General features: G+C 59.2%; 89 protein-coding genes, 1 tRNA gene and 5 pseudogenes (2 of these 95 running past the window's edge). 47 read left to right on the top strand and 48 right to left on the bottom strand.

Annotated features, from left to right (window positions below):
- The 7 genes and pseudogenes from ACLI1Q_RS11270 to ACLI1Q_RS11240 form a co-directional block, all read left to right on the top strand.
- On the top strand, window positions 1-224 hold the final stretch of the coding sequence (locus ACLI1Q_RS11270) for a three-helix bundle dimerization domain-containing protein (RefSeq protein WP_411697001.1). 364 nt of this gene lie to the left of the window's left edge; 224 of the gene's 588 nt are visible here — the last part of the coding sequence; its start codon lies off the left edge, out of view; the stop codon is at window positions 222-224.
- Between the two features lie 143 nt (window positions 225-367).
- Window positions 368-2,320, top strand: coding sequence for a glycosyltransferase (locus tag ACLI1Q_RS11265; RefSeq protein ID WP_239269297.1), 1,953 nt, complete (start codon window positions 368-370; stop codon window positions 2,318-2,320).
- Window positions 2,310-2,825, top strand: coding sequence for a phosphatase PAP2 family protein (locus tag ACLI1Q_RS11260; protein ID WP_239269296.1), 516 nt, complete (start codon window positions 2,310-2,312; stop codon window positions 2,823-2,825). The genes ACLI1Q_RS11265 and ACLI1Q_RS11260 overlap by 11 nt, the downstream gene beginning before the upstream one ends.
- Window positions 2,818-3,798 (top strand): decaprenyl-phosphate phosphoribosyltransferase, encoded by a 981-nt coding sequence (locus tag ACLI1Q_RS11255; protein ID WP_023024308.1) that lies wholly within the window; start codon window positions 2,818-2,820, stop codon window positions 3,796-3,798. The genes ACLI1Q_RS11260 and ACLI1Q_RS11255 overlap by 8 nt, the downstream gene beginning before the upstream one ends.
- Before the next feature lie 62 nt (window positions 3,799-3,860).
- Window positions 3,861-5,555, top strand: coding sequence for a hypothetical protein (locus ACLI1Q_RS11250; protein ID WP_411697000.1), 1,695 nt, complete (start codon window positions 3,861-3,863; stop codon window positions 5,553-5,555).
- 139 nt (window positions 5,556-5,694) lie between these two features.
- Window positions 5,695-6,729, top strand: a complete 1,035-nt coding sequence (locus ACLI1Q_RS11245) for an alpha/beta hydrolase (RefSeq protein ID WP_284772114.1) — start codon at window positions 5,695-5,697, stop codon at window positions 6,727-6,729.
- Window positions 6,730-6,968: 239 nt separating this feature from the next.
- Window positions 6,969-7,214, top strand: a pseudogene (locus ACLI1Q_RS11240) (transposase); the annotation flags it as partial.
- 130 nt (window positions 7,215-7,344) lie between these two features.
- Here ACLI1Q_RS11240 and ACLI1Q_RS11235 read toward each other — a convergent pair.
- On the bottom strand, window positions 7,345-8,169 hold the full coding sequence (locus tag ACLI1Q_RS11235; RefSeq protein WP_239269293.1) for a GDSL-type esterase/lipase family protein: 825 nt from the start codon (window positions 8,167-8,169) through the stop codon (window positions 7,345-7,347).
- A 307-nt stretch (window positions 8,170-8,476) separates the two neighbouring features.
- Between ACLI1Q_RS11235 and ACLI1Q_RS11230 the strand changes: the two genes are divergently transcribed.
- The 6 genes from ACLI1Q_RS11230 (at window position 8,477) to ACLI1Q_RS11205 (ending at window position 20,085) form a co-directional block, all read left to right on the top strand.
- Window positions 8,477-10,426: an alpha/beta hydrolase-fold protein gene (locus tag ACLI1Q_RS11230; RefSeq protein WP_239269292.1), complete on the top strand. Its 1,950-nt coding sequence runs from the start codon at window positions 8,477-8,479 to the stop codon at window positions 10,424-10,426.
- Window positions 10,427-10,428: 2 nt separating this feature from the next.
- The gene (locus ACLI1Q_RS11225) at window positions 10,429-10,944 is read left to right on the top strand and encodes a DUF732 domain-containing protein (protein ID WP_239269291.1); all 516 of its coding nucleotides are present in this window, start codon (window positions 10,429-10,431) and stop codon (window positions 10,942-10,944) included.
- A gap of 33 nt (window positions 10,945-10,977) precedes the next feature.
- On the top strand, window positions 10,978-11,898 hold the full coding sequence (locus tag ACLI1Q_RS11220; protein WP_239269290.1) for a cutinase family protein: 921 nt from the start codon (window positions 10,978-10,980) through the stop codon (window positions 11,896-11,898).
- Between the two features lie 59 nt (window positions 11,899-11,957).
- Complete coding sequence (locus ACLI1Q_RS11215) at window positions 11,958-13,703, top strand: FadD32-like long-chain-fatty-acid--AMP ligase (protein ID WP_239269289.1); 1,746 nt, start codon at window positions 11,958-11,960, stop codon at window positions 13,701-13,703.
- Window positions 13,704-13,793: 90 nt separating this feature from the next.
- The gene (locus ACLI1Q_RS11210; RefSeq protein ID WP_239275397.1) at window positions 13,794-18,554 is read left to right on the top strand and encodes a type I polyketide synthase; all 4,761 of its coding nucleotides are present in this window, start codon (window positions 13,794-13,796) and stop codon (window positions 18,552-18,554) included.
- The gene (locus ACLI1Q_RS11205; RefSeq protein ID WP_239269287.1) at window positions 18,529-20,085 is read left to right on the top strand and encodes an acyl-CoA carboxylase subunit beta; all 1,557 of its coding nucleotides are present in this window, start codon (window positions 18,529-18,531) and stop codon (window positions 20,083-20,085) included. The genes ACLI1Q_RS11210 and ACLI1Q_RS11205 overlap by 26 nt, the downstream gene beginning before the upstream one ends.
- A 254-nt stretch (window positions 20,086-20,339) precedes the next feature.
- On the opposite strand, the gene ACLI1Q_RS11200 is transcribed toward ACLI1Q_RS11205, so the two are convergent.
- The 6 genes from ACLI1Q_RS11200 to trmB all read right to left on the bottom strand — a co-directional run bounded on the left by ACLI1Q_RS11200 (window position 20,340) and on the right by trmB (window position 26,874).
- Window positions 20,340-21,734: a lipase family protein gene (locus tag ACLI1Q_RS11200; protein ID WP_239269286.1), complete on the bottom strand. Its 1,395-nt coding sequence runs from the start codon at window positions 21,732-21,734 to the stop codon at window positions 20,340-20,342.
- Window positions 21,735-21,971: 237 nt separating this feature from the next.
- Window positions 21,972-22,310, bottom strand: a complete 339-nt coding sequence (locus ACLI1Q_RS11195; protein ID WP_284772119.1) for a DUF3054 domain-containing protein — start codon at window positions 22,308-22,310, stop codon at window positions 21,972-21,974.
- Window positions 22,307-23,335 carry a YbhN family protein gene (locus tag ACLI1Q_RS11190; RefSeq protein WP_284772120.1) on the bottom strand — a complete coding sequence of 343 codons (1,029 nt, stop codon included), beginning with the start codon at window positions 23,333-23,335 and terminating at the stop codon, window positions 22,307-22,309. The genes ACLI1Q_RS11195 and ACLI1Q_RS11190 overlap by 4 nt, the downstream gene beginning before the upstream one ends.
- Window positions 23,336-25,489: an MMPL family transporter gene (locus ACLI1Q_RS11185; RefSeq protein ID WP_284772121.1), complete on the bottom strand. Its 2,154-nt coding sequence runs from the start codon at window positions 25,487-25,489 to the stop codon at window positions 23,336-23,338. It lies immediately after the preceding gene.
- A gap of 14 nt (window positions 25,490-25,503) precedes the next feature.
- Window positions 25,504-26,097: an NYN domain-containing protein gene (locus ACLI1Q_RS11180; protein WP_005285198.1), complete on the bottom strand. Its 594-nt coding sequence runs from the start codon at window positions 26,095-26,097 to the stop codon at window positions 25,504-25,506.
- Window positions 26,098-26,874 (bottom strand): tRNA (guanosine(46)-N7)-methyltransferase TrmB, encoded by a 777-nt coding sequence (gene trmB, locus ACLI1Q_RS11175; protein WP_284849691.1) that lies wholly within the window; start codon window positions 26,872-26,874, stop codon window positions 26,098-26,100.
- Window positions 26,875-27,236: 362 nt separating this feature from the next.
- Between trmB and ACLI1Q_RS11170 the strand changes: the two genes are divergently transcribed.
- A complete protein-coding gene (locus tag ACLI1Q_RS11170; protein WP_239269280.1) occupies window positions 27,237-29,063 on the top strand; it encodes a phosphoenolpyruvate carboxykinase (GTP) in 1,827 nt (608 codons plus the stop codon).
- Between the two features lie 456 nt (window positions 29,064-29,519).
- Here ACLI1Q_RS11170 and ACLI1Q_RS11165 read toward each other — a convergent pair.
- From ACLI1Q_RS11165 to ACLI1Q_RS11155, 3 genes and pseudogenes are all read right to left on the bottom strand, one after another.
- A pseudogene (locus ACLI1Q_RS11165) lies at window positions 29,520-29,762 on the bottom strand (CopG family transcriptional regulator); the annotation flags it as partial.
- Window positions 29,763-29,872: 110 nt separating this feature from the next.
- Window positions 29,873-30,574, bottom strand: a complete 702-nt coding sequence (locus tag ACLI1Q_RS11160) for a CPBP family intramembrane glutamic endopeptidase (RefSeq protein ID WP_239275401.1) — start codon at window positions 30,572-30,574, stop codon at window positions 29,873-29,875.
- Window positions 30,575-30,620: 46 nt separating this feature from the next.
- Window positions 30,621-31,367 (bottom strand): class I SAM-dependent methyltransferase, encoded by a 747-nt coding sequence (locus ACLI1Q_RS11155; RefSeq protein ID WP_239269278.1) that lies wholly within the window; start codon window positions 31,365-31,367, stop codon window positions 30,621-30,623.
- A 24-nt stretch (window positions 31,368-31,391) separates the two neighbouring features.
- Between ACLI1Q_RS11155 and ACLI1Q_RS11150 the strand changes: the two genes are divergently transcribed.
- Window positions 31,392-32,501: a glycosyltransferase family 4 protein gene (locus ACLI1Q_RS11150; protein WP_411696999.1), complete on the top strand. Its 1,110-nt coding sequence runs from the start codon at window positions 31,392-31,394 to the stop codon at window positions 32,499-32,501.
- Here ACLI1Q_RS11150 and ACLI1Q_RS11145 read toward each other — a convergent pair.
- Both ACLI1Q_RS11145 and ACLI1Q_RS11140 read right to left on the bottom strand, forming a co-directional pair.
- Window positions 32,395-33,876, bottom strand: coding sequence for a hypothetical protein (locus ACLI1Q_RS11145; RefSeq protein ID WP_239269276.1), 1,482 nt, complete (start codon window positions 33,874-33,876; stop codon window positions 32,395-32,397). The two genes, ACLI1Q_RS11150 and ACLI1Q_RS11145, sit on opposite strands and share 107 nt — an antisense overlap.
- A complete protein-coding gene (locus ACLI1Q_RS11140) occupies window positions 33,857-35,047 on the bottom strand; it encodes a DUF3068 domain-containing protein (protein WP_239269275.1) in 1,191 nt (396 codons plus the stop codon). Before ACLI1Q_RS11140 ends, ACLI1Q_RS11145 begins: the two co-directional genes overlap by 20 nt.
- Before the next feature lie 50 nt (window positions 35,048-35,097).
- Between ACLI1Q_RS11140 and ACLI1Q_RS11135 the strand changes: the two genes are divergently transcribed.
- Window positions 35,098-36,243: an acyltransferase family protein gene (locus ACLI1Q_RS11135; RefSeq protein ID WP_023024225.1), complete on the top strand. Its 1,146-nt coding sequence runs from the start codon at window positions 35,098-35,100 to the stop codon at window positions 36,241-36,243.
- Here the strand turns inward: ACLI1Q_RS11135 and ACLI1Q_RS11130 are convergent.
- The 3 genes from ACLI1Q_RS11130 to ACLI1Q_RS11120 are packed head-to-tail and all read right to left on the bottom strand — an operon-like array spanning window position 36,137 to window position 40,054.
- The gene (locus ACLI1Q_RS11130) at window positions 36,137-39,313 is read right to left on the bottom strand and encodes an alpha-(1->3)-arabinofuranosyltransferase family protein (RefSeq protein WP_239269274.1); all 3,177 of its coding nucleotides are present in this window, start codon (window positions 39,311-39,313) and stop codon (window positions 36,137-36,139) included. The genes ACLI1Q_RS11135 and ACLI1Q_RS11130 overlap by 107 nt on opposite strands.
- A gap of 14 nt (window positions 39,314-39,327) precedes the next feature.
- Window positions 39,328-39,525, bottom strand: a complete 198-nt coding sequence (locus ACLI1Q_RS11125) for a DUF2613 domain-containing protein (RefSeq protein ID WP_023024221.1) — start codon at window positions 39,523-39,525, stop codon at window positions 39,328-39,330.
- Between the two features lie 22 nt (window positions 39,526-39,547).
- Window positions 39,548-40,054: a universal stress protein gene (locus tag ACLI1Q_RS11120; protein ID WP_239269273.1), complete on the bottom strand. Its 507-nt coding sequence runs from the start codon at window positions 40,052-40,054 to the stop codon at window positions 39,548-39,550.
- Window positions 40,055-40,112: 58 nt separating this feature from the next.
- Here ACLI1Q_RS11120 and ACLI1Q_RS11115 point away from each other — a divergent pair, with 58 nt between their 5' ends.
- The 4 genes from ACLI1Q_RS11115 (at window position 40,113) to ACLI1Q_RS11100 (ending at window position 45,324) form a co-directional block, all read left to right on the top strand.
- Window positions 40,113-41,240 carry a glycoside hydrolase family 3 N-terminal domain-containing protein gene (locus ACLI1Q_RS11115; RefSeq protein WP_284849690.1) on the top strand — a complete coding sequence of 376 codons (1,128 nt, stop codon included), beginning with the start codon at window positions 40,113-40,115 and terminating at the stop codon, window positions 41,238-41,240.
- 34 nt (window positions 41,241-41,274) lie between these two features.
- Complete coding sequence (locus tag ACLI1Q_RS11110) at window positions 41,275-42,963, top strand: VanW family protein (RefSeq protein WP_239269271.1); 1,689 nt, start codon at window positions 41,275-41,277, stop codon at window positions 42,961-42,963.
- Between the two features lie 1,104 nt (window positions 42,964-44,067).
- Entirely contained in the window at window positions 44,068-44,511 is a 444-nt protein-coding gene (locus ACLI1Q_RS11105) for a hypothetical protein (RefSeq protein WP_239269270.1), read from the top strand.
- A gap of 363 nt (window positions 44,512-44,874) precedes the next feature.
- Window positions 44,875-45,324 (top strand): hypothetical protein, encoded by a 450-nt coding sequence (locus tag ACLI1Q_RS11100; RefSeq protein ID WP_023024210.1) that lies wholly within the window; start codon window positions 44,875-44,877, stop codon window positions 45,322-45,324.
- Between the two features lie 590 nt (window positions 45,325-45,914).
- Here ACLI1Q_RS11100 and ACLI1Q_RS11095 read toward each other — a convergent pair.
- From ACLI1Q_RS11095 to ACLI1Q_RS11075, 5 genes and pseudogenes are all read right to left on the bottom strand, one after another.
- The gene (locus tag ACLI1Q_RS11095; protein ID WP_411696998.1) at window positions 45,915-46,595 is read right to left on the bottom strand and encodes a hypothetical protein; all 681 of its coding nucleotides are present in this window, start codon (window positions 46,593-46,595) and stop codon (window positions 45,915-45,917) included.
- A 250-nt stretch (window positions 46,596-46,845) separates the two neighbouring features.
- Window positions 46,846-46,959, bottom strand: a complete 114-nt coding sequence (locus ACLI1Q_RS11090; RefSeq protein ID WP_349819740.1) for a helix-turn-helix domain-containing protein — start codon at window positions 46,957-46,959, stop codon at window positions 46,846-46,848.
- A 100-nt stretch (window positions 46,960-47,059) separates the two neighbouring features.
- Window positions 47,060-47,422, bottom strand: coding sequence for a hypothetical protein (locus ACLI1Q_RS11085; RefSeq protein ID WP_411696997.1), 363 nt, complete (start codon window positions 47,420-47,422; stop codon window positions 47,060-47,062).
- Between the two features lie 172 nt (window positions 47,423-47,594).
- Window positions 47,595-48,419 carry an IS3 family transposase gene (locus ACLI1Q_RS11080; protein ID WP_411696996.1) on the bottom strand — a complete coding sequence of 275 codons (825 nt, stop codon included), beginning with the start codon at window positions 48,417-48,419 and terminating at the stop codon, window positions 47,595-47,597.
- Window positions 48,420-48,496: 77 nt separating this feature from the next.
- Window positions 48,497-48,854: pseudogene (locus ACLI1Q_RS11075) on the bottom strand (transposase).
- Between the two features lie 19 nt (window positions 48,855-48,873).
- On the opposite strand from ACLI1Q_RS11075, the pseudogene ACLI1Q_RS11070 reads away from it, so the two are divergent.
- Window positions 48,874-49,547, top strand: a pseudogene (locus tag ACLI1Q_RS11070) (integrase core domain-containing protein); the annotation flags it as partial.
- A gap of 96 nt (window positions 49,548-49,643) precedes the next feature.
- On the opposite strand, the gene ACLI1Q_RS11065 reads toward ACLI1Q_RS11070, so the two are convergent.
- A tRNA-Gly gene (locus ACLI1Q_RS11065) sits at window positions 49,644-49,717 on the bottom strand.
- 63 nt (window positions 49,718-49,780) lie between these two features.
- Here ACLI1Q_RS11065 and dcd point away from each other — a divergent pair.
- Window positions 49,781-50,350 carry a dCTP deaminase gene (dcd, locus tag ACLI1Q_RS11060; RefSeq protein ID WP_023018083.1) on the top strand — a complete coding sequence of 190 codons (570 nt, stop codon included), beginning with the start codon at window positions 49,781-49,783 and terminating at the stop codon, window positions 50,348-50,350.
- 42 nt (window positions 50,351-50,392) lie between these two features.
- Complete coding sequence (locus tag ACLI1Q_RS11055; protein ID WP_239269268.1) at window positions 50,393-51,709, top strand: UDP-glucose dehydrogenase family protein; 1,317 nt, start codon at window positions 50,393-50,395, stop codon at window positions 51,707-51,709.
- On the opposite strand, the pseudogene ACLI1Q_RS11050 reads toward ACLI1Q_RS11055, so the two are convergent.
- From ACLI1Q_RS11050 to ACLI1Q_RS11010, 9 genes and pseudogenes are all read right to left on the bottom strand, one after another.
- Window positions 51,706-52,833 (bottom strand): annotated as a pseudogene (locus tag ACLI1Q_RS11050) (YibE/F family protein). The gene ACLI1Q_RS11055 and the pseudogene ACLI1Q_RS11050 sit on opposite strands and share 4 nt — an antisense overlap.
- Window positions 52,834-53,089: 256 nt before the next feature.
- Entirely contained in the window at window positions 53,090-54,319 is a 1,230-nt protein-coding gene (locus ACLI1Q_RS11045; protein WP_239275407.1) for a pyridoxal phosphate-dependent aminotransferase, read from the bottom strand.
- 55 nt (window positions 54,320-54,374) lie between these two features.
- Complete coding sequence (locus ACLI1Q_RS11040; protein WP_239275409.1) at window positions 54,375-55,025, bottom strand: DUF1707 domain-containing protein; 651 nt, start codon at window positions 55,023-55,025, stop codon at window positions 54,375-54,377.
- A gap of 75 nt (window positions 55,026-55,100) precedes the next feature.
- Window positions 55,101-56,408: a cation:proton antiporter gene (locus tag ACLI1Q_RS11035; RefSeq protein ID WP_239269265.1), complete on the bottom strand. Its 1,308-nt coding sequence runs from the start codon at window positions 56,406-56,408 to the stop codon at window positions 55,101-55,103.
- 34 nt (window positions 56,409-56,442) lie between these two features.
- The gene (locus tag ACLI1Q_RS11030) at window positions 56,443-59,313 is read right to left on the bottom strand and encodes a (Fe-S)-binding protein (RefSeq protein WP_411696995.1); all 2,871 of its coding nucleotides are present in this window, start codon (window positions 59,311-59,313) and stop codon (window positions 56,443-56,445) included.
- A 106-nt stretch (window positions 59,314-59,419) separates the two neighbouring features.
- Window positions 59,420-60,319 (bottom strand): oxygenase MpaB family protein, encoded by a 900-nt coding sequence (locus tag ACLI1Q_RS11025; protein ID WP_239269263.1) that lies wholly within the window; start codon window positions 60,317-60,319, stop codon window positions 59,420-59,422.
- Window positions 60,319-61,125 carry an NAD(P)-binding protein gene (locus ACLI1Q_RS11020; RefSeq protein WP_239269262.1) on the bottom strand — a complete coding sequence of 269 codons (807 nt, stop codon included), beginning with the start codon at window positions 61,123-61,125 and terminating at the stop codon, window positions 60,319-60,321. Before ACLI1Q_RS11020 ends, ACLI1Q_RS11025 begins: the two co-directional genes overlap by 1 nt.
- A 167-nt stretch (window positions 61,126-61,292) precedes the next feature.
- Entirely contained in the window at window positions 61,293-62,879 is a 1,587-nt protein-coding gene (locus ACLI1Q_RS11015) for a succinic semialdehyde dehydrogenase (protein WP_239269261.1), read from the bottom strand.
- 78 nt (window positions 62,880-62,957) lie between these two features.
- Window positions 62,958-64,034: an oxygenase MpaB family protein gene (locus tag ACLI1Q_RS11010; RefSeq protein WP_239269260.1), complete on the bottom strand. Its 1,077-nt coding sequence runs from the start codon at window positions 64,032-64,034 to the stop codon at window positions 62,958-62,960.
- Between the two features lie 410 nt (window positions 64,035-64,444).
- Here ACLI1Q_RS11010 and ACLI1Q_RS11005 point away from each other — a divergent pair, with 410 nt between their 5' ends.
- From ACLI1Q_RS11005 to ACLI1Q_RS10995, 3 genes are all read left to right on the top strand, one after another.
- On the top strand, window positions 64,445-65,023 hold the full coding sequence (locus ACLI1Q_RS11005; RefSeq protein WP_200288567.1) for a DUF6230 family protein: 579 nt from the start codon (window positions 64,445-64,447) through the stop codon (window positions 65,021-65,023).
- The gene (locus ACLI1Q_RS11000; protein WP_239269258.1) at window positions 65,013-65,780 is read left to right on the top strand and encodes a DUF6114 domain-containing protein; all 768 of its coding nucleotides are present in this window, start codon (window positions 65,013-65,015) and stop codon (window positions 65,778-65,780) included. Before ACLI1Q_RS11005 ends, ACLI1Q_RS11000 begins: the two co-directional genes overlap by 11 nt.
- A 98-nt stretch (window positions 65,781-65,878) precedes the next feature.
- On the top strand, window positions 65,879-66,406 hold the full coding sequence (locus ACLI1Q_RS10995) for a hypothetical protein (RefSeq protein ID WP_239269257.1): 528 nt from the start codon (window positions 65,879-65,881) through the stop codon (window positions 66,404-66,406).
- Window positions 66,407-66,426: 20 nt separating this feature from the next.
- Here the strand turns inward: ACLI1Q_RS10995 and ACLI1Q_RS10990 are convergent, their stop codons facing one another.
- From ACLI1Q_RS10990 to ACLI1Q_RS10980, 3 genes are all read right to left on the bottom strand, one after another.
- Entirely contained in the window at window positions 66,427-68,391 is a 1,965-nt protein-coding gene (locus ACLI1Q_RS10990) for an ABC transporter ATP-binding protein (protein ID WP_239269256.1), read from the bottom strand.
- Window positions 68,391-70,133 (bottom strand): ABC transporter ATP-binding protein, encoded by a 1,743-nt coding sequence (locus tag ACLI1Q_RS10985; RefSeq protein WP_239269255.1) that lies wholly within the window; start codon window positions 70,131-70,133, stop codon window positions 68,391-68,393. The genes ACLI1Q_RS10990 and ACLI1Q_RS10985 overlap by 1 nt, the downstream gene beginning before the upstream one ends.
- Before the next feature lie 110 nt (window positions 70,134-70,243).
- Window positions 70,244-70,660, bottom strand: coding sequence for a methylenetetrahydrofolate--tRNA-(uracil-5-)-methyltransferase (locus ACLI1Q_RS10980; RefSeq protein WP_239269254.1), 417 nt, complete (start codon window positions 70,658-70,660; stop codon window positions 70,244-70,246).
- A gap of 173 nt (window positions 70,661-70,833) precedes the next feature.
- On the opposite strand from ACLI1Q_RS10980, the gene ACLI1Q_RS10975 reads away from it, so the two are divergent.
- From ACLI1Q_RS10975 to ACLI1Q_RS10965, 3 genes are read left to right on the top strand one after another with little or no spacing between them, the layout of a single operon-like run.
- Window positions 70,834-71,619: a phosphoadenylyl-sulfate reductase gene (locus tag ACLI1Q_RS10975; protein WP_284771655.1), complete on the top strand. Its 786-nt coding sequence runs from the start codon at window positions 70,834-70,836 to the stop codon at window positions 71,617-71,619.
- Window positions 71,619-72,518, top strand: a complete 900-nt coding sequence (gene cysD, locus ACLI1Q_RS10970) for a sulfate adenylyltransferase subunit CysD (RefSeq protein ID WP_284771656.1) — start codon at window positions 71,619-71,621, stop codon at window positions 72,516-72,518. The genes ACLI1Q_RS10975 and cysD overlap by 1 nt, the downstream gene beginning before the upstream one ends.
- A complete protein-coding gene (locus tag ACLI1Q_RS10965) occupies window positions 72,518-73,801 on the top strand; it encodes a sulfate adenylyltransferase subunit 1 (protein WP_284849534.1) in 1,284 nt (427 codons plus the stop codon). Before cysD ends, ACLI1Q_RS10965 begins: the two co-directional genes overlap by 1 nt.
- Window positions 73,802-73,941: 140 nt before the next feature.
- Here the strand turns inward: ACLI1Q_RS10965 and ACLI1Q_RS10960 are convergent, their stop codons facing one another.
- Window positions 73,942-74,571 (bottom strand): hypothetical protein, encoded by a 630-nt coding sequence (locus ACLI1Q_RS10960; RefSeq protein ID WP_284771658.1) that lies wholly within the window; start codon window positions 74,569-74,571, stop codon window positions 73,942-73,944.
- A 206-nt stretch (window positions 74,572-74,777) separates the two neighbouring features.
- Window positions 74,778-75,416: a hypothetical protein gene (locus ACLI1Q_RS10955; protein ID WP_411696994.1), complete on the bottom strand. Its 639-nt coding sequence runs from the start codon at window positions 75,414-75,416 to the stop codon at window positions 74,778-74,780.
- A gap of 216 nt (window positions 75,417-75,632) precedes the next feature.
- On the opposite strand from ACLI1Q_RS10955, the gene ACLI1Q_RS10950 reads away from it, so the two are divergent.
- Window positions 75,633-76,223 carry a nucleosidase gene (locus ACLI1Q_RS10950; RefSeq protein WP_284771660.1) on the top strand — a complete coding sequence of 197 codons (591 nt, stop codon included), beginning with the start codon at window positions 75,633-75,635 and terminating at the stop codon, window positions 76,221-76,223.
- Window positions 76,224-76,290: 67 nt separating this feature from the next.
- Here ACLI1Q_RS10950 and ACLI1Q_RS10945 read toward each other — a convergent pair whose 3' ends face one another.
- The 6 genes from ACLI1Q_RS10945 to ACLI1Q_RS10920 form a co-directional block, all read right to left on the bottom strand.
- Entirely contained in the window at window positions 76,291-77,751 is a 1,461-nt protein-coding gene (locus ACLI1Q_RS10945; RefSeq protein ID WP_284771661.1) for an AI-2E family transporter, read from the bottom strand.
- Window positions 77,752-77,894: 143 nt separating this feature from the next.
- The gene (locus ACLI1Q_RS10940; protein WP_411696993.1) at window positions 77,895-81,335 is read right to left on the bottom strand and encodes a bifunctional proline dehydrogenase/L-glutamate gamma-semialdehyde dehydrogenase; all 3,441 of its coding nucleotides are present in this window, start codon (window positions 81,333-81,335) and stop codon (window positions 77,895-77,897) included.
- A 602-nt stretch (window positions 81,336-81,937) separates the two neighbouring features.
- Window positions 81,938-82,612 (bottom strand): response regulator transcription factor, encoded by a 675-nt coding sequence (locus ACLI1Q_RS10935; protein ID WP_284771663.1) that lies wholly within the window; start codon window positions 82,610-82,612, stop codon window positions 81,938-81,940.
- Window positions 82,597-82,752: a hypothetical protein gene (locus ACLI1Q_RS10930; RefSeq protein WP_284771664.1), complete on the bottom strand. Its 156-nt coding sequence runs from the start codon at window positions 82,750-82,752 to the stop codon at window positions 82,597-82,599. The genes ACLI1Q_RS10935 and ACLI1Q_RS10930 overlap by 16 nt, the downstream gene beginning before the upstream one ends.
- A 91-nt stretch (window positions 82,753-82,843) precedes the next feature.
- A complete protein-coding gene (locus ACLI1Q_RS10925; protein ID WP_284771665.1) occupies window positions 82,844-84,022 on the bottom strand; it encodes a sensor histidine kinase in 1,179 nt (392 codons plus the stop codon).
- 205 nt (window positions 84,023-84,227) lie between these two features.
- Window positions 84,228-84,413: a hypothetical protein gene (locus ACLI1Q_RS10920; RefSeq protein WP_023024121.1), complete on the bottom strand. Its 186-nt coding sequence runs from the start codon at window positions 84,411-84,413 to the stop codon at window positions 84,228-84,230.
- 460 nt (window positions 84,414-84,873) lie between these two features.
- Here ACLI1Q_RS10920 and dnaK point away from each other — a divergent pair, with 460 nt between their 5' ends.
- The 5 genes from dnaK to ACLI1Q_RS10895 all read left to right on the top strand — a co-directional run bounded on the left by dnaK (window position 84,874) and on the right by ACLI1Q_RS10895 (window position 91,174).
- The gene (dnaK, locus tag ACLI1Q_RS10915) at window positions 84,874-86,736 is read left to right on the top strand and encodes a molecular chaperone DnaK (RefSeq protein WP_284849532.1); all 1,863 of its coding nucleotides are present in this window, start codon (window positions 84,874-84,876) and stop codon (window positions 86,734-86,736) included.
- Window positions 86,736-87,458 (top strand): nucleotide exchange factor GrpE, encoded by a 723-nt coding sequence (gene grpE / locus ACLI1Q_RS10910; protein WP_284849531.1) that lies wholly within the window; start codon window positions 86,736-86,738, stop codon window positions 87,456-87,458. The genes dnaK and grpE overlap by 1 nt, the downstream gene beginning before the upstream one ends.
- 99 nt (window positions 87,459-87,557) lie before the next feature.
- Window positions 87,558-88,763, top strand: coding sequence for a molecular chaperone DnaJ (gene dnaJ / locus ACLI1Q_RS10905; protein ID WP_284771668.1), 1,206 nt, complete (start codon window positions 87,558-87,560; stop codon window positions 88,761-88,763).
- A 20-nt stretch (window positions 88,764-88,783) separates the two neighbouring features.
- A complete protein-coding gene (locus ACLI1Q_RS10900; protein ID WP_284771669.1) occupies window positions 88,784-89,320 on the top strand; it encodes a heat shock protein transcriptional repressor HspR in 537 nt (178 codons plus the stop codon).
- Window positions 89,321-89,653: 333 nt separating this feature from the next.
- Entirely contained in the window at window positions 89,654-91,174 is a 1,521-nt protein-coding gene (locus ACLI1Q_RS10895; protein ID WP_284771670.1) for an aldehyde dehydrogenase family protein, read from the top strand.
- A gap of 14 nt (window positions 91,175-91,188) precedes the next feature.
- Here the strand turns inward: ACLI1Q_RS10895 and ACLI1Q_RS10890 are convergent, their stop codons facing one another.
- Together ACLI1Q_RS10890 and ACLI1Q_RS10885 are read right to left on the bottom strand one after the other, a co-directional pair.
- A complete protein-coding gene (locus ACLI1Q_RS10890) occupies window positions 91,189-92,367 on the bottom strand; it encodes an alpha/beta hydrolase (protein ID WP_284771671.1) in 1,179 nt (392 codons plus the stop codon).
- The gene (locus ACLI1Q_RS10885; RefSeq protein ID WP_284849529.1) at window positions 92,364-92,627 is read right to left on the bottom strand and encodes a hypothetical protein; all 264 of its coding nucleotides are present in this window, start codon (window positions 92,625-92,627) and stop codon (window positions 92,364-92,366) included. Before ACLI1Q_RS10885 ends, ACLI1Q_RS10890 begins: the two co-directional genes overlap by 4 nt.
- A gap of 92 nt (window positions 92,628-92,719) precedes the next feature.
- Here ACLI1Q_RS10885 and ACLI1Q_RS10880 point away from each other — a divergent pair, with 92 nt between their 5' ends.
- Complete coding sequence (locus ACLI1Q_RS10880; protein WP_411696992.1) at window positions 92,720-93,535, top strand: carbon-nitrogen hydrolase family protein; 816 nt, start codon at window positions 92,720-92,722, stop codon at window positions 93,533-93,535.
- Here the strand turns inward: ACLI1Q_RS10880 and ACLI1Q_RS10875 are convergent.
- Both ACLI1Q_RS10875 and ACLI1Q_RS10870 read right to left on the bottom strand, forming a co-directional pair.
- Window positions 93,532-94,764, bottom strand: a complete 1,233-nt coding sequence (locus ACLI1Q_RS10875; RefSeq protein ID WP_284849527.1) for an FAD-binding oxidoreductase — start codon at window positions 94,762-94,764, stop codon at window positions 93,532-93,534. The two genes, ACLI1Q_RS10880 and ACLI1Q_RS10875, sit on opposite strands and share 4 nt — an antisense overlap.
- Window positions 94,765-94,821: 57 nt before the next feature.
- Window positions 94,822-96,072: an NAD(P)-binding domain-containing protein gene (locus tag ACLI1Q_RS10870; protein WP_284849526.1), complete on the bottom strand. Its 1,251-nt coding sequence runs from the start codon at window positions 96,070-96,072 to the stop codon at window positions 94,822-94,824.
- Between the two features lie 132 nt (window positions 96,073-96,204).
- On the opposite strand from ACLI1Q_RS10870, the gene ACLI1Q_RS10865 reads away from it, so the two are divergent.
- The 8 genes from ACLI1Q_RS10865 (at window position 96,205) to fbaA (ending at window position 107,065) form a co-directional block, all read left to right on the top strand.
- The gene (locus ACLI1Q_RS10865) at window positions 96,205-97,581 is read left to right on the top strand and encodes a sodium/glutamate symporter (protein WP_239270000.1); all 1,377 of its coding nucleotides are present in this window, start codon (window positions 96,205-96,207) and stop codon (window positions 97,579-97,581) included.
- 373 nt (window positions 97,582-97,954) lie between these two features.
- On the top strand, window positions 97,955-100,510 hold the full coding sequence (gene clpB / locus ACLI1Q_RS10860) for an ATP-dependent chaperone ClpB (RefSeq protein WP_023024094.1): 2,556 nt from the start codon (window positions 97,955-97,957) through the stop codon (window positions 100,508-100,510).
- 44 nt (window positions 100,511-100,554) lie between these two features.
- Window positions 100,555-101,412: a sulfurtransferase gene (locus ACLI1Q_RS10855; protein ID WP_239269999.1), complete on the top strand. Its 858-nt coding sequence runs from the start codon at window positions 100,555-100,557 to the stop codon at window positions 101,410-101,412.
- Window positions 101,413-101,482: 70 nt separating this feature from the next.
- On the top strand, window positions 101,483-103,195 hold the full coding sequence (locus ACLI1Q_RS10850) for a hypothetical protein (RefSeq protein ID WP_411696991.1): 1,713 nt from the start codon (window positions 101,483-101,485) through the stop codon (window positions 103,193-103,195).
- An 86-nt stretch (window positions 103,196-103,281) separates the two neighbouring features.
- On the top strand, window positions 103,282-103,836 hold the full coding sequence (gene pyrE, locus ACLI1Q_RS10845; RefSeq protein WP_239269997.1) for an orotate phosphoribosyltransferase: 555 nt from the start codon (window positions 103,282-103,284) through the stop codon (window positions 103,834-103,836).
- Between the two features lie 4 nt (window positions 103,837-103,840).
- A complete protein-coding gene (locus ACLI1Q_RS10840; protein WP_239270013.1) occupies window positions 103,841-104,587 on the top strand; it encodes a TrmH family RNA methyltransferase in 747 nt (248 codons plus the stop codon).
- Between the two features lie 53 nt (window positions 104,588-104,640).
- A complete protein-coding gene (locus tag ACLI1Q_RS10835) occupies window positions 104,641-105,846 on the top strand; it encodes a glycoside hydrolase family 76 protein (RefSeq protein ID WP_239269996.1) in 1,206 nt (401 codons plus the stop codon).
- A gap of 184 nt (window positions 105,847-106,030) precedes the next feature.
- The gene (gene fbaA / locus ACLI1Q_RS10830) at window positions 106,031-107,065 is read left to right on the top strand and encodes a class II fructose-bisphosphate aldolase (RefSeq protein WP_239269995.1); all 1,035 of its coding nucleotides are present in this window, start codon (window positions 106,031-106,033) and stop codon (window positions 107,063-107,065) included.
- 348 nt (window positions 107,066-107,413) lie between these two features.
- Here the strand turns inward: fbaA and ACLI1Q_RS10825 are convergent, their stop codons facing one another.
- A complete protein-coding gene (locus ACLI1Q_RS10825; protein WP_239269994.1) occupies window positions 107,414-108,472 on the bottom strand; it encodes an HNH endonuclease signature motif containing protein in 1,059 nt (352 codons plus the stop codon).
- A 178-nt stretch (window positions 108,473-108,650) separates the two neighbouring features.
- Between ACLI1Q_RS10825 and ACLI1Q_RS10820 the strand changes: the two genes are divergently transcribed.
- Complete coding sequence (locus ACLI1Q_RS10820; protein WP_411697150.1) at window positions 108,651-109,865, top strand: FUSC family protein; 1,215 nt, start codon at window positions 108,651-108,653, stop codon at window positions 109,863-109,865.
- Window positions 109,866-109,957: 92 nt separating this feature from the next.
- On the opposite strand, the gene ACLI1Q_RS10815 is transcribed toward ACLI1Q_RS10820, so the two are convergent.
- On the bottom strand, window positions 109,958-110,773 hold the full coding sequence (locus ACLI1Q_RS10815) for a hypothetical protein (protein ID WP_239269993.1): 816 nt from the start codon (window positions 110,771-110,773) through the stop codon (window positions 109,958-109,960).
- A gap of 88 nt (window positions 110,774-110,861) precedes the next feature.
- Here ACLI1Q_RS10815 and ACLI1Q_RS10810 point away from each other — a divergent pair, with 88 nt between their 5' ends.
- A complete protein-coding gene (locus tag ACLI1Q_RS10810) occupies window positions 110,862-112,154 on the top strand; it encodes an adenylosuccinate synthase (protein ID WP_239269992.1) in 1,293 nt (430 codons plus the stop codon).
- A 136-nt stretch (window positions 112,155-112,290) separates the two neighbouring features.
- Here ACLI1Q_RS10810 and ACLI1Q_RS10805 read toward each other — a convergent pair whose 3' ends face one another.
- Window positions 112,291-112,737: a hypothetical protein gene (locus ACLI1Q_RS10805; RefSeq protein ID WP_239269991.1), complete on the bottom strand. Its 447-nt coding sequence runs from the start codon at window positions 112,735-112,737 to the stop codon at window positions 112,291-112,293.
- Window positions 112,738-114,593: 1,856 nt separating this feature from the next.
- Here ACLI1Q_RS10805 and ACLI1Q_RS10800 point away from each other — a divergent pair.
- On the top strand, window positions 114,594-115,343 hold the 5' end (the start) of the coding sequence (locus tag ACLI1Q_RS10800; protein ID WP_411697149.1) for a VaFE repeat-containing surface-anchored protein. The gene runs 2,196 nt beyond the window's last position; the window shows 750 of its 2,946 coding nt (coding positions 1-750); its start codon is at window positions 114,594-114,596; the stop codon falls past the right edge of the window.

The raw sequence follows: 115,343 nt of genomic DNA, 5'->3' as shown, positions 1-115,343 counted from the left end.
AGTACCTCGAAGAGGTGCGGACCGTGGCCATGCCGGACTACATCGTGTACCTGGGCCGCGAGGTCGAGCGCGATGAGGCCGGCAAGGACATCAAGATCTGGGACATTGTCCCGGCTGAGACCGTTGAGCAGGCCCGCGAGCTTGCCGATGACCTAGAAGCCCGCGTCTACTACATGCTGAACAAGGTGGGCATCGACCCGGTAACCGAGCGCGTGAGCGCATAAGGGGAGGCACCATAAGCCCTGGGCCGAGGAGGAATTCCTCGGCCCTTCTTTTATTGTCCGCGTGTAAACCCGAGCAGTCGCGCGAAAGCAACTACGCTAGGTCGCTGACTACTGTTTAAACCGTTTGGAGAATCGAAGCAATCGTGACTGCCAACAACACCTCGGCTTATGAGCCCCTGCAGCGAATCTTGCTGCCCAAGCGCGGCGAACCCTTTGATGTACGCATGCTCTACCTCATCGAGGCGGAGCAAAACCGCGAGCGCTTGAGCTGGACAAACCGGACCGCCGTGACCATCCCGGCCGGCGAGGAAGCCTCCTTTGAAACCTACTTCAACGCCTTCCCGGCCTCCTACTGGCGCCGCTGGTCGCAATTGCGCTCGGTGGTTCTAAGCCTGGAGATCGAGGGTCAAGCCAACGTTTCTTTGTATCGGTCCAAGCAGGATGGCCAGCGCATTTCCGTGGCCAACCACCTCGTTGGCACGGGCCACCACGAGTTTGAGCTGCCGCTCAAAAACTTCGAGGACGGCGGCTGGCTGTGGTTCGATATCACCGCGGAAAAGGAAACCACCTTGGCGGATGCTGCCTGGTGCTCCCCGCAGGCCCCAGCGGCGCAAACGCTTCCCGATGGCACCGAGATCGCCCCTTCCGAAAAGCGCGTCGCCGTCGGTATTCCCACCTTCAACCGCCCCACCGATGCCGTCGCCGCCCTGCAAGCCCTGGCAGAAGATCCCGTGGTGGATGAGATCATTGACTTCGTCCTCATGCCGGACCAAGGCAACCAGCACCCGGCCGATGAGCCCGGATACGACGAGGCGGTAGCGCACTTTGGCGATCGCTTCCGCGAATTCCGTCAGGGCAACCTCGGCGGTTCCGGTGGCTATTCCCGCATCATGTACGAGGCGCTGGAGAATACGGATTCGCCCTTCATCTTGTATATGGACGATGACATTGCCATCGAGCCGGACTCCGTGCTGCGCGCGGTGCAGGCAGCACGCTATGCGGAAAAGCCGATCATCGTCGGCGGGCAGATGCTCAACCTGCAGGAGCGCTCCCAGCTGCGCACCACCGGTGAGCAGGTCAACCGCTCCGATTTCATGTGGGGCGCCGCGCCGCATGCCGTGTATGACCACGACTTTGCCAAGTACCCGCTGCGCGCCATTGGCACGCCAGAAACCCATGTGGATCCAAAGAAGTACGATTCTCGCGCGCTGCACCGCCGCGTGGACGTGGAATATAACGGCTGGTGGATGTGTCTCTTCCCGCGCGTGGTGGCAGAGACCAACGGCCAGCCACTGCCGCTGTTTATCAAGTGGGACGATACCGAGTACTCCCTGCGCGCTGCCCGCAATGGCTTCCCCACGGTGACCTGGCCGGGCGCGGCCATCTGGCACATGGCCTGGGCGGATAAGGACGATGCCATTGACTGGCAGGCCTATTTCCACCTGCGCAACCGCTTGATCGTGGCCTCGCTGTACCACGATGGCGCAGTATCTGGCATTACCAAGTCCATCTTTAAGTCCACGCTCAAGCACACCATGTGCATGGAATACTCCACCATGGCCATCCAAATTGAGGCCATGAAGGACTTCCTGGCGGGACCGGACCACCTCTTCGATATCTTGGATACCTCGCTGCCACGCATCGCGGAGATCCGCAAGAACTACTCGGATGCGGTCATCATCGAATCCGCAGACCAGCTGCCGGCGCCGACCGGCGCGCCGGGCGTTCCCACCCGCAATGTGGGCGGGCGCTTGGCCAAGGTCAAGAAGCTGCCGTGGGCAGTAAAGGGGCTTAAGCACCTGCTGAGCAAGGAGGATCCCGCGCATCAAGCGGCGCCGCAGCTGAACCTCACCCCGGAAGAGGCGCGCTGGTTTACCCTTTCCCGCGTTGACTCCGCCACCGTTTCCACGGCCGGCGGCACGGGCGTGGCCTTCCGCAAGCGCGACCGCGATTTGGCCAAGGAGCTTATCGTTGAAACCCGCAGCCTGCTGAAAGAAATTGAAGAGAACTTCGATGATCTGCGGGCACAATACCGCGCCGCGTTGCCAGAACTGACCGCGCGGTCTTCCTGGAAGAAGGTTTTTGATGCCCAATAAGCTTTCCATCGCAGAATCCCACGTCTTGGAGTCCATCCAGGACGCCGCCTTTGACGTGCCGGGAGTGCTGCCCGCCGCCCGCGGTTTAAGTCACTTGGGCGAGCACGCCCTGGGCTGGATGGGTGGCGCGGCACTTGGGGCCAGTTTGGACAAGCAGCGCCGGGAGGAGTGGATTCGGATCGGTGCCGCGGCGTTTACCGCGCACGCGGCAAGCGTGGTGCTCAAGCGCATCGTGCGGCGCAAGCGGCCCGATTATTCCTACGTGCGCGTTGGGGTCAAAACCCCCTCGCGCCTATCCTTCCCGTCCTCGCATGCTACCTCCACCACGGCCTTTTTGGTGGGCCTGTCCCGCCTGACGGGGTCCAAGGCACCGCTTGTGGGAGTGCCGGTGATGATGGCATCGCGTATGGTGCTCGGGGTGCACTATCCAACCGATACCGTTGCGGGCGCAGCCATTGGCGCTGCTACCGCGCGGGCAATGACGAAGGGAAAGACGCATGAGTGAGGACGGCAACCAGCACTTTCTCCATTCGGAGCCGCATACGTCTGGCGTCGATACCGGCCGTAAGCGCAAGCCGCCGAAGAATTTGGCCGATGGCATGGTCAAGGCCCTGCGCCCGAAGCAATGGGTAAAAAACATTCTCGTGCTGGCCGCGCCCGCTGCGGCCGGTGCGGACTCGCTCTTTCACGGGCGCGTGCTTGTCGATGTCCTCCTAGCCTTCATCGTCTTCTGCCTCGGCGCTTCTTCCATCTACCTGATTAATGACGCCAAGGATTGGCGCGAGGACCAGGAGCACCCGACCAAGCGCTTCCGCCCGATCGCCTCGGGCGTGCTGCCCATCAAGGTGGCCTATGTCATGGCCGTGGTGCTCGTAGGCCTGTCCATCGGGCTGTCTTTCTTGGCCACCGCGGGACTAGAGCTAGCCATCGTCATGGCGGTTTATATCGCCCTGCAGCTGGGCTATTGCTTTGGCTGGAAGCACATTCCGGTCATCGATATTGCGCTGGTGTCCTCCGGATTCATGCTGCGCACCATGGCCGGCGGCGTGGCGGCCGATATTGAGCTTTCGCAGTGGTTCTTGCTGGTTGCTGCCTTTGGCTCGCTGTTTATGGCCTCCGGTAAGCGCTATGCCGAAATCCTGCTGGTGGAAAAGACCGGCGCGAAGATCCGCAAATCCTTGCAGGGCTATACGCCGACCTACCTGCGCTTTGTCTGGACGCTAGCGGCCACCGCCGTGGTGGTCTTCTATTCTCTGTGGGGCTTTGAGCTGGCTAATGCCGCAACCTCTGGTGGCGTCTGGTACCAGATTTCCATGGTGCCGTTTACCATCGCCATCCTGCGCTATGCCGCCGATGTGGACCGCGGCCAGGGCGGGGCGCCGGAAGAAATCGCGTTGGGGGACCGCACCCTGCAGATCCTCGCCATCGCTTGGCTGGCCTGCATCGCCATGGCCGTCTACATCATGCCATTGGTCTAAGCAGCGGTGGCATAGACGTGTTGAACTAGAAGATCTTGAGGGAACTGATATACTCACCCGACGTGGTTAACACCGGTAACAAGAGAATCGTACGTTGGAGCGTACCCGCCTCGGTTCTTATTATCGGTGTTTTTTCTTTGTGGGGTGGCTTTGCCCGCCGCTGGATCGCCGATGATGGACTCATCGTCCTGCGCACCGTCCGCAACTTAGAGGCCGGCAACGGGCCTGTGTTCAATGTGGGCGAGCGCGTCGAGGCCAATACCTCCACGGTCTGGCAATACCTCATCTTTGTGGCGCGGTGGGTAAGCGGTGCTGAGCTCGAAACGATCGCCATCTACCTCGGGCTTATCCTGGCGGTTGCGGCGATGGTGGTGGGCACGTGGGCATCGGCAAGCATGCACAAGGGAATTGTTCTTCCCGCTGGTGCCTTGGTGTATCTGGCCCTGCCACCGGCACGGGACTTTTTTACCTCCGGCTTGGAATGGAGCCTGTGTCTTTTCTACTTGGCCGTCTTGTGGTGGATGCTGATTTCATGGGCGCGACCGCGACAAGAATTGCCGCCCGAGCCTCTCGTGTATGGGTTGGCATTCTGGGCGGGGCTGTCCTGGCTCATTCGCCCTGAGCTCGCCCTGTATGGCGGCTTGGTTGGCGTTGTACTCATAGTGAGCACGCGTTCGTGGAAGGTTATCGCTGCCGCCTTGCCCCTGCCCCTGGGGTATCAAGTCTTCCGCATGGGCTACTACGGCCTGCTTACGCCTCATACCGCCGTTGCGAAATCCGCGGCCGGTTCCGCGTGGGGCAAAGGGTTTGCGTATCTGGGTGACTTTATGGCGCCCTACGCGCTGTACCTCCCACTCATCGTGCTGGCAGTGGCGGCGCTATGGAACGCCAATTTTCGCCCGCCGGCGCTGCGCTCGCTGCAGACTGTGGTTTATATCTTCCTGGGCGCTGCGCTTTTGCATGCCCTGTATGTTGTGCACGTGGGCGGCGATTTTATGCATGGACGCATGTTGCTGCTTCCGCTTTTTGCTGCGCTCCTGCCCATCTTCGTAGTTAATCTACGAACCTGGTGGGCTGCCGTATTCTCTGCGGTGTGGGCTCTCGTTATTGTCGTGCATGGCCACCCGGTAGACCGCGCTGCGTACGCGGGGAAGTTTACTGTTGTGGATGAGCGGGACTATTGGACCGATATCACCAACCGGCAGGAACCACCTCGCCGGGTCGAGGATTTCCTGGGTATGGATGTGATGAATGACTACGAAAAAGCGGTGCAGGACTTGGCAGCCGGCGATGCCATGACCTTCCGCTATAGCAAGGAAGGGGGCCAACCATCGTGGACGACGGTGCCCGCGGATCCGGAACGCTCCGATCCTCCCACTGTGTATTTTGTTAACCTCGGTCTTACTTCTATGAATGCCCCGCTTGAGGTGCGCGTGCTCGATGAAATTGGGCTCAGTAATCCCCTAGCAGCGCGCCAGCCCCGCATCGAGGGCGGGCGCATTGGCCATGATAAGAGCCTTGGTGTGGCGTGGCAGATTGCCGATTCTGCAGTGGATATTGACTCCCTATTGCTGGGGCAGGATAAAGATTCCGCGTGGCAAGCACGCACTGCGCTTAATGATGCCAATTTCCAGAAACTCTTTGCCACCTATAGGCAACCGCTAACCTGGGGCCGATTCTTAGAAAATATTAAATTTTCCCTGACAGAGGGAAGAACCCTAACCTTTTCCTCCGATCCGGGGGATTACCTGCAATGATGGTTGATAATGAGGCAAAAAGCCTGTGAGTGAACTACACTGCCTTTCAGTGAGGTTTTCGCTGAGGGGTGTTAACGATTCACAGGTTCCCAGCGATAAAGCCAAAGAACAATAATTGAGTACTTTGTGGAGGAGAAAGATGACTGCATCTTTGAGGGGACGCGTCCTATCGGTCATCATGGCGGTGGCCGTAGCGCTTGGCCTCGCCGTAGTGGCAGGCGGCACGCAGCAGGCACACGCGGGAAACCGCGATTGGCTGCGTCCGGATAATACTGGCACCTGTGAATGGGACCCAGTTGGATTTTGGGTTCAGCGCTGTGATGTCTGGTCCCCGTCCATGAACCGTAATATCCCGGTACAGATCCAGCCCGCAAAGAATGGCGGCAACGCTGGTTTCTACCTATTGGATGGCATGCGCGCTACCTACGCAACCAGCGGCTGGGTTAGCCCGCATAGCGAGGTTAATGCCGCAAAGACCTACTCGGACAGCAACCTCACCCTCGTGATGCCGGCAGGTGGCGAGTCTTCTTTCTATGCCGACTGGCAGGCACCGGGCAAGTATGATCCGAACGATCCGGTTAACTACAAGTGGGAGACCTTCCTTACCCAGGAGCTTCCTGCCTACCTCGAGCAGAACTTTGGCGTGGCCCGCAACAACAATGCGATCGCTGGCCTCTCCATGGGTGCCGGTTCCGCCATGACTTTGGCTGCTAAGCACACTGACCAGTTCAAGCAGGTACTGTCCTACTCTGGTTACTTGACTATGACGGTTCCAGGTGCCCAGACTGTCCTTCGTTTGGCCATGCTGGATGTAGGCGGGTTCAATGTCAACGCCATGTACGGTTCCCTATTTAACCCAAGGCGTTTCCAGAATGACCCGCTCATGCTGATTCCGCAGCTGCGCGATGGTGGTACCGATGTTTATATTTCAGCCGCATCCGGTATGCCGGGTCAATTGGATAAGGAAACCCTCCCACCGAAGTTCCAAGCACCGGGTGTCGCACTGGAGGTTGGTTCTCAGCTGACCACCCGCGCTTGGGAAGGCGCCGCTCGACTGCAGGGTCTGAACCCAACGGTGAGCTACCCGGCCGAGGGCTTGCATAACTGGTACCAATGGGACTACCAGCTCAATGCTTCCAAGCCACGCGTTCTCAACGCTTTGAATGCCTGGTAAGGCTCACTAACGGACTATCCCCGCGCCGTTTGAACTGCTCCCCAGTAGTTGGACTGAGAAATCAGCTACCAACTAGTGGGGAGCATTTTTCTTTGGGACTATGAAGTTCGCTAAGTGAAACGCAGCGCGAGCAAAGGGTGGAGCGTTTCGAACAGGGCAGGGGCACCAAGCCGGAGGGGCTTACTGAAGGAGACAAACAGCGTCGCAAAAACGAACTGTTGCCGGCCGAAAATGCCTAGCTGAAAAATACAGATGAAGGCTTCCAATACCAGCATTCAACCTGGCGGACATTGATCCACGACAACGGCGGCGTTCAGTCGATGTCGCGTACAGCCAACTGCTACGACAACGCAGTAATAGAGAACGCTTTCGGTCACCTGAAAAGCGAGATATACCACGGAGAAGACTTCAACACCGTCGAGGAGTTCACCCAGGCGATCGAAGATTACATCCAGTGGTACAACACCGAACGCACCCAACAATGACTTAAGGGCCTGACCCCGATGTAATATCGGAATCAGGCCCTTGCGCCCCTAGCCACCTAGAAGCGAATCAGTCCAACTCTTGGGGACTAGTTCATGGCGCTTTCGGTGGTGTTGCGGGTTCGTGCTTTGGTTAGTGGTTTTGGAGTTCTCGGGTGATGATTTGGGTCATTCCGTCGTGTCCTACGTCTGTTGGGTGTAGTGGCATGACGGATGGGGCGGTTGGGGTCTGCACGAGTGTGGCCCATCGTTGGTTGGTGTCTGGTTGGCAGGGGTCGTGGGTCTTTGCTTGGTCGTGGAGGTTGATGAAGTTGACTCCGAGGTCGTGTGCTGCGCGTCCGATTTCGCGGTTGAATTCGTCTTCTGCGGTTGTTGCGCCCGGGATAGTTACTGGGAGCTGCAGCTGGTCGTGGTTGACTACGCACAGGGTGTCGTTGACGGTCATTGGGACGTAGTTGACCATGGTGATGCGGGCGTTGGGTGCGGCTTTGCGGATTTTGTTGAATTGGAAGTCTAGTAGTCCGCGGTAGGTGGAGGCTTTGGGAACGTCGGGGAGGGTGGCGTTGGCTAGGGCGTCGAAGTAGGTGCCTTGTTGGAGGCCGCCGTACATGAATACTACTTCTTTGGTGTCGTGGCCGATGTTGCCTTGTTTGATGGCGTCGTCGACGTGTTGGTTGACCCAGACGCTGGTTCCGTTGCAGGAGTAGTCGGCGAGGTTGTGGTCGAGGTTGTTGGCGGTTTGGTGCGCCCAGTTGTGCTTGTCGTTGAAGCAGGGGTGGAAGGGGCGCTTGTATGGGGAGGTTGCTCCTCGGTCTCCTGGTGCGCCGCCGTTGGCGGTGAAGGAATCGCCGAAGGTGACCATTTCCTTGCCTTGGTCCGCATTTGCAGTCTGGGCCATGGTGAGGCTTGTGGTGAGGGCGATGAGTCCGGCGGTGATTTTGGTCTTTATGTTTTTCATATCTTTCGCCTTGGGTAGGGGATGTTTACAGGGTGCACCTTTGTGCATGCTGTGGTTATCTTAGTGGTTTCTTGGTGAGAGTCCAGTCTGTAGTTAAGCTGGGAGATTGCTTATTGGGTGATTCCGGGGGACAGCCTCTGCATCGAGATAAATGGTGATATAACTTTGCACGGCGTGTCAGCCTTTCCAAAGCTTCAAGTTCAACTTAAACTTAAGCGCACAATAGACAGCTCACGCCGCAGGTAGCAGTCCGGAGGAGGGGAACCTTCGGAATGCGGCCGCGGTAAATCTTCAAGGACGTTTACCTATGCGCAAAAACACTTCCCCGGGCAAGGTCCGTAAGGGGCTCGCGGTAGCAGCCATGCCGACCGCCATTGCCGTTGGACTTGCCCTGCTGCCCAACGCCACCGCCCAAAGCTCTCTTGGTGACATGAGCTCCGCTCAGCCAGGCAACGGCAGCAGCCTGTCTGATCACTTTGCGCCTAAGGATCCGCCGGCCCGTACCCCAGTGGAGACCGAATACCCACAGGTGGAGGGGCTGCCGGATGGCGTAAAGATCAACCGTGTGGAGTACCTGTCCAACCGTCACCTGATGGTTTATATCCAGTCCGCAGCCATGCCGGATCACGAGCAGAAGGTGCAGATCCAGCTCGCGCGCGACTGGTATTCGCAGCCGGAGAAGAAGTTCCCAGAGGTATGGGCACTTGATGGCCTGCGCGCCCGCGATGACGAGTCCGGCTGGACCATTGAGACCAATATCCTCAACCAGTATGCGGATCGCAACGTTAACCTCATCATGCCGGTGGGTGGCGAATCTTCCTTCTACTCCGATTGGCAGCAGCCGGATGCAGGGAAGAACTACAAGTGGGAGACTTTCCTTACCAAGGAATTGGTCCCAATTTTGGATCATGAATACCGCTCCAACCAGAAGCGCGCGGTGACTGGGCTGTCCATGGGCGGTACCGCAGCGGTCAACTTGGCGGAGCGTAACCCGCACTTGTTTGATTTCGTGGGTTCGTTCTCCGGCTACCTCGATATGACTACCCGTGGCATGCCACAGGCCATCATGGCTGCGCAGCGCGATGCTGGCGGCTACGATTCCCGCAAGATGTGGGGCGAGCCGGGCTCGCAGGATTGGATCGACCACGATCCGAAGCTGGGCATCGAAAACCTCAAGGACATGCAGGTCTATGTCTCTGCTGGTAACGGCAAGGACGACTTTGGCCAGGAAGACTCGGTGGCCAAGGGACAGGCAAGTCTGGCCGGCATGGGGCTGGAAGTTATCTCTCGGATGTCCACCCAGACCTTCGTGGATTACGCGAAGCGCGCCAATGTGGAACCAGTAGTGGAATTCCGGCCCTCCGGCGTGCACAGCTGGGAATACTGGCAATTTGAGATGCAAAATGCATGGCCGCACATTGCTGATGCCCTCGACCTTGACAAGGCTGACCGCGGTGCGGATTGTAATACCGAAGGCGATATCGCCAAGGCCACCAAAGAAGGCATACTCGGTTCCTGCCTGAATAACGAATATGATGTTGCCGGTAAGGGCAAGGCACAAGACTTCGAAACCGGTACGGCGTACTGGTCCCCGGAGAATGGTGCGCACGCCCTGTACGGCCGCATCGGCGCCCGCTATGCGGAAATCGGTGGCCCCACCTCCTGGTTGGGCTTCCCTAAGTCCGGTGAAACTAAGACGATGGATGGCAAGGGACGCCTCGTGCGTTTTGAACACGGTTCCATTTACTGGAGCCCAGAGACCGGCGCCTGGGAAATTACCGGTGACATGTACAAGAAGTGGGGCGAGAAGGGCTACGAAGGCGGCGATCTGAAGTTCCCGACCGGCCCGGTAAAGAAGGTGGGCGATGGCCTTGTCCAGGAATTCCAAGGTGGCATTCTGACCCGCAACCCGGACGGCAAGAACCAGGTCTCCTTTGGTGCCATTGGCAAAAAGTACAAGGACATGGGTGGCGCTGACTCCCCACTGGGCTTCCCCACGGACGGTGAGAAGAAGGTAGAGGGCGGCTTCTTCCAGGAGTTTGAACATGGCTCCATCTACTGGTCCCCAGAATCCGGCGCGCACTACATTTTGAAGGGCGCCATTATGGATGAATGGGGTAAGAAGGGCTGGGAGCAAGGCGAGTTTGGCTGGCCCACTTCTGATTACTCCGAAATCGCCGCTGGTGGATTGAAGCAGGAGTTCCAGCACGGGACGATCAGTGAAGTCATGGGCCGCGTACAGACTGAAAAGAAGTAAGCATGCGTAAATTAGCCCTCGTAGGAGCGGTCTTATGCCTCGGATTGGCAGGGTGTGACTCTGCCACCGTGGATAGTGACTCCGGCAATGACACCTCGGTGGCGCCGCTGTCGCGCGAAAAAACCTCCGAAGAATCGACCACGAGTAGTAGCGAGTCCGCATCCAGCAGCGCTTCCTCCTCGCAGGAGCCATCCGAATCCAAGGAATCCGCGGAGCCGACGAATGGGTCTCGTTCAGCGAACTCCCCAGAGGATCGCGGTGCGCGCGAGATTTCAGAGATCCCCTCCGCGCAGCTGCCCAAGGAAGAGGCTGCGTACTTGGATTCGTTGAAGGATGCCGGCGTGAATGTCGATGGGGTAGAAGATCAGCTCCTCGGCGCCGGTCAAGGGGCCTGCGGTGACAATGGCATCACTATTCCTGCGGTAGCTGGGCAACTGATTGAACAGCAACGCTCTGACATGGATTATGAGGAGCTCACCAAGCTTCTCCAGGACAACGCACGTTCAGCTCTTTGCTAGCTTTCTTTGAGGTTTTCCGGGTACAACTAGTTCATGCGAAAAATCATAACCGTCGTTGCCGTCCTCGCTCTCCTCGTCGTTATCGGCGCGGGGGCTGCGCATTACCTCACGAGCTCGGACTCGGCGGGGCCTAGCTCCCCCGAGGGGCCAGAATCCGGGCAGCCACCGGAGGAATCCCAGCCGGATTGGTGCCCGAGTGCGGAGTTCATCTCCGCGCCAGGTACCTGGGAATCGGCTGCCGACGATGATCCCCTCAACCCTTCTGCTAATCCGCGCTCGTTCATGCTGTCTATTACGCAGCCGTTGCAGGAGGCTTACGGGGATGATGTAAAGGTGTGGACCCTTCCTTATACTGCGCAATTTAAAAATATCAATGCGCAGGAGGAAATGAGCTACGACGATTCCCGTGATGAGGGCACCGCGAAGATGAATGAAGAGCTGCGCGGCATGCATGATAGCTGCCCACAGACTAAGTTCATTTTGAGTGGTTTTTCCCAAGGTGCGGTGATCGCCGGCGATGTGGCCGATGACATTGGCGGTGGCGAAGGTGTAATCCCCGCAGAAAATATCGCGGGCGTGGCGCTGATTGCAGATGGCCGGCGTGAAAACGGCGTGGGCCAAAATCCGGGCCACGAGCTCGGCGGAATTGGTGCCGAGATTGCCTTGGAGCCCGTCTCCGGCCTCGTTCAGCCCATCGTGCCTGGGGCTACCATGCGCGGCGCGCGCCCGCACGGCTTCGGAGAGCTCGCGGATAGAACCTTCCAGATCTGTGCCCCCAATGACACCGTGTGTGATGCGCCCACCGGCGTGGGCAATGGTTTGGAACGCGCCAAGGATTTGATCGGGGCCAATGGGGTGCACGCGCAATACGCCAGCAACGACGGCGTGATTGATGGGACTACTGCGAACCAGTGGGTTGTGGACTGGGCACACGGCGTCATTGACGCCGTGTAATGTGAGGCGCTATAACATCGATATTTTTTAAGACAAAACCATTTACCAAAGGAGAATCGATGGATATACAGCAACTCATGGGGAAGTTCTTTGACACCGAGGGCAATATAGCCCTCCCGGCAGAGCTCACCTTGGCGGGCTTGGCCGAGAACCTCTACCAGGCAGAGACGGATACCTCGCAGGTTGTAATCCGCCAGTGGCTATACGGTGAGGAAGACACCGCCCGTGAGCTCAGCCGCCAGGAGGTCAATACCCGGATCAAAGTGGTGGCAGCGCGCCTACAACAGGTTGCAGAACCGGGAACCCGCGTGGCCATTCTGGCAGGCAACTCTCCCGAATACCTCTTTGGTTTCTTAGGTGCGATGTATGCGGGAATGACCCCGATTCCGCTCTATGATCCGAATGAGCCGGGGCACGCGGATCACCTCAAGGCGGTCTTTGCTGACTGCGAGCCCCCTATCGTGTTGACCAATCGCGTATCGGCCGCGGCGGTGCGCAGCTACTTCTCCACCGAGCGGGAGCGCCCGCGCGTCATCTCCATCAATGCGCTGCCTGATTCCTTGGCGGCGTCGTGGAAGCCGGTCGCTGGCGCGGGCGTGGAGTCCACCGCCTTCCTGCAGTACACCTCTGGTTCAACGCGCACCCCTGCTGGTGTAGAACTGAGCAATCGCGCGATTTTGGTGAATGTGCTGCAGATCTTCCGGGCGGTGAACCTGCAGTTCCCACCGCGCGTGGTCTCGTGGCTGCCGATGCACCACGATATGGGCATCATCTTGGCGCTATTCACCACTATTTTGGGCATCGAATTGGACATGATGACCCCGCGCGATTTCATCCAACACCCCAACCGGTGGGTTGAGCGCATCAGCTGCCAGCCGGGTAAAGAGAAGAATACCTATACCGCCGTGCCCAATTTCGCCTTGGAATTGGCCGCGCGCTACGGCAAGGACGCGGATTTCTCCAACGTTGATGGCATCCTCATTGGTTCTGAGCCGGTGACGGAACCAGCGGTACAGAAGTTCTTAGACACTTTTAGCGTTGACCGCTCGGTGCTGCGTCCGTCCTACGGTTTGGCGGAGGCAACCCTCATCGTCGCTACCGCACAGGATGAAAAGCGCCCCGTCATTTCCCATTTCAACCGCGAAAAGTTGGCGGACGGGCACGCTGTTATTGAAGAAAAGTCCGCTGCAACGGTTGCTTTTGCCTCGAATGGCCAGGGCGTCTCGTTCCAGCACCTGGCCATCGTGGATCCTGAAACTAAGGCCGAGGTCCCAGAGGGCACCATCGGTGAAATCTGGGTGCATGGACAAAATATGGCAACGGGCTACCTCAACCGCCCGGAAGAAACCGCGGCTACCTTCCGCAATACTCTGGACGAGCGCATCCAGGATGGCCTGCCGGAGGATGATTGGTGGATGGCCACCGGTGATCTCGCCACCATCATCGAAGGCGAACTGTATATCACCGGGCGGCTTAAGGATCTCATCGTCATCGCCGGGCGCAATCACTACCCGCAAGATATTGAAGGCACCGTGCAGGACGCATCGGCGCACGTGCGCCCAGATTCCGTCGCCGCCTTTGCCGTAGAGGGCGAAAACTCAGAGTCCTTGGTTCTCTTGGTGGAGCGCGCCGATGATGCGGATCCGTCCGGCGACGCTGCCGCCGGCGAGGCGATTCGCACGGCCGTGACGAAGAATCACGGCATTACCCCGAGCGATATCGTGTGGAAGGCGCCAGGAGAAATTAAGCGCACCTCCTCGCATAAGATTGCCCGCCGCGTGGCAAAGAAGGACTACCAAGCCTAAAGCTGGATTCGGACGTTGAGTTAACAAGGTGACAAAATAGAGCGATATAGGTATTTGTCGTTCTATTAACCCCACTAGGAAAGACGGTTTATGACCATCGAGCAACTTCGTGCATGGCTGCGTGACTGGGTATCCCAGGCCACGGGCGTAGCGGCCGCAGAGATTTTAGATTCCACCCCCCTGGAAAACTATGGTCTTTCCTCTCGAGATGCCGTAGTGCTGTCGGGTGAATTAGAAAATCTTTTAGGCACGCAGCTCGATGCGACGGTGGCGTATGAGTACCCCACGATTGAACTTCTAGCCAATCGCTTGCTTAATGGGCCCGCGGGGCGGCACGACGATGCACCGCGCGTGCAGCGCACAGCTCGCGCTGCACAGGGTACTGATATTGCGGTTATCGGCTTGTCCGGACGTTTCCCAGGCGCTAAAGATGTGCCGGAATTTTGGACCATGCTCGCTGAATCGCGCGCGGGCACAGGGCCGCTGCCGGTGGGGCGGTGGTCTGAGTACAGCGCGGATCCGGTAATGAGCGAGAAGATCGCGCAGCACAATACCGACGGCGGTTATATCGACGATATTGCATCCTTTGACGCGGAGTTTTTCGGCCTATCGCCGCTGGAGGCCGCAAACATGGATCCGCAGCAGCGCATCCTGCTTGAGTTGGTATGGCACGCGCTGGAGAACGCGGGCCTTCCCGCCAATGAGCTGCGCGGCACGCACACGGGGGTGTACATGGGCTCGACCAATAATGATTACGGCATGCTGATTACCGCCGATCCCACGGAGATGCACCCTTATGCACTCACGGGTAATTCCTCGGCAATCGTTGCCAACCGCATTTCCTATGCCCTGGATTTCCGCGGCCCGTCCATCAATGTGGACACGGCCTGCTCGTCTTCCTTGGTTGCAGTCGATCATGCGATCAAGGATCTGCGCACCGGTGCGGCCGATGTAGCGCTGGCGGGTGGCGTGAATATCTTGGCCGCCCCGCACGCCTCCACCGCCTTTTCGGAGCTCGGCGTGACCTCTCCTACCAGCGCCATTCATGCTTTTTCTGATGACGCCGATGGCATCGTGCGTGCCGATGCCGCCGGCGTGCTGGTGCTCAAGCGCCTACAGGACGCGGAGGATGATGGCGATGAAATCCTAGCCGTCCTCAAGGGCTCTGCCGTCAATTCTGATGGCCACTCGAATGGCCTGACTGCGCCTAACCCAGAAGCGCAAGAAGACGTGCTGCGCCGCGCCTACGCGGATGCGGGCGTGGCGCCCGAGGACGTGGATTATGTGGAGGCCCACGGTACGGGCACCATCTTGGGCGATCCCATCGAGGCCAGCGCGCTCGGCCGCGTGCTGGGCGCTGGGCGCGGCATCGAATCGCCCGTGCTCTTGGGCTCTGCCAAGACCAATATTGGCCACTCCGAATCCGCCGCGGGCGTCGTGGGCCTCATCAAAGTCATCGAGGCCATGCGGCACGATATTATCCCGGCGAATATCAATTACGCTGGTCCGAACCGCTATATCGATTTCGTGGCCGAGCGCCTCGAGGTCGTTGAAGACCCGCGCGAGTGGCCGGAATACTCCGGGAAAAAGGTGGCCGGCGTATCGGGCTTTGGCTTTGGCGGCACGAATGCCCACGTCGTCTTGACGGATTACCAAGGCACCCCGCGTACCACCGAGCCGCAGCTATCCACCGACACGGTGGCGCTGCCGGTCTCCGGCCTCTTACCTTCCCGCCGCGCGCGTGCGGCGGGCCTGCTCGCGGATTTCCTCGAGGCAGAACAACCAGACCTAGCAGATGTCGCGCGCACGATCGCGCGCCGCAACCACTCGCGCTCGCGCGCCGTTGTCATGGCCAGCTCCACTGACGAGGCCATTAAGCGCCTGCGCCAGGTGGCCGAGGGCAAGGTGTCTGTCGGCATCGCCGCGGCGGATTCCCCGCAGGTGCAAGGTCCGGTCTTCGTGTATTCCGGCTTTGGTTCCCAGCACCGCAAGATGGCGAAGGACATGATCGCCCTGTCGCCGCTGTTTAGCGCGCGGCTGAAAGAACTCGATGACATCGTGGATTTCGAGTCGGGCTGGTCCATCCTGGACATCGTTGAAGATGATTCCCAAACCTATGACACGGAAACGGCGCAGGTTGCCATCACCGCCATCCAGATCGCGCTGACGGACCTATTGGCCTCCTTCGGCGTGCGCCCGGCGGGCGTTATAGGCATGTCCATGGGTGAAATCGCCGCGGCCTATGCCGCAGGTGGCATTTCCGCGCGGGATGCGATGATTATTGCCTGCCACCGCGCGCGCTTGATGGGCGAGGGAGAGGCATCGCTAAGCGAGGCCGAGCAAGGAGCCATGGCCGTCGTCGAGCTATCCGCCGAGGACATCGCCGCCCTCGATGCAGCCATCGAGCCAGCCGTCTATACCGGGCCCGGCATGACCACCGTGGGCGGTCCCCGCCAGGCGGTGCTGGATCTGGTGGAGAAACTCGACGGGGAAGGAAAATTTGCCCGCGCGCTCAACGTGAAGGCCGCGGGACATACCTCCGCCGTCGACCCGATCTTGGGCGAGCTCGAAGCTGCCATCGCCGGCATGGAGGCCCGCCCGCTGCATACGACCCTCTTTTCCTCCGTGGATAAGGGTGAGGTCTACCGCCCCGGCACCACCGTCCACGATGAGGATTACTGGCTGCGCATGACCCGCTACCCGGTGTATCTGCAGGACGCTACGGAACAGGCCTTTGCTGCAGGGCACACCCAGTTGGTGGAGATTTCGCCGAACCCGGTGGCGCTCATGGGGCTGATGTCTACCGCGTTTGCCGTGGGCAAGGCCGATGCGCAATTGCTGTATAGCCTAAAGCGCAAGGTGGAGCCCACCGAGTCCTTGTTGGATCTATTGAGCAAGCTCTACGTAACCGGAACCCCGGTGAATTTCGCCGCCGCATTGGGCTCGGGCGCGCAGGCAGAAGCGCCGTATACCCAGTTCAACCGCCAGCGCTTCTGGACCAACGCGCGGCCCTCGGCCGGGGTTTCCGGCTTGCCCGGTACTCGCGTGAACCTGCCGGAGGGCAAGGTGGCCTTTTCCACCAACGCGGATCAGGCCCCGTCCACGCTGGCCATCGTGGAGGCCGCCGCAGAAGCGGTGCAGCCTGGGGCGCACATCGTGGCCGCGGAGGAACACCGCGATCTCCCTCCGTACGGGGAAATAACCACCGTGGTCACCACGTCCATCGGCGGCATGTCCATCGCCGTCTACAGCGTGCAGGACACCCGGACGGAGTTCTTGGCGGAAGGTTTTGCCTCCGGCTTGGACTTGGGCGCGGGTGCGATCCCCGGGGTCGCAGCGGTGCCAGAGGGCAGCGCCGCCCCGGAGCCGACTGCCGATGACGCGAATGTAGACGCGGTGCGCTGGGATCCGCGCCAAGAAACCGTCGAGGACCGCCTGGCGCTTATCGTGTCCGAATCCATGGGATATGACGTCTCGGATCTGCCGCGCGAGCTGCCGCTGATTGACCTGGGCCTCGATTCCCTGATGGGCATGCGCATTAAAAACCGCGTGGAAAATGACTTCCAGATTCCACCGCTGCAGGTGCAGGCGCTTCGCGATGCCTCCTTGGCAGACGTCATCACCATGGTTGAGGAAGCCGTTGCCGGCGGCCGCATTGATAACAGTGAGAACAGTGCCGATGCTGCGTCGACTACCGAGTCCGCGGCACCCGCAGCAGACGAGACCACCCAAGACTCGGAGCAGGGCGTGGGCGTCGCCCCGCGCGATGCCTCTGAACGCATGGTCTTTGGCACGTGGGCAAGCATTACCGGCAAGGCCCCGGCGGGCGTGACCTCGCCGCTTCCGGAGATCTCTGAGGAAGCGGCAGCACAGATCGCCGAGCGTTTGCGCGAGCGCGCCCACATCGATGTCACCGCGCAGCAGGTTCTCGACGCCGAAGCACTGGAAACCTTGGCTGACCTGGTCCGTGAGGGCCTTGAGACCGAGGTGGAGGGAAATATTCGCGTCCTGCGCGAGGCCGATGGCCCAGCCGTATTCATGTTCCACCCGGCCGGTGGAACCACGGTGGTCTATCAGCCGCTGACCCGGCGGCTGCCAGCGGATGTCGCCGTTTACGGCGTCGAAAGGATTGAAGGCTCCTTAGAGGAGCGCGCCGCAGCCTATATTGAGGATATCGTTCGCTCTGCGCGCGGCCGCAAGGTCGTCCTTGGCGGTTGGTCCTTTGGTGGCGCCTTGGCCTATGAGGTGGCCTACCAGCTGGCAGAGCGCAGCAAGCGCGGGGAAGAGAGCGCCGAGGTCGCCTTCATTTCCTTGCTCGATACCACGCAGCCCTCCCACCCGGCACCGGATACGCCGGAAGAAACCCGCGCCCGGTGGGAGCGCTACGCTGCCTTTGCCAAGAAGACCTACGGCCTAGACTTCGAGCCGCCGTACGAGATGCTGGAAACCATGGGCGAGGATGCCTTGATGACCATGCTGGCGGAATTCTTGGCCACTACGGATGCCTCCGAACACGGCCTATCCGCCGGCGTCCTGGAGCACCAGCGCGCGTCCTTCGTGGATAACCAGATTTTGGCCAAGATCGATTTCCACCGCTGGGCCGATGTCAGCGTTCCCGTGCTGCTTTTCCGCTCCGAGCGGATGCATGACGGTGCGATCGAGCTGGAGCCGCGCTACGCTGAGATTGATCCGGATGGCGGCTGGGGCGTTATCGTTAAGGATCTAGATATTGTGCAGCTGCCCGGCGATCACTTGGCAGTGCCGGACGAGCCAGCCATTGGCATCGTGGGCAAGCATATGAACGATTGGATCGAGGAGAAGATACGTGGCGGCCAAGCAAACAACCGCTGAGAAACTCGCCGACCTGCGCAAACGCCTAGAAGAGGCGCAAGATCCAGGCAGCGAGCGTTCCCGCACACGCCGCGACGAGGCAGGCCGTACCACCCCTCGCCAGCGCATCAACGAGCTCTTGGATGAAGGTTCCTTTGTGGAAACCGGTTCCTTGGGCAAGACCCCGGGTGACCCGGAGGCCATCTATTCCGATGGTGTGGTTACAGGTTATGGCCGCGTATCCGGCCGGCCTGTGTGCATTTATGCCCACGATAAGACGGTCTACGGCGGTTCCGTGGGCGTGACCTTTGGCAAGAAGGTCACCGAGATCATGGATATGGCCATCAAGATTGGCTGCCCGGTCATCGGCATCCAAGATTCCGGTGGCGCCCGCATCCAAGACGCTGTGACCTCGCTGGCCATGTACTCCGAAATCGCCCGCCGTCAGCTGCCGCTTTCTGGCCGCAGCCCGCAGATTTCCATCATGATGGGTAAATCCGCCGGTGGCGCGGTCTACGCGCCGGTGACCACTGACTTTGTCATCGCTGTGGATGAGGAAGCGGAAATGTATGTCACCGGCCCCAACGTCATCCGTGAGGTTACCGGTGAAGACGTCACCTCCGCTGAACTCGGCGGTGCCCGCCAGCAGGAGCTGAACGGCAACGTCTCTGCCGTGGTGGATTCTGAGGAAGACGCCTTTGACATGGTGCGCGATATTTTGGATCACCTGCCGCTGACCTGCTTTGACGAGTCGCCGACCTTCCCCGCTCCTTCCGATGCCGAAATCATCGAAGACGAGGATCTAGATTCCTTCATGCCGGATGACACCAACGCCGGCTACGACATGATGGATTTGCTCACCCAGCTTGGCGATGACGATGAGCTCATCGAAATCCAAGAAAACTTCGCGCCGAATATGATCACCGCCTTTGGCCGCATCGACGGCAAAACGGTGGGCTTTGTGGCCAATAACCCCATGCACTTGGCCGGCTGCATCGATGCCGATGCCGCCGATAAGGGCGCGCGATTTATCCGCATCTGCGATGCCTATAACGTTCCGCTCGTCTTCGTCGTCGATACGCCTGGCTACCTGCCGGGCGTAGAGCAGGAGAAGGTGGGCCTGATTCACCGCGGTGCGAAGTTTGCCTTCGCGGTCGTGGAGGCGACCGTGCCGAAGGTCTCGCTCATCGTGCGCAAGGCCTACGGCGGCGCCTATGCCGTCATGGGGTCGAAGAACTTAAGCGGCGATATTAACTTGGCGTGGCCTACCGCGCAGATCGCCGTCATGGGCGCGGCCGCCGCCGTGGTCATGATCGCAGGCAAGCAGCTCGAGGCCGCCGAGACCCCAGAGCAGCGCGAGATGACCAAGAAGATGTTCATGGACTTCTACGATGAGACCATGACGGCACCCTACGTTGCGGCGGAACGCGGCTACCTCGATGCCATGATTCAGCCGAATCAATCGCGCATTGCCCTGCGCCAGGCGCTGCGGCAATTGGCTACGAAGTCGGCGCATGACCTGCCCAAAAAGCACAATATTGCGCCGATGTAACGCGGTGCTACGGCGTCGCGATACCTAAATAAGAGTTTCGTGACAGCTGAAGGAGAATCCCTTGTTTAATTTGCTCTACGCTCTCGACCTGATTGGTGAGATCATTGGCTACGCTTACTGGGCGTACAACCAGTTCGCAGCGGGCGTGCCAATCAACGTGCCGTTCTAAGCTGAGAATATTTCGCACATATTTAAGGCTTCGAGGCTTGTTTGCCTCGGAGCCTTTTTACATGGTGTAGGGGGAGAGCAAGTATTTACTGGCTTCCCTTCTCGTGCTGTAGGGTGGCGTCGATCGCTTTTACTGATTCGATGATGTGCGGGATGGTACCGGTCGGGTGAGTGTGGGCGTTATTGGGGATGAAAGTGACATCGGTGCCGCGCTCAGTCCATTCATCGACGAGCTTTTCAGCGGTAGAAAACGGAATAACGTCGTCACCGCGGCCATGCGTGATGACGACTGGAATAGCGGGTGCATCGTAGCCAATATGCTGCTCTGCCAGTATCGATTTGAAAGGCTCGCTGTCAATAAAGTCCTGCACGTTCCTGCCATCGTTGCTGATCCGCTCCACGGTAGTGTCGGCGGTTTTAAGAAGCCCCATGGTGCAGGTATTCGTCGCATCCTGTAGCTTTCGTGTGCCCCTGTCATTGAGATGCGAGTACAGATCCTCGCCATAGGAGTTGCTTAGTCCCAAAAGGGCATACGCCTCGAAGAGGAAATACAATGATCCATCGAGGGCAGAAGGCAACAACGTTAGATCTGTTGGGGCAGCACCAATAGTCGCAAGCTTGATGTTGAGCTCCGGAGCATAGTCGTCATATAGCTCGGCGGCAGCGGCAGCGGCTCCTCCGCCTTGGGAATAGCCATTGATGAATACTGGGTTGGATTCGTTAATGTCCCAGCCATCCAGTTGCTGCGCAGCTCGAATGCTATCGAGGACCGTATGGCCTTGGGATGCACGATCCATGTACGTGTGCATGCCAGGGGTGCCAAGGCCCTCGTAGTCGGTGAGTACTACGGCATAGCCCTTCTTAAGGTACTGATGGAAATAGAACTGCTCGTAGTCTCCTACCCCGTCTGCAATTTTACGAGATGCGGCACAGCGGTCCGCTAAACCTTGGGTTCCCGGCGCAAATGCTACGACAGGGCGTGGGCCTTCTCCGCCCCACTCGGCCTTGGGCTCAATGACCATCCCGCTTACTTGGATCTTTTCTCCAGAACGGTTGGTGGAAGAATAGAGTATGCGGTCTGCCTTATAGGGGCCGACGTTGCTGATGCCAAGTGGATTTTTGGGGTTGCGCACAGATTCTGATCGGAAGAGCTGTCCTGGCTCCGAGGAATCGAGGTCTACCGGATCATGATAGAAAGCAGTGTATTGGTCTCCAATATGGTCACCTGAACCCAACAGCCCTGATGAAAGGGGAGGGAGTTTGGAGGCTTCTTCGGCCATTGATGCCGCCTCTTGTGAATCTTCAGCGGGTCCTGAGCTTTTAAGTGCCTCGTCAATAAAAGAGGATTCTGGAAGCTCTGAATTCTCTTCAATCGGTGGAGCCGATTCGACAGAATCGATAGCGCCGGCGACAGGGGAAGCGGCAGTGATGAGAACCCCTGAGGCCACAAGCGCTAGATAGTTACGGGTTGCAGCTTTCACTACGGGAGCCTTTCAACTTCTTGTAGGGATAATTGAGCGGTATCCGATTTTGAAATTCTGTGTTCGGATACGGGCAATTATTCACTAAAAGCTTTCCCGTACTATTAGGTTGAAATGTTATTTTGAGCCGATCACCCCTACAAGGGGCGAGGTGGACAGCGCAAAGCCAAAAACTGATGATTGAATTTGACTGATGTGTGCCCTAGGGAAAGCGTCTTTCCCATGGGCTGGGCGTATTTATTTACGGGCAAATAGCCGCCAGCCAAAGAAGAACAGGGCGGACATCACGGTCGCAACGATGAGGAAGCTCCAATGTGGCAGGCGGTCATTGACCATGATCCACAGGGCCATGCCGCCGATGATGGCAGACAGCCAGACTACAACGCCCTCTTTCCACTTGCCCTGGACCTTTGTGGCGAGGATGATGGCCCAGCCGATGAGCGCGCCTACCGCCCAAGGCCAGAAGGCATCGACCCAGCTGGAAAAGCTCAATCCGCCGTGGGCGAGGCGGGCGGCGATGGCGAAAATCATCAAGGCGATGATGTCAATGAGCGGAGCGATACGCGTGGAAGTCATACGGTTTCCTTTTCTTTTTCTTTACGGGATAGCGCGGCGTAGGTAATGCCCTTGCGGGCATAGTGCCAGAAGTAAATGACCCAGCCAATAGCGGTGATGAAGGCAAAAGAGATAAGGCGGTAGATGATCGCCGTGCTGGTGGCATCGACTGCGGTCATGCCCGTGGCCACGAGCGTGGCGATGATCGCCGCTTCCACCGTGCCGAGACCCGCCGGAGTGACCTGGGCGGAGCCGGCCAGCTTGGCGGTGAGATAAGCCAGCGCGACGCCGGCGATGGTGGTGGTGTTATCGGCCGAATCGGTCGTTGGCATCTGGCCGGTCACAGCCCAGACGCAGCCCCAGAGCGCGACCATGTCAATGAGCCGGTTGGTCAAGGAGTAGAACGACGCCCAGGCGAATTGCCGGCGGGTGAGGTGCACTTCCTTGAGGCTCTCTACGTGCTCGAGCAGTGCTTCGCGCTTGGAACCCTTTATCAGCCGCTGCTTTTTTACCCAGCGCTCGAGCGTTTCGGGGTGGTTGCTTAGCCAGAAGAGCCCGCCGGAGAGCGCCAGCATCGCTGCCAATGTGCCGATGAGGGACCACAGGGCCATATCGGCATTGAGGAAGAGCACGCCGCCGAGCCCAATAAGCACCAGCCACAGGGTGGAAATGGCCGATGACAGCACGAAGAACCAGCCGCACAGGACCACCGAGGCGCCCCAGGTGCGCTGCACGTGGAAGGTCAAAATGGCAGAAAAGGCGGGGCCTGCGGGCATGGTGGTGGACCACGAATTGGATGCAAAGGTAAGCGCGGCGGTTTCCGTGGCCTCCACCTCCACGCCACCGGCGCGGATGAGCAGGCGCATGACCTCACCCATGGCCACGACGGAGAGGATGGAGGCAACGACCACGAGCGTTACCGGCCCTGGTTCGGCGTGGGAGAGCCGGGAGAAGCCTTCGCTTAAAAAGTCCAGCTCATCGCGGAAGACATAGATGAGGATGGCCAGGATGACGAGCGAGGCGATAACTTGCAGCCAATTTTTCAATTATTTATCTCCTTCAAGGCGCCGCTTTAACTCACTGAAGGGAATGGTCTTCCCACGGCGGGTGGTACTACCAGAAAGCCTAGTGGTCAAGTGGTGCAACCAGCTAGGCGCCCACCAGTTATCCTCGCGCAGCAGGTGCATAACGGCGGGTACGAGGAGCATGCGGACAATGGTGGCATCGATAAGCAGCGCAAAAATCATGCCGTACGCGATGTATTTCATCATCACGATATCGGAGAAGCCGAACGCGCCCGCCACCACGATCATAATCAGGGCCGCCGCTGTGATGATGCCGCCGGTATGCGCGGTGCCTGTGGCGATGGCCTCATCCGTGGAATCGCCGCGCCGCCGCGCCTCCACCATGCGGGAGACCAAAAAGACCTCGTAGTCGGTGGACAGTCCATAAATGATGGCGATGATCAGCACCAGAATGGGGCTCATCAGCGGGCCGGGCGAGAAGTTCAGCGCGCCAGAGCCCACGCCGATGACGAACATGAGCGTGAGGATGCCCAGGGTGGCGCCCAGGGTCAACAGCGTCATGACAATGGCCTTAATCGGCAGCACGAAAGAGCCAAAGACTAATGCCATGAGGATGAAGGTGGCGAGTACGACGTACAGCGCCATCCACGGCAGCTTGTGGAAGAGGGCATCGAGCGACTCGACCTCCATGGCTGGCGTGCCGCCGACATACAGGTTGACGCCCTCGGGCGCTTTGACGTCCTCGAGTTCGTGGACGATTTGTGCGTAGTCCTCGCGGTCCTTAATGCCAGCCGAAAGGACAGTAGTCCCGTCCTTGGTGGCGGTCGATGGACCCATGGGCTCGGTAAGGCCGTCGAGGCCGCGGACTTGCATGACGACATCGACAAGCTGCTCGTTGGTGGCGCCTTCCACCACGAGCTTGACCGGCTCGGTGCGGAAGGCAGGGAACTCGTCGTTGAAGGTATCCTGCGCCACGCGAGTGTCGTGGTTGGGCGGCAGGTAGGTTTCGTTGATGCCGCCGAAGGTGATGCTCATGATCGGCAGTGCGAGCGCAATGAGCAGGCCACAGATGGCCAGGGTCAGGCCCTTGGCGCGGCGCATGGCCCAGCGCGGCAGCTTGTACCACCAGGTGTCCTGAATGGTGCGGGCCGTGCGGGAGGTGCGGCGTACCGACCACAGGTCGATCTTGGGCCCGAGCATGCCAAACAGGGCCGGCAAAACGGTGACGGACAAAAGGGCCGCCAGGCCGACGGCGGAAATCGAGCCATAGGCAACGGACTTCAAGAAGGCCTGGGGGAAGAGGAAGAGCCCAGAGAGCGCGACGGCGACCATCGCCGCGGAAAAGACCACGGTCTGCCCGGCGGTGGCGGTGGTGGTGGCCACGGCATCCTTGGTGGAACTTCCCTTATCCAGTTCCTCACGGAAGCGGGAGACCATAAATAGGCCGTAATCGATGGCCAAGCCCAGCCCCAGCAGCGTGACCACTGCCTGGGCAAAGACGTTGACCTGCAGGAAACCGGCCAGGACGGCCAAAATGCCCAGCGAGCCCAGGATGGATAGGCCACCGACGATAAGCGGCATGAACGCCGCCACTACGGAACCAAAGACCACCAGAAGCAGCAGGCCAACGAGCGGGAGCGCGGCCTTTTCCGCGCGCGCAATATCTTCTGCCATGCCTTCATCGAGGGCGTCCGCCACGGCCGTGGCGCCGGCAACCTTGACCGGCGCGGAGGTATCCGTCAGCGCGCCCTCGATGGCGCGGAAATCCTTCAGGGTTTGTTCATCATCGCCCTTGAGCCCAATGGCAGCAAAGGCCAGCGAGTGATCATCATTGACCAGGTTGGGATTCTTGCTATCGAAATAGCTGGTGACAGAGTCAATCTGGTCCGGGTACTCCTCTTTGAGCTGCGCCAAGTGCTCCTTGGCGGCATCGAAGTTCTCATCGGGCGAGCTAAAGAGCAAAATCACGTCGCCGGAATTATCGCGGCCGAACGTTTCTTGTTCGATTTGCGCCGCGCTTGTCGATGCCGCATTCGGGTCCTCCCAGCCCTCCTGGCTCATGCGTTCCTCGAGCTGGGTTCCAAAGCCTACGAAGAGGGCAAGGATGGCACCGAGGATGACGATGGGAATGACCTTACGGTGCGCGTAGGAAAATCGTCCCCATTTTTCAAACATGTGGGGTAAGCCTCCTAGCTATTATTCAGTAGCGCAGCCAGCGGGCGGAATGGCTGGAGCCATGCACCACCTTCAGGCAGGTTATCCAGGTTGACGCGCGGCAGCGGCTCGCGAAAGACGCCGTCAATATCTTCTAAGTCAACGAACTCGATCTCGGGGTGGCCCACGGCCCAAGAGGCATGTTCGTGGAAACCCAGGACGGTAACAGGCAGGCCCTCATCAATGAGCTCTTCTAACAAGGGCTGAAAGTTCTGACCATCGGCAGAGGCCACCACGACGCCGGCGAGATCATCGCGCAGTTTTTCAATGTGGTCGATCATATCCGGATCCACGTCATCATCCTCGTGGATCTTCGGCTTGGCAAAGACACCAAAGCCCACGTTGCGGATGGCCTCCACCCACGGGCGAATCACATCGGCGCCGCCGGGGGAGACATTGGTAAATACTGCGGCCTGCGGATCCGCATCGACATCCACCGCGCGGTAGACCAGCCACCGGCCGATGGCATCAAAACGCGGGCGGTGCGCCGCGGTGGGGCGCCCGCCGAGCAGCGAGCCGAGCCCCATATCCATATTGGGTGCGTCCCACACCAGTAGATAGGTGCTCATTTACTTCTTCTCCCACAGGTATTCAGTAATGATGTGTTCTTTATCTAGGCCCTTGCCCTCAAACTTGGTGATGATCTGGCGATCCACCAATTGCGGGCAATCCGGCCACGGCCAGCCCTTGTACTCCAGGCTGGGCTCGACGTGTACGAGCTCATCTATCCATTCGGCATAACCGGCGTGATCGGTCGCAACGTGCAGGACGCCACCCTTCTTCAACCGGGAGGCAAAGAGGTTGAGCGTGCCAGATTGGATGATGCGGCGCTTGTGGTGGCGCGCCTTGGGCCAGGGGTCCGGGAAGAAGACGCGGATGCCGTCGAGGGATTCCGGGGCAATCATACGCACCATGACCTCCACGCCATCACCACGGATCATGCGGATATTATCGATGCCCTCGCGCTCCACCTGCCCCATGAGCTTGGCCAAACCGGGCTTATAGAGCTCTACCGCGATGATATTGGTGTCTTGCTCCAGCGGCGCCATGGCCGCGGTGGAGGTACCGGTGCCGGAGCCGATTTCCACGATGGTCTTGGCGCCGGTGCGGCCGAACCACTCATCGACATCGATAAGCTCATCGCTTAAGACGCGGCCCAGCTCGGGCCAGCGTTGCTCAAAAAGCTGGTGCTGGTTATCCGTGAGCTTGCCGCGGCGGAAGGTGACATTGCCCAGGCGCGGGTAGTCCAGGTCATTATCAAAGACCGCATTGAAGTCCGTTTGCGGCGGGCGGCCCGGCGGCATTTCTCCGGCAGGGGTGTTTTGAGAATTATCCGTGCTATTCATTGCGCCCTATTTTTCCCTGTCCAGGCATGGCAAGCAATATGCCGCGCCGGGTATTTTCCCCACCGTATGGGGGAGGGAGGATAACTGGTGGATTCTGCGGGGGTGGTTCTTTGTGGCATAGAATGGGTAAATAGGAAACTTTAATACCCCCGAAATGGTGTGGAGAAAATCACGCTTGATATCACAATTATCCACAGTGTGCTCGGTAAATGTCCGCTCACGGCGGTGGATATAACCGGAGTGGGAAAAATGACACTTAATGTGACCAATATTTTGTCTTTGCCGGTTAATCTGGAGACGGAAGGCAAAGTTGGGCCGTGATATGCCCCGATTTTCACATCCTATCCAGAGGAGAATTTTTCATGACCGCCACCATTCAGGGCCTCGTTGGAGAGCTGCCTACAGACAATCAAGAACTGATCGATTGGATTAATGAAAGCATTGAGCTTTTCCAGCCGGACGAGGTGGCTTTTGTGGATGGCTCACAGGAAGAGGCTGACCGCCTCGCCGCAGAGCTGGTCGATAAAGGCACCCTCATCAAGCTCAATGAGGAAAAGCGCCCGAATTCCTACTTGGCGCGGTCCAACCCTGCGGACGTTGCCCGCGTGGAATCCCGCACCTTCATCTGCACCTCGAAGGAAAAAGATGCGGGCCCAACCAATAACTGGGCACCGCCAAAGGCCATGAAGGAAGAAATGACGGAGGCCTTCCGTGGATCCATGAAGGGCCGGACCATGTACGTCGTTCCTTTCTGCATGGGCCCGATTAGCGATCCAGAGCCCAAGCTTGGCGTGCAGCTGACCGATTCCGCTTATGTGGTCTTGTCCATGCGCATCATGACCCGCATGGGCGCAGAAGCACTGGACAAGATCGGTACGGACGGCGATTTCGTCCACGCCCTCCACTCCGTCGGCGCCCCGCTGCAGCCAGGCGAAGAGGACGTTGCTTGGCCATGCAACGACAATAAGTACATCACCCAGTTCCCAGAGACCAAGGAGATTTGGTCCTACGGTTCCGGCTACGGCGGCAACGCCATCCTGGCCAAGAAGTGCTACGCGCTGCGCATCGCGTCCGTCATGGCCAAGGAAGAAGGCTGGATGGCTGAGCACATGCTCATCCTGAAGCTGACGAACCCTGAAGGAAAGAACTACCACGTCGCCGCCGCATTCCCATCCCAGTGCGGTAAGACCAACCTGGCCATGATCACCCCCACCATTCCGGGCTGGAAGGCCGAGGTCGTGGGCGATGACATCGCCTGGCTGCACCTGCGCGAGGACGGCCTTTACGCTGTGAACCCGGAAAACGGATTCTTCGGCGTTGCCCCTGGCACCAACTACGACTCCAACCCGATCGCCATGGATACCATGAAGCCGGGCAATACCTTGTTCACCAACGTTGCGCTTACCGATGACGGCGACGTCTGGTGGGAGGATATGACCGAGGAGGCACCAGAACACCTCATCTCTTGGACCGGTGAGGACTGGACGCCGGCATCGTCCACCAAGGCCGCCCACCCGAACTCCCGCTACTGCGTACCGATTTCCCAGTGCCCCACCGCCGCGCCGGAATACGACGACTGGAAGGGCGTCAAAATCGATGCCATCCTCTTCGGCGGCCGCCGCAAGACCACGGTTCCGCTGGTCACCCAGTCCTTCGACTGGAACCACGGCACCATGATCGGTGCACTGCTGTCCTCCGGCCAGACCGCAGCGGCAGAGGGCGAAGTAGGCGCGCTGCGCCACGACCCGATGGCCATGCTGCCGTTCATGGGCTACAACGCCGGTGACTACCTGCAGCACTGGATTGACATGGGTAAAAAGGGCGGCGACCGCATGCCAGAGGTCTTCCTGGTTAACTGGTTCCGCCGCGGCGACGACGGCCGCTTCCTGTGGCCAGGCTTTGGCGAGAACTCCCGCGTTCTTAAGTGGATCATCGACCGCATCGAAGGCAACGTGGAGGCCGAGGACACGGTGGTCGGCCGTACTGCCCGCGCCGAGGACATCGACTTGGAAGGCCTTGACTTCGATATCGACGACGTTCGCGCCGCCCTTGACGTTGACCCGAAGGAATGGCAAGGCGATATGCAAGACAACGCCGAGTACCTGAACTTCTTGGGCTCCCGCGTGCCTGAGGAAGTGTGGAACCAATTCCGCGCCCTGAAGAAGCGCGTGGAGGACGCCGCTTCCTAACGCGTTCATCCGCGGTAAATCCCGCATAAAGCTAACCCCAGCAGCGTAAAGCTCTGGGGTTAGATCTTTGTTGGGGTTAAACAACACATTCTGTGGTTTAGACCTCGGAACGATTCCTGCACTACGAAAGTGGGAATAAATCGTCTCTAGGATTGGTCACGGGTCCAACAGGGCCCCTCGGCGAGTGCCCCAACCGGTGAGGACTGGAACGTCGTTATTCGAGGAGCTTGCTGTAGTGTGGGCGAGCTTTCATTACATGGATTAATAGTTCGTCCCCGTCGGAGGCAACAACGACGACGGTGTCCAGTAGTCGAGCGTGTGTATCAAAACCGAAACGGAGTTCTCGCCATTGGTTAGGGTCATCGTCAAGAGGCTCTATCCACAGTGGATAGGAAGCTGCATGGATTCCGTCGGTTTCTGCGATACCGTGCTTTGTGGCGGATTTGGCTGTTCTCGTGCCGCCGTGAGGGCGTTGATTGCTTGGCGGACAAGCTCAGATCGGGTGAGATTCTTTTCCGTAGCTAGGCGATCTAGGGCGCTAAGTTCATCGGTAGTCAGGCGTACAGCGACGACCTGAGCAGGCTCTGCTCCGCGACCGGGGCGTCCACGTCCGCGCTTTTTCAACATTTCTGGGTCGTAGCCTTCTTCTGCTTCGGAAACCCAATTGTCGAGTTGGTCTTGAGTGATGTTCACAGGCATGAAAATATCGTATAACGAAAATTGTGCGCTGTCGATATGAAGCGTTGTGAGTTTAGGTCCTACCTCGGCTACTGAACTAGCGCTTCTTTCTCCCGCTGCGCAGGGACTCCTTAGCCCGATAGTCCCGCTAGGGCCGTGATTGCTACGACCGTGTTATTTGCAATGTGAATGCACAGGGGAGCGGTAAGTGTCTTGAACCAGAGGCGTGCTAGCACCAAAAAGGTGCCAAAGAATGCGATGTAGAGCATTACTGCGGGGATGCCGTGTGCGAGGGCGAAGACAGCGACGGTGATAAGCGCTGCTGCCCAGGTGGGCATGGAATTTTGCAGCCAATCCAATAGGACGCGGCGAAAGGCCACCTCTTCTACGAGGGGAATGACAAGCGCGGTGCTGAGTACCACCATGATGGTGGCGGCGGGGCTGATCTTTAGTCCGGCGGAAAGGTTATTGCCGGCTGGTTCGCTGCCCAGGAGTGCATTGACGGCACCCGTGGCCGCACCAGAGCCCAGGATGGCGAGGGGAATCCACCACAGCAGGTGCCATAAGGAATGCTCGGCTTTCACAAACCCGGCATCGCGCCACGACCAGCCCAAGCGGCGGGAAAATCCGTACCAGACCGTTCCCAAGCCGAAGAAGGCACCGCCGACGGCGATGCCAAAGGCGACCCAGGAACCGCTCTTTGTAATGAGGCCACAGGCGATGCCAATGAGTGCCGCACCGGCAAATGTGGCGACGACGCTGGCCACGGCCCACCCCAGGTGAGCTGCGCGAACGGTGGGGGAGAGCTGTGAGCGCTGTAGTTGGTCCGGCATGCTGGGCAGTATAGTAGGACAACCTCGGTGCGAGCTGTGGCGCGGCCTAGTCCGGCTGCAGTACCAACGTCAGGTTGGACACGGCGAATTCGCGCAGGCCAGGAACCTTAGTCAGCCACCACGCCCAGCTGGGATGGTAGCGCGGAAAGGCGAGCTTTAGCGCGCCGGTGGACTCGGCCCAGGTGAGGCCTGCGGAGCAGGGGACATTAAATAGTGAGGTGCCAAAGACATTCTTGGGCGGGTGCCCATTGCGGCGGGTATAGCGGTCGCGGGCGAATGCACCGCCGACGTAGTGCTCCCACAGCCCGGTTTCGTGGCCGCCGAAGGGGCCGAGCCAGACGGTATAGCTCATGATGCACAGGCCGCCGGGGCGGGTAACGCGCAACATTTCTTTACCCATATCCCACGGGCAGGGGATATGTTCGGCGACGTTAGAGGAATAGACCACATCGAAGGAATCGTCCGCGAAGGGCAGGCGCGTGCCATCGCCGCGCACGGAATTGCTGAGGTGGATATTGGCCGCCGACATTTCCCCGGCATCGGGCTCAAGGCCAACGTAGGACGCGCCGCGGTCCGCGAAGGCGGCGGCAAAATAGCCGGGGCCGCCGCCTACGTCGAGCACGAGGGCATCGGCAAGCGGCACGCCCAAATCGCGGCCCAAGTTTTCCACCAGCCTGGCCGTATCTTCTGCCAGGCCGCCGTAGAAAATATCGGGGCGGGTTTGCTCGAAGCGGAAAGAGCGCAGCAGCGCCCAGGAGCGGGAGAGCGTGGCCATGTCGCGGGTGTGTTTCATAAACCACTAGGCTAATACCCCACGATGAAAATTCTTTTACTATGCTGGCGCGATTCCACCCACCCGCAGGGCGGTGGCTCCGAGCGTTACCTCGAACGCGTGGGGGAGTACCTAGCGGCGCAGGGCCACGAGGTGGTCTTTCGCACCTCTAAGCACATGAATGCGGCGCGCCGGGAGGTCCGTGATGGCGTGCGCTATAGCCGCGGCGGTGCCAAGTTTGGCGTGTACCCGCGCGCGTGGGCGGCCATCGCGGCCGGGAGATTGGGCTTGGGGGATCTGCGCGGTATTGACGTGGTCATCGATACCCAAAACGGCATTCCCTTCTTCGCGCGGTTGATTTACGGCGCGCCGACGGTGCTTCTTACCCACCATTGCCACCGCGAGCAATGGCCCGTGGCCGGTCCGGTGCTCGGGCGGCTGGGCTGGTTCTTGGAATCGCGCGTGGCACCGCGGGTATATCGGGATTCGACCTACGTCACGGTCTCGCAGGCCTCGCGCGAGGATTTGGAGGCGCTCGGCATTGACGGCGCGCGGATCATCGCCAATGGCCTAGACCCCATTCCGGCGCACGTGCCTTCCCTCGAGCGCGAGGCGGATAAGCACCTGGTGACACTCTCGCGGCTAGTCCCACACAAGCAGATCGAGCACGCCATGGATACGGTGGTGCGCACGCCGGGCGCGGTTTTGGATGTGATTGGCTCGGGCTGGTGGGAGTCGAACCTGCGCGATTATGCCGAAAAGCTCGGCGTGACGGATCGCGTGCGTTTTCGCGGCCAGGTGACGGAAGACTATAAGCACGCCTTGCTCGCGCGTGCCGATGCCCACCTCATGCCCTCCCACAAAGAGGGTTGGGGCCTTGCCGTCATGGAGGCCGCCCAACATGGGGTTCCCACGGTAGGTTATGCGTTTGGCCTGCGCGATAGCGTAATCGATGGCGAGACCGGGATCCTTGTAGAAGAAGAGGGCGATTTCGTGGCGGCCACCCAAGAGTTATTGGAGAACGCAGAGCTGCGCCGGCGCCTAGGGACTAATGCCCGGGAGTTTGCCGCGCGCTTTTCGTGGGACAAGACCGGCGCTGCCTTTGCGCAATTGCTCCAAGGCTTAGTAGCGGGGCGGTCATCCACAGGGCGGTAAGCGCCCACGGCAGCTCGGGGCGCGGGGCGTTGGTCTCTGCGGCGATGGCGCCATCAACCACCACGACGCCCACGCCAAGTTCCGCAAGGCCTGCCATATCTTGGTCCTGCCAGGCGCGCAGCGCCGCGCGGTACTGCGGCGAGGCCTGATCGATGACCTCACCGTCCACGCTGAGCTCGCCGGATTCCACCATGGGCACGGCCTTGGAATAGGGATCGACCGCGACTCCCGGGGTGTCTTCCGTATGCGCACCGCTATTTCCCGTGGGAATCTCCACCAAATTGGGCCGCTCCGGAAAGAATGCCAGGCGGCCGTCGATATCGTGCACCAGCTGCTCATCCACCCCGGTATCGCGGGGAGAAAGCACGGCAAGGCGGGACGGGGCAGGCAGAACCTGAATCGTGGCGGCCACTAGCGCCAGCGCGGCTGGAATCTGTGGCAGCGCACCGATGGAGGCAACGTATAGCGGCAGCGCGAGCATCGTGAGTTTGTGGCTATCGCGCAAGAGTCCCGCCCCCGGAACGTTATCGATGGCCCATTCCAGCATGCTGGGCAGTAGCCAACACGCCAGCGCCCCGCCGAGTCCTAGGGCGGCCAGGATGGTCAAGCGCGCCGGGACGCGGTGCGCACCCGCCAGCGCGAGAACTGCGACGAAGAGCCCGAATACGGCTAAGCCCACGGCCGCTTCGCCATTCCAGATTCCGCCGAGGCGTAAAAGCGCGCCCACCGTGCCCACGTGTTCTTCTGCCCGCGGGGAAAAGGCCGCGACGGCGGCTGCGGCATCGCCGGGCACGCTGGGTTGGAAAAGGCCTGGAACCAGCCACGGCAGCCACAAGAGGCAGCCCGCCAGGGAGACCCGCTTCCGGCAGGTAAAAAGGGCGGTGACCACAGCCAATAGCCCACCGGTGGGGGTAAGGGACGCCCCCCACATGGCGATCAACGCCAGCCAGCTGTGGCGGCGCCCCGCCCAGGCGATGACCGGGAGCAGCCAAGCGACAATGGCCAGGGACCATTGACCTTGTAAGAGGCGTTCGATGACAAAGGGGTTGGCCACCGCGATGGTCATCGCGGCCAGCGCCGCTATCGTGGTGCGAGACCACACCGCCGCGGTGAGCGCGGCGGCCCCGGCGGCGGCAAAGATGAGCACCCGGGCGGCCCACGCGCCGCCGAGTAAGGCTAAAAACCCATCTTGGGGTGCGTTGCGGGCAGGCAGGCTTCCCCCGCCCAGCGCGGATGGGGTAAGCCCTGGATCGTTTAAGAGCACCATATCGCGCCAGAGGAACTCGCCGGGCAGCGCGAAGGGCCAGCACACCGCGGCCACGAGAATAATTCCCCACAGCCCGAGGAGGACGCGCCTAGGCGTGTGCGGCATCATGGGCGTCACGGTGGCGGCGCATGTACTGGTAGGCGGCGAAAATGAGCAGGGAAACACCGATGGCCTTGCCCAGCCAGCCAACGGCCATAAGCCCTCGGATGGCGTAGATTACCGGGCGGACCTCAGCGAGGCGCTCCGCACGGGTATCCTCTGACCACCGGAAATCCGCTGCCAGCACAGAGCGATCCTCTGTGTCATCCTCCGCGATGAGGGTTCCCGCCTGCTGGATATCGGTGGCGAAAAAGACCTTGACGTTTTCCCGGACATCCACGATGGTACCGGTGGTGGGTTCGACCGAAATATCGCGGCCCACGGTATAAAAGGGCTCGACGATGACGGCGGCATCCGCATCCAAGTCCAAAAGCTCGCGCGAGTGGGAGTCATAAAAACGGCTGGCGGGACCCTTCAACTGGAAATCGCCCGTTTTCAGCTCGTCCGTTTGAGTGGTGCTGCCCAAATCCGCGCTGATATTGCTAAAAGTGTTCTTCAGCGGCAGCGGCTGTACGTCCTGGTGATAGGAGTAGATGGGGATGCCATCTACTTTTGAGTCGCCGGTAAAGTCCATCGGCGTGGATTCCTGGGCCAGGAGATCAAAAAATGCGTAGGAGCGCTGCTCCGTGCCGGAGGGGAAGAAATAGGTAAGGCCGTCTCGCTCGAAGTCCTCCCGGGTCAGATCGGCGTTGAACTCGGGCAAGGCGAGGACCCATTTATTGACAGGATCGGCTACCGGGAACGTGGATTCGCGGTTAAGCACGGAGTGCTGATCGATGGTGGCGATTTCCTCTTGGGAGTCCCCAGCTTTTCCAGCAAGCAGGCTGGTGACGGAATCGGTGGTGGCGATGGTGTCATCATCGGCGACCTCGCCGGTGGTAATGGTGCGCTCCAAGGTCAGCGGCCCGTGGTGCTGGTAGCACCACATCGGGGCGGATTTGTCGGCGCAGCGCGGGTCATCGCCGGATGCGGTAGCGGGGGCTTCACCGTCCATGAGGGCGCGCACGTCCATCCATACCGCATCGGTGGGTCCGCTCGAGGTGGAAAAATCTTGATCCAAGCCCAGCGGGCGGGTCCGGTTATTGTAGAGGGTCGGGGCGAGGGTACCAATGAGGAGGAAAATGATTGCGGCAATGACAACCCACGTCCGTGGCGAGCGTGGCCAAAGGTAGCGGCTCATTGCAGTACTATATCCAATCAGTTTCAGGTTTCCGGGGTAAAGGAGCAAGCGTGCGCACGCAGGCATCTGTGAAAAGACTACCCCAGCACCTGCCGGAGCTAGACGGCCTACGCGCGGTTGCAGCACTAGGGATCATTGTCACCCACGTATCCTTCCAAACCGGCACCGGGTGGGGATTTGCCGGGCGTTTCGATTTCTTCGTCGCCGTCTTTTTCGCCCTCAGCGCCTTTTTATTGTGGCGCCGGCGGGGGCTGCACACGGCGCGCGGCTATGCCCACTCCCGCATCGCGCGCTTGGCACCGGCCTATTACGCCTGCGTGGTATCGGTTTTGCTGCTGCTTCCCGATGCCCACTCCATCACCCCCACCCAGATCCTCGCCAACCTGACCTCCACGCAGATCTATGTGGTCGATGGCCTTGCCCCGGGCCTTACCCACCTCTGGTCCCTCTGCGTGGAGTTCTTCTTTTATCTGGTCCTACCGCTTCTGGTGTGGGCCCTTGGCAGCCTGCCGCAGCGCTGGCGCATGGCCGTTATCGCCGGCGGCGCCGTGCTGAGCTGGGGGTGGGGATTTATCCCCTTTGTCGCGGACTACGGCGAGGACCAGGTCAACTCGCAAATCTGGCCGCCGGCTTATGCCTCGTGGTTCGCGGTGGGCATGCTGGCGGCGGAGGTGGAAGAAAGGGGCATCGGCAAGCGCACGGCGCGGATTCTGCGGGTGCGCTGGGCCTGGGTTGTGCTGGCGGGGCTCGTGCTGTGGGTGGCGAGCCGGGATTGGTTTGGGCCGGCCGGGCTGGTGCATCCGGAGCCGGCGGAATTTGCCCGCCGCATCATCGCTGGGGCGGTATTCGCGGCGTGCGTGGTGGTGCCGGTGGCCTTGGTTCCACGTGGAACCTCGTGGCTTACCTCGCCGCTCATGCAGGCGCTGGGCGCGTGGTCCTATTCCATTTTCTTGTGGCACGTGGCGGTGCTCGCCGTGGCCTTCCCGTTAACCGGGGTGGCGCTGTTTAGCGGGAAACCGCTGGATTTTTGGGTGATCCTTGCCGTCACGGTGGTGGGGACCGTTGTGGTTTCTGCGGCGAGCTATACGCTTATCGAGCGCCCGGGCCGCGACCTTCTGATGGGCCGTGGCCGGGTCCGGGGCCGGGGCCGTCGACGGCGAAAAGGCAGGCCAGCCCCGCGGCACATAAGCACATAAGCAGCACGGAATCGCCGGCATAGGCCCCTGAGGTCCATGGAGCTCGGGCAAGGATGGTCCCGGCCGCCGCTACCACGCCGCTGGCAAAATAAGCCCGCGGAATGGTGGTCCAGCGCACGATGAGCCAGGCGGCCATGCCCGCAAGTACTGCCGGCCAGCCCACCAGTGCCAGGCAGGCTAGCGAGTACATCGCAGAGGCCATGCCGCCAGGATCCGGGTGCCAGGTGGGCTGCGGGCTGCGGCGCGCGGCGAAAAGCAGGCAGAACCCCAGCGTGGCCAGGCCGAGTGCGCCGCCAAAGAGCAGGGCGGCGCGGTAGGCAGGCTGCGCCTTAAAGGTCATGCGGAATTCCCCAGTGGTGCCCGCGGGGACGATAAACGCCTGGGTGGCGGCATCGATCTCGTATGGGGTGAGCTCGGTATCGCCGATAAATCCGCGCAGGCCCTTATTGAAGGCGCGCCCGGTAATGAGCAGGCGCTCCTCTTCTGCAGCAGCGATGGAAAAATCGGTGAGGCGATAATCGTCTGGCGGGGACCAGCCCTTTTCCGTCATGGACACCCATGCGCCGGTGGTACGTACGCGGTGGACGCCGGGCTCGAGGGTTAGGGTGCTGCCGGGGGAGTACCGGTGGGAATCGATGAGTACCGGCTTGGTGGAATCCACGGTGACCTCCATGCGGCGCGGCACGGTGACATCGCGGATGAGCACCCCGGTATCGTGCACCATCTGCTGGAAGAAGAATTGGTGCACATCCGGCGAGGTATCTGGCACGGTGACCACGCGCTCGATGGGGTGGCCTTCTACCTCCAGTTCCGCGATGCCGGTGCGGTGGGATAGTTCCACGCGGATTGCCTGGGAATCCCCGCCGGGCACGCGCACCGTCTTGGAGCGGAAGGGCTGGAGATCCACCTCTACTGCAGCACCACCCGAGCGCACCGTGACCGTGGTGGAGCTGGTGGCCATGAGTTTGAGGCGCGGTTGGCTGAAGTCACCGCGCAGCTCGATCCAGCCTTCATCGTCGCCGGGCGCGGGCCACCAGGCGGTGGAATTTTCCCCATCGACGGCGGCGGTGGCGGACTTTTCCGGTTGGGCGCCGCCAAAGGCGGTGGCGTCGGCGGCAGAAGAAGAGACCTCCACATCGCCGCCGTGGGTCTCCACCGTGGTCAGTGGGCCGGCGGAGGGATAGTCGCGCAGGCGGTTATACACGTGGCTGGGATCGTCTGTGGATAGCGGCGCCGAGGCGGCGCCGTGGAGCGTGCCGTAATTGCGATCTACCAGCGTGGGGGTATCGGTGACGATATCGGCATCATCGTCCACCAGCTCGCGGGCGGCGGGGCCATTATGGGCATCGAGGAAGGCCAGCGCCTCGCCGCCACCAGCCACGCGGACGGGATCGGTTGAGGTCAATGCCATGGAATGCTGCTCGAGCATAATCACATCGACCTCGCCAAAAGTATGCACCTCACCGCCAAATTTACTGCTCAAGGTGTCATTATCGGCGCCAAAGAGATCGTGGCGCACTATCACCGCGCCGATGCCCAAGCGCTGCAAGGCGCGCACGCCGCTGGCCGGATCCTCCTTCAGTGCTGCCATCACCCCGTCGAGGCCACGGATGGCCTCCGGTGGGACGAGGGGAATGGCATCGCGGACGGCCCAGGGGACATCAAGAAGCGGCTGCGCCGGCTCATCGCGGGTCCAACCCCACTCTTGGCGGGCGAAGGAGGCCTCGGGATAGATCAAAGTACGAGTATTTTCCGCGTGCTCGTTGATATAATCCGTGGCCTCGTGCCAATAGTCCGGCACCTCGTCGTAGGCGCCTAGGGGCAGCAGCCGCTGCGACCAGGCTGGGGAGAGGGCGCTGATGCACACGAGCAGCACCAGCGCGCCCACGGTCTGCTTCTTGGTGGGGCGCAGGCCAGTGGGCAGCGGCAGGCGCTGGCAGGCGCGGGCAAAGCCCAACAGCAGCGGGATGCGCACCAACGGATCGAATTTGTGCAGGTTGCGCAGGGGTGCTAGCACCCCATCGAGCGCATCGAGGTACCACGCCGCCTGGCAGCCCAAAATCGCCACGCCAGTAATCAGCATGATGGACCACACGCGGGGCAGCCGGCACAGTCCATAAATGCCTATCGCGGCCACGGCCATGGTGATAAGGACAAAGAAGGCAGAGGTCGCGAGCTCGTTGCCGGCGACGCGCTCGGCATCCGCAAAGGGTGACCAGCTCGTTGTTCCGCGCAGGATTTCCGGCAGGTTCAGCCACCGGGTGGTCACGTGGGAGGATTCGATAAATTCCGTAAACGGTGGGGCGTAGCGGCCCAAGATTAAAAGCGGGCCAATCCACCACGCGGATACGCACAGGCAGCCAAGCAGCCAGGCCGCGCCGGGCTTGAAGGCGCGGCGGTAGACCACGATGACAAGCGCCGGGGTGCACGCCGCGAGCGTGGCGGTGGCATTGACCGCGCCCATCAGCGCCACGGGAATCGTGGCGGCGGTAGCATCGCGCCAGGTGAGTTTTTCCCGCAGGAAGGGCAGGATGACCCACGGGGCGAGCATGACGGGCCAGGTTTCAGAAGAAATGGCCGTTAGCGTGGACAGCGAGCGCGGGGAGAGCGCATAGAGCATCGCCGCTACCCAGATCCACCGGCCGCGCAGGCCTATCCGGGTGGCCAGCTTGTAAAAGCCACTAAAGCCCACGCTTAAGACCAGCAGCCACCACAGGCGTTGGGCTATCCAATCCGGCAGGGGCTCGGTTAAAACAAAAAAGGGGCCTTGCGGGAAGAGGTAACCGTAGGCCTGGTTCTGCAGCTGCCCCAGGGTAAAGATATCGGTATAGGCATCGAGCGCGCCGCGCAGGAAGTGGCGCGGGTTCGCGGCCAGATCGTGTTTGGTATCGGCGGCGGTCAGCCCCCACGGTTGTACCGCGAGGATGAGCGCCAAGGCAATAATGCCGAGCGGGTAGGGCCGGGCAAGGCGCGCGCAGCGGTGGCGCAGGGCGCGGGCTAGTGCGCGGTAGCGGTGTACATAGGAACCGCTATGTGGGCCGCGGGGGAGCTGATCGGTCCGGTCATGCACGCCGGTGCGCCCATCTAATTGCGGGAACCGTATTCAGGCCCGCCCAGCACCGCATCATCGGCGGAGACCGCATTGCCTTCCGGCACGGTATCGCTGCCGGAGAACTGGGCGATGCCGATGATGGTGATAATGCCCAGGGCGATGCCCACAACAGCGCTACCCACGGCGGGGCCGAGGGTGCGCTTGTTTAAAGAATCGGATTCCAGAGCCATGGCTAAAGATATTAGCAGCTACTTAGAAGTATTCCGGATCGTCGTCATCCGCGTCTTCGTCGTTTTCTTGCGGGACGATAAAGACGGGCAGGCCCGCGTTGCGCACGATCTGGTCCGCCGTGGAGTTGGTCCACCAGGCGCGAAAGCCGGTGAGCGCGCGGGTGCCGGTGACGATGACATCCACGTCGAGCTCGTGCGCGGCATCCACGATGGCCGAAGAGATGGTGGTGGCGGATTCCACGAGATGCGCGCGGCCGGCCAAACCAAGGCTTTCGGCCAATTGGGTGCCCTGGCGGCAGATCTTCAGCGCTTCTTCGTAAGCCGGATCGTCTTCCACGCTATCGGGGGACACGGTGGACTGGTGCATGCCTGTGCGGCTGACGGCGCGCGCGGTTTGGCGGGCCACCGGCTCCCACGCGGTGAGGATTTCCACCGTGGAGGGGCGCAAAAGCTGGGCGGCGTACTCCAGGGCGCGGTCGGCGCGTTCGGTGCCATCATAGGCAATTAACATTGTTTTGCCGTTACTCATGTCACTAGTCTACCCACCGCCTAGGACAGTTCGCGAGGAATCCTGCACACTGGAAGGCATGACATATTCCCGCATCATTGTCAGTTTGGGCCTCGTGGCGGTGCTGAGCGCCTGCTCTAATTCCGCCTCGGACGAGGACAAGTCGCACGAATCTGCCGCTCCCGCGTCCTCATCACCCGATACCTTCGCGCCCGCCACCGAGGCGGCACCAGCGCCGGCGCCGGAGGATATTCGCGCCACCGCAGCTTCGGTGCTCATGCCGCCGGCAACCAGCTATGAGGACGCCAAGGCCAAGCTGGAGGCCGGGGTGGGAGGCATCTTCATCCCCAGCTGGGCGGATCCTGGTTTGCTAGAAGAAGAGGGCCGCAATATTAACGCCCTGCGCGCGGAACTAGGCCGCGATTTCGAGGTCGCCATCGATTTTGAGGGCGGGCGCGTGCAGCGTTTTTCTGAAATCTTGGGCGAATACCCCTCCGCGCAGCAGATGGCGGCGGACAACTCGCCGGAGCAGGTGGAACAGCTGGCGGGGGACATCGGCAAGCGGCTCATGGACTACGGCATCAACGTGGACTTCGCGCCGGTGCTCGATGTCGATGGCGATGGCCTCGAGGTTGTGGGCGACCGCGCCTTTTCCACCGACCCCGCGCAGGCCGGCGAATACGGCGCCGCCTTCGCCCGCGGGCTGGATGCCGCCGGGGTTAAGGCCGTATTCAAGCACTTCCCGGGCCACGGCCGTGCCTCGGGCGATACCCACCTGGCGGAGGCCATTACCCCGCCGCTAGAAGAGCTTGAGAACCATGAGTTCATTCCCTTTCGGAATGCCATGTCCGCAGCACCGAATGCGGCGCTGATGATGGGCCACCTCGCGGTCCCGGGCCTGGGCGATGGCCAGACTCCTGCCTCCATCCTGCCGGAAGCTTACGGCCTTGCCCGCGAGACCTTACAGTATGACGGCACCATCTATACCGATGACATTGGCGGCATGGCGGCGATTTCGGATTCGCTGCCGCTTGCCGATGCCGTGATTACCTCCCTCGCCGCCGGCGCCGACATGCCCCTGTGGTCCACCGAGGCCGATATTAATGCGGTGATCGATGCCGTCGTGGGCGCCGTGGATGAGGGCAGGCTGGCCCCTGAGCGCCTCGGCGATGCCGCCCGCCACGTACACGATGGGGACAGCGACTAGGAAAAACGCCCCTTTACCCGTTAACCTTTAAGGCGTGAAGAAGGCAGAAGGAAAAAACGGTGCAAAGGGCTGGCTTATCACGCTTGGCGTGATCGTTGGCTTCGTCCTCATTGCGGGCATCGCTTATGCCTGGGATGTCATAGCAAACCAGGACAAGATCCCGCGCAGCGTCTCCGTCGGCGGCGTGGATATCTCCGCCATGGAGCGCACCGCCGCCGTGGCCAAGCTCGAGGACGAGCTCAAGGGCGTTGAGACCCAGCCCGTGACCGTGACCGCAGGAGATCTGCAGTCCGAATTTACCCCTGCCGAATCCGGCCTGGCGCTGGATAACCAGGCCGCCGTCGATGGCATCGAGGAGCCTTCCCTCAACCCCATTACCCGGTTGGTTAGTTTCTTTCGCTCTACAGAAGACATCCCGGTTGAAACCGATGTGGATGATGGCAAGCTGCAGCCCACCCTTGACCGCGTCAAAGACGAGCTTTCTACCGATCCGGTCGATGGCATGCTGGAGCTTAATGATGGTCAGCTCAAGGTCACCGATCCCACGTTGGGGCAGACCGTAGAAGGCACCGAATTGCACGATGCGGTGGCAGCGAATTGGCTCGATAAGGCTGGCGTGCAGGTGGAGCCGGAAGAAATTGAGCCGGCCATTAATGACGAGGCCATTGAAAAGATGCGTACCGGTGACGCCGCCAAGGCCCTGGATAATCCGCTGACCTTGAAGGCGAAAAATAACGTCACCGCAACGCTGAATAAGCCGGAGATTTCCCAGTTCACCAGCATTGAGAAAAAGGATGGTCGGCTGCACCTAGTGGTTGATAGCAACCGCGCGCAGCAATTGCTGCAAGAGCGCACCGATGGCGCCGATGTGCCTGGCGTGAACGCCAAAGTGAAATTCGCTGGTGGCTCCAAGCAGGTCACGCCCTCCCAGGACGGCGAGATTATTGACTGGAAGCCGACCATGGAGGGCTTTGATAAGCGTGTGACTGGCGATGACCGCGAGTGGGACGCAACCTACAAGCCAGACCCAGCCGAGTTCACCACCGAGGACGCCGAAAACGCGACGTTTAACGATACCGTGGGCGAGTTCTCCACCGGTGGATTCTCTTCTGCCTCCGGGCGCAATATTCAGCTGGTGGCCCAAGAGGTCAACGGTGCCGTGGTGAACCCAGGTGAGACCTTCTCCCTCAACGGCTATACCGGCCCCCGCGGCACCGCGCAGGGCTATGTGGAATCCGGCATCATCATCGACGGCCATTCCGGTACCGCCGTGGGCGGTGGCATCTCCCAGTTCGCCACCACGCTGTATAACGCCGCGTACTTCGCGGGCATGCAGGATACCGCGCACACCCCGCACTCGTACTACATTTCCCGCTACCCGGCCGGCCGCGAGGCTACCGTGTACGAGGGCGCCATTGACCTGCAATTTACCAATACTTTCAATACCCCAGTGCAGATCGAGACTAATTTTGGCGGCGGTGAGATCACCGTCCGCTTGAAAGGCACCAAGACGGTAGAGGTGGAATCCATCAATAACGGCCGTTGGGCCAAGACCGAGCCACAACCGAGGTCCGTGCCAGGCAGCGACTGTTCGCCATCATCCGGTGCCCCGGGCTTTACGACGTCCGATACCCGCATCATCAAGGATCTCAGCGGCAAGGAGCTTTCCCGCGAGACCAAGACCACGGTCTACGATCCACAACCCATCGTGCGGTGTGGTTAGCCAGTAAGCAAAGTGCGTTGCCGCTGGCCCAATCTCGGCGGCCATGCAGCGCGCACAACCCAGCGTGAGTACGACAAAGGCTCCCGCAGCGGGTGTAGTGCCATGCTGCGGGAGCCAGACTCGTTAGTCATCCGTCTTGCCTCGCAGGGGGTTGAAGGTCATGTTTTTCGTGGGGGACAACCACATCATGCTCATCTTTCACCGGTGCCACCGTGGGCACTGCGTTAATATGGACGGTCAAGTCCCGTGTAGTGGTGTAGACGTTTATGCCTCCGGCTCGGTATGAAGTTCGGGGTTTGATTAGGATGTTAGCCGGCGCCAAAGAGGCCGTCGTTATCACGGTGAAGAGTACTCCTGTGTTCAACTTGCACGCAGTCGCGACGGTAAGGATCGCTAAAGTCCTCGGGTTGTGGCCTGTGGATTGGCGATAATCATGCGAGACAATAAAAACGATTGACCAGCCCGGTTATTTTATAACGCCGGTGCACATGCATTCGACTAGGAAAAGATCTCGATAGTTATCGATGAATCGGATCATTTCCCACATTTTGGGTCGAGTTATGACGCGAAAAACTCGGGCAGCCTTCAGAAGTTCATTAGTTTCGTGTAGCTGGTGATTTACACGGTCTAGCATTGCGTTTTCGGCAGCCAAATCTTCAGGTTTGGACTCTGGTATGTCCCCGGCACTGCGGGCAGGGTTAAGTCCAAAGACGGGCCGTATGCCATGAAACCCCAACTTTGGGGCTGCTGCCTGGCACGCGGGGTGCATCGACGTATTTTCCGCCGAGATGCGATCTTCCACGAGACGGACCGGACGTTCCTTGGCATCCTGATCAAATTTCCTTGGCATGTTCCAGATTTCCCCATCTACTGAAACGGAACGATACCTGAGAAACTTTACGCTGAGGCGGTCCGTTTACGCTTCAGCAACCTGGTCTTATGCAGAATGGCAGCAACGACTCAACCTCAGTAATGCATCAGCACTCTTGGAATGCGCACGCCCCTAATAATGGTTGGCTAAGATTTAAATCTGAACAACCTCTTGACGGCTCTCAGGCGATCGAATAAGTTTCTGGAAAAGTAAGCTATCAGGGTTGGAGAATAATGTCTTTATTTCTTAGGAAAGTAGCGATAATCACCGCGGGCTTCATTGCTACTTCTACAGCTACCACTGCGACTGCAACTGCTACCGAAACGCCCACTTTCAATCTATCAACCAACCAATTAAAAGTTGCCGAACTAGAACCGGGTCAAAGCGCAAGATTTGCCAAAGGTGAAGTTGCCGAAGTTCTCTTCGCAGGGTCCGAAGTTCGCAGTACCGAAGCTACCCTAACAACTATGGCTGCTGTTCCAGCACCAAATTGCATTGTAGCGCGAGCAGAAAAGGGATTCGTCCAAGTTTATAACAATTGTGGAGGAAGCGACCCACAACGAGTAAAAGTGGTGCTAGCCTTCGGGCTCGACACTCAATGCAAATCAATTCAACCAGGGACACGTACTAATATTGGCGTTGCCACAGGCCGAATCGATGGCGTTTTCCTTTGCTAACTGAGGGCTGCTGAACTATGAAAAGAGTTGTAAAAATCACGCTGGAATCTTATCCATTCTAGTCGCACTGAGTTGTTTAGCTCCCCTAGCATATGGGCTGGGTCCAGACGACCCACGGACTAAGAATAATAGAGGGATGTATACGGTGAAGTGCCAAGTCCATCAGAATACAACAGGTAACCCAGTTGTTGGTTTCGTCATCGGAAACCATAAAAATGATCCAGAAAAGGCTGAAAAAGAAGCAAATAACTTCGTTTCCAGATTCGGTGACAATCATGCTAAGAGACACTGTAAGACAATTGGCCAATACAGGCAAAACGGTGCTTATAGCACTAACTGGACTCCAAGATAATATAGAAATATATGCTAAATAAAAGTTTAAATCCAAGCGTCCACATTTGGTGCTATATAACGAAATTCGTCTGTCCATTCGAATCTCTGCCCAAAGCGAAAGAGAAATATCAGGAAGCAGTAGAACGTGTAAGACAGTCTCATAAGGTTCTTTTAGCATCCGAACAAGCTTACCTCTTAGGCCAGACCGAGCCGATATTTAGTCTCCTTATTGATGAAATTGTCGGATTTGGAGAAGAGTTGTCGGACTCAGAGAAAGAAAATTACTCCGTTTTCATTTTCACGACCATCGTTGAGGTACCAGAAAAAGAGGAAGATGATAAAAAAGACCCAGTAATGCAAATTGCTGCAAAGCTAGAGCTAGATGCCGAAGATGATTTTCCCTCAACTTTTCCTAGTCGTACTCGATTAATCTGGATGAGCGAAAGCGGAAAAGAATCGTCAAACTGCATTATTCAATAGAACCTGTCACCGGGTGGAGAAGTATCATTATAACTCTCTATCGTGCTTGACCCCTGTTTGGTGGGCACTTGGATGCGATCTACGAAGCTAAAGGACTGCTCGACACTGTGTGGGCAGCGGTTGGTGGCCGGAGGGGGCTAAAATCGCACCAGAGAGCTAGTAAATTGGGCGAAAGACAACGAAGCGTGAAGCACCACACCGTCTGGAGTCAGCACATCGGAGACTCCTGCCTTTAATCGTCGGCTGATTCCCGGTATGCATGAGGGCAGGAGAAAAGGTGACGCGAGCACTAGCACGCAGACAGTAAAGTTCAACACCTAAAACTCCGACTCAACAGTGGTGCAGGTCTTGAACGTTCACCACTAGGAGCGGTAACTATATTACCTGTGAAATACAGTTATCACTCAATATCTAAATCCTGGAATTTATTGGAAGAATTCCCCTTGCCAGTAACTTCTCCTTTTATGTCTTTTATGTCTTGCCGTACCCCTTTTATAAAGGACACCGCTTTTATCAGGAATAGTGTCAAGGCCACTAGTAATGCTACGGCAAATATAGAAAATATAATATCATATACCATCATAGTTGCATCAAGATAACGCTTGAGCGCGGCCTCCGGAAACCTCAAGGGTTAGAGATAGCGTCGTTGTCCATAAAACCTTCACTGCAGTTGCCTGGAAAGACATTCTAGCTGAGGCTGGAGATATATTTCGGTTCTGCCATTGTTGGGTTATTTCAAGGGAGGGCGAACTTGTAGTGTGGCCAATGGCTCTATGAATTATCGGGCTATGCATATTCCTAATCGTAGCGTTTACTTTCCCACTCTTTGCCGTTGAATAATCTGCATAGAATGAGTACGAGAAAGCGATGCCGTTGTACACAACTCGGCAGTTATCGTGTCGAACCCAGTTCAAATGATCGTAGCTTCGGCAATTGGAAATCCCGGTTCCTCTAGTAGCGTACCTACTAGGTCCCATTTCTACCGTACTAACGGAACCATCCTGGTATATATTCTTCTTCGTTACTCGACCGTACTCCTCAGTTTCTTCACTGCGTATAGGTTCCGATTCTGGATTATCTGCGTCAAATAATTCACCATTCTCAATTTTCCCAATTAGGCGATCTTGAATTGACTTGTCGGTGATTCCATTCTGAAGAAACACGTTCCTATACTCCCGCTCGATAGACCCATCGATAGGGTTATCCAAGCTTTCCACCTCTTGCTCTTCTGTAATTGCAGGGGGAGAGATAATTGAGGAAATTGCAAGCATGCTAGAGAGAATTAATGAACAACTTTTTTCATGAAATGTCCTTCGTATATTTAGAAAGTAAAATGTCTTTACATTTTACATTAAGTTCAATAGTTTTCATAGGATTGTTTCTAATTTGTTACATTTCTGCGGGCGTGACATGCGCGGAGGGTGTCTCTACTGAAAACCTAGGTGCTTAGGTAGTGAGTCATGCTTGCTTAGCAAGGTGAGCTGCACGTGCCTATTGCATAGACGGAGGCCAGGATGTGGATCATGCACGCGCCTGGTCTTTCATGTGCACATAACGATGCACGGTCCCGACAGAGCAGCCGACTCCTTTAGCGATCGCACGCATAGATAGCCCTTGGTTGTGGAGCACCCGGATTTTATCGCGTTTTTCGTGCGCACGTCCGATAAACGCCTTACGAAGTTCCGATGTCTAGCGGCGAATGGTGTGGGGAGGACGACCGATTTTTAGGGCAGCTTCACGTGCGGTGAGCCTTGGAGATCGTACGCCTAGCCTTCGGGGTGCATCTGGCTTGACCATTCGGTACCTCACTTGCTGTTTCGTTGCGTTGTTGGGACCGTTTTTCGCCTGATTTTCCGCGTGCTGCTCGGATGGCGGACAATTGTTCGGGATTGAATCGTGTCCATACCCAGTGGGCGATGCTGGGGGCGAGGCGGTGGATTTCTTTTTCGGGGAGGGGGTCGCGGTGTTCTTTTTCTAGGTTGAGGTTGGCGGCGATGGCGTGTGCGTGGACAACTTCAACCCAGACGTTGATGCCGTTTGTCCAATTGCGTTTGTTCGCCCTAAAGGCCCAGCGGCGAGTACGGTCGAAGATATCCACATTGCGTCCAAAACCGGAGCTTTCCCGTGGTCGAGGGTCGTTCTAGAGGGGGCAGTGCTCCCAGGCTATCAAGGGGCTTGCGCTAGTTAATGGAGGCTGTAGGTGAGGTCGTGTTCTCCCCATAAGGTGCCGTGGTCGTTCTGAGCGGCCTGAAGTGCCCCGGGTTTTGTTCCTAGGCATTTGCCTTGATTTCTATTATTGCCTGTGGCGGGTTCTGCTTCCAAAACTCGGTTTCGACCTCGACCGGGGTTCGGTATCCCAAGCTTTGGTGGAGCCTTGTCTCGTTCCACCATGACACCCACTCGAACGTCGCGATTTCTACCTCGACAACATCATCCCACCTGCGGGTATGAATCAACTCGTTCTTGTAGGAACCATTAACGTTTTCAGCCAGAGCATTGTCATAGGAATCACCAACAGTCCCGGTGGAAGCGATAATGCCGTGCTGGGCAAGTCGCTCGTTGTAGACCACGCTGACATACTGTGAGCCGTGATCCGAATGGTGAATGAGACCTGTTGTTTCCTCAGCACACACGATCGCCTGGTTAAGAGCTTGCAGTGGCAGTGCTTCGGTCCGCATCGAATCTGATAACGCCCACCCGACGATCCGTCGGGAGTAGACGTCGGTGACAAACGCGGCGTAGACAAAGCCTTTCTTCGTGCGCACATACGTAATGTCGGCCACCCACAGCTTGTTCGGGCCCTGAGCTTTGAACTCACGCTCAACCAAGTCCGGGCGCAGATCAGGCACGTTAGCTTTTCGGGTTGTGATTGGTGATCCGCCTGTGCCTTTGCCAGAAACACCGGCCAGGCGCATCAGTCGGGCGGTTTGTTCACGCCCGATATCGATTCCTTCACGGTGAAGCGCATGCCACATTTTCCGCACACCGTAAGCACCGTAATTATCCCGATGAACAGCACTAATGCGTTCAACTAGAACAGCATCGCGAAGTCGACGAGCACTTAACCCCTCGGGCTTTGGACTGGCGATACCCACGCGGGGTGATAAACCCACCAGCCCGGTTATTTTTCAACGTCTTACAAATGAACTCGACAGAGAAATAATTCCGGTATTCATCGATGAACCGGATCATAACCGAGGCTTGGGGCCTGGTCATGAGGCGAAAAAGCTGAGGCAGCCTTCAGCAGCTCATTAGTGTCGCGTAGCTGGTGATTTTCACGGCGCAGCCTCGCGTTTTCGGCGGCCAAATCTTCACACACAGGTTCTGGGATGTTTCCCGAACGGCGGGCTTGCTGGGTCCATTGACGAGCCGTGTGCCATGAAACCCCCAACTTTGGAGCTACTGCCTGGCACGCAGCCTGCTTCGACATGTTTTCTGCCACGATGCGATCTTCCACGAGACGGACCACACGATCCTTTGCATCCTGGTCAAATTTTCTTGGCATGTTCCAGATTTTCCCATCTACTCAAACGGAACAAAACCTGGGACACTTCACAGCACGCGTTTACAGGCACTGCAGTCGCAGAAACGCTCCAACACCTCATCGACACCTACGGGCCACCCGCATCCACACTCACCGACAACGGACTGGTCTTTACGGCACGACTCACAGGTCGAAAAGGAGGCCGCAACGCATTCGAGAAAACCCTCAACCACCACCGCATCCAACAGAAAAATGGTCGTCCAGGCCATCCCCAAACTCAAGGAGAAATCGAGCGCTTCCACCAAACACTCAAAAATCGATCAACGCCCGACCACCCGCTAAAGCCGTCGCTGAACTGCAGACACTCCTCAATGAATTCCGCGACTACTACAACACCACACGCCCCCACAAAGCCCTAGGCCGACGCACCCCACACCAGGCCTACACCACCGGCACCAAAGCCAACCCAGCCCACAACCCGACACAAGAATGGCGCACAAGAAACGACGTCGTCTGGGACAACGGCAAAACCACCGTGCGCTACGCCGGCAAACTCTTCCACCTAGGCATCGGCCGCAAATGGAAGAGAAAGAAAATCCTCATGGTCATCGCCGACAACCACGTCATCACATCACTAGCCGAAACCGGCGAAGTCATCACCGAACACTACATCGACACCAGCCGCAACTACCAAAAGCCCTACTGGAAACAAGGAGACCCACCCCTAGACCCCAAATAACAACAAAACCGGCATCCCAGAACAAAAAGAAACTGAGATGCCGGTTTGTCAACGATGTCGCGACTCACCCGTCAAGCATGTCGCGACTCATGACAGTGGAGCCGACGACGGGAATCGAACCCGCGCCAGCAGCTTGGGAAGCTGCAGTTCTACCATTAAACTACGTCGGCGCTGCGCTAAATGCGCTTTCCCTACTATACACCTTGGGTAGGCGATTGAGTAGAATCGGGTCCGTGCTTCTTTCAGATCGTGATATTCGTTCCGCCATTGATTCCGGAGAGCTGGGCATCGAGCCCTTTGATAGTGAGCTTATCCAGCCTTCTTCCGTTGACGTGCGCTTGGATAAGTACTTCCGCGTATTCAATAACTCCCGCTATACGCACATTGACCCCAAAGAGGAGATGCCGGAGCTTACCACCTTGGTGGAAGTAGAAGAGGATCAATCCTTTATTCTTCACCCCGGCGAGTTTGTTCTTGGTGCCACGTTGGAGAAATTCACCCTCCCGGCTGACCTTGCCGGGCGTTTGGAGGGTAAATCCTCGCTGGGACGGCTGGGCCTTTTAACCCACTCCACCGCGGGCTTTATCGATCCCGGCTTTTCCGGGCATATCACCCTGGAGCTTTCCAATACCGCGAACCTGCCCATTGCGCTATGGCCGGGGATGAAAGTGGGCCAGCTGGCCATCTTTAAGATGACCTCGCCGGCGGAAAGCCCCTATGGCACGGGTGCCTTGGGATCGAAATATCAAGGTCAGCGCGGCCCAACGCCATCAAAGTCTTACCTGAACTTCCGCAGGGATTAATCTGGTATTTACATAAAATCTCTAGGATGAGGTTTTATGCGGATGACTGTTATTGGCACCGGTTACCTGGGTGCTACCCACGCCGCCTGCATGGCGGAATTGGGGCATGAAGTATTAGGCGTCGATGTAGACGAGGATAAAATCTCCGTCTTGCAATCGGGCAAGGTTCCCTTTTTTGAGCCGGGGCTGCCGGAGGTGCTCGAGCGCAATATTGATGCTGGGCGCTTAGGGTTTAGCACGGATTATGACGAGGCCGCGCAGTTTGCCAACGTGCACTTTCTCGGCGTGGGAACCCCGCAGCGCCGCGGTTCTTATGCAGCGGATATGACCTACGTTAAGGCCGTTATCACGGACTTGGTGCCCAAGCTGCGCGGGGAGCACGTCATCTTTGGCAAATCCACCGTTCCGGTAGGTACGGCGGCGGAACTCCAAGAACTTGCGGACGGTTTAGCGCCCGAGGGAACTCGCATGGAAATCGCGTGGAATCCAGAATTTTTGCGCGAAGGTTATGCGGTGCACGACACCATTACCCCGGACCGCATTGTCATTGGCACCCGCGAATCAGAATCCCGCGCGGAAGAGCTTGCCCGCGAGATCTACGCGCAGCCGCTAGCGCAGGACACGCCCTTCATCGCGACCGATCTGCAGACCGCGGAGCTGGTAAAAGTATCCGCCAACGCTTTTTTGGCGACCAAGATTTCTTTCATCAATGCAGTTTCCGAGATTTGTGAGATCGCGGGGGCGGACGTGGTGGCGTTGGCGGATGCCATTGGCATAGACAAGCGCATTGGTCGCAAGTTTCTCGGCGCGGGCCTGGGCTTTGGCGGTGGATGCCTGCCCAAGGATATCCGCGCCTTTATGGCGCGCGCCGGTGAGCTCGGCGCTGATCAAGCGCTGACCTTCCTGCGCGAGGTGGATGCGATTAATATGCGCCGGCGCGACCGCATGGTGGATATGTCTAAAGAAGCCTTCAATGGCTCGCTATTGGGCCACCGCGTCACCGTGCTGGGCTGTGCCTTTAAGCCGAACTCGGATGATGTGCGGGATTCGCCGGCGCTCTCGGTGGCTGGATCCTTGTCCTTGGCGGGTGCGGCGGTCACCGTCTATGACCCAGAGGGCATGGAAAACGCCAAGAAGGTTTTTCCCACCTTGGACTATGCCGCCGACACGGAAACCGCCTTGCGGGAGGCGGAACTTGTCATCCTGGCTACCGAGTGGGAGCAGTTTAAGGAACTGGACCCGAACGAGGCCGGCGAGCTGGTAGATAATAAGCGCATTATCGATGGCCGCAATGTGCTGGACGTTGCGGCCTGGTCCAACGCCGGCTGGAAGATACAGGCGCTGGGGCGCACGCTTTAACGGCGGCGTGACGGGACCGTAAACGCGGCAATCAGCGTGGTAATTGGGACTGCGAGGGTCAGTGCCATGGCGCCGACGCCGGAGCGCAGGAGTTCGGTGGCGACGAGATCGCTGCTAAGTATTTGCCCCGCGGGGCGTTCAGCGGCGGTGATGAGCAGGAGCAGGGGTAATGCGGCGCCGGTATAGGTCAAAATGAGGGTATAGACCATCGAGGCAATGTGGTCGCGGCCGACCCTCATGGCGGATAAGAAAAGCTCTAGCGGTGTGGCAGCGGGGTCGGATTCATGCAGCTCGGTGATGGTGGAGGCTTGGGCGATGGCGACATCGGCAAGGCTGCCCAACGCACCCACGACGAAACCTCACAGCAGCACGCCCAGGATGGAGACATTGGGCATATATAGCAGCAGCTTGAGGTTATCTTCGGAGCTAAAGCCTTGCAGCTGCGAACTATCGATGGCCGCCCAAGCCAAAAACGCGGCGATGGCGAGCGCCGTCAGTGAACCGCCGACCGCAGAAGCGGATTTCCAATTCACGCCGTGGACAAGCGGCACGGCAAGGAGAATGATGGCGGTACAGGCGGCGAGGGCCACCCACAGGGGATTGGTGCCCGCAATGAGCGCTGGGATGAGGAAGCTGAAGACGATACCAAGGCTCAACCCCAAGCCGATGATCGCGCGCACCCCATGCCACGCCGCGAAAGCAATGATGACGATCGCGATGACCACTCCCCAGAGCAGGAGGCTATGGCTGCGCTGATAATCGGCAAAGGCATACGATACTGCCCCGGCAGGATCGGTGGCCTTGGATAGCACGATGTCATCGCCCGGCTGCAATTCTGGGTCGCCCGCGTTGCCGTAGGTGACCAATTGGGTCATCTTTCCCTCGTCCTCGCCGGAGGTGATCTTCACCAGCGCCCGGTCACAGTCCACTTCTTCCTTTTCCGGAATAAGCGGCGGGGTATCAAAGGCCAAGCCGGTCTGCTCCGATTGGCACGCCGAATGATCGGTCTTCTCCACGGTGCCTTCCACCTGCGGGTGGTTCAACGCGTAGGTGGACTCGAACTCCTCCGAGGTATGCTCAGAGGCAGCACTAGTGGGCCAGAGCAGGACGAGGCCGACCAGCATGGCGATAAGGGCCGCACCGATGGCGGTTACTAGCCCAATGCGCCACGGGTGACCGGATACCGAGTGCGCCAACTGACGTGGCTTTAGGCGTTGTAACCTCGACCGGCCCTGCGCGTGCCCGCTGGACTCCGATCGACCCTGCGCTTGCCGATGCCGCGAAGCGGCGCCCGTCGTCGAATTAGAAACCGAGGAATGTCGTCCCATACGATGTATTGTCAACGATTATTACTGCAATCACCAATCGTCTGCTGGGGTGCTATTGGCGGTAGCTTACTAAGAAATTGCCCAAGCGTTCGATGGCGTTTTCTAATTGGGAGGCCCAAGGCAGCGTGACCACGCGGAAGTGATCCGGGTGCGGCCAGTTGAAGCCGGTGCCTTGGACCATGAGGATCTTTTCCGCCTTGAGGATGTCCAACATGAGTTTGGAATCATCGTGAATCTCATAGACATTGGGATCCAGGCGCGGGAAGAGGTACAGCGCGCCCTTGGGCTTTACCGCGGAAACACCCGGAATCTCATTGATCTTGTCGTAGGCGATATCGCGCTGGCGCAGCAATCGTCCCCCAGCCCCGGTGAGCTCGTAGATGGATTGGCGCCCGCCCAGCGCCACCTGGATGGCGTGTTGGGCGGGGACATTCGGGCACAGGCGGGTACCTGCCAGCAATTCGAGGCCCTCGATAAGCCCGTGCGCATTATGCTTCGGGCCCGTAATAACCATCCAGCCTGCGCGGTAACCACAGACGCGGTAGGCCTTGGATAGGCCATTAAAGGTAAAGGTCAAAAGATCGGGGGCCAGCGAGGCGATGGAGATATGCTTCGCATCGTCATAAAGGATGCGGTCATAAATCTCATCGGCCAAAATCAGCAGGTTGTGCTCCCTGGCGATGTCCACGATCTGCTGCAGGACCTCGCGCGAATACACCGCACCCGTTGGGTTATTGGGGTTGATGACCACAATGGCCTTGGTCTTTTCGGTGACCTTGGACCTAATATCCTCGATGGACGGGTTCCACTCGTCTTCCTCATCGCACAGGTAGTGCACCGGGGTGCCACCGGCCAGCGAGGTTGCCGCCGTCCACAGTGGGTAATCGGGCGCCGGGATAAGGATCTCATCGCCATTATTGAGCAGCGCCTGGGTGGTCATGGTGATAAGTTCTGATACGCCATTGCCCAAGAAGACATCGTTGATATCAAAATGCGGGAAGTCCTCGAGCTCATAGCGCGTGACGATGGACCTCCGGGCCGAGGTAATGCCTTTAGAGGTGGAATAGCCCTGGGAGGTGGGCAAGGCGCTGATCATATCGCGCATGATGACATCGGGTGCATCGAAGCCAAAGACGGCGGGGTTGCCGGTATTGAGCTTGAGGATGGTGTGGCCGTCCAGCTCCATTCTCTCCGCTTCCGCTGAGACCTCACCGCGAATATCGTAAGCGATGCCCTTTAATTTTTCGGACTGGTCAAAGATGCGGGGTGTGGGAGAAGTCATGGCCATATTGTGCCATCTTTCACAGCGCTAAGAAGGATTGCAGCGCAACTCAGTGCTATTTTTTATTCCACTTGCTGATTTGCTTCTTCGCCATTTCCATAGCTTGACCAGTAATTTCACCGGCCTGCTGGCGGCGCTCGGCCCACATTTTCTTCTCTAATTCTTTTTGGTGCGCCCGCTCGTGTGCCGTCAGTGCACGGATTTCGCGCTGTTGTTGGCGCTCAATCTGCCGCACCGAGGGGGCATGCCACGATTGCGGGCCCACCTTGGCCACGTACAAGAGGATCCACACGATGGGAATGAGCGCTGCGGCTACGGCACCGCCCGCTAGCAACCAGGGGCTATTCATGGTGGCGCTGAGCATGACAAGAGTAGGCGATGCCGCGAGCAGAACCACCGAGCTGGTCAGCGCGGTAGCGATGCGGGGCTTTTTCGCGGCATTAAAGGCGCGCTCCACATCGCCCTGGGAGTAGATTTTTGCCTCTTGCGATCCGGTCGCAGGGATATCACTGAAAATTGGCGCCAAGTCCTTGTGGGTGACGGCCTGCATGACGCTATCGGAGCGCTCCTCAAACTCGGTCATAGATAAGCGGCCTTCGCCCACTGCGCGGGCTAGATCCGTCAGGGCATCGTTGCGCTCTGAATCAGATAGACGCAGTGTCCGGTCATAGGGGGAGGATCCGTAGCTATTAGTCACAGCCACCATAATAGACAACCTGATTCAAAAAGAATATGCCCTGCCACGGTGGCAGGGCATAGCTTCTAGTGCGGGGTACACAGGCTAGAGCTCTTGCGACTCATCTTCTTTGTCGTCCTCGTTAGAATCCGATTTTTTCTTTGGATCGGATTCATCAACCGTCTTGGAGTTCTTCCTTCCCACCAGGTTGGCCAAGAACGGGAAGATGGCAACGGTCAATGCGCCACCGGCGACGAAGATGGATGCGGTTTCTTGCTTCATCAATTCCGAATTAACGGCCAGCGACGTCACGGCTACGATGATCGGCAGGCCGGTCGCCGTGTACAGGCTGACCTGGAGGCGTTCGCGCACCGTTTCAATTTCGGAGCCGGTGTGGCCCACATTTTCGCGCAGGAATACCGGCAGGCCGCGGGTGACGAGAATAAGCGCCGGGATGCCCAGTACCTTCCCCGGGTTATTAGCGATGGTATCCCAGTTAATCGTCATGCCGGAGACCACGAAGAAGACCGGGATGAGCATGGAGTGAAAGACCACATCGAGGCGGTGTTCTAGCCGTCGATGGAATTCATCCGGAATGATGCGGTTCAAGATGATGCCGGCGGCGAAGGCGCCCAGCACGATGTCGAGCTCAAAGACCGCCGTGACGGCCATGAGGGTGGCAAGGATCAGGATGATAAGGCGCAGAATGGTCTGGTTGGTAGACCCCGCACCGGAGATAAACGCCGCTTTAACCCACGGAATCGTCGTGGCAATGGCCGCCGGCATGATGGCGACGGCCACGGAGATGCCGATGAACGCAAGCATAATTAGCAGCGTGGTCCACGTGGAGCGCGTGCTCAGCAGCAGCGCCATCGCGGTAATGGGGGCGACCTCACCAATAGCGCCGTGAATCATGACCGATTTGCCCACTTTGGTCTCGAGCACACGGTCCTGCTTCAACATGGGTTGCAGCGTTCCCAGTGCCGTGGACGTCAGCGCCAGCGCCACCACGATGGCACCTGGGACGTTATCGACCAAGAAGTACGCACCGATGCCGCAAGCCACGAGGCAGATAAGCCAGGTGGACAGCGCGGTTCCCGCCTCTTTGGTCTTGAGCGTAGAAATCTCGATTTCAAAACCGGCGAGCAAGAAGAGCGCACCAACGCCCAGCTCTTTCAGCATGCTGATGCCGGCATCCTCATGCGCGACATCCAAAAGCGATGGGCCGATGACCATGCCAAAGATGATCAAAAGGGCAACGGCCGGCAGCCGGTTGCCCAACATGAACGACACTATGGGTGCCAACAGCGCCGCTAACATGATCCAGGCAAAGGAAACGAGGCTAGTGGTGTTTTCCGTCGCACCCGCTGCGAGAACAACAGTATCCGCAGCCCATCCCACATCTAAATGCATGGATCACAGCGTACGCACTCATCCCTGCACATGCCTACTCGGTATTCGTGTCCTTCGGCGGCGTGGGTGGCTTCGGCGGTTCCGGTGGCTTGGGGGCCTTGGGAGGCTCTGCGCTTGCCGATGGCGCCGGTGGTGCAGGCGGAGTGGATGGCGCGGACGGCGCGGACGATGCCGGTGGAGCCGGCGGGGCTGGCGGCGCAGCTGCCTCGGGTTTTTTGTCAGCCTGCGGTGGCTTTGGCGCTGCCGGAGCCTGTGGTGCCTTGGCAGCTTGCGGATCCTTTGGCGGTTGTGGAGCTGCAGGTGGTTCCGGCGCAGCTGGTGCTTGCGATGCAGCGGGTGGCTGCGGGGCCCTAGGCGGTTGGGGTGCCGCGGGTGCTTTCGCATTTGGAGCAGCCGGCGGAGTCGGGGCACCTGGAGCTGCCGGGGCACTTGGTGCTGCCGGAGCCTTCGGCGCCGCCGGGACGCTAGGTGCCGAAGAAGAACCCGGAGCCGCAGGGGCCTTAGGAGCCTTTGGCGGCGTGGGAGCACCCGGTGGGGCTGGCGCGCTGGGCGCGGAGGGGGCACTCGGTGCAGAAGGTGGAGTAGGCGCCGACGGTGCATTAGTGGATTGCGGCGCGCTCGGTGAGCTGGGTGCGTTGGGTGCCGAAGGAGCCTTGGGGGCCGCCGGTGCCGAAGGCGCGGCTGGAGCTGCCGATGCCGAAGGAGCAGAAGGCGCGGAGGGTGTAGCAGGTGGAGTGGCAGCGGTGGGGGTATTGCTGGAGGAGGGGGCATCGGCAGGCGTGGGTGCCTTGGGGGATTCAGCGGTGGTGGTAGCTGAGGCCGCACGGTGGCGCACTGGGGTGGCCAAGAACGCCTTGGGGAGAGGCTCTGGAAGGGTGCCCTTGTCATCCAGGGAAATGGAATTGCGCAGCATGGTGGCCACGTCGTTGACCTGGGTGGTGGGGGTGGACTCGGCGGCCAAAGACTTCACGCCGCCGGTCATCATGACATTGCAGAATGGGCAGCCAGTGGCGATTTCCTCGGCGCCGGTCTCTAGTGCCTGCTCCGTGCGGAACTCATTGATGCGAGAACCCAACTTTTCTTCCATGAACATGCGCGCGCCGCCGGCGCCGCAGCAAAAGGCCTCATTGCGGGACTTGTCCATCTCGCGCAGTTCTACGCCGGTGGCCTCGAGAAGCTCGCGCGGGGGATCGAAGACCTTATTGTGCCGGCCCAAGAAGCACGGATCGTGATAGGTGATGGGCTTGCGGTTTTCTGGGGTGCGCGGAACCGGCTGCAGCAGCTTCTCGCGTACTAGTCGGTTGAGTAGCTGCGTGTGGTGGAAGACATCGAAATGCCCGTCGAAGTCCGGGTACTCATTGCGGATGGTATTAAAGCAGTGCGGGCAGGTCGTGATGATTTTCCGCTGGCCTTCCGGCACGCCCTCAAAAGCGTTGTTGAGGGTTTCCACGTTTTGTTGCGCCATCATTTGGAACAAGAACTCATTGCCGGCGCGGCGAGCGGGATCGCCGGTGCAGGTCTCGCCGGTAGAAAGCACACCGAATTTCACGCCGGCGGTGTGGAGAAGATCCACGACGGCGCGGGTGGTGCGGCGACCATTGTCATCATAGGCACCGGCGCAGCCGACCCAGAGGAGGTATTCCATATCGGAGAAATCCGCGGCGTCCTCGCCAATGATGGGTACCTCGATGCCATCGGCACGCGCCTCATCAATCCAAGCGCGGCGCTCGGAATTATTGCGGCCCCAGGGGTTGCCCTTGGTTTCCATGTTCTTAAATAGGCCGGTGAGCTCTGAGGGGAAATCGGATTCCGCCAAGACCTTGAAGCGGCGCAGGTCTGCAATATGGTCGATGTGCTCGATATCAGTGGGGCATTGATCCACGCAGGCCCCGCAGTTGGTGCAGGACCACAGGACGTCATCGTCGATGACACCAGCCATCGAGAGCACATCGAGGCCCTCGTGCGGGCTGTAATTATCTAGCGCACCTTGGCGCAAGTCCATCATGACCTTTTTGGGGCTGAGCGGCTTATCGGTATTCCAAGCCGGGCACAGCTCTTGGCAGCGGCCGCATTCAGTGCACGCGGTTGAATCCAGCAGCAACTTCCAGCTGCCAGGGGTGATGTCTTTTTCCAAGTCCGGGGTGGGCAGGGATTTAAGCGCCTTATCCCCAGAGGTATTGCGCTGGAAAAAGATATTGAAAAACGCCATGAAGCGGTGCCACATGACACCCCACTGGAAATTGCGGGCAATAAAGAAGATGAAGAGGAGCCCGGATAGCAGCTTGACCAAGGCGAAGAAGCTGACCAGTGCCGGGGACTCAGGCAGTGCCTTAGCTAAGTGAACGGTCAAGAAATCCGCGACTGCGGAACCGCCACCAAAGGCCGCGATCTTGGAAGCTTTGACCAAGAGCATGCTGAGGCCCTCGATGAATACAATGGCCTCTACCCACCGGGCCGCCGCCGTTTGGGAGTTGAAAAAGCGGCTGCCGCGCTCGGTATCGCCTAGTTTCAGGCGCACTCCGATGAGGAAGCAGATGCCCAGCAACGTGCCGATGCCGAGTATTTCTTCTACAAAGTGATACACCGGCCAGGTGCTTAAGCCAGGCCACCCTTTATCCGGGGCGAAGGTTTGGATATAGGCCTCAAACCACACCAGGATGCCGAATAAAAAGCCCACCATGACCGCCCAGTGAGCGGCATTGACCAATGGCTTTCCCTTGAAGTGGGTGTGGCCGAAGACCTCTACCAGCACGCGCCCGAGGCGTTTTAGAGGGCTATTGGTGCGCTCTAGTTGGGTTGGTCCGCCCGAGCGGATGAACTTAATGAGCGCGCCTATGCGGGCGAAAAAGTATAGCCACACCGGAATCGATGTGGCTATAGCAATCCAACCGGACACGGTTGTCATTCGTGCTCCTTCACTACTGATGCTCCACGTTGTTATCTACCTTAAAGCCTCAAGGCGTCATCGTGGGAGTCAGTATTCAGTAACTATGAGTGAAGGGATATTGGCCTTAGTAGTGGAAGCCGCCTTCAGCTTCCGCCTTCTCAAAGGCGCGGGTAGCGATAGGAACCATACGTGCCTTACGCGGGAGGACGGAGAAGACTCCACGGACGGCACGGGAGAAGATCTTGAGCTTGCGCTCATCCTTCTTGGTCCACTCCCAGCCAAGCTTGTTGCGCAGCTTGTCCGGAATCATGCCGATAGCAACCCACAACAGCAGACGAGATGCGTAAGGTGCAATGGGCTTCCACAGCCAGTTGGGCACCTTGGGATCTGGGGTGTCGAGGGTAAGGCCGTTGATGATGCGGGAGCGCTCGATGGTTTCGCTGATATCGAGGGTATCGATCATGTTGTCTACGTACTCTTCAAACTCAGCGTACGTCTTTGGCGCATCGTCGGGCTCTGCAACCTCGTAGAAGGTGTACCAGGTACGGGTCTCCTGGAAGAGCTGCTCGCGCTCCTCTGGGGTCAGAGGATCCATGAAGTTGCCGGCCAGCTGGTACGGCATTGCAGCGAAGGTGGCGTGTGCCCAGTAGTACACATCCGGGTTCAGCGGGTGGTAGCGGCTTCCATCTGGGTGGGTGCCCTTGATGTCCTTGTGGAAGTCACGAATCATGACGCCAACTTCAGGGCCTTCATAGATCGTGCGGATGATCGGGAAGGCGGAGCGAACCAAGCGTGCAACCTCGTTATCGAAAACGTTCGAGTGCTGCACCAAGGACCGGCTGACGTCACGCTGGGCAATCTGCAAAAGACCAGCAGACAGTGCGACGAATGCGGAGCGCCAGTCACCAAAGCGTTGCCACAGGATGGAATCTGGACCCAGCTCAGGCAGGTTATCGGTGTTGTTATCTGCAGGTTGGGCGTGCTTGTCGTTTACAGTGCTTTCAGGATTGCTCAGAGTAGTCATTATGCCTCCTTAAGGGCAGTAGCGGACTTTTGTTGATTCTGGCGTTCGGACGAGGCGGACTCAGGGGCGTAGTTGGATGCTCGCTTGAAATCGTGGGCCGGTGCATCGAACCCTGCGAGCACTTCGCGGATTCCGCGTACGGTACCGGGCTGAACCAACCACTTATCGTGCTTGACGGTTAGTTCTCCTGGTCCACGAATCTCTAGCTGGCGGACGTAACGGCGGCAGTGATCGGCGCGGGCTTCGATGACAGCCAGTGGGCGACGCTTGAGGTAAGAGTCGCGCGGGGTAGGGCCGTCAACAAAGAGGGCATTAGGCAGCCCAAATACCTCTACACCGTGGTGCAGGTACATGTCATCGACGCTGGCCTTTGACCGTCCCGGAACGGAAATCCACGGGGATTCCTCGCCGGTGGCGCGAATCAACACATCGAAAGCTTGGGTTTCCTGACCGGAATCACCGAGGTAGGAGATTTCCCATTTGCCTTCTGCGCGGTCGAATTCGGCACCAGTAACGGCGGTGGAACCGCGGAACTCGGCGCCACTGGCAGCAACAGCCTCTTCAAGGTGGCGTACTACAGAAGCTGGCGAGCCGTCAGTTTTCGTGAGGCGGAGGTACGGGGTGCGGAAGTGGTACTTCCGGGAGACCTCGGTGGCATCAGCGGAATTGAAGTGACCGCCGATGTGTGGTTCTTGTTCAAAAAGAACGGTGTCGAATCCAGAGAATGCGCATTCAGAAGCCGCGGCGCATCCGGCTACTCCGGCACCGACGACTGCGACGGTCGGTCGGCGATATGGCTTGAACATACTGTTCCTTTCGAGTTTCACAGGGCACTTACCGGCCGCTGTGTATTGGCAATTTATGTACTCAGAGAGAACACAATTTGTGGATATGTTGTGATAGTACACATATCCCCAACAATTGTGAAGTGGATTACTGGATTTAAAAGCTGGCTGGTTATGCTGCGCAGTGCTTAGGGGAGGAAGCGCAAGGCCTTTCCTAAGCGCAACGCGGAGCTCAGCAGGGTGCCGTAATACTTATTGGGAAGCCAACTTGGCCCGCGCATCGGCATGATCCTTTGCGAGGAAATATTCTTCGCTTCCGTATATTTGGTCAGCCCCTCGTGGCCATGGCGGCGGCCAACGCCGGACTCCTTGACGCCACCCAGCGGGGTGGAAATCGAGGCCCACGTGGAGGCGTAGCCATCATTGATGGTCACGCTGCCAGCATCGATTTTCTCGGCGATGCCCTGCGCGGTTTCGGGTTGGCCGAATACAGAGGAGTTCAGGCCGTAGGGCAATTTATTTGCCTGCTCGATGGCCTCTTCAACATCGCGCACGCGTTGCACGTACACCACGGGGCCAAAGACCTCTTGCTCTGCAAGCTCGGTGCCTTCACCCAAATCAGTGAGAACCGTGGGCTCAAAGTGGTAGGGGCCGATATCCGGGCGGGGCTTGCCGCCGGTAATAACGGTGGCACCCTTTTCTACCGCATCATCGACGAAGTGCTGCACCACATCCAATTGGTTTTGGCCGATGAGTGAACCCATCGTGTAGTCCCAGTTCAAACCGGAACCAAGTTTGATGGATTCGGTTGCCCGGCGGAATGCGGTAATGAATTGATCGAAGATGGCATCGGGCACGTAGATGCGTTCAATCGACACGCACAGCTGGCCTGAATTGGAAAAGCAGGCGGTAGCGATGGTGTCAATATGCTTGTCGATGTCCGCATCCGGCGCGATGATCATTGGGTTCTTGCCGCCCAGTTCTGCGGAGTATCCAACGAGGCGCTCGCCTACGGTGGTGCCCAAAATCTTGCCGGTCTTGGTGGAACCGGTAAACATCAGGTAATCGCAGCGTTCGGAGATGGCGGAGCCGACAACTCGGCCGGAGCCGGTGACGATCTGCAGCAGATCCTTCGGCAGTCCTGCTTCCTTCAAGAGGTAGAGGGAAATCAGGTTAGAAAATGGGGTGGATCCGTCGGGCTTGGCCACAACGCCATTGCCGGCAAGTAGTGCCGCAACGGCATCGGAAATGCCCAATGCTAATGGGTAGTTCCACGGGCTGATTTGCCCCACAACGCCCTTAGGAACTCGCTGCAAGTGAGTTTTGGTGATGAGCGGAAATGCGCCCGGCTGCTTCTGAGTGGCCAGTAGCTTTGGCGCATTATTTGAGTAATAACGCGCGTTATTTAGTACATCGAGTACCTCATCAAAAGCGGCCGTGCGGTCCTTGCCGGTTTCCAGTTGGATGAAATCCGCCAGCAGCTCGCGGTGTTTAGCCACGAGGTGGTGGAAGCGCTTCATTACCTTTACGCGCTGCTTAACGTCGGTGTCGGCCCAGGCCTTTTGGGCCTGACGCGAACGGCGGAAAGCCTCATCTACGTCTTCTTCGGAACCTACTCCAACCCATCCTAATTTTTCTTCGAATAGGGGGGAATGGACCGCTTGGTGCTCGCCTTTATCCAGCGAACCAGTGGAGTAGTTAGTGGTGAGATGTTGTAGCTCAGTCAGTAAATGCTGTGGCAAGGGCCGTTCTTGTAGACGGCGTGGTAAAGACATGTAATGCACGCTCCAGAAAGATCAATGAAAAGGTTCGTGAGCTAAAAAGCTCACGAACAATTGGGAAGCCGGTGTGTTTTAGAACGGGCAGCCGGCAGCACGGCGTGCGGCTACTGCATCATCGGAATCCGGCTTGTCGGTAGATTCCGCGGTGGCAGCAGAGTCCTTAGCCTGGGCGGCGTTGTAGCCTTGGATCTTCTTCGGCTCCTTGTACTTGCCCTCAATCATGCCGTTCTTGATCATCAAGGAACGACCAGGCTCCATGTAGCGCTTGTCCTCTGGGAGGTGGTCCATGATGAAGCGAACGGACTTGGCGATGCGGTCGAAGCGCTTTTGGTCGCGCTTGGTCCACTTCAGATCCAAGATGTCGCGGTACTTCTGCGGCAGGGTAGCCACAGTCAACCAGATGGCGCTGCGCATAATGGGCTTCCAGATAACCTTCCATACGGCCTCTGGAACGCCTTCCGGAGCCTTGACCGGCTCTACGCGTGCGGTGCGCAGTGCGAAGTCAACGGTCTGGTTGCGCTCGAGCACGGTGTCTGCCATGTCATCCATGTACTTGATCAAGTCATCGTAGTTATCAATGACCGGACGCTCAGACATGCCGTACTTGTCCCACCAAGTCACGCCCTCGCGAACGATCTGGTCGCGCTCTTCCTTGGTGAACGGAGTACCGAAGAGATCTTGGGCGTAGATAACGCGGTAGACGAAGGTAGCGTGTGCCCAGTAGTAGGTCTCTGGGTTCAGGGAGTGGTAACGCTCGCCATTTTGCAGCGTGCCCTTAATGGTGACGTGGTAGTCGCGGATACGCTCACCGATGTCCCCATCATCGTAGATGGACTGAATAATCTGCGGCGTAGAGCGCTGCAGACGGGCGAAAGGTTCGTCGAAGAACTTCGAGTGGTCCAAAAGGGACTGACCAATCGCAGGGTGCATATTCTGCAAAATGCCGGTGTAACCGCGCAGCAGCTGCAGGCGGTTATCCGAGCCCCACTTCCACAACAGGGAATCCGGGCCCAAAGGAGCGCGGCGCAGTTCGCGCTTTTCTTCCTTCTTGTCCTGAGCGTTTACTTCTTCTGCTCCGGACTGAGAGGAATCAATGTGGGTATTTTCTTCGTTTGCCTGTGCATTTTCGGGTTTCAGTGAGTTGGACAATTCGACCCTCCTTAGTCGATAAAATCTGATGGTTGTGTAGCGTAACACACACCGGTGCGCACCTATTACATGGCGCACAAATTTGGGGGTGCAACGATGTGCGCTGCGGGTTTAGTGGGGGATCGGAAGTTGACAACGGCAGGGGGTGCGATAATCTTCATTAAACATATGACCTGGGCTACACTGTTGCGGGCGTATTTAATTGCACCCCTATTTGTGTGACGTGTCTCAGGTAGTGTTAACGTGTGTTCAAGCTCATTTAATCAGTGGATTGCGTAGGTCCAATACTCATCGTCGGCTTGTGTACCTCTGGCCGCGGTAAAGAGTGGGCTGAAAATTCACCGTAGACGGGGGATGCCGCTAAAACAGGCTGCTACCCCGCCTTTTCAATTCCACAGAAAGGTTCCTTCATGGGCAGGATTAGTATTCCAAAGTTTGCAACCGCACTGGCTGCCGGGCTTGCGGCTTTTGGTGTAACAGGTTTTGCGGTAGCCCAAGGTGGCTTGACCGCTAATATCGCACTTTCAGGAACCTTCTTTAAGGTGAACATGAGCCACCTAGAGGGCGAAGGATTGTCGATCTTCGTTGATAGGGACAAGATGGGAGAGGAAACCATCCCGGCCGCGCGCTTGAAGTTTGAGCACGCCGTGGCTTCCAACTTGTGCCTGTCTGCCAATCTTCCTGATGTCCCAGGGATTGGCGAGACCACCTTCGCCCTCCGTGCGAATGGTGATGACAGTGTGGAGGTAGAAAACCTCTTGGTTGGTGCTACCGACATTAAGGGTCAGCTCGATCTGACGAACGCCAACGTGGGTGTCGACGCCAGCCAGGTCAATGACAAGGCAGATCCAGGTTCGTGGGGATTGTACGCGCAGAAGGTGACCCTGAGCGCGGATGATATTCGTACGACCTCGGTGGGAGCAGAAAGGCTCGCTGCCTCTGGTGTGAATGTGACGGTGAAGAGGGGAAGCAACAACAATGGCTGCTAAGTCTTCTGATGATGAGACTTTGCGCATGCCTGCGGTGACCGAAACCGATACCGATAACGGCGAAGCTGCACGCAGCGCCCAAGATTCCTCCCAGGAGTCGGCCGGAAATACCGCTGGTGAGGCCGCCGTTGGCACCGATCACGCTAGTGCTGCGGAGACGAAGGCCGAGGACACCGCTGATGCTGGTGCTGAAGCCACGGCCACGGCGGAAAGCGATGGAGAGAACACATCGCAGTCGGTAGCGGATGCGGTCAAAGGTGCTAATGAACCGCAGGATTCCGCAGCGAATAACAAGAATGACAAAGCCGTAACCAGAGTGGCCCCTAAAGAGAGCTGGTGGAAGCGGTTTAAACACTGGCGCAAGCGTCGTCCGTTCGCGGGTGGCTTGTTGCTTATCTTGTCCGGCATCGCCATCGCTGCGCCGGCCTATATTACTGTGCGCATTTCAGATCTTTTGGTCATGATTTCCACGGTGTCTGGCGTTTCGACGCTCCTTATTGGTGCGGCACTTATCATGTTCGGCCTAGGATCTTGGTTTAGGCAGGAGACATCGTCTTACCTGGGTGTTTTAGCCATCTTGGTAGCGATCGTCGCGCTTCCCACCACCAACCTGGGTGGCTTCGTTATAGGCAGCCTTTTGGGCATTATCGGTGGTGCGCTCGCATTTGCTTGGCAGCCACAGGATCGCCAGAAGTCTCCTAAGAAGCGCAAGAAGAAGAAAAAGTCCCAGGCCAAAGAACTGGCGGTTTCAGCATGAAGCTATTCAGGCTGAGCTCGCTACCGCGTCGTCGCTCCGCTCGTGTGGTAAAAGGTAGTGCGCTCGCAGTGCTCTGCGCTTTTACAGCGGTGTGTGCGGTGAACCAACCTGAGGAAACCCGTGCGCAGGAAGGCTTGGCCTTAGCGCAATCTGAACTCAGCACGGTGACTGCTGATAATGTCACCCTGACTGGAAACGTAAGCGCCTCGCTCATCACTGTGCCTACCGCACAAGGTGAACAACGAGCACTGAAACTCGTAGGTGATAAGTTGGCGGCGCGTAACCTCGCGTTGACCCTGCCCGCTGCTATGGGGCAAGGCAAGCTAACCACTGGTGATGTAGAAACCACCGTCACGGACGGGCCGGTCACCGTCCTGACCACTGGACTGCAGACAACGCCTGCAGTGGTGGATCACCCCACCATTCCGGTAAACGTCGATCTATCCAACGGCGATCTCAACGCGGTGCTTGATCAATTGGGCGTTCCTGACCCGCACGTGGTGCCCGATGCTCCTATCCCGAACGTTTTGATGGAGCACATTTCGCTGCAAGATGTCACCATGGAGCTGGTCAACCTGCAGGGCGCTAATTTGCACGCCCCGCAGGTCCAGCTCAACGTGCAGTAACCACGCAGCGGCTCCTTCCCTTAAGCCTCGTTGAACTGCGATTGGTGCAGGCGCCAATAAGCGCCTTGGGCGCGCAGCAGTTCTTCGTGCGAACCTTGCTCGACGATGCCCCCGTTTTCCATCACCAAGATCAGATCAGCATCCCGGATGGTGGATAGGCGGTGGGCGATGACGAAGGAGGTGCGCTCGGCGCGCAGGGCATTCATGGCCTCCTGGACAAGCACCTCGGTGCGGGTATCCACGGACGAGGTCGCCTCATCCAAGATGAGCAGCGCAGGCTGGGCCAAAAAGGCGCGAGCAATGGTAATCAACTGGCGCTCACCGGCGGAGATGGCGCCGCCATCTTGGTCGATAACGGTGTCATAGCCCTCCGGTAGGGAGTGCACGAAGCGATCGACGTAGGTGGCCTTGGCCGCGGCGATAACCTCATCGTCCGTGGCATCGAGCCGGCCGTAGCGGATATTGTCCATGATGGTGCCCTCAAAGAGGACGGCATCTTGTAGCACCATGCCCACCTGGGAGCGCAGGGCGGTGCGGGGCATGTGGGCGGTTTCGTGGCCATCGATAAGAATGCGGCCTGAATCGATGTCATAAAAGCGCATGAGCAGGTTGACCATGGTGGTCTTGCCCGCGCCGGTGGGCCCCACGATCGCCGCGGTTTGCCCCGGCTCCACGCGTAGGTTGAGCCCGGTAATAAGTTCCTTCTCCGGCGAATAGGAAAAGCCAACGTCCTGAAACTCTACGCGGCCGCGGGCGCGGCCTACTAGCTCATCGCTGGTAGCCTCCAGCGATTGCTCTTCCGCATCGAGGAATTCGAAGACGCGCTCCGCAGAGGCCACGCCGGATTGCACCTGTTGCATCATGCCGCCCAATTGGCCCAGCGGCTGGTTAAATTCGCGGGAGTACTGGATAAAGGCGGTGGCCTGGCCCAGGGTCATCTGCCCGTTGGCCACGCGCAGGCCGCCAAGCACAGCGATGGCCACATAAGACAGGTAGGACACGAACTGCATGATGGGCATCATGATGCCGGAGAGGAATTGCGCCAGTGCAGAGGAGCGGAAGAGCTTGTCATTGCGCTCATCAAATTGGCGCGTCATATCCTCCGTGCGGCCAAAGACGATGCCCAGATCGTGACCGGAGAAGGACTCTTCCACTTGGCCATTGAGCTGGCCGGTAGCGCGCCACTGGGTTTTAAATTGGCGCTGCGAGCGCCCGCCAATGACCCCGATGATCAGCGCGGTTAGCGGCAGCGCCAAGAGTGCCACCAGGGCAAGTTGCCAAGAGATGCTAAACATCATCACGGTGATGCCCAGGATCATCAGGATGTTATAGAACAGCTGGGAAAGTGCCTGCTGGAGGGCCTGTTGCACATTGTCGATGTCATTGGTGGTGCGCGAGAGGATATCGCCGCGCTGGTGGGAATCGAAGTAATTTAACGGCAGGGCATGCACCTTGGCCTCCACGCGCTTGCGCAGCTCGTAGACCGTGTCGATGGTCAGGCGGTTTAAGATGAGCCCCTGCCAGAGTTCGAAGGCGGCAGAGACGATGTACATCGCGATCACCGCGATGATAAGCGTACCCAAGCGGGTAAAGTCGATGCCCTCGCCGGGAGTGAAATCCATGCCGGAGGCCATATCGGCCACCTGATCCTGGCCCTGGGCGCGCATACCGTCGATGGCCTGCTGCGCCGAGATGCCAGATGACAGCTCGCGGGAGATGACGCCAGAAAAGATGACGTCCATGGCATCGCCCAAGATTTTAGGGGCAAAGACCGCGAGGAAAACACAGACTACGTCCATCGCCGCCACTACCGCTAGCATGCGCTTATAGGGCATGAGTAGCAGCAGTAAGCGCTTGGCAGAAGGCCAAAAATTCTTGGCCTGACGCGGTGCGGAACCGGACCATTCATCGGCGGCGACCTTGGCCTCAAGCTCCTGGAGCTCGGCGTCCTCAGCGGAGGAGTTGTGTGTGGTGTCCTTGGCCATTAGTGCTCTCCTCCAGCTACTCCAGCGGTTTCTTGGGATTCAACGATTTCCTGGTACACCTCTGAGGATTTCAGTAGCTCAGTGTGGGTGCCGCGGGCGACGATGCGCCCTTTATCGATGACCAAAATCTGATCGGCATCCTGGATGGAGGCCACGCGCTGGGCCACGATGATGGTGGTGACGGCCTCGCCGCGCTGAGTAAAGGACTGGTGCATGGCGGCGCGCACATTGGCATCCGTGACCACATCCAGCGCGGAGAAGGAATCATCAAAGAGGTAAATGCGCGGCTGGGCCACGAGCATGCGGGCAATGGATAGGCGCTGGCGCTGCCCGCCCGATACATTGGTGCCGCCCTGTGCAATGGGCATGTCCAGGTCATCGACGAAGTCCGCCTGCGCCACGCGCAGCGCCTCCCATAATTGATCGTCGGTGGCCTCGGGGCGGCCCAAGCGCAGGTTGGAGGCCACCGTGCCGCTAAACAAGTAGGCCTTTTGCGGCACCAGCGAGACACGGCTGACGATGTCCGGGCGGGAGAGGGAGGTGGTAGGGGTGGCATCGATAAGCACCTCGCCCTCGCTCGGGACGTAGAGGCGCGGGATGAGGGACAGCAGCGTGGTCTTGCCCGCGCCGGTAGAACCGATGATCGCGGTGGTGGTGCCGGGAGTGGCGGTAAAGGAAACATCCTCTAGCACCGGGGCATCCGCGCCGGCATAGGAGAAGCTGACATTGCGAAACTCTACGGTGCCGGACATGGTTTCCGGGGTGACGGTATCTTTCGGCGGGGTAATGGACGGCTCGTGGCTTAAAACCCCGGTGATGCGGCGGGCACACACAAGGGCGCGCGGGAGCATCATCGCCATAAACGTGCCCATCATGACGGCGGCGAGGATTTGCAGCAGGTATTGCAGGAAGGCGGTGAGCCCGCCGACATCGACAAGCCCGGCATCCACGCGTTGGCCGCCAAACCACAGCACTGCGCCCGTGGCCACGTTCAAGATGACGGTGATAAGCGGGAACATGAGAACAAAAAGCTGGCCGATTTTCAGCGAAAGCTGGGTAATGTCCTTATTGGCCTTGGTAAAACGCTCAGTTTCATAGGCCTCGCGCACAAAGGCGCGCACGACGCGGATGCCGGTGATTTGCTCGCGCAGGGTGCCGTTGATGGTGTCCAGCTTGTCCTGCATGGAACGAAAAAGCGGCATGAGCCGCGCGATGAGGACGGAGATGGTGCCGAGCAGCACCGCGACAGAAACCCACACCAACCAGGACAGTCCGGCGTCCTCGCGAATGGCCATGATGATGCCGCCGATGGACATAATGGGCGCTGTGACCATGAAGTTCAGCATCATCATGTAGACCATCTGCACCTGCTGCACGTCATTGGTGCCGCGGGTAATAAGGGTGGGCGTGCCGAACTCGCTCATATCTTCCGCGGAAAACGTGGTGACCTTGCGGAAGACCTCGCTGCGCAGGTCCCGGCCCACGCCCATGGCCGTGCGGCTGCCGCACCACACCGCGCCGATGGCGGTAATGACCTGGACAAAGGCTACGATGAGCATGATTGCGCCGGTGTCCCAGATATAGTCGATATCGCCCTTGGACACGCCCTCATCGATGATCTTGGCGTTCAAGGACGGCAGATACAGGGTGGCCGCGGTGGACAGCGCCTGCAGGATAAGTACCGCTAGGACATAGGGCGTATAGGGTGCCGAGCGGGTAAAGAGGATTCGGACCAGATCCATAAACCTGCGCTTCTTTCGAGGGAGAATAGGGATTAACCTGCAAGCATATCTGGTCGGCGCAGATGGGGCGAACGGTATTTATATTTAGGCACCTGACCTCGTAGCCGAACCTAGACCAAGACGTGCGCCAATTGTGCCCTGGCGATGACGCTGGCCCAGTCCTCAAAATCCGTAATTGGCGTGCACAGCCCCTCCCACGTGGTAACGGGAATGCCGCGGGCCTTTAATTCCATGACGATGAGCTCGCGGTCCCCGTGGGTGGCCAGCTGGTGGACCTCGTTATGGGTGATATCGCCGTCTACTCCCACGCGTACGTTTCCCAGTAGGCGCAGCCGCGGGGTCGTACCCGGTGCACACTCGTGCGGCACGGCCTCATCGACCACGCCGGCAAGCCCCGCGAAGCGGCGAAGTAGACCGAACGGTGCAGTTTTTTCTGAGATGAGGTCTACGCACATGCCGGCGCTTAGGAGTCTTTCCACGGTGGATAGGGCGGCAGGACCTTTTCCAATGATGGCGACACGCTGCATAAAAGTTCCTCCTCGGGCAAGTCTGGTCGGCCCGCAATATACTACATTGTCTATAAAGTTAGGTCGGATTGGTCTAGAAATAAAACATTTTATTCTCCCTTTCTGCCAAGCTCAGCGCCGTTTCCAGAAAAACGTGCTGCGTGAGCTACCGGGGTTGCCTAGTGTGTGAGCTCATGAACCCAACGACGAACCTGCTGGATGGTGGACACTCCTTCCGCGATCCCCATATCTCGCCCGAAGGCACGCGCGATACCGCGCCGCTTTCCACCGAGGTGGCCGCGCGCAATGAACAGCTAGTGGACACGTGGGCGGACAAGCTCTACGCCGAATCCGCAGACAACATCACCGAGTGGGCCGCCGAGCATGCCCCTGGCCAGCTTGCCGTCACCATGTCCATGGAAAATACCGTGCTGGCAGAGCTCTCCCATCGCGCCGGGCTCGCTGCTGACCTGCTTTTTATCGATACCGGCTGGCACTTCCCGGAGACCCTCCAGGTGGCCGAAGAGGTGGACAAGCGATACCCGGATCTCCCCCTAGTCCGCGTGCTGCCGCTGCTTAGCCCGGAAGAACAAGACGAGGTGTACGGCCCTCGCCTGTACGCGCGCGATACCGCCGCCTATAACCGCATGCGCAAGGTCGAGCCACTGAACATGGCCATGGATCCTTATGCAGGGTGGGTCACGGGCCTGCGCCGGGCCGATTCTGAGCACCGCGCCCACGCCCCAGCGCTCAGCCTGGACCGCACCGGGCGGTTAAAGATTTCGCCGATCATTACCTGGGACTTGGACGATACCGATAAATACATCGCAGATAATGACCTCATCATCCACCCGCTGACCCTGCAGGGATACCGGTCCATCGGCGATGCGCCGTTGACCTTCCCAGTCGGCGACGGTGAGGACGCCCGCTCCGGGCGAGTATTTGCAGATGGCAAGACAGAATGCGGGTTACACGAATAATGAGCACACTTTCCCCACACCTACAAGATTTAGAAAATGAATCCATCCACATCCTGCGCGAGGTGGCCGGGCAATTCGACAAGGTAGGCATCCTCTTTTCCGGTGGCAAGGACTCCGTCGTCGTCTTCGAGCTAGCCCGCCGCGCCTTCGCCCCGGCCACGGTGCCTTTTGAATTGCTCCACGTGGATACCGGCCATAACTTTCCCGAGGTCATCAAATTCCGCGATGACCTGGTCGCGGAATCCGGTGCCCGCCTCCACGTCGCTCACGTCCAAGACTGGATCGATAGCGGCGAGCTGCAGGAACGGCCCGATGGAACGCGCAACCCGCTGCAGTCGGTGCCGCTGGTAGAGACCATCGCCAAGCGCGAGTACGACGCCGTGCTGGGCGGGGCCCGCCGCGATGAGGAACGCGCCCGAGCCAAGGAACGCATCTTTTCCATCCGCGACTCCTTTGGCGGGTGGGACCCTCGCCGCCAGCGCCCCGAGCTATGGGATCTATACAACGGCGGCAAGATGGCCGGCGAAAACGTCCGCGTCTTTCCCATCTCCAACTGGACCGAATCCGATATTTGGGAATACATCGGCGCGCGCGATTTAAAGCTGCCTCCCATTTATTATTCCCACCAGCGCGAGGTATTCAAGCGCAATGGCATGTGGCTAGCGCCTGGTGAATGGGGCGGCCCCGCAGAGGGGGAGGAGCTGGAAACCCGCACCGTGCGCTACCGCACTGTGGGCGATATGTCCTGTACCGGCGCCGTGGAATCTACCGCATCGACCCCGGACGAGGTGCTCGCGGAGATCTCCATTTCCACCCTTTCCGAGCGCGGCGCCACCCGCGCCGATGACAAACTTTCCGAGTCCGCCATGGAGGACCGCAAGAAGGAAGGCTACTTCTGATGACCACGACCCTCGCGCCGAATGTCGGCGCCCTCAAACAGCGCGATACCCTGCGCTTATGCACCGCCGGCTCCGTTGATGACGGCAAATCCACCTTCGTCGGCCGCCTGCTCTATGACACCAAGTCCGTGCTCGCGGACCAGGTCGAGTCCATGGAGCGTTCCTCCTCCGATCGCGGCTTCGACGGCATGGACCTATCCCTGCTTGTCGATGGCCTGCGTGCCGAGCGCGAGCAAGGTATTACCATCGACGTGGCCTACCGCTACTTCGCCACCGATAAGCGCACCTTCATCCTCGCCGATACCCCCGGCCACGTGCAGTACACCCGCAATACGGTCACCGGCATGTCCACCTCGCAGGTGGTGGTGCTGCTTATCGATGCCCGGCACGGCGTCGTCGAACAAACCCGCCGCCACCTCAACGTGGCCGCGCTCTTGGGCGTGCGCCACGTCGTCCTCGTGGTCAACAAGATCGACCTCGTGGACTACGACGAGCAGGTCTTCCGCGATATCGAAGCCGAATTCCATAAGATTGCGCAGCGCCTGGACATTACCGATACCACCGTCGTGCCCATTTCCGCGCTCAAGGGCGATAACGTGGTCGAGCGCTCTACCACCATGGACTGGTACACCGGCCCCACCGTCCTTGAGGTGCTCGAGACCATCCCCGTCGCCACCGGCCGCGCCGATGAGCTGGACTTTCGCTTTCCCATCCAGTACGTCATTCGCGAGCACGCTACCGATTACCGCGGCTACGCCGGCCGCGTGAAGGCTGGGTCCATCTCCGTGGGCGATACGGTGCACCTGCCCGAAGGCCGCACCAGCACCGTCACCCAGATCGACACTGCCGATGGCCCCGCCGACACCGCCGCTACCGGTGACTCCGTCACGCTCCTGCTTGCCGACGATGTCGATCTCGCCCGCGGCGATCTCCTCGCCGGACCCCAACGCCCCGCGGCCACCCGCGAATTCGACGCCATCGTTGTGGGCCTGACCGAAAAGGACATTAAGCCCGGCCAGATGCTTAAGCTGCGCTACGGCTCTTCCCTGATTAAGGCCCGCGTCTCCGCCGTCACCCGCACCCTGGATCTCGATGGCGTTTCCGATGTGGAAGATCCCGAGTCCGTCGCCATGAACGATATCGCCCACACCACCATCCAGACCCAGGCCGAACTGCCCGTGGAGGACTACGCCGCCCGCGGCGCCGTGGGAAACTTCCTGCTCATTGATCAATCCTCCGGCAATACCCTGGCCGCCGGCTTCGTAGGTCACCGTTTGCGCTAAGGCTCGTGTACCAAGCGCACAAACGTCTACAGCAACCGCGATTCGCTCGATGCTAGGGTGATTCCGAGAAGAACGCGGTAGCTGTAGACATTTGTAGTGCGCACTTCATGAAGGCATCGCCGAAAAGGCAGAAGCCCCTTTTAACAGGGATCGCTGAAGTCTGCGTTGTTATTTAGGGATCGGGCGTTGCCGCCGTACGTCGCCTTGAGCTCGCAGACTTTGTCCACGCTGTGGCCGGCGTCGAAGTAGATCGCATATGCTGTGCCGCCGTCGACTTGGCCGCGGAGAGAACTACAGGCATTACCGGAAAGAATCTTAGAACCCGGGTATTTGTTTTGTACGCGTTGCGTCTCTGCTGACGGATCTTCGCCCAACGGAATGATGGCAGACTCGACGATCATGATGTAGCGGCCATCGCATTGATCATTCCCAGTGGATTGATCGGAGCGGATCTGAGTTTCCGTTGTCGTCTTTGTCGCAGGTCCAGGTTTCTCTGCCGCCGCGTCCTCATCCTCGTTTTCTTCTTGAGACGTGGTGACAGGGACAAAGGCGTCGAGGTCAGTGGAATCAGCCGAATCGCTGTTATTCGTGAGCGCCCACGTGACACCGGCAGTGATTGCGATGATGGCAATGATGGCGAGGACGATCATCGCCAAGCGTGCGGCCTTGCCACTTTTCCCAGCATTACCTGTCGAATCTCCGGTGGGGGAAGAGGAATTCCACGATTGGTGCTGAGAGGGATCCGGCTGACTCAAAGAATTATTAGCCAACGAAGGAGCTCCTTTGCATGCTTTGGTTGGAGGATGAAGTAGAAAACTTGATGAGAATTAATTAAGTCGCGCCATACTATATCCATCTGCTGTGCATGAATTCATCTTGGTCGAAGAGGTGCAGCGCGATTTTCAGTGCCTTAGGGCCAACTAAGAAGTTGGACTTTTGTACGGTGGGTGTGTCCTAGTAACTAGGCAGGTTGTCACTAGCATGGCTCGATTTTCTCGATAAGATCTTCTGGCACATTTTCTTCCTCCAAAGTGCTGCGGGTATAGCATGCAATTTCCGCTGGATGGATCATGCCATCCGGGCGCAGCCTATCCCAGCCGTTGCCACTCCACTGGAAGAGCGAGAAATGCGAGGTGCCAGATTCGGCCACATAAAGCCAGCTGTCATCGCAATGTAACTGGATGGGCCGATGGAGTTGGCCAATTGCTTCCCCGTAGTAACTGCCACATTTTTCTTCCGTGGATATGTTCTTTTCTTTCGATTCTTCCTTCGTGGAAGCCCCCTCTTCCTGCTTTTGAGGCGCTGGGTCGTCCGCGGTGGCGGTGGATTCATCTTCCTCCGGACCGGGCGTATTCTTAGCGGAAGATTCTTGTAAATCAGAAAATGCAGGCTCCGCAGCCTCATTGGTAGAGCTTGCCGGTCTATTAAAGGAAAAGGTCACTCCCGCCACCAAGGCAATAACAGCGATGATAGCGATGGTGATCATCACGATTCGCTTGCCTTTACTTTTTTCGGTGCCTTCCTGGGCCTTGGCGCGCGGCCCAGCGTCCGGCGACGAGCCTGCTTTTGCGGCGGGGGATGATTCTGGTTCCTGCGAAGGGTTGTTCTTGCTCACGAGAGGTTCCTTAGACTAAAGCGCAGCTTCAAGCTAGAGATATGAATGGGTGTACGGAAAAGACTGTCCTTAAACCATAGCTGGGACATTGGGGGCTTGTCGCTCGAATTCTAGAACTCGGGCGCAGCCGAAAACAGTGCTGCCAACGGTGCGGAAGGAAAAGCATCTGTGCAGGCGAGTCCATCGACCACGTGGGGTGCAGGTATTGTCGCAGGCATGGAAAATTTATCTGGACGAACACTATTCGTCGCCGCTGTGGACGCCGAAGCTGCGCACATTCCAGACGGTGAAGCGCTGCTCATTACAGGTATCGGCACGGTTCCAGCCGCGATTTCCCTGACCGAGGTACTGGCAGAGGCCCGCGCTAACGATGCATTGCCCGAGCGCGTGGTCAATATCGGTACAGCAGGCGCGCTTGTCGATGGCATGGATGGCGTCTTCGAGATCAATAAAGTAACCAAACACGATTTCAAGCTAGAAGTGCTTACCGATATCAGCCGTTACCTCCTGCCAGAATTCATTGAGCTGGAGACCTCCGGCGAGCTTCCGGCACGCGGGCTGGCCACCGGTGACATGTTTGTCTCTACTACCGCAATGCGCAATGAGCTGGTGAAAAAATCCCAGCTGTGCGATATGGAGGGCTATTCTATTGCCGCTACCTGCCAGCGCTTTGGTGTGCCTTGCACGCTATTGAAGCAGGTCTCTGATTCCGCTAATGAGGAATCGATGGGCACCTGGGCTGGCGTCTTGGACCGCAGCGCCCGCCAGTTGGCCGCCGCCGCAGCCGATTTAGGCTTCTTGCGCTAAAAGGTACCACCATTGCCTTCCTCGCCGTTTCGCACGGCGGAGGAAGGGCGGGGGAAGGGCGGATTCTTTAAGTCAGCGGGCTCATGGCTGCGAAAAGCTGTTTTACCTTTTTGCGAGGAGACTCTTCGAGGGGGCTCTCGCTGTCGCCTTCTTCGCCGGTGCGCTTGGTCTCAGGGTCTGTATTGTCCGCGTCCTCAGCTTCGTCGTCTTTGGACGTGGACTTGGAACCGGTGACGATGTCAATGTCATCGGGGGAGACCTCACCGGCGCGCAGGGCGGCCATCTCTGCGTGGTAGCGCAGGACAACGGTAATGGTGGCGGCGACTGGCACGGCGAGGAAAGCACCGACGATGCCGGCCAGGGTGGAGCCCACGGTGATGGAGAGCAAGACGATGGCCGCGTGCAGGCCCATGGCCTTGGATTGCAGGATGGGCTGGAGGACGTTGCTTTCTACCTGCTGGACAATGATGATGAGCGCCAGTGCGAGCAGCGCATTGGTCAGGCCGTTGGATACCAAGGCGATAATGACGGCTAAGGCGCCAGCGGTGACGGCACCGATGATGGGGATAAAGCCCGCGAAGAAGGTGATGACGGCGATGGCCAGTGCCAGTGGGACCTGGAGAACCCAGAGGCCGAGGCCGATAAAGACGGCATCGACAAGCGCGACTAGGGCTTGGGCCTGAATGAAGCCAGACAGCGTCTTCCACACGCGGGAGGTAAGTTCCGTGATGTGCCAGGCGGCGGAGTTACCGGTGTATTTGCGCAACCAGGGCAGGAACCTATCGCCGTCTTTAATGATGAAGAAGGTGATAAAGAGCATGATGACGGTGGCTACCGCAATGGAGCTGGCCATGGAGAAACCGGAAAGCACGCCGGTGGCGATGGTGGAGGCCTGGCCCTTGGCAAAGGACACGATGTCCTCGAGGACCGATTGCAGTTGGTCCACCTCAATATCCAGCGGGGAATCATTGACCATCTTGGTCAGCTGCATAATGCCGGCTTCGGCCTCATTAATAAGCACCTTGGACTGTGCGGTGACCATGGGCGCCATGGCAGCAAAGATGCCACCGAAAATAACCACCAAGCCCAAAAGCGTCGTGACCGCTGCCAGCGTGCGGGGAAAGCCCTTGGAGCGCAGCCAGGCGCTGACCGGATAAAGCACCGTCGAGACCAAGATGGCGAGGATAACCGGCAGCAGGCCCACCCAAATAAAGCGCAGCAGGAAACCCGCTAGCCCCAATCCTGCGACGATGAGGATAAAGCACACCGAAATCTTGGCCATGCTGCGGAAGTCCTTGGCCAGCACGGCGGACTTATTATCGCGATTGGCGGGATCGGCGGTGGCTACCTCCGCGCCTAACTGGGACTCATCGGGGGAGACTAGCGGCGCGGCATAGGGGTTCTTCGCATCGGCTTTGCGGTTGACGGAGTTTTGCTCGAGCGCCGACGGGTACTGCGCGCGCTGCGCCGCGTCCTGGCCCGGGTGCTGCCCGGCACCGTTAGGGGAGTGGTTATCTGGCGTAGTCATTCATCTACTATGCCACAGGAAACCACCTAGAGATAGCGCAGGAAAAGCAGAGAAAAAGATAGCGCCCCACCCAACTCCCAGCAAGAAAGCGGGAGAAGGTGGGGCGCTTACTCAATCTGCCGCGACGGGCAGCAATCGGCGTATTAGTCGCGCAGGTTGCCCACGTTGCGGATGATGCCGAAGCGGTGCATGGTCACGGAGACTGCCTGCTCGAGGAGGTAAGGCATGAGCTCACGGCGGCCATCGGCAAGCACGGGCTGGTCCAGTACCACGGAGTTGGAGCGCACCGCTGCCTCGTAGACGGAATCCGGTACGGTGCCCAGGGCACGCACGCGGGAGGACTCGTCATTGGCCACGGCGGCAGCGAAGGAACCATCAGAAATGGACTTCACGTCGAAGCCGCGCTCCTGCAGCTGGGCGGCAACCTCTGGGGCGGCGGAGATTTCCGTCTCGGTGCCGGTAATCCCGGAAGCCAGTACCTGGCGGGCAACATCGCGCAGCTTGTAGTCCTCGCCCACGCGGATGCGCAGCTTGGTGAGCAGCGGGCGGTAGCGGAAGCGGTTGGCTTCAGCGACCAGCGCGGTGCGGTCGTGGGTGCGGCCGAATTCCTCGAGCCACGCAATCCGGTCCAGCTCGGCGGCGCGCCAGAGCCATTCCAGATCGTCCTGGCTGAGCTCATCAGAAAGCTCATCGCGCAGGCGCTGCAGAATCTTTACGCTGGCTGGGGCGATATCCACGTCGCGCGGCTTGAGTTCGCCATCGGTCCAGGTGCCCATCTGGGCTACGTAGTTAGGGCCGCCGGCCTTCGCACCCGGTCCCATGACGGACTTCTTCCAGCCACCGAAGGACTGGCGCTGAACAATCGCGCCGGTAATGCCGCGGTTGACGTAGGCGTTGCCCACCTCAACGTTGTCGATCCAGTACTCGATTTCCTTGTCATCCAGGGAGTGGATGCCGCCGGTCAGGCCATAGCCGGTGCTGTTTTGCCAAGCGATGGCCTCTTCCAAGGTATCGGCGTACATGATGCCGAGGATGGGGCCGAAGCACTCATTCTTGTGGTACCAAGAGCCCGGCTGGACATTATCGCGAATACCCGGGGACCACAGGGTGCCTTCCTCGTTGAGTTTCTCTGGCTTCAGCAGCCACTTCTCGCCCGGCTCCAGCTGGGTCAGGCCGCGCAGCAGCTTCTCACTCGGCTTTTCAGCCAGGCCATTCATCGTGGTGGTGATGTCATAGCCCGGGCCAGGCTTCAAGGTCTTGACGGAATCCAGCAGCTGCTCGCGCAGGCGCTTGGACTTGCCCGCAGCGCCGACGAAAATCACCAGCGAGGCGGCCGAACACTTCTGGCCGGAGTGGCCGAAGGCGGAGTTGTACAGGTCCTGGATGGCCAGGTCTGGGTCGGCGGCCGGGGTGATGACCAGCGCGTTCTTACCGGAGGTCTCTGCCATCAGGTTCATCTTGGGCTTCCAGGAGCGGAAGAGCGCGCCGGTATCGGACGCACCGGTCAAAATGATGTTGTCCACGTCATCGTGGGAGAGCAGGGCCTTGCCGGCATCGCCTTCATCAGTAAGCACCAGCTGCACCAGATCCGGGTCCAGGCCTTCTGCTTCGAGTGCGGTGCGGAAGGCCTCAACCACCATCTTGCCGCAGTGGACCACCTGGGGAGCAGGCTTGACGATGACCGCCGAGCCCGCCGCCAAGGAGGCCGCAATGCCGCCGGTAGGAATGGCGATGGGGAAGTTCCACGGTGGGGTCACCACGGTGACGGTGTGCGGGTGGAACTCGGAGTGTGCCTCTTCCAAGAAGCGGGCGGACTGGCCGTAGTAGGTGCAGAAGTCAATGGCTTCCGAGACCTCCGGGTCGGTCTGGGTGACCGTCTTATTTGCCTCGTAGGCTGCCACTGAGATGAAGTCCCCGCGCTTGGCTGCCAGCTGATCCGCGACGGCGTCCAGGGCTGCGGCGCGCTCTGCGGCGGGGCGCTTGCCCCATTCGGTGCCCAATTCCTTGGCGCGGGCGACGTAGCTTTCAACAGCCGATGGGTCGGTGACCTCTTGGACGCCGTGCTCACCGGGGTCATTTGCAAGCGCACGCTTGGCCCAGGTGCGGCTCGGGGTAATTGCCGGGTCCGTATCAGGCTCGTTCCTGAAGCGCCCGGAATCCGGTGCCTGGCGCCCGGAATCCTCGAGGCGGTTCTGGGTGCGGCGCGATCCAGCGAAGGTATCCCAGCGCTTGGCAACTGCCTTGCGGAAGGTCTCTTCCTGGCTTGCCAGTGGCTCCTCGCCCGGGGCGAAGAGGGCGTAAAGGAAGTTCTGCGGCGCGGAGTTTTCCTCCAAGCGGCGCACCAGGTAGGATACGGCGACGTCGAAATCATCCGCGTGCACCACGGGGGTGTAGAGGATCTGGCGGCCCTCGTAGACCTTGCGCACCGCTGCCTGCTGTGCCGGGGACATGCCCTGCAGCATCTCAGAATCCAGCATGTGCAGCACGCCGCGCTTTACGCCCAGCTCGTAGGCCATGGCGGCGGTGTACAGGTTGTGGCTGGCCACGCCGATGCGGATGCAGTCCGCGAATTCCTCCTGCAGGATGTAATCCAGCAGGCGGTAGTAGTTAGCGTCTACGTCCAGCTTGTTGGTGTAGGTAGCCAACGGCCAGTCGTGGACCTCGCTTTCTGCGGTCTCCATAGATAGATTGGCGCCCTTTACAATGCGCACCTTGACCTTGGCGCCGCCCTCTGCCACGCGCTGCTTGGCAAATTCCGCGATGTCCTGGAGGGCATCGAAGGTATCGGGCAGGTAAGCCTGCAACACGATGCCGGATTCCAGGTTCTTGAACTCCGGCTCGCTCAAAAGACTCTTGAAAAGGCGCAGCGTCAGGTGGAGGTCGTGGTATTCCTCCATGTCCATGTTGATAAAGACCTGTGGGTTGCGGCGTGCGGCCTCCTGGTAGAGCGGGCGCAGGCGGTCCTTCAATCGCTCTACGGAACTGCCGATGTCCCAGTTGTTCAGCTGCGCCACCATCGAGGACGCCTTGACGGATACGTAGGTCACGCGCGGGTTTTTGATGAGGTCCAGCGTGCGGCGCGCGCGGGACTGTGCTTCCTCTTCACCAAGGACGGCCTCACCCAGGAGGTTGAGGTTCAATTGTTCGCCGGAAGCGGCGGCCTTTTCCAGGGTGTCATTGAGTGCATCCGATTCCGCGTCCAGCACCAAGTGGCCAACCATCTTGCGCATGTACAGGCGCGCTACCGGCATAACCAGGTTAGGCAGGATCGGGCCGAAGAAACCGCCGGCACCGACGAGCGCGCCATTGATGCTGCCCAAGAAGGAAGGATCGTACTGGGAAGAAATGTCCTTCAGCGCCTTGGCTGCAACCTTGTCATCCTTTGGGCGCATGACGCGGTCAACGAAGTCCATGGTGAACTTCACGCCATTGTCATCGCGCAACAGCTCCGCGAGCTGCTCGGTGGCCTTGTCCTTTTCATCCGCGGTCGAATCGAGCCAGCCTTGTGCGCGCTTAATGGCGGCAGGCAGTACGGCCTCAACATCATCAGATAGTGGCGTGCGGGTGTATGCGGGAGAAGTCATGTGAAATTCAACCTCTTTTTCGAAACGTGTACTTCCAGGTTGGTGGCCAACCCACACCGCGGTGTGGCCTTTGTTCTGTGACTTTTAGCGCCGGGGGCAGAAAGTGGCTGGTAAGTCTATGAAAGTTAGAAAGCATGCGGCGATTAGGTCTCCGCATACCTGGCAATGAGTGGAACACGCGGGTTGCGCGCGCCGCTGCTCGGTGGTTTAAACCAAGCGAATCAGCAAGCCATAGTGCTACCGGTAGTGAGGACCGGGGGCCTGTCGCTATGGCGGCGGACGCGTGCCAAGTTGGTGTTCAACACTCACCTGCTTTCTACACTATGGCGATGTGGAGCTAGGGGGGAGGCAGGAATGAAAGCCCAGTAGTGGTTTCCTATACCGGTCCTAGCAAGGGCATCACCGGCCGAATGACGCCGAATGATGCGCGGGAAATGCTATGTAGTTGTGTGTGAAATCAATTATAGGGTTGTCGATATAGTGATGCTAGTCTCGGTAGCAAAATCGGCAGTGGGGGTATAAAGGTAAAAAAGAAAACCCCAGCATGTGGGGTTTTAAGGGGGGGCCACGATTAGGGGTGAGAGCCATTCACGCCTATACAGCTATTTGCCGTACCCCGCTTTTAGTGCCTTGACCGCTAGTTCGAGACGAGACTTGGCGTGAAATTCGGTTAACAGGCTAGAAACATATTTCTTTACCGTTCCCGGAGCATAGTGAGTGCTTTTTGCGATCTCTTCGTTGGATTTTCCCTCGCATACTAAATCGAGAATCTGAGCTTGAGCAGGCGAAATATGGTGCTCAGAGGCGGAAACCGCAGACGTAGATTGAGTATCGTTTTCGCTCCAGCCAGGCATTTGTTGGAATAAGCGCGTTAAAGGTTGGGGAGCCACGACCGTGCCGCCGCGGACGGCCTCGCGCACCGTGTCCAAAATATAGGCCGGCTTCGAGCTTTTTAGGATATAGGCTGCCGCCTTATTGGACAGGACTTCCCTTAGGGTGTCGTCATTATCCATTGCGGTCATAGCAATGAATACCGGTGGATTAGGCAGCTCATTAAGCTCGCGCAGCAATGCTGTGCCGTCCATCTCCGGCATATGAATATCCGCGATGACGGCATCGACATCGTGTTGTTCTAGCTGCTGTAATGCGGCTTTCCCATTTTCTGCGACGGCGCTGATTTCCATATCTTCGGCCGCAGCGAAATAGTGGCCGAGTGCCTCGATGACTAGTGGATCATCATCGACTAGGAGCAGCGAAGTTTTTACTTGAAGCACCATGGGGCTGGGCAGCCGAAGACGAGCTCTGCCGAGGACTCGTACTTATTGTTTTGCGGAAGATCGCCGGGGGTGAGGTCTGCGCCAAAGAGAGAGGCGGACAGCATGAGGGGCGCGAGAAAGCTAGCGAGGGCAGCCTGCATTGCACGACTCCTTTATATAAAAACCGGATTTATAAGAAACATACGTAAGTGTAGTAAAGGAATGGTGGCGCTGCCAGCGAAGGTGGCTGAACTAACGTTCTTCATGCGCAGACGGGGGCAGCGCGAGCGTGAGCTCCCAGTATTCATCGACACGACCTGCCTCCAGCCGAGCATCGATAGTTGCCGCAAGGCGCGTCATCGAATTAATTCCTATGCCGGAGGAAGTCTCCGGCGTGGTGCTCGTTGGCTTGGCAATAGGGTTGCGGATAGTAAGAATCGTCCATCCCAAATGTGGTTGGGCCGATACGGTAATTTCCGCCCCAGGTGGCGAGTACTTGACGGCGTTGAGGCAAGCCTCCCTGGTGATGGCTACGACCGAGTCAAGAACAGAAGGAGAAAACTGGGGGCAAAAATCTTCTCCGCTTACCTTAATGATTGGCGTGCGGTTGAGCTTTGATAGCTGTTCTTCTTCCCAGGCCAGTACCTGTGCAAGGCTTGTAGGGCGTGGTGCTTGATTAAAACTGAATTCGTCGTTGATGCCGTCAATATTGGAACGCAAGACTTTGGTTAAAGTGCGTATTTCAGACATCGACGAGCGCATTGCATCGCTTAATTCATCGAGGCGGCGGCTGAGCCCCGGTGTGCTGGCATATTCCAAGCTGAGCGCTTCTAGCTGCATGGTATTGACGGTAAGGCTGGAAATTACTGAGTTATGCAGGGTTTCAGCTAGGTCGGACTGTCGGCGCTTGACATCGTTATTCCACTCCACCATGGCGGTTTTATAGCGCCGTGCGGAATGGGCGAGTGAGCTGCCGATGAAGGTGCTAATGACCAAGAAAATTCCCCAGACCAGTGCCGGTGTTGGATTGAGGACTGGCCGCAACGTACTAGGATCTACCAGTCCTACCAGCCAAAACACTACGCAGAGAAGAATCGACTGCCACTTGGTGCTGCGAAAAGCGAATACGGCAAGGAATACCGGGGCTAAGAAAACGGAACTGGCGTAGGGGATACCCACGGTAAGGATGGCAATAATCCAAATTGCCAGAAACCCCACTGCCATCGTCTTCGGGTATCGATAGGCAGATGTAGTGATGGCCGTCAAAATTAACCCGACGATTGCCGCTGAAAGTTGGTGTTTAGTTGGGGTGAGAAATGCGGCGAAAAGGGTAAGGGCCAAGCAAATGATGGCGATCAGCGCTGCGGTGCGCTGTAGGGTCATCGCCGCCCGAAGGCGGTGGCGAAATGGAAGTGGCGGGGTGAAAGTCACGGTGGAATGCGCCTCTTTGGGGCTCAGGCTGAATAGTTGTGAAAAAGCTTGTGGCGTCTCGCACCTAGCTTAAGGCCTGGAAGCGTGAAACCAGCAAATGAAAACAACTAAACCCCGCACCTTCCGGTGCGAGGTTTAAAACCTGCGTGGAAAAGTGCGGGGGTTTAGTCGGTCTTCATGAAGGAGTGTAAACGCGAAGGTTTACTTAAGCGTTAGCTGCGGTTTCGGTAGCAGCGTCAGCGTTGTCCTTGGAGGACAGGCCCTCGATTACGGAGGACAGGTCCACGGAGTCGGAGTTGGACTCGGAGGACAGCTCAGCAGCGCCCTTGATGGCCTTGAAGATTGCCTCGAAATCGAGGGAGGAGCTGAGGTTTACGAGGGTGTCGAGCATGGACGTTTCCTTTCGAATTGGCGGAGTGAAACTACAAATCAATCTCTCTCTGGGTAGCAACCAGTGGCTGCTGTGGTTTCCAGTATGTGCGAGTTAAATACGCCTGCCAAGCCTCTTTTGGATCCTTTGTGAGGTAACTTTTGGCCACCTTTTTACGGCCCTTTGGGGAGCTTTTGGGTGTGGAAGAGTTTGTTTTAAAAGGTAGTTCACTCCTGTTTGAAGCAGTAGGAGGGAGTGGAGTTTGAGGCTAAGAGCTGGGAAAATGGAACAATTTTTGAGGAGGGTTGAGCCGGCGGGAATAAGATTTGAGTGTGGGAGGTTATAAAGATTGAGTGACACAGGCTCAAGAATTTATGAACGAGTTTGCAACTTCTGTTAGAGTAGCGCTCGGACGCAACGAGAAGTTGAGTCACTCACAATCAACTTTATTAACTGCACTCGATAAAAAGGAGAATGAATCATGGGACGCGCAGTAGGTATTGACCTTGGTACGACGAACTCCGTCGTTTCCGTACTGGAAGGTGGCGAGTCCACCGTTATCGCTAACTCCGAAGGCTCCCGCACCACGCCTTCCGTTGTAGCGTTTGCTAAGAACGGCGAAATCCTGGTTGGTCAGTCCGCCAAGAACCAGGCCGTGACCAACGTGGACCGCACCATCCGCTCCGTCAAGCGCCACATTGGTACTGACTGGACCGTCAACATTGATGACAAGGACTACACCTCCCAGGAGATTTCCGCTCGCACGCTGATGAAGCTGAAGCGCGATGCAGAGTCCTACTTGGGAGAGGATGTTACGGACGCCGTTATTACCGTCCCTGCATACTTCGAGGACGCACAGCGCCAGGCCACCAAGGAAGCCGGCCAGATTGCCGGCCTGAACGTCCTGCGCATCGTCAACGAGCCCACCGCGGCTGCACTTGCATACGGCCTGGAAAAGGGCGAGCAAGAGCAGACCATCCTGGTCTTTGACCTGGGTGGCGGCACCTTCGACGTGTCCCTGCTGGAAATCGGCGATGGCGTCGTTGAGGTTATGGCTACTGCAGGTGACAACACCTTGGGTGGCGATGACTGGGACCAGCGCATCGTTGACTGGCTGGTGGACCGCTTCAAGAGCTCCCAGGGCGTTGACCTGACCAAGGATAAGCGCGCCGTGCAGCGTCTGCGCGAGGCTGCAGAGAAGGCCAAGATTGAGCTGTCCTCCTCCCAGCAGGCCAACATCAACCTGCCTTACATCACCGTTGACTCCGACAAGAACCCACTGTTCTTGGACGAGACCCTGACCCGTACCGAGTTCCAGAAGATCACCCAGGATCTGCTGGACCGCACCAAGGCTCCATTCAACCAGGTCATCAAGGATGCTGACCTTTCCGTCGGCGATATCGACCACGTTGTGCTGGTCGGCGGTTCCACCCGTATGCCGGCCGTATCTGACCTGGTCAAGGAGCTGACCAGCAAGGAACCGAACAAGGGCGTTAACCCGGACGAGGTCGTTGCAGTAGGTGCTGCCCTCCAGGCAGGCGTGCTGCGCGGCGAGGTTAAGGACGTGCTGCTTCTCGATGTCACCCCGCTTTCCCTCGGCATTGAGACCAAGGGCGGCGTGATGACCAAGCTTATCGAGCGCAACACCACCATCCCGACCAAGAAGTCCGAGACCTTCACCACCGCAGAAGACAACCAGCCTTCCGTGCAGATTCAGGTCTTCCAGGGCGAGCGCGAGATGGCTACCGCCAACAAACTGCTGGGTTCCTTCGAGCTCGGCGGCATCGCACCGGCACCTCGCGGCGTGCCCCAGATTGAGGTCACCTTCGATATCGACGCCAACGGCATCGTCCACGTGACCGCCAAGGACAAGGGCACCGGCAAGGAAAACACCATCAAGATCCAGGAAGGCTCCGGCCTTTCGCAGGAAGAGATCGACCGCATGGTTAAGGACGCCGAGCAGCACGCTGAGGAAGACAAGAAGCGTCGCGAGGAGCAGGAGCTGCGCAATAACGCAGAGTCCACCTCCTACCAGACCCGCAAGTTCTTGGAGGATAACGAGGACAAGGTCTCTGAGGACACCAAGACCAAGGTCACCGAGGCTGCTGACGCCGTGGACGAGGCACTGAAGGGCGATGATCTCGATGCCATCAAGTCCGCAGTAGAGAAGCTGTCCACCGAATCCCAGGAGATGGGCAAGCAGATTTACGAGGCACAGGCTGCAGAGGGCGGCGCCGAGGGTGCTGGCGATGCCGGCGCCGCACAGGGCGACCCAAACGTGGTCGACGCTGAAGTTGTGGACGAAGACGAGAACTCCGACGACAACAAGGACGGCGACAAGTAATGACTCAGGACAGCGGAATGCCGCAAAACCCAGGCGACCCGGAAAACACGGATCCGGAGGCTACCTCGGCTGACCGCGCTGAGGCTGCCGCCGAAAAGGCCGAGGAAGCACAGGCTGCCAACGACGCACAGGCTGATGCCTCCGAAGAAGCCAAATTGGATCCCACCCTTGATGCTGACCTCGAAGACGCGCTGGCTGATGTCAACGCCGATGAGGTCGAGGCCGAGGAGGAGGGCGATGAGCTCACCTCCACCGGCGCTGCCACCAATGATGTGGAGGCGCAGTTGGCAGAACGCACGGAAGACCTGCAGCGTCTGAATGCGGAATACACCAACTACCGCCGCCGCACCGAGCGTGACCGCCAATCCGTTATCGAAACCGCGAAGGCAAAGGTCATTAGTGACTTGCTGCCGGTGCTCGATGACCTCGATTTGGCCAAGCAGCACGGTGACCTGGAGGGCCCGCTCAAGGCGGTTGCGGATAAGCTCCGCAAGGGCCTAGAGCAGCACAACCTCACCGCCTTTGGTGAAGAGGGCGAACCCTTCGACCCAGAGATGCACGAGGCCGTGCAGGATTTGTCCTCCGGCGATGAGCAGGTGCTCGGCACCGTGCTGCGCCAGGGCTACCGCGTAGGCGAGAGGCTGGTGCGCAACGCGCTGGTCATCATCGCGGACCCCGGTGAGGATTCCGGCAGTTCGGAAGGCACCGAACAAGCCGATTAATCCGGGAAAAGGGCGCCTTGGGAACTGACTGATCCAACTTCCCCCGGCGCCCTTTTTTACTAATTACAACCGATTCTTCTTGAAAGGAGGAGATGCCCAGTGAGCGCTAAACCCGAATGGGCAGACAAAGATTATTATGCGGATCTGGGGGTCTCCTCGTCCGCAGACCAAAGCGAGATCAAGCGCGCGTACCGCAAGCTTGCCCGCGAAAACCACCCCGATACCCACCCCGATGACCCCGCGGCAGCGGACCGGTTCAAGCGGGTTGCGGAAGCATACGATGTGCTTTCCGATGCCTCCGAACGCAAAGAATACGACCAGTTCAAGGCCATGCTGCGCAATGGCGGTGGCTTCGGACGGAACGGAGGCGCCGGCTTTCCCGGCGGGTTTCGATCCACGAACATGGGTGGACAAGGTGCGCAAGACTTCGACCTCTCGGACCTCTTCGGAGGTGCCACTGGAGGATCGTCTCAAGGCGGCGGTTTTGGGGATATCTTCGGTAGCGTTTTCAACCGCAGCGGTAGTGCTGGCCACTCAGCTAAACCGTCGCGGGGGGCCGACGTCGAAACGGAAATAACCCTCGATTTCCGCGAGGCCGCCAAGGGGACCACCATCCCGCTGGCCTTAAGCGGTAACGCGCCGTGCACCACGTGCCATGGCTCGGGTTCTTCCTCCGGCAAGACCTCAACGTGCGGGACCTGCAATGGCTCCGGATACACCTCGGAAAACCGCGGTGCCTTCGGCTTCTCCGCGCCGTGCAAGGATTGCGATGGCACGGGCCGCCGCATCACAGATCCGTGCCCAGACTGCAACGGCACCGGAACGGTGCACCGCACCCGGAACATCACGGTCCGCATCCCCGCCGGCGTCATCGACGGCCAAAAGGTCCGTATCGCCGGCCAAGGCGAGGCAGGCCCGAATGGCACCCCGGCCGGTGACCTCTTCGTTGCGGTCACCGTCAGGCCTGACAAGGTCTTTACCCGCGACGGCGACGATATCCACATCACCGTCCCCGTCTCGTTTGCCGAGCTCGCCCTTGGTGACACCATCACGGTTCCTACCTTGGATAGCCCGGTCCGCGTGAAGATCCCGGCTGGCACCCCGGATGGCCGCACCCTGCGCGTGCGTGGGCGCGGCATTGCCAAGCGCGCCGGCAAGGCTGGCGACCTCTTGGTGAGCGTGCAGGTCACCGTGCCTTCCAAGCTCGATGCCGCGGCCTCCAGCGCCCTGCGTACCTATGCACAAGCCGAAAAGGACTCTGGCTTTAATCCCCGCGCAGACTGGGCCGGCGCGGAGAGCAATTAAGGCAGGAGGTGCATTGCACAATGAGTACTGGAAAGGCAGAAGGCTCCGCCACTGCGGTCTACGTCATTTCCGTGGCCGCCGAGCTTTCCGGGATGCACGCCCAAACCCTGCGCACCTATGACCGCATGGGTTTGGTCTCCCCGGCCCGCACTCGCGGCGGTGGCCGCCGTTATTCGGATCGCGATATTGAATTGCTCCGCAAGATTCAGGCGCTGTCGCAAGACGATGGCGTCAACCTTGCCGGCATCAAATCCATCATCGAGTTAACCGAAGAGCGCGACCAGCTCGAGGCCGAACGCGATGCGCTTGCCGATGAGGTCCGCACCCTCCGCGACCAGCTCGCCGCCGGGCAGCGCCCGGGGGCACAGCACCCCCAAGCCCAGGGGCAGCACGCCCGCGGCGCACAAGGCCCACAAGGCTCGCGGACCCCGGTGCGTTCTCAACGCAGCGGTGAGCTCGTCCACGTTCCGCGGTCTACCTCCGTGGTGATGTGGAGCCCGCGCACCGCGCGCGATCGCAAACGCAATCGCCGAAACAACGGTAGCGAAACCGGATAAACCGCCTAACTCGTCCTGCGGACGAGAAACCTCAACTAAAACCCTCCATACCTTTTACGGCGTAGCGCCCGCACAGGAATGGAGGGTTTATCTCTGCCTAAAAGTCCCTCACCCCGGAAATGCCACACCCGCACAACCGGACTTTGGGCGGTGAAGAAATGTTAATTTCTCACCCCTATTTAGTGCGGAATGCGAAAAATTGCATTACTATGTCTGGAAAGCAGGTGAGGTACACCACAGTAGAACGCCTGCAGTGGTCCGAGCCATACACGGCAAGGACTATACCTGGCAAGAACCACAGTCGAGATTTCTGCACGAGAGGACACCACCATCATGACTTTGTACGCAGCACCCGGAACCGAAGGGGCCATCGTCAACTACCGCGACCGCTATGACAACTACATCGGTGGAAAGTGGGTGCCGCCAGTCGATGGCGAATACATGGACAACATCAGTCCCGTGACCGGCGAGGTATTTTGTCAGGTGGCCCGCGGCAAGGAAGCCGATATCAACGCAGCCATCGATGCCGCGGAAAAGGCGTTTGCAACCTTTGGCAAGACCACGCCGGCAGAGCGCGCACTCTTGCTGCACCGCATCGCGGACCGGATTGAAGAAAACCTCGAAAAGATCGCCGTCGCGGAGACCTGGGAAAACGGCAAGGCCGTCCGCGAGACCTTGGCTGCCGATATCCCGCTGGCCGTTGACCACTTCCGCTACTTCGCGGGCGCCATCCGGGCGCAGGAGGGCCGCCTGTCCCAAATCAGCGAAGACACCGTGGCCTACCACTACCACGAGCCACTCGGCGTTGTTGGCCAAATCATCCCGTGGAACTTCCCGCTGCTCATGGCCTCTTGGAAGATCGCACCGGCCCTGGCCGCTGGTAACTGCATCGTGCTGAAACCCGCGGAGCAAACGCCTGCATCCATCCTCTTGCTCATGGATATTATCGGCGACCTCCTCCCAGATGGCGTACTCAATATCGTCAACGGCGTGGGCGAGGAAGCCGGTGCGGCATTGTCGGGTTCGGATCGCATCGCCAAAATCGCGTTCACCGGCTCCACCCCAGTGGGCAAGCTCATCAATAAGGCCGCCGCGGACAAGGTCATCCCGGTCACCCTGGAGCTCGGCGGTAAGTCGCCGTCCATCTTTTTCAAAGACATCATGGATGAAGATGACTCCTACCTGGAAAAGTGCGTCGAGGGATTCGTCATGTTTGCACTCAACCAGGGCGAAGTCTGCACCTGCCCATCGCGCGCCCTGGTCCATGAGGATATTGCCGATAAGTTCTTGGAGCTCGCCATCGAACGCGTCAAGAAGATCAAGATCGGCCACCCGTTGGATACCGAAACCATGATGGGTGCCCAGGCCTCCCAGGAACAGATGGACAAGATTACCGAATACCTCAAGATCGGCCCAGAAGAAGGCGCGGAAACGCTCACCGGCGGCCACGTGAACAAGGTAGAAGGCCTCGAAAACGGCTACTACATCGAGCCCACGGTCTTTAAGGGCAGCAATGAGATGCGCATCTTCCAGGAGGAAATCTTCGGGCCAGTGCTGTCTGTGGCGACCTTCAAGGATTACGACGAGGCCATCGAGATCGCAAATACCACCAACTTCGGCCTCGGCGCCGGCGTGTGGTCGCGCCAGCAAAACATCTGCTACCGCGCCGGGCGCGATATTCAGGCCGGCCGCGTGTGGGTCAACCACTACCACGACTACCCAGCACACAGCGCCTTCGGCGGCTACAAGGAATCCGGCTTGGGCCGCGAGAATCACTTGATGATGCTCGGCCACTACCAGGAAACCAAGAACATGCTGGTCTCGTACTCCGACGCCCCCGCAGGACTCTTCTAAACCCACAGCCTGCTTTAATCCGCCCTCGATTCCCCGGAAGCCACCGTGCCCAAACCGCGCAGGAACTGCGGATCCTCCCAATAAGATCCGTGGTCCCCGGGCAGGCCATCCGCGCCGGGCAGGGGAGTGGCGCCAAAGGACTGGGTGGTGGGATCCGGACCATGGATTCCACTGAGTGGCCCCGTCGCGATAGCGATGGGGTCATTGTCATTGGTCGCCGCCCACACGGTGCCGTGCAGCTCGCGGGCATGCTGGGCGCTGGTGCCGGGGCTTCCCACGAGCACGATATCGGAGGCGATGTCCTCCTCGCGCGCCGCATATCCGGTCACGACGGAGCCATAGGAATAGCCCACCACCGTTCGCTTCGCGCCTGGATACCGCTTGCCGATGCCCCGCTGAAACCGCACCAGCTCCTGCCCCGCTGCCCGCGCGGGATCGGCATGCACGGCGCGCGGCAAACTCGACGGGGCCTGGTAGCCCAACCACACGGCGGCAGGACCACCGCTCGCCTTGGCGATATTGCGGCCACGGTCCACGGCGCGCTGCCAGGTAGTGGGGTCGGAGGAATGCACGCCTTCGACAAACGTGGTCACGGACGCAGGCTCCGTGCGAAAGCCCTCAGGATCCACCAGTGCCACCAGCCGGCCGGGGCTGGTCTCCACGATGCGCATATCGGGGTTATCCGCGGCCAGCTGCGCCACGCGGTCACTGGCCTGGACGAGGTTAATCTCGTGGATGGTATCGAGGGGAAGATCGGCAAAATCTTCCAGCCGCTGCGGCGGTTCCACCCCCGCGGGCGTGCAGAGGGCGTCGATTTCTTGGGAGCAGAGCCAATCGAGGGCATCGCCAAGCGCGCGCACCTCCCGCAGCAGCACGCCGCCAGCTAGCGCGGCGGGGCCAGAAAACTCATCAACCTTGCCTAGAAAAGAAATGATCCGCGCCTCCACCCCCTCGCGCCAGGCCTGCAGATCCGCGTGCCGGTCCAGCACCTCGATGACGTGCTCCATCTGCCCAAGCGGGCTACTCAGCCACTCGGTCGCCTCCGCCAAACCGGAGCGCGCCGCCACGCCCGCGGGCCCGCCCAGCGATAGAGACAGCCAATCGTGGTGCGAGTCCACATAGTGATTATGCAGACCAGCGCGGTCCGCGGCGAGCTGCGCGGCGCTGTGGCGCAGGGCGGTCGATAAATTCATCGCGTCCTCCCCAAGCTCGCGGCGAGCGAGGAATCGAGCGCGCCGCTGCGGTCCAGGAAGGAGTGGAGGCTGCGCAGGCGCTCGGAAACGGTGGCATCGCTAAGCTGCTGCGTCTCAGACCACTGCGCCACCGCGCGCTGGAGGGCGGCAGACGTCCGGGAGGCCACGCCTAAGCGTGCCCCCGGCATAGCCGCCGCCGGCCGCGCCCTCAAGGCGTCTACATGTGCGGGAAGGTGTTCAGGAATATCTACATAAGTCATGGCCTTAAGCGTGGCCGCTGCGGGCTGTAGCCGCGAGGGCAAAATCGCCAACCCTGTGGATAACTAGGTGACGCTGCACTAAGTTGGGGTTTATGAAAGTAGCAGCAGTGCAATTGACCTCCACCGGCAGCATCGAGGAAAACCAAGAACTCGCCCTGGATAAAATTCGTGAGACCGCGGCGGCGGGCGCGCGCCTTATCGTGCTGCCAGAGGCCGCCTCGCAGAACTTCCGCTCGGGCCGCCTAGACGAGCAGGCGCAGAACCTCGAAGGCCCGTTCGCCACCGCGATTCAGGAAGCGGCGGAGGAGTTGGAGGTCACCGTCGTCGTCGGCATGTTCTGCCCAGCCGATACCATCGAGCGCGAGGACAAGACCATCAACCGCGTATCCAATACCGCGCTCGTCGCGGGCCCTGGCGTGCTGGGCGGCTACGAGAAAATCCACACCTACGATGCCTTTGACTACCGCGAATCCGATACGGTGCAGCCTGGGGAATCCTTGGTGACCTTCGACGTCGATGACCTCACCGTCGGCGTCGTGGTCTGCTACGATATCCGTTTCCCAGAGCAGTTCAAGGACTTGGCGCGCGAGGGCGCGCAGCTCATCGTCGTGCCCACCAGCTGGGCGGATGGCCCCGGCAAGCTAGAGAAGTGGCGCCTGCTCACGGCCGCGCGGGCGCTGGATTCCACCAGCTATATCCTCGCCGCGGGCCAATCCCGGCCAGGCGGCAACGCGGAGGCCGGATCCCCCTCGGGCCCGACCGGCATCGGGCACTCCACCATCGTCGATCCCAACGGCGTGCGCGTGGCCGAGGCCGGCTACGAAGACGAGATCCTCTACGCCGATATCGATCCGCACGAAGTAGCGAAGACGCGCCGCTCCCTGCCGGTGCTAGAACTTAACGACTAAGACTGCGCCGCATAATCCTCCGGCAGCCACTCCCGGTCGCGGCCCCAGCTGTGGCTTAAGATCCACTGCTTGCCGATGCCCCTTTTCTCCAACCCCTTCCTCGCTTCCGCCACCTCCTCGGCGCTGCCGAAGAGGGCGAAGTGGGTGGGCGTGGTTGTGGATAACTCGACCTCGTTGACTACTACATCGGTCGGGTCGGGGGAGAGGGTGTGGGTGGCGGCATCGGCAAGCGGCCGTGCGCCCAGCAGCCACGGGTCGTTTTCCTGCCGGATGATGCGACGCAGGCTGAGATCGGGGTAGAGTGCCGCAAGGTTCTGCTGGAAATGCGTGTCATAGTGCGCGCCGGGGCTATCCGCAACGGCGAAAATCTGTAGGGACAAGTTCTTCGCGAGGCCCTCCTCGCCCGCATCCGCGGCCTGGCGCGCCGCCAGCGCCAAGCACCGCGCCGCCGCCCAGCCCGTGCCATAGGCCACGATGACCAGCCTGCCCCCGCGCAACGCGCGCAGGTCCTGCCAGATGGACCCGGTGGGCCGGCCCAAAGTCCACCAATCGCCCGGCTTGGTATGCGCAAGCGACCGCGAGGCCTCGCCCACCGCGGCGACGTGGAAGACCAGCTGGCCGGTGGCATCGCTGGGCTGGGCTGGGGTGAGCATGCGCCATTGGCCGGGAAGGTACTGGGTGGTGACGGGGAAATACTGCCCCGGCTCGAAGGCAGCGGGCATTCCCGCCTCGACGCGAATGACCGCGGTTTCGCGCGTCGGCCGCTCCACCGCAACCACCTGCCCCGAATACGCCGGCGCCTCCCCAGCCAGGTCCGCCTCGCGCGCCGCACTGGCCATTTCCTCGCAAACCTGGTGGATGACGGCACAAGCGAAGTCGTATTGGTACCGCGTCAGCGCCAAAACCCGCAGGCCCTTGATGAGCGCCTCCTCGAACCGCGCATACACCTCGGCCGGGAAGCCGTGCCTGCGGTGATCGCGGCCGAGCTGCGCGATCTTCTCACGGACGGCCTCGGGCAGCGTGGCCTCAACCCCCACCCCAGCACCGGCGCTGCTGGGCTCCGCATGTTCAATCACCCACGCCAATGCGTGCACCATGGACCGGTGGGTGTCCTGCATAGAAAGGGAAAAGACCTGCCGCGCTTCCGGCACCATGAGGAAAAACTGCTCATGCACCGCATCGCGGTAGTCGTCTGCATACTTCCGGAAGTGCTCGCCCAATTCCCACATGTTTTCCCATCCTAGTGTGCTTGCCTGCCTTTTAGCGTGCGCATTTTCGTCCCCGCGCTATAGGTCCAGCACCTTGATAACCTCGCGCGCCGCCATGCGACCCGCCCGCGTCGCTCCCACCGTCGAGGCGGTCGACCCATAGCCGGCGAGGAAAACCCGCGGGTTCGCGACAGGCGAGACCTCGTTGCGCATGACAATCCCGCCCTTGCGTGAGCGCAATCGCAACGGTGCCAGGTGGTCCAGCACCGGGCGGAAACCGGTATTCCAAAAGATGACGTCCACCGCCAAGTGCGTGCCCGCCGGATACGGCTGCCATGCCGCCACGCTTTCCGATGCCCCCGCCACCTCACTGCTCACATCAGTTCTGCCGCCGGCCGCCGTCTCGCCGTCTGTCACCGTCGAGTGGTCCGCCGCAGCGTCACCCCTCGCGGCGGCCCCGCCGCTCGCAGACCCGCTAAACCGCACGCCGGTCGCGTCAATGGCATTGAACATGCCGCGCGAGACCAGAACGCCGCGCTCGACCGCATCCAGGTATTCCTGCCAGGGCGGAATCCCGGTGGTCGAGACCACCGAGGCCGGCGGGCTGCCGCTAAAGACCCGCTCGCGGACCTTCTTTTCCACATCCAAGCCCCACTGCTTATCGAACTCCGTATTCGTAAAATCCGGCGCCCGCCGCGTGGCCCAGGTGGTCTGGGCGATGCCCTCAAGTTCCAATAGAAACTGCACCGCGGATAGCCCACCGCCGACGACCAACACGCGCTGGCCTGCAAAATCCTCCGCCGACGAATAGTCCTTGGTGTGCAATTGGCGCCCGCCGAAACTGCTAATACCCGGAATATAAGGAATATACGGCCTATCCCACGTGCCGGTGGCGTTAACGATGGTGTCCGCAGAAAACTGCTCGCCGGACTCCAGCGTCACGAGAAACGCGCCGCGTGCGCCGCGGGGATTGCGCGCGCCGCGCGCGCCGGGTTCTCCGGGCAGGGCACGGACGCTGCGGACGCGCGCCGGGCGGTAGGGCCGAAGTTGGAACTTGTCCTCGTAGGCGCCGTAGTAGGCGGCGACTACGTGGGAGGCGGGGGAGGAGGCATCGGCAAGCGGGGCGGGCATGCCCGGCAGATCCGCGATGTTATGGGCCTTTCCCAGCGTTAGGGAATCCCACCGGTGACGCCAGGCGCCGCCGGGGGCGGGGTTGGCATCGATAAGCAAAAAGTCTTGGGCGGGGATAAGGCCGCGGGAGGTGAGCTGCTGGGCCGTTGCCAAGCCTGCCTGGCCCCCGCCGATGATGATGCTGAGGTAGTGCTCCACCGTGCCATTGTAACGGGGGTGAAAAATCCGCCGTATGTTGTGGCTCACTACATGATAGGTAATGTACTTTTTATCTGCGCGCTCGCTACTCGTGAGCAGCCTGCCATAACTGCACAGCTAGAAAGGATTCCCATGGAAGATTTTTCCGCTTATACGCTCATGCTGGACGTGGGTTGGATTTCCTTACTCATGGTCATCGGCAATATTTTGCGCCACCAAGTGAAGTTTATCTTCCAGGACTTATTGCTGCCTGCCCCCATTACCGCCGGCCTGCTTGGCCTGCTGGTCGGGCCCAACGTGCTGGGCTGGATCAACTTCTCCGATAACCTCGGCGACTACACCTCCATCCTCATCGCCGTGGTCTTTGCCTCGATGGCGTATTCCATGGAGGTTGGCGGCAACATGGGCAAGGGCGCGCGCAATATGTGGGGCTATTCCACCATGATGTTTACCGGCCAGTGGGGCCTTTTCATCGTGCTGGGCCTGCTCTTCTTCGCCCCGGTCTTTGATACCCCGAACTGGTTCGGCATGATGCTGCCGGTTGGATTTACCGGTGGCTTCGGCACGGCCGCCGCTGTGGGTGGCGCGCTGGAGGGCGTTGGCGCCGAGGCGGCAGCGTCTCTGGGCTTTACCTCCGCGACCGTCGGCACGCTGGCCGCAATTATCGGCGGTGTCATCGCTGGTAACTGGGGCATCCGCAAGGGCAAGGTGTCCTACGTTCCCAAGGAGCTGCCGGAGGAGATTCGCCGCGGCTACATCAAGAACCTGGATGATCGCCCCTCCCTCGGCCGCGCGACCACCAACCCTTCTTCCATCGAGCCGCTCGCGCTGCACTTCGGCTTCATCATTCTCACGGTCATGACGGCGTACGGCGTCAATAAGGGCATCTCCAGCATTTGGGAAAATGTTTCCATCCCGCTCTTTGCGATGTCCATGGTTATCGGCCTCATCTTTCGCGCCATCATGAACTTCGCCGGCGCCGAGGACTACCTGGATAAGGATTCCGTATCCTCCATCTCCGGTGCCGCTACCGATTACCTCATCGCCTTCGGTGTGGCCGCCATTGTTCCTGCCGCTATCGCCTCCTACTGGCAGGCACTGCTCGTTCTGTTCATTCTGGGCACCATCTTCTGTACCTTCTTCTTGATGTGGTTCCCCGCCGAGTTCTTTGGCGAGCGCTGGATCGAGCGCGGCATCTTCGGCTGGGGCTGGGCGACGGCCACCGTGGCTACCGGCATCGCCGTGCTCAAGATCGTCGACCCGAAGCTGAAGTCCGGCACGCTGTCCGAATACGGCATGGCCTACATCGGCTTCGGCCCGTTCGAGATTTCGTGGACCATCATTGCACCAATGGCGGTGATGTACGGGTTTACCGGCGCGTTCGGTGCCGTTTCGCTGGCCATTTCCATCGGCGTGTACCTGACGTTCAAATTCATGGGCTTGCTCCCGCCGCGCGGCACGATTTTCAAAGAGGGCATCGGCCACGTGGGTCAGAAACAAGAAACCTAGCCCTCACATATCTACTCTGCGCAAGCCGGGCTCCCACATTTTTGGTGTGGCGGCCCGGCTTTGTTGTGCCGCCAATTCGCTTGCTTGCCGATGCCCCCTTAACCCCCACCTCGATTGCACCGTGCACCCCCACTCCTAGGCCGGCCGGACTTCGGTAGGGCTGTTGTGACAGCGCGGCGTGCTCACTCCTATGCCGACAGGACTTGGGTAGGGCTGTTGCGGCATTGCGGCAGAGCTGAGGAGCATAGCGTGGGAAGTTGAGCCAGGTGGACTCAAAAAATTTGAGTTGAGTGGAATAGGCTCAACTTTATGTGCGTTATACCTAGTGAATCCTTAAAATGGACGAATAAATCTTAGAAGGAGAAACGTACACATGAGTTCTTTTAACCCCACCACCAAAACACAAGAGGCTCTGCAGGAAGCCCTGCAGACCGCTTCCGCGAATGGCAACCCGGATATCCGCCCGGCGCACCTGCTGGCGGCCATCCTTGGGCAGGAAGGCGGCATTGCCGCGCCAGTGCTCAAGGCCACCGGCGTTGACCCGGATACCGTGCTGAAAGAAGCGCGCGAGCTGGTTAACTCTTATCCCAGCGCCGAGGGCGCCAATATGTCCAACCCGCAATTCAACCGGGATGGCCTGAATGTACTGACCAAGTCGCAGGAATTGGCGGGCGAGCTTGGCGATGAGTTCGTGTCCACCGAAGTCCTCCTCGCCGCCATCGCCGGTTCGAAGACCGACGCCGCCGAGTTGCTGACCGGTCGCGGCGCAACCTACGACGCCATCAAGGGCGCCTTCCCCTCCGTGCGCGGGGCCGCCAAGGTGACCTCGGAGAACCCGGAAGACCAATTCCAGGCCCTGGAAAAGTACGCCACCGACCTCACCGCGCGGGCGCGCGAGGGCAAGATCGACCCGGTCATCGGGCGCGATCAGGAAATCCGGCGCGTCGTCCAGGTGCTCTCGCGCAGGACGAAGAACAATCCGGTGCTGATTGGTGAACCGGGCGTCGGCAAGACTGCGATCGTTGAGGGCCTGGCCCGCCGCATCGTGGCTGGCGACGTCCCTGAGTCCCTGAAGGGCAAGACGCTTATCAGCCTAGATCTCGGTTCCATGGTCGCCGGCGCCAAGTTCCGCGGCGAGTTCGAAGAGCGCCTCAAGGCTGTGCTGGATGAAATCAAGCAATCTGAGGGCGAAATCATTACCTTCATCGATGAGTTGCACACCATCGTCGGCGCCGGCGCCACCGGCGAAGGCTCCATGGATGCCGGCAACATGATTAAGCCCATGCTGGCCCGCGGCGAGCTGCGCCTCGTCGGTGCAACCACGCTGGATGAGTACCGCAAGTACATCGAAAAGGACGCCGCCCTCGAGCGCCGTTTCCAGCAGGTCTATGCTGCAGAGCCGTCCGTGGAAGACACCATCGGTATCCTGCGCGGGCTCAAGGAGCGCTACGAGGTGCACCACGGCGTGCGCATCATGGACTCTGCCTTGGTGTCTGCGGCGGAGCTATCGAACCGTTACATCACCAACCGCTTCCTGCCGGACAAGGCCATCGACCTAGTCGATGAAGCCGGCTCCCGCCTGCGCATGGAAATCGACTCCTCGCCGCAGGAAATCGATGAGCTCGAGCGCATCGTTCGCCGCATGGAGATCGAGGAGCTCGCGCTGAAGAAGGAATCCGACGCCGCCTCCAAGGACCGCCTGGCCGCCCTGCAAGGCGAGCTCGCGGACCAGCGCGAAAAGCTCGGCGAGCTCAAGGCGCGCTGGGCCAACGAGAAGAAGGCCATCGATGACGTGCAGGATATTAAGGAAGAGCTCGACGATCTCCGCCGCCAAGCAGAAATTGCCGAGCGCGACGGCGACCTCGCCCTAGCCTCCGAGATCAACTACGGCAAGATCCCGCCGCTGGAAAAGGACCTGGCAGCAGCCGAGGAAAAGGCCGCCGCCCAGCGCAATACCATGCTGGATGAGGAGGTCAGCCCGGATACCATCGCGGAGGTCGTCTCCGCGTGGACCGGCATTCCCGCCGGCAAGATGCTGCAGGGCGAGACCGAGAAGCTGCTGAACATGGAATCGGTGTTGGGCAAGAGGGTTGTCGGCCAGCGCGAGGCCGTGACCGCTGTTTCCGATGCCGTGCGCCGCTCCCGCGCGGGCGTGGCTGACCCCAACCGCCCGACCGGATCCTTCCTCTTCCTCGGCCCCACCGGCGTGGGTAAGACGGAGCTGGCTAAGGCGCTGGCGGACTTCCTCTTCGACGATGAATCCGCCATGGTGCGCATCGATATGTCCGAGTACGGCGAGAAGCACTCCGTTTCCCGGCTCGTCGGTGCCCCTCCGGGATACGTCGGCCACGAAGCCGGCGGCCAGCTCACCGAGGCCGTGCGGCGTCGGCCTTATACGCTCGTGCTTTTCGACGAAGTGGAAAAGGCCCACCCCGACGTCTTCGACGTCCTCCTCCAGGTCCTGGATGAGGGGCGGCTTACCGATGGCCAGGGTCGCACCGTCGACTTCCGCAATACCGTCATCATCCTAACGTCCAACCTGGGCGCCGGCGGTACGAAGGACGAGACGATGGAGGCCGTGAAGAGGGCGTTTAAGCCGGAGTTCATCAACCGCCTCGATGACGTGGTGATGTTCGAGCCGCTGTCGGAGGAACTGCTGCGCGGCATCGTGGACATCCAACTGCGCGGTCTCACCGAACGCCTGGAGGCCCGCCGCCTGACGCTGCAGGTATCCGATTCCGCCAAGTCCTGGTTGGCCGACCGCGGCTATGACCCCGCCTACGGCGCCCGTCCGCTGCGCCGGACCATCCAGCAGGCTATCGGTGACAAGCTGGCGAAGAAGCTTTTGGCCGGTGATATTGCCGATGGCGATACCGTCCACGTCGACGTCGCCGATGGCGGCGCGGAGCTGGACATTTCCGCTCGCTAAATTACCGGGCGAAAAATAATGCTCATGCCTTTAGACTGGAAGGCATGAGCATTTTAGTTTCCCCGCAGGAACTCAAAGAATCCATCTACCACGGCGATCGTTTCACTCTTCTCGGCACCCACTGGCACCCCAAGACGGGCCAGAGCTTCATCGACTTTGCGTCCCAGCACATCCCCACCGCACTTTTCGGTGATACCGGTGCGGCCTTCGTCGGCCTTCCCGGCTCGCGCAATGGCCGCAACCCGCTTCCGGACGAAGACAAGCTGCAAGCCTGGATCCGTTCTTGGGGCCTGCAGGAAGACCGCCCCGTGGTGGTCTATGACGAGGGCCGCGGGCTTTTTGCCGGCCGCGCGTGGTGGACGCTGCGCTGGGCCGGCCTAACTGATGTGCGCATCCTCGATGGCGGCCTGGAAAACTGGCTCGCGAACGGTTACCAAACCCTCACGGGTCCGGGCAATATCGCGGTCGGCTCGAAATTCGAGGTCACTCCCGGCCAGCTGCCTACCGCCACGATTGAAGACGTCCGCGAGCACGATGGCGTGCTCATCGATACCCGCTCGAGTAACCGCTTCGCCGGCCGCCGCGAGAACCTAGATTTGAAGGCGGGCCACATCCCCGGTGCGGTCAATGTTCCCGAGCGCCTCTTCCACAACGATGGGGTGCGCACGTTGAAGTCGCCGGATGAAATCCGTGAAGTGCTGGCCGCTGCCGGATTGACTCAAGAAAACACCAAGGATGCAATCATCTATTCCGGTTCGGGCAACCACTCCGCTCTTGCACTCGCGGCGATGGAGAACGCAGGATTTACCGGCCTGCGCCACTACATCGGCGGCTGGTCGCAGTGGTCGGCAGACCCGACCAACCCGGTAGAACGCGGGGATAGGACTTCGGTTAACGATTAATTCCAATTAATCGCTCCGACTCCGACTGGTACCGGCACCGTGGGGTGCCGGTACCTATTATTATCAGGAGATGATGGCTTCTTTACTCCTGATTTTCGCACTCGTGCTCGGCATCGCCGGTGGCTTTTTGCTGTACTACGATCGCACGCAGCGCGCAGCCGATGCCCAGCGAGACACCGCATCCCAGCACGACCCGAAAGACTGGGACACCCGGGAAGACCAGGATGCGCCTTCCCACGCAAGCCCCGAAACTGAAGAGGGCGCGGAAGACACCACAGGCTCCGAAGCAGTGACAGATCCTGAGAGCGAAGGCGGTACTGAGGCCCACCCCGGTTTCGTGGCGAAATACTCGCCGTTTCCCGATGTTGAATCCGATTCTTCCTCCGCAGTCTCTTCAGGCCGTCACCATCGCACTGCAGACGATTCAGACCGCAGCGATGACGACAAGGGCAGCGGTGACGACAAGATAAGTAAAGACAAAGCCAACGCCGATAGAGGCAGAGCCGAAACCCGCGCCAGCGAGACTGAGGCTCTTTCTGACAATGACGTTGTAAAAGGTAGCGCCAACACTGCAGGCAACACTGAAAAGACGTCGGAAATTGGCGCAGATTCTGACGTTAACCAGGATGCGGACTCGGACGCAGAAACGGAATCGGGTGGGGATGACTCCCCCGAAGAGGCAGTCCAGGAGGGAGCTGAAGAGCAATCGGAAGGGCACGCTAAGTCCAAGCCGGTAGGGCGGCCGCGGCCGCTAATCCCTGGCACCATTCGTCGGGAGCGCAAGAACTGGGCGGAAACCCGGGGCTTTGAGTACATGAAGTCGGACCAGTATCTTGTCGATGAATGGACGAGGGGAGTGGCCTCCTCCGGCGCCGCGCCGAAAGATATCGTTGCCGGCAACGTGTACGGCCACGAAATGCTGCTGATGGATATTGACGGCGTCAATGTGATGGCGATCCGGACGGGAGCGGCATCGGATGTGGTCATTGATTTCCAGCGCTTCGGCAGCCAGGAGGCCGAGATGTCCGAGGACCTGTTGATGGCCATGAGCATCGAAGGGTTTGATGTATATTCCTCCGATCGCGGCGTGGCGGAGCGGATGGTGGACGAGCGCGTGCGAATTGCGTTGCAGCGCATGCCGGAGGTGGTGTCGGCGCTGTGGCTGGAAACCGAGTGGGTTTTGGCACAAACCACCAAGCATTCGCGCACCGCGGATTGGGAGGCAATGCTCCCGCCCTTGGCTTTACTTGCCGATGCTTCCCGCGTTCTCCCACCCCGGTCCTCCTCCGTGCATACCATCCACCTTGAGGACTTGGACCCGGCCAGGGAGATTCCCGCTGCGCCTGTGGTCGACGCGGTGGGTGGAACAGCGGCGGCGGGGCAGCCGGAGTTTTCCCGGCCGGTCATTCAACGGCCGGAGGAACCGTTGGATATGCCCTCGCGCACGTATTCTGAGACCCGCGGCCCAGTTGAGCACACGGCGATTGGGGCGGACGAAGTCGATGCCATTGCCGATGGCAATGAACGCCCCACCCCCGACTCGGGCACCGCCCGCCTGCCGCGCCAGCAATTCGGGGAGGCTTCCATCTTCGACGACGCTTCCGATGATGCTTTTGGTGACGGCCTCGGTGACGCGGACAAAAATGCGGCCAAAGACTCGTCCACCGGCTCAACCAGAAATTCTTCTCGAGGCAGCTCCCAAGACGCCAGTGGCACGGCCGCTGCACGGGAGAAAGAGGATACAGACCGTCATGACGATTCCGGGTCGCAGCAGGGAGAGTAGCCTAGAATGTTGCGTTGGCCCACATAGCCAGGACTTTCCTCATATGCTGAAAACTCTAAAGAAACTCTAGAAAAAGGAGCAATGCGATGACTGAAGTGCACCTGCAAGAAGACAAGAAGAAGCGTCTCGCGGAACTGGTCAAGGAGCTTGCCGTGGTGCATGGCAAGGTGACTTTGTCCTCGGGCAAAGAGGCTGATTACTACGTTGATTTGCGGCGTGCGACCTTGCACCACGAAGCCTCCCGCCTCATCGGATCCTTGCTCCGCGAGCTCACCGCCGATTGGGATTTCGCGGCCGTGGGAGGACTGACCCTTGGTGCGGATCCGGTAGCGACCTCCATCATGCATGCCGAGGGCCGCGATATCGACGCCTTCGTCGTGCGCAAGGAAGCTAAAAAGCACGGCATGCAGCGCCGCATCGAGGGCGCGGATGTGACCGGAAAGAAGGTGCTGGTGGTCGAGGACACCACCACGACCGGCAACTCGCCACTCACGGCAGTCGCCGCATTGCGCGAGGCTGGAGCAGAGGTGGTCGGTGTGGCTACCGTCGTTGACCGCGCTACCGGCGCCGAGGACGTCATCTCGGCCGAGGGCCTTGAGTACCGTTCTTTGCTTGGCTTGGGTGACCTTGGACTCGCGTAACGAGATGGACCAGGAAAGCCAGGAGGCGCCCGCCGGGCAGGCCGAGAGTTCTGCGCAACCAGAGCAGCAGGAGCAGCGAGAGCAGCAAGAACAGCCCGAGGAGGCGAAGGGTCCCACCGAATGGAACGAGGGCCGCCACGGCGTGGGGCCCTGGGAAGGTCCCTGGCCGGAAGGCACGGAGGCGGACAAATACGATCCGGAGCTGCTGCGCGAGGGCGACCGGCGCAATGTCGTCGACGCGTATCGGTATTGGCGGAGGGAGGCGATTAAGGGGGATATCGATAAGCGGCGGCACAGCCTGCATATCGCCATCGAGAACTTTGAAAATGACGCCAATATCGGCACCGTCGTGCGCACCGCCAACGCCTTTGCCGTCGATACCGTCCACATTGTGGGGCGGCGCCGGTGGAACCGCCGCGGTGCCATGGTGACAGATAGGTATCAGCATCTGCGGCATCATGAGAGCGTCGATAAGCTCATTGCCTGGGCAGCCGAGGAAGACCTGACGGTCGTGGCCATTGATAACACCCCCGGTTGCGTGCCCCTCGAAACCGCCGAACTGCCGGAACGCAGCTTGCTGCTATTCGGGCAAGAAGGCCCCGGCGTCAGCGCCGCCGCGCAAGATGCCGCCCTGATGACCTGCTCCATCGCGCAATTTGGCTCTACGCGGTCCATCAACGCGGGCGTGGCCGCGGGCATCGCCATGCATACTTGGATCCGGCAGCACGCCGATCTGAACAATTCCTGGTAAGAGATCGTTACACTAACTGTAATAAACCTTGCTACTGGAGTGATAAAGAAATCGTGGAAGAAAAGTGGGCCCACCGCGCCGAACTCGCGGAAACCGCCATTGATGAGCGCCATGCGCATTCCGTATGGGGCCTGCCGCGAACCAACCTCGCCATCGTCAGCTGGCCGCCCACCACGAAAGAAAAGCTCCTCGTGCACTGGCACTACTGGTGGCAGGCGCACTACCTCGATTGCCTCGTCGATGCGGCGGAGCGGAAGAATACTAAGGCCCGCCGCCAGCGCATCCTTGACACCATGCGCGGGATTCGCATGCGGAATCTTGCGCAGCTGACCAAGAATAAGTACTTCGATGACAAAGCCTGGCTCGCCCTCGCTTTCGGGCGCGTGGGCGAGGTAAAGAAGATGAAATCGCCCAAGGCGTTGGCGTCTTTGCAGGGCAATATCACCGAAGGCCTCGATGACTCGCTGGGGATATTGCCGTGGCGGGACGGAGAGAACTTCATGAATGTGCCGGCCAATGGGCCCGGTGCCATCATGCTCGCGCGGATGGGCGATATCACCGCGGCCCGCCGCATCGTTGACTGGGTCTACGACAACTTGGTCAATGAAGATGGCTTCATTATGGACGGCGTGCGCATGCGCATGGACGGCCCCGAAATTGTCAAACAAGTCCACCCGTACTGCCAAGGCGTGATGTTGGGGGCATGCCTGGAGATTGTGTTGGCGATGCGGGAGGAGTCGAGCATCGGCAAGCTGGAGCAGATCGACAGCGTCTACGAGGCCGAACTGGCATCCGAGATGATGAGCTACATCATTAAGATTCGGGGCTTGGTGCAGGCTATTGCTTCCGGGATGGCGACTCCCTCCGGCGTCGTGGATTGGGAGACCGGTGATGGTGATGGCGGCCTGTTTAAGGGCATTCTGATGCGCTATCTTGCCGATGTTGCCGTGCGGTTGCCCGGGGACTCGCCCGCGAACCGGGCCACCAAGAAGCTGGCGACCCGGATGGTTGTGGCGTCTGCCGAATCCGTGTGGGAGCACCGGCTTGAGGTTGATGGCCTGCCAATTTTTGGCTCTGACTGGACTGCCGATGCCCGCCTTCCACACAACTACGGCTTCGGGCACACGACCGTGAGTGAAAAGATGGGAATCATTCGCGTGGATGAGCGCGACCTTTCCGTGCAGCTATCTGGTTGGATGCTTCTGGAGGCGTGTGCTCGGGTGGCTCGTGACCTGCATAAAACATCGGGTCGCGATTAACCGCGTTTAACCGTGCTGTTAAACACCTTGCGCGGGGTTTGTCGTGTGGGGGCGCGTCATTTTTGAGAGTTGGGTAGTAAACACAGGAAATGTCACACCAATTTTGCGGCGGGATTCCGGAAATGTGGGCATAATTGGGTGTTGGAACGTGTTTGACCGCAATCCCACTTAAGGATGGAATTTCATGCCAATTGCAACCCCCGAGGCGTATAACCAGATGCTGGACACCGCGAAGCAGAACGGCTTCGCATTTCCAGCCATCAACTGCACCTCGTCTGAAACGATCAACGCAGCACTGAAGGGCTTTGCCGAGGCAGAGTCTGACGGCATCATCCAATTCTCCACCGGTGGCGCAGAGTTCGGCTCTGGCCTCGCGGTCAAGAACAAGGTTAAAGGTGCTCAGGCCCTAGCCGCTTTCGCGCACGAGGCAGCGAAGCACTACGGCGTCAATATCGCCCTGCACACCGACCACTGCCAGAAGGAAGTTCTGGACGATTACGTTCGTCCGCTGATGGCCATCTCCCAGGAGCGCGTCGACCGCGGCGAGAACCCGCTTTTCCAGTCCCACATGTGGGATGGCTCTGCTATTCCGATCGATGAAAACTTGGTCATCGCCCAGGAGCTTCTGGAAAAGGCGAAGAAGGCACACATCATTCTCGAGGCAGAGATTGGTGTTGTCGGCGGTGAAGAAGACGGTGTCGAGGCCAAGGCCGGCGATAACCTGTACACGACTCCGGAAGACTTTGAAAAGACCATCGATGCCCTGGGCACCGGCGAGAAGGGCCGCTACCTGTTGGCCGCTACCTTCGGTAACGTGCACGGCGTCTACAAGCCGGGCAACGTGAAGCTGCGCCCCGAGGTCCTGCTGGAGGGCCAGAAGGTTGCGCAGAAGAAGCTCGGCCTGAGCGAGGGCGAACACGCCTTTGACTTCGTCTTCCACGGCGGTTCCGGTTCCGAGAAGAAAAAGATCGAAGAGGCGCTGCGCTACGGCGTCATCAAGATGAACGTGGACACCGATACCCAGTACGCGTTTACCAACCCAGTGGCTCGCCACATGATGGAAAACTACGACGGCGTGTTCAAAATTGACGGCGAGGTAGGCAACAAGAAGGTCTACGACCCACGCTCCTACCTGAAGAAGGCAGAGCAGGGGATGTCCGAGCGCGTCATCGAGGCATGTCAGGACCTCCACTCCGTGGGTAAGACCACGGCCAAGTAGGACGAGTCCCAATTAGCTTCATGTTGAGCTGAAGCCTAAGGCGCGACCGCACTGTAGGCACGACGAAGTAGCCGCTTCCCCCTGTGTGGGAGGCGGCTTTTCCTATTTCTGGTCCGATCTCTGGACCTAACGCTGGGCCCATCTGTGGGGCGCGGGGATGCGGCGGGGCTTTGCCGGACATGAGACAGAGCAGGCAAGTATGCCAGATTAGCCAGACAAGCTATGCCGGCCCGACCAGCTATGCCAGCGAGATTGGGCAGAAATATAGGCTGGCAAAGCCAGGTGGAGACGGCAGGCCCAGCGACCCGAGTGGACTAGACGGACCAGACGGACTGGGTGGGGTGAGGATTAGCCGTAACTCCTTGTTGGTCGTGGTGAATGGGCGGGTGAGGGGATGAACCGCGGGTTACCGCTCCACGGCGGGATCCAAGCGATGCGGCCCTTGATGCGAACCATGCGCCCGCGTGCGGTGGGTCGGGAATCATCATCTTGGTTCACCGCATTGTGATGGGCACAGAGCGTTACGAGGTTTTCTTGGTTCGTGGGGCCGCCGGCGGCCCAGGCGGTGAGGTGGTGGACTTGGGCGTCATCGGCAGGCGTGGAGCAGCCGGGCCAAGCGCAAATAGGATGTTCCGCGCGGGCTAGCATGCGCTGCTTCCAGCTGGCCATGCGTTCGGTGCGATACAGGTTTACCGCGCCGTGCTCGGGGTGAACCAAGCTGACGTAACCACGTTGGGCGAGGGTGCGGGCAACGAGCTGGGCGCCGGACATGCGCGCGCCGTTGGAAAGCTGAAGCATGATGTCATCGCCCTGGCCAGCAGTGATGTGATCTAGTTGGTCGAGGGTAATGATCACGTTGGTATGGACCGCGGGGAGCGCGCCGGGATTGCCCTCGAGGATGACCTGCTTGGCTGCCGCAAGCGGGTTTTCCTTATCCACGGAAGCGAGAACGCCCTTGATATCTGCGATATCCGTGGGGTCCGCGGTGATGGAGATGGTGTGGGGGCCATTGGGGCGTCGGGTGTAGCGGACGCCGTGGGAGGGCCGCTTGGCGGGGTTGAGCTGCTTGAGGCGCTTTTTCGCGATCGCCGGAATCAGGTGGGCTTCCGCGCGGCAGAGCTCCAGGCGGAGATCCCAACTGCGGTTGGTGTCTTTCACGCGGTGGGCGAAAGACTCGATGCTTTCAAGCACAGCGAGGTCGTGGCCGCGTGAACGAGCTGCCTCGCAGGCGAGGCGCTGCTTGCGGCTATTGGAGGTGCGGCCGAAATAGGTGTGTTGCAGGCGGGCGAGTTGCGCGGCGAGGAGCTGGCTGGCGCCGGCCTCGATGAGCTGCTGTTCGGAGCATCCCTGAAACTCGGCGACGAGGTCCACACCGCGACGGCAAAGTTGCAAAAATTCTGTGTTCACGGCTCCTGACCGTAAAAGCGGCACGGGTACGCGGCAATGGGGGAACAAAGCGAAACGGCGAATCTGTGGAATTCTTGCGCTGCGGGGGTCGCTGTCGCGCAGATATAGCGGGGTTATCCACAACCTGGCGCGGGCCGGGATGCGGGTATTCGGGGGCGGTGGTATGGAGCGGTCTTCTATGCTGGAGGTCATGTCGGAAGCGAAACAAAGAGTCTCAACGAGGCAAATGCTGCGGGTGGTGGACCGCTCAGTATTATCGCGTCTGCAACGCATCCGCTCGCGCTTCGTTTATATAATCCAGGCCACCGTCGGTGCCGCATTGGCGTATTGGGTGGCTAGCTCTCTCTTTGGGCATCCGCAGCCGTTCTTCGCGCCCATCTCGGCAGTCATCATTCTGGGGCTTTCGGGCGGGGACAGGATGAAAAAGGCAGTGGAGATGTCGCTGGGCGGCATCGTCGGTGTAGCCGTGGGCGATTTGCTCTTCCAAGTGGTGGGGCAGGGCCCGTTCCAGATCCTGTTCATCGTGGGAGCCGGCCTGGTGGTGGGGTCCTTTATTACGAAATCGCCGCTGGTGTCCAACCAGATTGTTTTTGGTTCCATCCTTATCGCCACGATTTTTCCGCCGACCGAGGGGCCAGGTGGCCTGCACCGGGCCATCGACGCGATGATTGGTTCCGGCATTGGGCTTATCACGATTGCACTGATCCCGAATTCGCCGTTGAAGGAAGCAAGGCGCGAGGTGTCGAAGGTGCTGCGGATTGCATCGAGCATTCTCAATGACGTCACGCATGGCATCCGCGATACCAATCCTGAGATTATTCGCGATGCCCGCGATGCGGTGCGCGGCACGCAAAATGACGTGAATACGCTGTTGAGTGCGGCGCAATCGGGGAGGGAGGCATCGGAAGTATCGCCGCTTTTGTGGACCTCGCGCAGGAGCATTCGGTCCCTAGAGCGCATCTTGTTGCCGGTAGATAATGCGGTGCGTGGGGTGCGGGTCTTATCGCGCCGCGCGCTCGTGCTTAGTGAAGACGGCGATACCGTGTCCGAGAAGCAGTTAGAGCTCTTGGAAGAACTATCAGAAATTATCCTCGCGGTGGGAGAGCTCTACGGCAGGCAAAAGCGGGACCACGATGAGGCGATAGAGATACCCGAGCTGGTGCAGCGGCTGCGCTACGTGGGCGGTCAAGCAGGCATGGATCTTATCGAAGAAGACGCGACGCTTTCTGCGTATACGATTCTCGCGCAGACGAGATCCATTGTTGTGGACATGCTGATGGTGTGCGGACTCTCGCGCGAGTCTGCCGTCGCGCACCTAGTTCCTACCTCTACGCACCCGGCGTTCCCGCCAGAGGTGTGGGAACGCAAAGATAAGCAGAAGGGGCAGAATTAGCAGGACCCCGCCCGCATATCCGCCGAGCGGGGCGCCGGTGCGGGGGCAGCGCTAAGAGCCAAGGGAAGTCGGCGTTAGCTGTGAAGAGTGGACTAGGGGCGTGCGATTTGGAGGTCGCGCAGGTGGCGGTAGAAGGTGACGCGGGTGAGGGGGCGTTTGTGGGGGATGGCATCGACAAGCACGCGCAGCTGGGGGCCGCCTGCCTGGACCGCGCGGCCGGTGTGGACGGAATCCGGGTCGAGGCGGCCGGGTTTGCGCAGCAAGGAACGCAGGCGACCTTCGGGCTCGACGGGCGATGTCGCGCGGGCCGCTAGGATGCCCGGAGCATCGGTCATGGGGACCAGCCGCGCGCCAAAAGTGCCGCGACCGGAGGCGGCGAGGGTGTCATCATCGATGATGATTCCACCGGTAAACGGGCCATTGGACCAATCCGAGATGGTCGCGGAGCCGGCGACGGCCTGGCCGGAATCGTTGCGGATGAGCGGCACCGGGCGAACCGGGGCGGTGCGGGCGAGCTCAAGGGCCTCCTGCGGCGCGGCGGGAAGGCCCCAATTGGCGGCGGCGGCCGACTCGCCCGTGGGGATGAACGCGACCTCGGCCCACAGGTTATCGGCGCGCATGAGCCGGGTGATGACGGCGTTCAGCGCCGAGTCCGAGCCCGCGACGACGATGCGCAGGCGGTCCTCCAAGTACGGCTCCTGCGGGGCGGCGGCAGGGGCGCCGAGGTGGCGGACATCGGGCTGCGCGGCGATCTCGTCCAGCGAAGGCGTGGGATCGTGGGGGAGGAGATCGGTGGCGGCGGCATCGATAAGCGCGAGCTCCTTGCGGGAAGGAACGGCCGAAAGGTCAAAAGCCTCTGCGGGCAAGTCAATGTCCGAGGCACCGCAGCGGAGGAACAAAAAACGCATGTACATCATGCTACGTGGGCTAATCCGGCCAGAAAAGTGTAAGGTAAATGCGTATTTTGGCTTCAATAATGAGGAAGTGACTTAAAAGATGGCAGCGATCGTCATTGTCGGCGCCCAATGGGGCGACGAAGGCAAGGGCAAGGCTACCGATATACTTGGCGGGAAAGTTGACTACGTAGTCAAGCCGAACGGCGGCAATAACGCCGGGCACACCGTCGTGGTCGGCGGTGAAAAATACGAGCTGAAGCTCCTGCCCGCCGGGATTCTTTCTGAAAACGCCACCCCGGTGCTGGGCAACGGCGTGGTGATTAACCTTGAGGCGCTCTTTGATGAGATTGATGGCCTCGAGGCACGAGGGGCGAATGCCTCCCGCCTGAAGATTTCCGCGAACGCGCACCTCGTGGCGCCGTACCACCAGACCCTCGACCGCGTGCAGGAACGCTTTTTGGGCAAGCGCGCCATCGGTACCACCGGCCGCGGCATTGGGCCGACCTACGCTGATAAGGTCGCGCGCATTGGTATTCGCGTGCAAGATATCTTCGACGAATCCATCCTGCGGCAGAAGGTGGAGTCCGCGCTGGAGATCAAGAACCAGATGCTGGTGAAGATGTACAATCGTAAGGCCATCGAGGCAGAGCAGATTGTGGAGTACTTCCTGAGCTATCGCGAGCGCCTGCGCCCCATGGTTATTGACGCGGAGCTTGAGCTTAACCAAGCGCTTGCCAATGGTCAGAACGTGCTCATGGAGGGCGGCCAGGCCACCATGTTGGACGTCGACCACGGTACCTATCCGTTTGTGACTTCCTCGAATCCGACTGCGGGTGGGGCATCGGTTGGCTCTGGCATTGGGCCGACGAGGATTAAGACCTCGCTGGGCATTATCAAGGCCTATACCACCCGCGTGGGCGCCGGACCGTTCCCTACCGAGCTGTTTGATAAGTGGGGCGAGTACCTGCAGACCACCGGCGGCGAGGTCGGCGTGAACACCGGCCGCACACGCCGCTGCGGTTGGTACGATTCCGTGATCGCTCGTTACGCTACGCGCGTAAACGGGTTTACGGATTACTTCTTGACCAAGCTCGATGTGCTGACCGGTATTGGGGAAATCCCTATCTGCGTGGCTTATGACGTCGACGGCAAGCGTTATGACGAGATGCCGGTTACCCAGTCTGAGTTCCACCACGCCGAGCCGATTTTTGAAACCATGCCGGCGTGGGACGAGGACATATCCGAGTGCGCCACCTTCGAGGAGCTTCCGCAGAAGGCACAGGATTATGTGCTGCGCCTTGAAGAGCTGTCCGGCTGCCGCATCTCTTATATCGGTGTCGGACCTGGCCGCGACCAAACCATCGTGCGCCACGATGTCATGGAAGACCAGTAATGGACGTATTTGCGGTGATGAGCTCGGCCTAGCCGCGAGCTCATAAAAGTAAGAAGGGGCGAGGTACCTTGCTGAGGTACCTCGCCCCTTCTTTAGGATTCCGCGGGGCGCTCCCCGAGGCTATGACCGTTCAGCTTTAGTAAGCGGCGGTCAGGTTGTCGTAGCCGTTGATCTTGAGTGCTTCCAGCACGCGGTCCACGGCTGCCTGGTCAGTATCCGGGTTATAGGTGTCTGGGAAGGTCAGGTGTGCGCTGTGGCTGTCCTTGAAGTCGATGTTCATGAACTCGTGGCCCAGCTCGTCAGTAGCGAGCGCGAGTTCGCGCTGCACAGCCAACTTACCGCTCTGCAGGATAGGTGCAGAATAGTCCTGGTCTCCGTTGATTACATCTTCCTTGTCACCGGTGATATGGCCCTTTTCGGCGTGAGCGCCGGGCTCATCGGACTGGTCGGTGGACTGCTCAACGTCAGCGGTCTGGGTTACCTCTGGCTCAGCAAGCTGGTCCTGGGCGTCAACTGGGCCGGTGCTGCCAGTTAGCGGTAGTACAGCAGCGATGGCGCTAGCAATAAAAGAAGGAATAGACATTTCCGATCCTTTCTGGGTTAGTGTCTGAAACCGATAAAAATACTAGCACCGTAAAAGGCGAGTAACTATATGGAATTCAACTTGTTGATTCGTTCATTAAAATTTGTTTTAGAAGCTATTGACGGAAAAAAATGCTTTAGTCCAATATGTGGCATTAGACCCGCATTATTCGTCTTGAAGTGTGACATTCGCTATTAAGTTTAACCGGAGTGCAATATAATACAACGCCGGTGGGTGCGAGGGGTGCACTGGAGGTTGACGCTAATAAAAGCTGACATTTGATGGGATTTAGCTCATTAAAGTGGCTTAAGCCAAAGTAGCGTCCATTTCCTGTCAAACTTTAGAAAAGCAGACTGTAACTTTGGTTTATCCCCCATTTTAGTGGACGCTTCAATTACTGCACGACTTCTATTTACAGTGCAATTTTGCGCGAAGTATGCACGTTTTCCTGTGACGTTTGACACTTCTTGAAAGCATTTCCTTAAATGCAAATAATTTTCTTAATCAGTGCCTACAGGGGAGTTATACATAACTGAATAATGTCTGAAGGTAAGTTATAATGTCTGAAGGTAAGTTGAATCGAACATGTGGTCGCCATTGTTTGCGGTCTTTCATTTTGGGAGTTCAGGTGATTGAAGGCTCGTATTGCGTAAAACCAATGTTTGTGACTGTTTAAAAAGTGTACCGACATTTAGTGGGGTGCAAGACTGAGTTCAGAAAATGCTGGTAACAGCGTCAATAGAAATGGTAAATTTACTAAAAGCTGTAAGTTATCTATTAACCTATAGTATTCTGGAGTGAAGTTCACCTTCGAATAAACGTTTATTTATGACGGTTTTAATTGCCAGCTTCCGTTTATCGGTAAACCGGAATTGGCATAGTAAATTCGTTGACGTATCACTTGGATAAGTTTGAAATAATTCTCTTTGAACGCATGGACTAGTACTCTCATAAAGGCACAAACGGTGGCGATCGTAGCGGTTAGTGAACAGGGATCGTCTATCGTGTGTTCAAGTTTCACATTTAGGTTCTACACAGCTGAAGTTCGAGTTGTGTAGATGCGAATTGTAAGAAGATGTCCTTTTAAAGGGGAGAAGATGAGCGGAGTGCGCGATTCATTCCGGAGAAAGTGGACTGTATTAACCGCAATCTTTGCTGCATTTGCGGTTATTGCTGCTATGGTCACTGTTCCCTGGAATCAAGCAAATGCTGAGGAAAGTAATCCTACAGATTTTGAGCCAAATGTAAGTTTGGGAGATGTAAACAAGATTATGCCCAAAGGAGTAGATACTTCTTGGGGGCCACTTGTTTGGGCAGGAACGCCGCCAGAGGGTGCTGGTAAAGGAAACCCGAACAACAACGTGGGATGGGGCTGGTGTATCGAACCATTCGCCCAAATCCCACTGCAAACAAATCGGGTATATGCGAAGGAAAACGCAGAAAGGCTTGAAATCTCACCCGAATACAGGGATGGTGTGATCAATCTTGCACGGAAATTGAAGGATGCAGCGAAGCGGAAGGATAGTAAGGCTGCTGCAAACTACTCCGTGTATTTAGCAGCTTTAATTGCTGAGAAGGACACATCACGGGCTATAGCTGCCGCTACTATTACTGGCCGAGACCCATCTTACGGTGCGCTTGATCCAGGTCAGCCTACATACCCTAGCTTTACGGGAAGCCACGAGGAATTTACGGAACTGACTGGGTATCGAATTGTAGACGACTATGACCCGCCAAAATTCGAAAAAGATCCATCCGTGCAGATTCCGGAACAGCCTGAAGATGCTTATATCACGATTGTTCGTCCTCACGATGATAAAGGTAGGGTCGATAAAACACGCAGGGACCAGCCTGTGATGCCGCCGGATCAGCCTGGTCTACCTGATACCGAGGGGGACGAGCCGGAGGAATCCACGACTCCCGAGCAGCCTTCCGAGGAAGAAACCACGGAAGATGAGCCTACGGAGGAAGAGAGCACTCCGAACTCCACGGAAGAGCAGCCTTCCGATGAGGAGACCTCGACAGAGGAGACCACTTCCTCTGAGGAACCTTCGACGGAGCAAACCACTACTCAGCCAAGCACTGAGCCTAGCGAATCGACTCCAACTACTAGTGCATCCGAGAAGAAGTTGCAGCCCAAGATTCGCACCAAGGCAGAGTTTGCCGACGATGCTGACCAGGTTGTTGCTGGTGCCAAGGTGAAGGATACGGTTCACTATGAGGACCTGGTCCCGAACAAGAAATACACCCTTGAGGCTGAGCTGAAGGATAAGGCTGGAGACCACCAGGTCGTCGGCAAGGGCAAGAAGACCTTTACTCCAGAAAAGTCCTCCGGCGACGTGGACGTGGAGATCACTGTTGACAGCGGTCTTAAGAAGCCCATTGACGCGGCAGTTGCTTTTGAAACCTTGACCTCTACTGAGGTTGATGCGGAAGGAAAGTCCAACTCTGACTCTGACAAGAAGAATGTCATCGCAGAGCACAAGGACCTGAGCGACGAGGCGCAGACTGTAAATACCACCTGGAACCCAGAGATTTCCACCAAGGCGAAGCTTGCCAAGGGTGAATCGGTTGAGTCCGGCGCTAAGGTAACCGATACCGTTAAG

This window comes from Corynebacterium limaceinasi, assembly GCF_046717465.1.
Classification (GTDB): domain Bacteria; phylum Actinomycetota; class Actinomycetes; order Mycobacteriales; family Mycobacteriaceae; genus Corynebacterium.
This window is presented reverse-complemented; position numbering and strand designations above follow the sequence as displayed.

Bases quoted from the DNA above. Each gene is read 5' to 3' on its own strand.
- ACLI1Q_RS11260 (WP_239269296.1), top strand. From the start codon at position 2,310: ATGCCCAATAAGCTTTCCATCGCAGAATCCCACGTCTTGGAGTCCATC.
- ACLI1Q_RS11255 (WP_023024308.1), top strand. From the start codon at position 2,818: ATGAGTGAGGACGGCAACCAGCACTTTCTCCATTCGGAGCCGCATACG.
- ACLI1Q_RS11245 (WP_284772114.1), top strand. From the start codon at position 5,695: ATGACTGCATCTTTGAGGGGACGCGTCCTATCGGTCATCATGGCGGTG.
- ACLI1Q_RS11235 (WP_239269293.1), bottom strand. From the start codon at position 8,169: ATGAAAAACATAAAGACCAAAATCACCGCCGGACTCATCGCCCTCACC.
- ACLI1Q_RS11230 (WP_239269292.1), top strand. From the start codon at position 8,477: ATGCGCAAAAACACTTCCCCGGGCAAGGTCCGTAAGGGGCTCGCGGTA.
- ACLI1Q_RS11225 (WP_239269291.1), top strand. From the start codon at position 10,429: ATGCGTAAATTAGCCCTCGTAGGAGCGGTCTTATGCCTCGGATTGGCA.
- ACLI1Q_RS11220 (WP_239269290.1), top strand. From the start codon at position 10,978: ATGCGAAAAATCATAACCGTCGTTGCCGTCCTCGCTCTCCTCGTCGTT.
- ACLI1Q_RS11215 (WP_239269289.1), top strand. From the start codon at position 11,958: ATGGATATACAGCAACTCATGGGGAAGTTCTTTGACACCGAGGGCAAT.
- ACLI1Q_RS11210 (WP_239275397.1), top strand. From the start codon at position 13,794: ATGACCATCGAGCAACTTCGTGCATGGCTGCGTGACTGGGTATCCCAG.
- ACLI1Q_RS11195 (WP_284772119.1), bottom strand. From the start codon at position 22,310: ATGACTTCCACGCGTATCGCTCCGCTCATTGACATCATCGCCTTGATG.
- ACLI1Q_RS11185 (WP_284772121.1), bottom strand. From the start codon at position 25,489: ATGTTTGAAAAATGGGGACGATTTTCCTACGCGCACCGTAAGGTCATT.
- ACLI1Q_RS11180 (WP_005285198.1), bottom strand. From the start codon at position 26,097: ATGAGCACCTATCTACTGGTGTGGGACGCACCCAATATGGATATGGGG.
- trmB (WP_284849691.1), bottom strand. From the start codon at position 26,874: ATGAATAGCACGGATAATTCTCAAAACACCCCTGCCGGAGAAATGCCG.
- ACLI1Q_RS11170 (WP_239269280.1), top strand. From the start codon at position 27,237: ATGACCGCCACCATTCAGGGCCTCGTTGGAGAGCTGCCTACAGACAAT.
- ACLI1Q_RS11160 (WP_239275401.1), bottom strand. From the start codon at position 30,574: ATGCCGGACCAACTACAGCGCTCACAGCTCTCCCCCACCGTTCGCGCA.
- ACLI1Q_RS11155 (WP_239269278.1), bottom strand. From the start codon at position 31,367: ATGAAACACACCCGCGACATGGCCACGCTCTCCCGCTCCTGGGCGCTG.
- ACLI1Q_RS11150 (WP_411696999.1), top strand. From the start codon at position 31,392: ATGAAAATTCTTTTACTATGCTGGCGCGATTCCACCCACCCGCAGGGC.
- ACLI1Q_RS11145 (WP_239269276.1), bottom strand. From the start codon at position 33,876: ATGATGCCGCACACGCCTAGGCGCGTCCTCCTCGGGCTGTGGGGAATT.
- ACLI1Q_RS11140 (WP_239269275.1), bottom strand. From the start codon at position 35,047: ATGAGCCGCTACCTTTGGCCACGCTCGCCACGGACGTGGGTTGTCATT.
- ACLI1Q_RS11125 (WP_023024221.1), bottom strand. From the start codon at position 39,525: ATGGCTCTGGAATCCGATTCTTTAAACAAGCGCACCCTCGGCCCCGCC.
- ACLI1Q_RS11120 (WP_239269273.1), bottom strand. From the start codon at position 40,054: ATGAGTAACGGCAAAACAATGTTAATTGCCTATGATGGCACCGAACGC.
- ACLI1Q_RS11115 (WP_284849690.1), top strand. From the start codon at position 40,113: ATGACATATTCCCGCATCATTGTCAGTTTGGGCCTCGTGGCGGTGCTG.
- ACLI1Q_RS11105 (WP_239269270.1), top strand. From the start codon at position 44,068: ATGTCTTTATTTCTTAGGAAAGTAGCGATAATCACCGCGGGCTTCATT.
- ACLI1Q_RS11100 (WP_023024210.1), top strand. From the start codon at position 44,875: ATGCTAAATAAAAGTTTAAATCCAAGCGTCCACATTTGGTGCTATATA.
- ACLI1Q_RS11095 (WP_411696998.1), bottom strand. From the start codon at position 46,595: ATGCTTGCAATTTCCTCAATTATCTCTCCCCCTGCAATTACAGAAGAG.
- ACLI1Q_RS11055 (WP_239269268.1), top strand. From the start codon at position 50,393: ATGACTGTTATTGGCACCGGTTACCTGGGTGCTACCCACGCCGCCTGC.
- ACLI1Q_RS11045 (WP_239275407.1), bottom strand. From the start codon at position 54,319: ATGACTTCTCCCACACCCCGCATCTTTGACCAGTCCGAAAAATTAAAG.
- ACLI1Q_RS11040 (WP_239275409.1), bottom strand. From the start codon at position 55,025: ATGGTGGCTGTGACTAATAGCTACGGATCCTCCCCCTATGACCGGACA.
- ACLI1Q_RS11035 (WP_239269265.1), bottom strand. From the start codon at position 56,408: ATGCATTTAGATGTGGGATGGGCTGCGGATACTGTTGTTCTCGCAGCG.
- ACLI1Q_RS11030 (WP_411696995.1), bottom strand. From the start codon at position 59,313: ATGACAACCGTGTCCGGTTGGATTGCTATAGCCACATCGATTCCGGTG.
- ACLI1Q_RS11025 (WP_239269263.1), bottom strand. From the start codon at position 60,319: ATGACTACTCTGAGCAATCCTGAAAGCACTGTAAACGACAAGCACGCC.
- ACLI1Q_RS11020 (WP_239269262.1), bottom strand. From the start codon at position 61,125: ATGTTCAAGCCATATCGCCGACCGACCGTCGCAGTCGTCGGTGCCGGA.
- ACLI1Q_RS11015 (WP_239269261.1), bottom strand. From the start codon at position 62,879: ATGTCTTTACCACGCCGTCTACAAGAACGGCCCTTGCCACAGCATTTA.
- ACLI1Q_RS11005 (WP_200288567.1), top strand. From the start codon at position 64,445: ATGGGCAGGATTAGTATTCCAAAGTTTGCAACCGCACTGGCTGCCGGG.
- ACLI1Q_RS11000 (WP_239269258.1), top strand. From the start codon at position 65,013: ATGGCTGCTAAGTCTTCTGATGATGAGACTTTGCGCATGCCTGCGGTG.
- ACLI1Q_RS10990 (WP_239269256.1), bottom strand. From the start codon at position 68,391: ATGGCCAAGGACACCACACACAACTCCTCCGCTGAGGACGCCGAGCTC.
- ACLI1Q_RS10985 (WP_239269255.1), bottom strand. From the start codon at position 70,133: ATGGATCTGGTCCGAATCCTCTTTACCCGCTCGGCACCCTATACGCCC.
- ACLI1Q_RS10980 (WP_239269254.1), bottom strand. From the start codon at position 70,660: ATGCAGCGTGTCGCCATCATTGGAAAAGGTCCTGCCGCCCTATCCACC.
- ACLI1Q_RS10975 (WP_284771655.1), top strand. From the start codon at position 70,834: ATGAACCCAACGACGAACCTGCTGGATGGTGGACACTCCTTCCGCGAT.
- cysD (WP_284771656.1), top strand. From the start codon at position 71,619: ATGAGCACACTTTCCCCACACCTACAAGATTTAGAAAATGAATCCATC.
- ACLI1Q_RS10965 (WP_284849534.1), top strand. From the start codon at position 72,518: ATGACCACGACCCTCGCGCCGAATGTCGGCGCCCTCAAACAGCGCGAT.
- ACLI1Q_RS10950 (WP_284771660.1), top strand. From the start codon at position 75,633: ATGGAAAATTTATCTGGACGAACACTATTCGTCGCCGCTGTGGACGCC.
- ACLI1Q_RS10945 (WP_284771661.1), bottom strand. From the start codon at position 77,751: ATGACTACGCCAGATAACCACTCCCCTAACGGTGCCGGGCAGCACCCG.
- ACLI1Q_RS10940 (WP_411696993.1), bottom strand. From the start codon at position 81,335: ATGACTTCTCCCGCATACACCCGCACGCCACTATCTGATGATGTTGAG.
- ACLI1Q_RS10935 (WP_284771663.1), bottom strand. From the start codon at position 82,612: ATGGTGCTTCAAGTAAAAACTTCGCTGCTCCTAGTCGATGATGATCCA.
- ACLI1Q_RS10930 (WP_284771664.1), bottom strand. From the start codon at position 82,752: ATGCAGGCTGCCCTCGCTAGCTTTCTCGCGCCCCTCATGCTGTCCGCC.
- ACLI1Q_RS10920 (WP_023024121.1), bottom strand. From the start codon at position 84,413: ATGCTCGACACCCTCGTAAACCTCAGCTCCTCCCTCGATTTCGAGGCA.
- dnaK (WP_284849532.1), top strand. From the start codon at position 84,874: ATGGGACGCGCAGTAGGTATTGACCTTGGTACGACGAACTCCGTCGTT.
- grpE (WP_284849531.1), top strand. From the start codon at position 86,736: ATGACTCAGGACAGCGGAATGCCGCAAAACCCAGGCGACCCGGAAAAC.
- ACLI1Q_RS10900 (WP_284771669.1), top strand. From the start codon at position 88,784: ATGAGTACTGGAAAGGCAGAAGGCTCCGCCACTGCGGTCTACGTCATT.
- ACLI1Q_RS10895 (WP_284771670.1), top strand. From the start codon at position 89,654: ATGACTTTGTACGCAGCACCCGGAACCGAAGGGGCCATCGTCAACTAC.
- ACLI1Q_RS10890 (WP_284771671.1), bottom strand. From the start codon at position 92,367: ATGAATTTATCGACCGCCCTGCGCCACAGCGCCGCGCAGCTCGCCGCG.
- ACLI1Q_RS10885 (WP_284849529.1), bottom strand. From the start codon at position 92,627: ATGACTTATGTAGATATTCCTGAACACCTTCCCGCACATGTAGACGCC.
- ACLI1Q_RS10880 (WP_411696992.1), top strand. From the start codon at position 92,720: ATGAAAGTAGCAGCAGTGCAATTGACCTCCACCGGCAGCATCGAGGAA.
- ACLI1Q_RS10875 (WP_284849527.1), bottom strand. From the start codon at position 94,764: ATGTGGGAATTGGGCGAGCACTTCCGGAAGTATGCAGACGACTACCGC.
- ACLI1Q_RS10865 (WP_239270000.1), top strand. From the start codon at position 96,205: ATGGAAGATTTTTCCGCTTATACGCTCATGCTGGACGTGGGTTGGATT.
- clpB (WP_023024094.1), top strand. From the start codon at position 97,955: ATGAGTTCTTTTAACCCCACCACCAAAACACAAGAGGCTCTGCAGGAA.
- ACLI1Q_RS10855 (WP_239269999.1), top strand. From the start codon at position 100,555: ATGAGCATTTTAGTTTCCCCGCAGGAACTCAAAGAATCCATCTACCAC.
- ACLI1Q_RS10850 (WP_411696991.1), top strand. From the start codon at position 101,483: ATGATGGCTTCTTTACTCCTGATTTTCGCACTCGTGCTCGGCATCGCC.
- pyrE (WP_239269997.1), top strand. From the start codon at position 103,282: ATGACTGAAGTGCACCTGCAAGAAGACAAGAAGAAGCGTCTCGCGGAA.
- ACLI1Q_RS10840 (WP_239270013.1), top strand. From the start codon at position 103,841: ATGGACCAGGAAAGCCAGGAGGCGCCCGCCGGGCAGGCCGAGAGTTCT.
- fbaA (WP_239269995.1), top strand. From the start codon at position 106,031: ATGCCAATTGCAACCCCCGAGGCGTATAACCAGATGCTGGACACCGCG.
- ACLI1Q_RS10820 (WP_411697150.1), top strand. From the start codon at position 108,651: ATGCTGGAGGTCATGTCGGAAGCGAAACAAAGAGTCTCAACGAGGCAA.
- ACLI1Q_RS10815 (WP_239269993.1), bottom strand. From the start codon at position 110,773: ATGCGTTTTTTGTTCCTCCGCTGCGGTGCCTCGGACATTGACTTGCCC.
- ACLI1Q_RS10810 (WP_239269992.1), top strand. From the start codon at position 110,862: ATGGCAGCGATCGTCATTGTCGGCGCCCAATGGGGCGACGAAGGCAAG.
- ACLI1Q_RS10805 (WP_239269991.1), bottom strand. From the start codon at position 112,737: ATGTCTATTCCTTCTTTTATTGCTAGCGCCATCGCTGCTGTACTACCG.